This window comes from Corynebacterium sp. HMSC04H06, from assembly GCF_001815935.1.
Classification (GTDB): domain Bacteria; phylum Actinomycetota; class Actinomycetes; order Mycobacteriales; family Mycobacteriaceae; genus Corynebacterium.
In genome coordinates, this window is record NZ_KV823416.1 from 1 (window position 1) to 81,633 (window position 81,633).

Genomic DNA, 81,633 nt, shown 5'->3' on the forward strand with positions numbered 1-81,633 from the left:
CCGCGGCCCGGGAGAGCACCACGCAGGCCCCGCCGCCTAGGCCCTGCAGGAAGCGGGCCGCGACCAGCACGCCGATGTTGGGCGCCAGCGCCGCCAGCACCGACGCGGCCACCGCCCCCACCGCGCCGAGCAGGAGCAGGGTCTTGCGCCCGAGGGCATCGGAAAGCGGGCCGATAAACAGCTGGCCCGCCGCCAGGCCGACGAAGAACGCGGTCAGCGTGAGCTGGACCCACGCATCCGCCACCCCGAACTCCGCCGCGATGGCGGACATGACCGGCAGGTACACGTCCGTGGCGAAGGCGGCAGTGGCCGACAGCAGCGCCAGGGACAGAAGAAGTGAATAGGGCACGGTTTCCTAGACTAAACCGTGCGGGCCTTAGGCGTCGCGCTTTTGCAGCAGGAAAACGCCCAGCAGCCACAGGCCACCGGCCCACAGCAGGAAGATAACCAGGTTCATCCAGTTGGCGTCCCACACCGCCTTTTCCGGCACGGTCTCAAAGATCCAGTTCTGCAAGGCCGTAAACGGCATGAACGGGGCGATGTGCTCACCAATCTTCGGCAGTCGCCCGATGAACTGGTCGATGCCCAGGTTCAGGATCAAGCAGATGGCCACGGTGCCGGCAGTCTGCCGCAGCAACAGGCCCATGCCCTGGGAAAACAGCACCATCGCCGCCATCACCAGCGGGTAGACCCACAGGAAGCGCCGGGCGCTCTCACTGTTCCACGGGTCATAATCCGGGGCGACCTCGCCGGCAATGGCCTGGGTGAGCAGGTAGACGCCCACCAGCGCGATGAATACCAAAAGAGCGGAAATTACCGCGTACATGACCAGCTTGACCACCGCCACCATCGGGCGGTTCGGGTTGGCCATGTAGACGTTGGTCTGGATGTTGTAGCGGTATTCGGTGGTGATGATCATGATGGACTGGATCATCAGCACCGGCAGGCCCAGCATCCAGACGGCGGTGGCCGAGGACTCCGGGGTCAGGAACATGGCGGCCTCCGGCGTCTGCCGGGTAACAGACGCGTTCAGGGCGCTCCAGCCCCAGGTCAGCAGGAAGAACACGGCGCTGGTGAGCCAGAACGACCGCGTGGTAATCAGCTTGGTCCACTCTGCGCGCAAAGTATTAACGAGCATCGTCAGCCCCCTCAATCTGGCCGTGGTATTGGACCGCGTGGCCGGTCATTTCCATGAAAGCGTCCTCCAGCGAGGCGCGGTGCAGCGTGAGCTCGTTCAGCGGCACGCCCACCGAGTACGCCAGCTGCCCGATAAGGTCCGTGGCCTGCTCCGGGATAACCAGCGTGGGCCGACCCTCCTGGTCCTGGCTGTGCTGGTAGGTGATGTTCTCCTCCTCCAGCGCGTTGGTGAACGCGTCCAGGTACTCGGAGCGGACGATAACCTGCGAGGCGGCGTGCTCCTTGATGAAGTCGTAGGTGGACTGGTTGGCCACCAGCTGGCCGCGGCCGATAACCACCAGGTGGTCGGCGGTCATGGACATCTCCGACAAAAGGTGCGAGGACACCAGGATGGTGCGGCCTTCCCGGGCGAGCGCCTGGAGCAAGTCGCGCACCCAGCGGATGCCCTCCGGGTCCAGGCCGTTGACTGGCTCGTCCAGGATCAACACGCCCGGGTTGCCCAACAGGGCGCTGGCCAGCCCCAGGCGCTGCCCCATGCCCAGCGAGAAGCCGCCGGCCTTCTTGCCGGCCACGTCCGACAGGCCCACCAGGCCCAGCACCTCGTCCACGCGGCGGGTGGGGATGCCGTTGGACTGCGCCATCCACTTCAGGTGATTGGCCGCCGAGCGGTTCGGGTGCACGGCCTTCGCATCCAGCAGCGCGCCGACCTCCCGCAGCGGGTTCTTCATCTCTCGGTAGCTCTTGCCGCCGATGCGGGCCGTGCCCGCCGTCGGCTTATCCAAGCCCAAGATCATGCGCATGGTGGTGGATTTGCCCGCACCGTTGGGTCCCAAGAAGCCGGTCACCATTCCGGGGTTGACCGTAAAACTTAAGTTATCGACGGCGCGGACCGACTTATACTGCTTAGTCAGCCCGTTCACTTCAATCATGCCCACTAGCGTGCCACAATTCGGGCGGTTTTACCTGCCCAAGGCACGCGCCGCGCGGCACAAATCCGCGTAAGCGGAGCGGAAGGCGGACAGCAGCGGCAGCTGTTCGACCTCACCGAGCGGCACCCAGCGCAGCTCCTGCGATTCCTCATTAGGCACGGTGTCCAGCAGATTTCCGGTCTTGGTCCGGGCCAGGACCGAGGTATAGGTCCAGCCGCCGGGCAGCTCTGGGCGCGCGGGGTTGGCCGGGTAGGGACCGGCGGTAACAATCTCATCAATAATTTCTATGTCCCCCGGGTCGATGGTGCATTCCTCGACCGCCTCGCGCACCGCTGCCTGGCTGGCGGTTTCGTGCAAGTCCCGAGCGCCGCCGGGAATCCCCCAGGTGCCGCCCTGGTGGGTCCACTGCGCGCGGTGCTGGAGCAGGACCCGCGGGCCCTCGGCCACCAGGAACAGGCCGGCCGCGCCGTAGAGTCCCCAGGCCGGTTTGCCGCCTGGGCCAGCTGCCCAGCCGTCACCGCTTTCGGGTTTGCCTGCCACATTCATCACCCTCCATGCTATAACTTTTGACAAAACCCCGCGGACAGGTGGCGTAGCACACAGCAGAAAAGCTATTCTAGATGAATGACCGGTTCCGGGGCACCCAGCTTGATGCGGCCACGCCGCAGGAAACCTAAGTCGACCCAGCCCACCGAGCACGACTCCCAGTTCGCCGGGGGCGACCACTGGCTCGACGACCTCACGGCCCCAGCAGACCCTGCCTTCAACCCAGCCACCCACCTGGCGATGTCCACCTTCGCCGGGCCCGCGCGCCTGGCCCGCCGCATCTGGTCCTTCCTGGAGACCACTCCCGGCAAGCTCTTCACCGTCACGGTGATTCTGACCCTGGCCATCGCCGCGGCCGGCATCTCCATGTCCAATTCCTCGGCCGCCCGGCAGGACAACCTAGATACCCTGCTGTCCACCACGGAGCCGATGTCGAACTCGGCCCACAACCTCTACACCTCCCTCTCCCTGGCGGATACCGTCGCCACCACCGGCTTCGTCCAGGCCGGCGTCGAGTCCGGCGTGAACCGGCAGAAGTACAACGACGCGATCGACCGGGCATCGGTAGCCGCCACCGAGTCCATCCTGGGCACCTCCGACGACGACCAGCGAATCCGGGACCTGGTCGGCTTCATCCAGCGCGAGCTGCCGGTCTATACCTCCATGGTGGAAACCGCCCGCGCCAACCACCGCGCCGGCAACGCCGTGGCCAGCGCCTATATGTCCAACGCCTCGACGCTGATGCGCGAGGAGATCCTGCCCGCCGCCGACGAGCTTTTCCAGCTGACCAGCCAGAAGGTCTCCGACGAGCGCCGCGAGCTCACCCGCCCCCAGTGGGTGCCGCTATCCGGACTGGTGGCCGCCGTCATCTTCCTGGTGCTGGCACAGTGGTGGCTGTGGCGGCTAACCCGGCGCCGCTTCAACCGCGGCTTTGTCACCGCCACCGGCCTGCTCACCCTGGCGGTGCTGTGGGTGGCCCTGTCCAACCTGGCGACCTGGTCCGCCGGCATGCAGGGCTTCGAGGACGCCTCCCGCCCGTGGGACGCGCTGACGAATTCGCGCATCGCCGCGCAGCAGGCCCGTACCTCGGAGACTCTAGCCCTGGTCAACCGCCAGTCGGAGCAGGAGACCGCCGTGACCTTTGACGAGACCACCGAATCCATCTCCCGCGCGCTGGAGGACTACGCGGCCTCCGAGTCAATCACCACCGAGTCCGAGCTCGACCGCGACGACCTCATCCGCGGCGCCCAGCACTCGCTGGAGCGCTGGACCCAGTCCCATGAGGCGCTGCTCAACGCGCTCAGCGAGGGCCGCTACGACGACGCCATCTTCTTGGCCACCGACCCCAACCCGGGCGACACGCTGCCCGGGGAGACCTCGCCCACCAGCGCGGCCAGCTCCTTCAACGATCTCGACAGCACCCTGGACCAGCTCATCGCCGACGCCCGGCGCGCCATGCGCCTGCACATCCAGGAGGGCCTGACCGCCATGACGTTGGTCTCCAGCGCGGTCATGTTGCTGACCGTGGCCGCGGTGATTTCGGTCTGGCTGGGCATCCGCCCCCGAGTGCAGGAGTACCTCTAATGCTAAAGCACAAGAAAGCCCTGCCCGCGCTCCTCAGCCTCCCGCTGCTGCTGGCCGGCTGCGTGAGCCACTCGGCCGAGCTCGCCCCGACCAACGAGATCGACCGCATCCTCCCCGACCACACACAGCGGGAGAAGGCCGGCCCCCCGCTGCCCGCCGGCGCCTACTACGAGCCCGCCCATGCCGAAGCCGCCGACGCGGACTCCCGCGGCAACCCCGCGGGTTCCTGGCGCCCCGACGACAAGGACGCCAAGGAGCGGGTGCCCGACATTGTCAAGCGCGGCCGGGTGATTGTCGGCGTGGACCAGTCGCACAACCTGCTTAGCTACCGCGACACCACCACCGGGCAGATGAGCGGCTTCGAGGTCGACCTGGCCCACGAGATCGCCCGCGACATCTTCGACGATCCGTTCAAGGTGGATTTCCGCTTCCTCTCCTCCGCCGAGCGCGTGGACGCGCTGGAGTCCGGCGAAGTCGACATGGTGGTCCGCACCATGACCATCAACGAGGACCGCCAAGAGCAGGTGGAGTTTTCCACGCCCTACCTCGACACCTCCACGCGCCTGCTGGCGCTGAAGTCCAGCGGCATCGACTCGCTCGAGTCCACCGCCGACAAGCGGGTCTGCGCCACCGCCGGCTCGACCTCGCTCAACCAGGCCCGCCTCCATCTGCCTGAGGCCCAACTGCTGGTCACGCGTTCCTGGGGCGACTGCCTGATGGCCCTGCAGCTGAGCCAGGCCGACGCCGTCATCACCGACGACACGCTGCTGTCCGGCATGGTGGATCAGGACTCCTACACCGAGATCGTCGGCGAGCCCATGTCGACCGAGTCCTACGGCGTAGGGATCAAGAAATCCCGCCCGGGCGCGGACACCCGTCCGCTGGTCCGGCAGGTCAACTCCACCCTGGAGCGGCTGCGCCGCGACGGCACCTGGGCGCGCCTCTACGACGAGTGGTTCGGCCCCTACCTGGCTCCCGCCAGCCCGCCGGCTCTGGATTACCGCAGCGAAGACACCGATGACGATTCCGAGGAGGCACGCAATGACTGATCGCTCCGATCATATGGCCCGGGGCCCAGAGTCTGACATGGACGCCGCCACCGCGGCCGTGCCCTTCGATCCTTTCGCCGACGGCGACGAAGGTGAGACCGGCACCGCCGCCGTGGCCTTCGACCCCTTCGCGGACGACGACGAGGACGACGAATTCGCCGCGGACTCCGACAACATCGCCGCGTTGATCAAGGACCTGGGCAACCTGCGCGACAAGAAAGCGCGCGACGCACAGCAGGTGGCGGATACCTCGCAGCGCTCCCGCCAGAAGGCGCTCGACACCTTCCGCTCTAGGCGCGCGACCCGCCGCCGCGACCGCGAGGTCGCCGACGGCATGGTCCACCTGCCCTTCGTCTCCCCCAGCCACCCGCGCCAGGCGTTGCTCGACGTGGATGAGGTGGTCAAGCGCAAGAAGATCCCTCGCCCGCAGCTAAACCCCGGCGACATGGTGGCCAGCCAGTACGAGATCTTGGGCGTCATCGCCCACGGCGGCATGGGCTGGATCTACCTGGCCAACGACCACTTCGTCTCCGGCCGCGTGGTCGTACTCAAGGGCATGCAGGCCCACAAGTCCGCGGACGAGACCGCCGCCGCGGCCGCTGAGCGCGAGTTCCTGGCGGACATCACGCACCCGGGCATCGTGAAGATTTTCAACTTCATCGACGACGCCCGCGTGCCCGGCGGCTTCATCGTGATGGAATACGTGGGCGGCCCCTCCCTGCGCAGCCGCCGCAACGCGCAGCCGGGCAAGGTGCTGCCCATCGACATCGCCATCGCCTATATCCTGGAGCTTTTGCCGGCCCTGGACTACCTGCACTCGCGCGGGGTGGTCTACAACGACTTGAAGCCCGACAACATCATCGTCACCGAGGACCAGGTCAAGCTCATCGACCTGGGCGCGGTCTCCGGGATCGGTGCCTACGGCTTCATCTACGGCACGCAGGGCTTCCAGGCCCCCGAGGTGTCCACCCAGGGGCCATCGGTAGCCAGCGATATCTACACCATCGGCCGCACCCTGGCGGCGCTGACCATCGACCTTCCCAGCGAGGACGGCATCTACCTGCCCGGGCTGCCGAGCCCGGTGAAGGAGCCGCAGTTCCGCCGCCACCTGTCCTTCTACCGGCTGCTGCTGCGGGCCACCGAACGCGACCCGGACAAGCGCTTCCGCAACTTAGGCGAGCTGCGCACGCAGCTCTACGGCGTGCTGCGCGAGGTCATCGCCGTCCGCGACGGTGTCCAGCACCCCTCCCAACACTCGCTGTTTTCGCCGCAGCGTACCACTTTCGGCACCAAGCACCTGGTCTTCCGCACGGACCAGCTCATCGACGGAATCGACCGCACCGTGCGGACCACCGCCCCCGAGGTAGTCTCCGCCCTCCCGACCCCGCTGCTGGACCGCAGCGACGTCGGCGCCGCGCTGCTGCAGGGCGCGTCCTATACGGAGCCGCAGGAGGCCCTGGAGACCCTCCGCCAGGCGATGCAGACCGACGAATACGAGCAGTCCGCCGAAATCCCCCTGGGCGTGGTGCGCTCCATGATCGATCTCGGTTACACGGGCCAGGCCCGCAGCTGGCTGTCCTCGCTGGAGCAGCGCCTGGGCGGCGACTGGCGCTTCGAGTGGTACTCCGGCGTGACCGCGCTGCTGCTGGACGACTACGCCGAGGCGCAAAAGCACTTTTCCACCGTGCTCAGCCTCCTGCCCGGCGAGGCCGCGCCGAAGCTGGCGCTGGCCGCCATCAACGAGCTACTCCTCCAGCAGCTGGGCTACGACGACTCCTGCCTGCTCATGCCGAAGGTCGCCCGCGCCTGTGCGGTCCAAGACCTCAGCCTGGGCGACCTGCCCGACGAGGACTTCGCCGGCCAGCCCGAGCTCTGGGAACACGTCACCCAAGACCCCGGCGTGCTGCGGTTTAACTCCATGCGCCTCTACGGCCTGGTCTGGGCCACCAACCCGACCACCGTCTCCTCCGCCTTCGGCCTGGCCCGCCAACTGCGCGCCGAGCACCAGGTGGAAATGGCTGTCAACACCCTCGACCGCGTGCCGAACGCCTCCCGTCACCAGCGCATGGCGCGGCTGACCACGGTGCTGCAGCTCATCTCCCACTCCCTGACCGAGCCTCGCGTGCGCCGCGCGGCCCGCCGCCTGGAGGAGATCCCCACGAACGAGCCGCGCTTTTTGCAGATCAAGGTCGCCGTGCTCTCCGCCGGGCTGACGTTCCTGCGCGATCACCAGCTCACGCACGCCGCCAGCCCGAACGACCTGTTCGAGTACGCCTTCACCCAGCGCGGACTGCGCTACGGGCTCGCCGACACGCTCCGCGCGCTCGCCCGCCAGGCCCCCTTTTCCCGACACCGCTACGCGCTGGTCGACCTGGCGAACCAGGTCCGGCCGGTGACGACGTTTTAGGTTCCTTTGGGGCCGGGGCGGGGACGGGGAAATCATCGACCTTTGCGCAGAGGGTGATATTTTCCACCGGTTCCCCCTTGAACCCGGGCGGAAATATCGACTTCTGCCGCCCAACCACCTCGCGTCCGACGCACGAATAGCCGTGACCAGCGGTTTTAAGCGCCGGAAATATCGGCTTCTGCGCAAAGGTCGATAATTTCCAAGCCCGCCCTACCTCCTCGCCCGCCGCAACGTGGTGGTCAGCATCTCCATAAACTCGGCGTAGCCGCTGAAGAGCTGGCGGGGTGTCACCCGGCGAACCACGAAGCCCTGGTTTTGCAGGTAGACCTCGCGGTCGCGCTCGGAGCGAATGACGTCCTCGACCGCGCGGCCGTAGGTCTGCCCGTCGTATTTGGAAGCGCCGTCCACCTCGAGAGCCAGCCAACCGTCGATGAGCAGGTCCACACGGAAGGCCCCGATCCGGGCCTGCGGCTCGACGCGGTGGCGCTGCGCCAACCCGCTGTGGATGAGTAGGCCGCGGGCAAGCGACTCGTACGGCGACTCCGAGACGCCAATCGCGGCCTCAATGACCTGGCGGGCCTGGCCAATCCCCCGCGTGCCCCTGAGCCGGCGGGCCACGGCCTCCAGCGCGGCGCGCTCATAACCGCGGGCCAGGTAGCTGTCGGCGGCCACCAGCCCGCGCACGAAGCCGTGCAGGCGGGCTAGGTCCACCACGGTGCGGGCCGGGCTCGTGGCTCTGACGCTCGGGGCGCCTTCCTCAGCAGAAGCCGAAACAGAAACCGAAACAGAAACCGAGACGATATCGCCCGGCGGCAGCTTCATCTTGTGGTAGCGCCACCCGGGCGGTACCTGCGCGTTGGGCGGGGCGGTGCCGCCGGCGAGGGCGAGTTCTATGTCCTCCTCCCCGCGGGCGCTGAGCACCCACAGCCGGTGGACGCGGGCGGCCGAGCAGGCCGCCAGCACCGCGCGGTGGGCGCTGAGCGCGGCGGCCAGGCAGCGCAGCCGAGTCTGCTCATGGACGGGTAAGGAGGTATAAGCCTGCGCGTCGACAGTTACTTGCGGCGCCAGGCGGGTGCAGTCGGCATTAGCGGTACGGGTCTTAGTCAGTTTCATACCGCCATCCTGGCCGGAAGCGCAAGCCCCGGTCTAGGCCACCCCGGCCCAGATACAGCAAAACTGTGGATAACTGGGCGCGGGCCCTAGTTATCCACAGTCTCGGGCGCGCTCAAGTGGCGCGCGGCAGCACAAGGTGCTAGTACAGGCCGGCCTCGCGGGCCATGGCGGCGATCTCGGCGGACTTTTGCGCGATGGCCAGCTCCTCATTGGTCGGGACCACGAAGACCTTGACCGGGGAGTCCGCGGTGGAAATCATGCGCGGCTCCTTGGAACGGACCAGGTTGGCTTCCTTATCGAAGTGGATGCCGTACATGTCCAGGTTGTACAGGGAGTCCTGGCGGACCTCGGTGTCGTTCTCACCGACGCCGGCGGTAAAGGTGATGGCGTCGACGCGGCCGAGCGCAATCATGTAGGAACCAATGAAGCGGCGCAGCTGGTGGATGTAGATGTTGTACGCCAGCCAGGCGTCGGAGTCCTCATTCTCAATCCGCTCGCGCAGCACGCGGAAGTCGTTGACGCCGGAAATACCCTTCACACCAGACTGCTTGTTGAGCAGTTTGTCGATCTCATCGATGGACATGCCCGCCTGGCGGGACAGGTGGAAGATGATGCCCGGGTCGATGTCGCCGGAGCGGGTACCCATTGCCAGGCCGGCCAGCGGAGTAAGGCCCATCGAGGTGTCGATGGCGCGGCCGTTGGAAATAGCGGCGGCGGAAGCACCGTTGCCCAGGTGCAGCGTGATCTGGTGGGTATGCCCCGGGTCGCGGCCCAGCAGCTTCGGGACCTGCTGCGAGACGAACTCGTGGGAGGTGCCGTGGAAGCCGTAGCGGCGGATGTCGTACTTCGTCGCGATTTCCTTGTTGATGGCGTACAGCGCGGCGGCCGGGGCCATGCGATTGAAGAAGGCGGTGTCGAAGACGGCGACGTGCGGCAGGTCCGGCAGGATGGCGCGCGCGACGCGGATGCCGTCCAGGTTGGCCGGGTTGTGCAGCGGGGCCAGCGGGATGAGATCCTCGATCATGGACTCGATCTGCTCGTCCAGCAGCTGCGGTTCGCTGAACAGGCGGCCGCCGTGGACGACACGGTGGCCGACGGCGATGAGCTCCAGCTGGGTGGGGCCGACCTGGTTGTCCTCCATGATTTCGAAGGCGCGCTTCAGGCCCGCGGTATGGTCGGGGATTTCCAGCTCTTCGCGGATCTTCTCGCCGTTGACGGTGACGTTGATGGCACCGTTCGGCTCACCGATCTGCTCGACCAGGCCGGTGACCAGCGGAGCGTCGGTGGCTTCGTTCTCCGGGTTCACCACCTGGAACTTGATGGAGGAAGAGCCGGAGTTAAGTACAAGAACGTAGGCCATTTAGGCGTTGCCTCCTGCCTGGATAGCGGTAATAGCGACGGTGTTGACAATATCGGGGACGGTAGCGCCTCGGGACAGATCGTTGACCGGCTTGTTTAGCCCCTGCAGGATCGGGCCCACGGCCAGGGCACCGCCGGTGCGCTGCGCGGTCTTGTAGCCGATGTTGCCGGCTTCCAGGTCCGGGAAGATGAAGACGTTGGCCTGGCCGGCGACCTCGGAGTCGGGCATCTTCTTCTTGGCCACGCCCGGGTCGCAGGCGGCGTCGAATTGCAGCGGGCCGTCGACCTTGAGGTCGCCGTTGATCTGGCGGGCGGCCTCCACGGCGGCCACGGCGCGGTCCACGTCCGGGCCGGAGCCGGAGGTGCCGGTGGAGTAGGACAGGACGGCCACGCGCGGGTCGATACCGAACTGGGCTGCGGTCTTCGCGGAGACGGCGGCGATCTCGCCGAGCTGCTCGGCGGTCGGGTTCGGGTTGACCGCGCAGTCGCCGAAGGCCCACAGGCGGCCGCGCATGACCATCAGGAAGATGGAAGAGACCACGGAGGCCTCCGGGGTGGTCTTGATGATCTGGAAGGAAGGCTTGATGGTGTGGGCGGTGGTGTGCGCCGCGCCGGAGACCATGCCGTCGGCCAGGCCCTTGTGGACCATCATGGTGGCGAAGTAGGAGATGTCCTGCATGGTCTCGCGGGCCTGCTCGAGGGTGACGCCCTTCTTCTTGCGCAGCTCGGCGAAGTCAGCAGCGAATTCCTCGGCCAGCGGGGAGGTCAGGTGATCGATGATGGTGGCATCGGTCAGATCCACGCCCAGCTCACCGGCGCGGGTGGCAATGGAGTCCGGGTTGCCCAAGATGGTGAGCTTGACGATGCCCTTCTCCAGCAGCTGGCCAGCCGCCAGCAGGATGCGGTCGTCGTCGCCCTCCGGTAGCACGACGTGGGCGCCGGCGGCCTTGGCCTGGCCCAGCAGCTGCTGCTCGAAGACGGGGGCGGACATGACCGGCTCAACGTTGAGGTTAATCTGGCGGGCCAGCGCCTCGCCGTCCTGGAGCCGGTCCGGGGTGACAACGCCGGCGACGGTCGCCTGCACGTCCTTGGCGTGGCGGACCGCGAGTTCGGCCGCGCCCTTTTCCTGCTCGGCTACGAACAGCAGCGGCACGCCGACGGCGGCGGCAGCTACGGAGTCGAAGTGGGTGTCACCGGTGCCCTGAATAACTACGGGGCCGTCGGCGGTAAGTTCCGCAGCGACGACGTCGGCGAGCTTCGGGTTGAGCTCATCCAGAGTGCGCAACTGCGCATCTAGCTGGTGGGCAGTTTCCGCAAGGTTGAGGTCGGCAAAATCACGACCAACGACACTGACAAGGACAGAACGAGCATTAGACATGCGACGAACCTTTCATTCGCTGTCACGGGGTAATATCCACAGCAGAAGTGCTGTATATCACTCAGTAATTTGTTTAGTGACCTCTTCTACCCTACTTCAGAATGCCCATTTTTTCCGATTCGCGTAGATGTAAAACAGGTCACTCATGACTATAAGTTTTGGGCAGAATCCTCGATCGCGCACTTAACCGCAGCTACGGACTTTTCTAGGGCCTTGGTTTCCCAGGCATCCAAGTCCACCGGGACGCGCCGAAGGACCCCCGAACGCCCGATCAAACATGGCAGGGAGACCGCGACGTCGCCGTCGTAGCCGTATTCGCCGTGCAGCGTGGTCGAGACCGGGAAGATGGCGCGCTCGTCGAGCAGGACCGCGCGCGCCAGACGCATGGCCGAGGCAGCGACGCCGGCGTTGGTCCAGCCCTTGGAGTGGAAGACCTGGTAGGCGGCTTCGACGACGCGCTCGGCCAGATCCTCCGGGTCGAGCTGGGCGCCGGGGAAGTACTCGCCGAGCCGGGCGGCCGGAATGCCCGCCACGGACAGGTGGGACAGGACCGGGAAGGCGGCCATGCCGTGCTCGCCCATCATGTAGCCGTCGACGGAATCGGGGCTAATGGCCAGATCGTCGGCGACCAGGCGGCGCAGGCGGGACGAGTCCAGCATGGTGCCGGTGGCGAAGATCTTATGCTCCGGGTAGTCGAATTCGTTCTGGGCGATCCAGACGATGGTATCGGCCGGGTTGGTAATGAAGATGAGCACGGGGCCGGCCTCTTTGTCGGCCACGTTAGCGCACACCTCGCGCATGATCTCGCGGGTGATATCGCCGTTGACGGGCGCGAGCGCGGCCCGGTCCGGGTTGGCGTCCGGGTTTTCGGGGTCGACGATCATCGACGGGCCAGCGGCCGAAATCACGACGTCGGCGTCCGCGCACTCGGAGTAGTCGCCGCCGCGCACGCGGGGCACGAAGCAACCGGGCACGCCGGTCAGGTGGTGTTGGTCGAGGGCCTCGCCGTAGGCGATGTCGGGGTCGCTATCGATGACCACGATGTCGGCGAACAAGCCGGAATGTACCGCCTCTGCCAGCACGTAGGAACCTACGTGGCCCGCTCCGGTGATAACGAGCTTGGCTGGTCGGTTCATGGTTTTCCTTTCGACGAGAATTTTAAGAAGTGTGGGGTTCTCGGCAGGCGAAAACCGCCGACCTCGAGTCTAGGCCGGCGGGAAAGCGCTTACAGGGAGTGGAAGATGGAGAAGAAGATGGTTGCCACGGCCACCAGGCCGATGAAGGTGACGAACCAGTTGGACGGCTTGCCGCGGAAGCGCTTGAGCGCGTCCACCTTGTGGATAGCCCACATCGGAATCAGGAAGAGCAGGACCGCGATGGCCGGACCACACAGGGTCTCAATCATGCCCAGGATGGACGGGTCAGCCCAGGCGACCAGGATGCAGGTCACCAGGATGAAGATCAGGGAACCGGTCTCCAGCGCGCGGTTGTGGGTGAACTTGGTGTTGCCGGCCACGTGGTTGCCGGTGACCACCAGTCCCTCGACGGACTCGGCCGCACCTAGATAGTGGCCCAGGAAGGACTTGCAGATGGCCACCAGGGCCACGATGGGCGCTACCCATTGCAGGAACGGGGCATCGAAGTGGTTGGCCAGGTAGGACAGGATGGTGATGTTTTGTTCCTTGGCCTCGGCCAGGTTCTCCGGGGACAGGGACAGCGCGCAGGAGAATACGAAAAACATCACGACGATGACCATGAGGCCTTCGGCTGCGGCCAGGACCTGGCCGGTCTTCTTATCGGCCCACTTGTCGCCGTATTCCTGGCGCTTCTCGGAGGCGAAGGAGGAGATGATCGGCGAGTGGTTAAAGGAAAAGACCATCACTGGCACCAGCAGCATCAAGGTCGTAGCCAGCCCGTTACCGGAAGCTTCCCGCGCGACATCCAGGTCCAAGGTCGAGAAGAAGGCAGTGTTCCAGCGCGGAATGAGGTAGAGCGCTAGGAAAATCAGCACGGCGATGAAGGGGAAGGCCAGCGCGGACATCACCTTGACCACGATTTCCTGGCCCATCTTCACCACGAAGATGAGTCCGCCGATCAGCAGGGTGGCCAGTATCCAGCGCGGCCAAGGCTCGACGTGCAGCTGGTGGATAAGGAAGGACTCCAGGGTGTTGGTCAGCGTTACCGCGTAGACCAGCACCAGCGGGTAGACCGCCACGAAGTAGAGGACGGTCATCACGACGCCGGCGTTGGCTCCGAAGTGCTCCTCCATGACGTCGGTCAGGTGGGACTTCGGATCGGAGCCGGACAAAACCAAGCGGGTCATCGCGCGGTGGGCCCAGAAGGTCATGGGGAAGGCGATGATGGTCATGACGATCAGCGGAATGATGCCGCCGATGCCCGCGTTGATGGGCAGGAACATGACGCCGGCACCGATGGCGGTGCCGAACAGGCTCAGCGTCCAGATGGTATCGGTTTTGCCCCAGCTAGGGGCCTTACCTGCACTGTCGGCGCTGTCTGGCGCGGGATTGGTTGGCGCCCGCCGGGCGTCGGCGGCTTCGGGAGGGATGACGGACATAGTGTGTTCGACCCTTTCGACGTGTTCCCCGCAGCCCAACGCGAAAGAACCGGACCGATGGAGAACTATTTATCACTTCAGACTCCATCCTGCGGAAAATATCCCCGGTTTGCTATGAGTAAACTCACATTCGACGATTAATTATTATCACATCACTGAAATGAGAACTTTTTCGCGGGGATCCGCTATAGTAATTAGCCATCCTCGGTTCTGACATAGTTTTTACCTAGTAGCCAACAGGAACCACTGGAAAGGCCGCCCAGTCTGCACCGAACCCGAACACCTACTGGAAATCCCCTGCGGAAACGGTGTTCGCCCCTTGCGGCACCCCTCCCCCGCTTCCTGCCCCCGATTATTGTGCACGTCACGGAAAATTCGGCCACTATGACCAAAATCAAAGCACTTTTGCGCAGGTCAGAGACCTTATACCATCGGAGGCATGAGCACTACAGTCCAGACCCCGCTCGTCACCGCCGCCGAAATCGAGGCCGCCCACGAGCGCATCCAAGATGAAATCAACCGCACCCCGCTGCGCTACAGCGAGCGACTGTCCCAACTGACCAACTGCAACGTCTACCTCAAGTGCGAGGAACTGCAGGACGTGCGCTCCTACAAGATCCGCGGCGCACTCAACAGCATCAAGAACCTGAGCGACGAGGAGCTGGCCGCCGGCATCGTCACCGCGTCTGCCGGCAACCACGCCCAGGGCGTGGCCTATGCCTGCAAGACCATGGGCGTGCAGGGGAAGATCTTCGTGCCGGTGTCCACCCCGGCCCAGAAGCGCGACCGCATCCTGGCCCACGGCGGCCGCTTCGTGGACCTGGTCGTGAACGGCGAGTCCTTCGACGAGGCCTCCGCCGCCGCCCACGAGGACGCTGCCGAGCGCGGCGCCACCTTCATCGAGCCCTTCGACGCCCACGACACCGTCGTCGGCCAGGGCACCATGGCCAAGGAGATCCTCGAGCAGCTGGCCGAGGAGGGCAAGGAGCTGCACGCGCTCATCGCCCCCGTCGGCGGCGGTGGACTGCTGTCCGGCCTGACCAGCTACGTCGCGGAGAAGGCCCCGGAGGCCCAGATTTACGGCGTGGAGCCGGCCGGCGCGGCATCGTTAGCCGCAGCCTTCCGTAACAACGGCCCGATGACGCTGCCGACCGTGGACCCGTTCGTGGACGGCGCGGCTGTCAAGCGCATCGGCGCGCTGCCCTACGAGATCCTCTTGGCCAACAAGGACCGGCTGGAGCACTTCGCGGTCAGCGAGGACGACGTCTGCATCGAGATGCTCAACCTCTACCAGAACGAGGGCATCGTCTCCGAGCCGGCCGGCGCGCTGTCCGTGACCGGTCTGACCAAGCTGGACCTAGCTCCGGGCTCGACCGTCGTCTGCGTCATCTCCGGCGGCAACAACGACGTCATCCGCTACACGGAGATCATGGAGCGCTCCCTGGTCCACCGCGGCCTGAAGCACTACTTCCTCATCAGCTTCCCGCAGGTCCCTGGCCAGCTGCGCATCTTCCTCGACGAAATCCTCAACCCCGGCGACGACATCACCCGGTTCAAGTACCAGAAGCGCAACAACTGCGTGCTGGGCACCGCGCTGGTGGGCTTGGTGCTGGAAAAGCCCGAGGAGCTCGACCAGCTCATCGAACGTTTGGACAACTCCAAGTTCGAGTACGAGTACCTCAAGCCGGGTACTCCTGAATATAAGATTGTCGGATAGGCCCTTCAGAGGCTGATTTGGGGAGCAGGCTTGTTACCCTATCTAGTACGTTGCTCACATCCGAACGTATGATGAGCTCAGATTAGACAAGTAACAGCCGCTCCCAAGAATCAGTGAGGACACCGACACATTATGACTTCCCCTCTGCGCGTAGCAGTCGTTGGTTCCGGCCCGGCCGGCATTTACGCATCCGATCTTCTGGTTAAATCCGAGGTCGACGTCAAGGTCGATCTGTTTGAGAAGATGCCTGCCCCCTTCGGCCTGATCCGTTACGGCGTGGCCCCGGACCACCCGCGCATCAAGGGGATTGTTCAGTCTCTGCACAACGTCATGGAAAAGGAAGACATTCGCTTCCTGGGCAATATTGAGATCGGCCGCGACGTCACCGTCGAGGAGCTGCAGGACTACTACGACGCCGTCATCTTCGCCACCGGCGCCACCGCCGACCGCCTAGTCAACATCCCGGGTGAGGACCTCGAGGACGTCCACGGCGCCGGCGAGTTCGTGGGCTTCTACGACGGCAACCCGAACTTCAAGCGCGACTGGGATCTCTCCGCCGAGTCCGTGGCCGTCATCGGCGTGGGCAACGTCTCCCTGGATGTTTCCCGCATCCTGGCCAAGACCGCCGATGAGCTGCTGGTTACGGAGATCCCGGACAACGTTTACCAGACCCTGAAGACCAACCGCGCCAAGGAGATTCACGTCTTCGGCCGCCGCGGCCCGGCCCAGGCGAAGTACACCCCGAAGGAGCTCAAGGAACTGGACGAGTCCCCGACTATCGAGGTCATCGTCGATCCGGAGGACATCGACTACGACGCCGCCTCCGAGGAGGCCCGCCGCGCCACCAAGTCCACCGACTTGGTCTGCCAGACCCTGGAGGGCTACGCCATGCGCGAGACCAAGGGCGCGCCGCACAAGCTCTACATCCACTTCTTCGAGGCCCCGGTAGAGATCCTGGGCAAGGACGGCAAGGTCACCGGCCTGAAGACCGAGCGCACTGAGCTCGACGGCACCGGGCAGGTCAACGGCACCGGCAAGTTCACCGAGTGGCCGGTCCAGGCGGTCTACTCCGCCGTGGGCTACCACCCGCAGGACGTCGAGGGCGTGCCCTACGACGAGGAGAAGGCCGTCATCCCGAACGACGGCGGCCACGTGCTGCGTGACAACGGCGGGGAGAAGATCCCGGGCCTGTACACCACGGGCTGGATCAAGCGCGGCCCGGTCGGCCTTATTGGCAACACCAAGTCCGACGCGAAGGACACCACCTCCATGCTGCTGGCCGACCACCTGGCCGGCGAGCTCACCGAGGCCACCAAGCGCGACCCGCAGGACATCTTGGACCTGCTGGCCAGCCGCGATATCGCCGTGACCACCTGGGAAGGCTGGCACCGCCTGGACGCTGCTGAGCGCGCCGCCGGCGAGCCCCAAGAGCGCGAGCGCGTCAAGATCGTCGAATGGGACGACATGGTCCGCTACGCCGGCCCGCAGGATAAATAACTACTACCGCTAAGGTGGTGGGCGTGACTAAAGAATCTTTCCCGCCCACCATCACCGCCGCGCCGCTGGCGGCGCTGGCCCCGCTAGACGTCCACGCGCTCTACAAGCTGCGCGTGGACGTCTTCGTGCATGAGCAGGCCACCCCTTACGCCGAAATCGATGACACGGACGCCCAGCCGTCCACCATCCACCTCCTGGCCTGGGACAGCCCTGCTCAAGAACAAGCGCAAGCACAAATACAAGCGCCAACCCAGGATCACACTCCCCGTCTCCTGGGCACGGCCCGCCTGTTCCCGGCGACCATCCCGACCCCGGAGGCGGCAAGCACCCGCGGCACCGCCGACACCAGCGACTCCCCCACCCTCGACGTCGTCCAGTTCGGCCGCTTCGCCCTGGCTCCCACCGCCCGGGGCACGGGCCTGGGCCCGCAGCTTATCGATGCCGCCTTGCAGTTCGCCGCCACCGCCCGGCCCGACACGCCGGTGTACCTGGAGGCGCAGTCGCCGCTGACCGGCTACTACGGCCGCTTCGGCTTTAGCGTGTGCGGCGAGGCCTTCGACGAGGACGGCATCCTGCACACGCCGATGATTAAGCGCGCCACGACTGACTAGCTATCCTACTTCCGGCCCCACAGCGTGGTGTTTTCGACCGCGGCTTCCTCGTCCTCATCATCGATGCCTCCGGTCAGCTCGGGGTTGACGCGCACGAGTGGCTCGTCTAGCAGCACTACCTTGTGTAGCTGCGGGATGTCCGGGGTCTGGGCTTCTTCGACGACCTCGGCCGCGGTCGGGGTGCCGCGCACCTCAATGCGGGCGGCCGCCACGTTGGCCCTATCGCGGGCTTCTTCGATGTCCTCACCCGTGGAGACCACCAAGCCCATGCGCCGGCCTTTGTAGGCTCCAGGTTTGCCGAACAGCGTCACGTCAGTCTCCGCTACCGCCATCGCCTGACCCACTCCCTGGTAGGCGACGTCCTCGATGTCGTCATCCGCGTGCAGCACATAAGCCGCCCCGGGAGAGACCAGCGTGACGTCAATCGGGTAGCCCAAGATGGCGCGGGCCTGCAGCTCGAACTCGGAGAAGCGCTGGGTGTAGCCGGTCAGCATCGCGGTATCCGACGGCCTAGGAGAGACGGAGGAAAAGTAGACGTCGTCGCCGGCGACGAAGAGTTCCACGCCATAGACGCCGCGCCCGCCCAGCTCGTTGGAGATTCGCGCGGCCACCGAGCGGGCGTTTTCCAGCGCGCGCTGGCTCATTGCCATCGGCTGCCACGACTCCACCAGGTCGCCGTGCTCGTGGCGGTGGCCGATGGGCTCGCTGAACCAGGTGGCCATCTCCTTGGTGGACGGATCGATAGACCGCACTGCCAGAAGCGTGACCTCGTAGTCGAAGTCCACGAAACGCTCCGCCACCACGCAATCTGAGTCTGAGGACACGCGGCGAACCTTCTGCCAGGCGCTGGCGATTTCCTCCGGCTCGCGGACCAGCATATGCCCCTTGCCCGAAGTCGACACGTCCGGCTTGATGATGCAGGGGAAGCCGAGCTCCTCCACTGCGGCGACGAGCTGCTCCTCCGAGTTGGCGAAGCGGTAAGCCGTCGTGGGCAGGCCCAGCGACTCCGCCGCGCTCCGGATCGATTCCCGGTCCCGGGTGAGCTCACAGGCGCGCGCGGTGGGTACCACCACGGCATCGGTCTCCGCCTCTAGGCGGGAGAGGGCGTCGACAGCCACCATCTCTACCTCGGGGACCACGAAATCCGGCTGCACCTGGGAGGCAATCTCCCAGACCGCCTGCGGGTCGGAAATCTGCGCCACGTGCGCCACGTGGGCGATGTGCAGCGCCGGCGCGCCCGGGTAGGAGTCCACCGCGTGCACCTCAAGCCCCAAGCGCTGGAACGCGGCCGTCAGCTCCTTGCCGAGCTCACCACCGCCGAGCAGCAACACCTTCGTGGCGTTCGATGTCAGCGGCGTTCCGATATGTTGTGCAAAGTCCATAGATTGTTCCTCCAGAAGCTGTGAGACACCACAGCAAACTCTGCGCCCATTATCGCATAGCGCCAGCTATCTGCCGCATTGGAACAGGCCATAGCTTTGCACATGTGCCGGTCCCGCAACCCACGAACCCCCGCCTACCTGTCACCGCAGCATTCGACGGGAGCGTGGTTTTAACTGAACCAATGCTTGTCTACGCATCCGCGAGGACGTCATGGCGCACGATGGTCTGGTCGCGGCCGGGGCCGACACCGATGTAGGAGATGCGGGTGCCGGACAGTTCCTCGAGGCGCAGGACGTAGTCCTGGGCCTTCTGCGGTAGCTCCTCGAAGGTCTGGCAGCCGGTGATGTCCTCGTCCCACGCCGGCATGGTCTCAAAGATGGGCTCGGCGTGGTGGAAGTCGGACTGGGTCATGGGCATCTCGTCGAAGCGCTTGCCGTCCACGTCGTAGGCCACACAGATGGGGATCTCCCCAATGCCGGTCAGGACGTCCAGCTTGGTCAGGAAGTAATCAGTGAAGCCGTTGACGCGGGTGGCGTAGCGGGCGATGACGGAGTCGTACCAACCACAACGGCGCTTGCGGCCGGTATTGACGCCGATCTCCCCGCCGGTGGTCTGCAGGTACTCGCCCCACTTGTCGAAGAGCTCCGTGGGGAACGGGCCCGCGCCCACGCGGGTGGTATAGGCCTTGATAATGCCCAGGGAGGTGGTGATCTGCGTCGGGCCCACGCCCGAGCCCACCGAGGCGCCGCCGGCCGACGGGTTGGAAGAGGTCACGAACGGGTAGGTGCCGTGGTCCACATCCAGCATCGTGGCCTGGCCGCCCTCCATGAGGACGTGCTTGCCGTTAGACAGGGCATCGTTGAGCTCAAGCTCGGCCTCGATGACCATCGGGCGCAGGCGCTCCCGGTAGCTCAGGAAATACTCAACGACCTGCTCCGGGTCGATGGCCTTGCGGTTGTACATCTTGACCAGCATCTGGTTCTTGATGTCCAGCGCGGAGGTGACCTTCTGGCGCAGGATGGACTCGTCGAAGATGTCCTGGACGCGGATGCCGATGCGCGCGACCTTGTCCGCATACGCCGGGCCGATGCCGCGGCCGGTGGTGCCGATGGCGCGCTTGCCTAGGAAGCGCTCCTGCACGCGGTCGAGCGTCTGGTGGTACGGCGCCACCAGGTGCGCGTTGGCGGAGATCTTCAGGCGGGAGGCCTTCGCGCCGCGGGCTTCCAGCCCGTCGATCTCGTCAAACAGGGCCTCCAGGTTAATCACGACGCCGTTGCCCAAAATTGGGGTGGCGTTTTCCGACAGGATGCCGGCGGGCAGGAGCTTGAGCTCGTACTTCTCGCCGCCGACCACGACGGTATGGCCGGCGTTGTTGCCGCCGTTCGGCTTGACGACGTAGTCGACCTCGCCGCCGAGGATATCCGTCGCCTTGCCCTTGCCTTCGTCGCCCCACTGGGCGCCAACAATGACGATTGCTGCCATGGTTGTTAATTCACTTCCCCATTTTAATTGGAGTCAAATACGCACTAACTCTACCTGCTTAGCCATCCGCGTGGGCGCTCCTACCCCGGCGAAGTAGCATAGAAAACATGCGTGTAATGATCCTGCGCTGCGGCGCGCCCCAGTTTTTGCTGCCCCACGGTCCGGAGTCCAACTGGGAAATCCTGGATTGCGCGGCCGTACCCACGCGCAAGGAGCTCAAGGCGGTAGACGCTGCCGCCCGGGAGATCCTGCCTGAAGATCCAACGCCGTCGCTCGACGAGATCGCCTCCCAGCCCGACGTGGCGCACCTGGGCGCGCCGGCGCCTGCGCCCCAGCCGGTGTCAGAAGCGCTGCGCGTGGTCGTCATCGGCACGGATGCGGCCCTGTCCGCGGTGATTACCCGACTCATGCGCGCCGACACTCTGTGGGTCGAGGTCGCCTACGTGCCGGTAGAAGATTCCTCCGCCGCCGCCCAGAACTGGGGCCTGCCGCAGCAGGCGGACGACGCCTTTCGTCTGGCGCTCGACGGTGCGGTCGCGCCCGTGCCCACCATCCGCAACGACGCCGGCCAAGCCGTGGCGGGCTCGGCCACCATCAGCCAGTGGAACCCCGGGGCTATGACCGGGGAGATCATCGTCGACGACCACGTGCTCGTCCGCCAAGACGGCGACGCCCTCCGCGGGGGCCAGACGGGCGTCTACGGCGCCAAACTGGTGCCCATGGTGGACGCCCCCGGCATCGTCGCCGCGGCGGCGCCAGTGGCCCGCCAGGGGCTGCTAGAGCGCCTACGACGGAAGCAGGCCGCGCCCCAGCCCGGCCCCGTGGATCCGTCCACCGTGGCCACCGGGCGCGCGGTCCAGGCCGGCGGACCGGAGCTGCGCGTGACCGTGGACGGGGTCTCCCGCCCGCGACCCGTCGACCGCGTGACCTTCTACCGGCACCTGCGCGACCTGCAAGTGGTGCGGGTGGCGCGCCCCTAGAGCCTAGAGGTCGTGTTCGTCTTCGTCGTAGATCTCCGGCGGGTAGGCCGGGGTCTGCGAGGTCGGGATGAGTACCGCCACGGCGGACTCGCGGGACATGCCGCAAATCATCAGTAGGTCCACCACGATAGACCGCGTCTGCGCCAGGATGGCATAGGCCGAAAGCTGGCTGCTCCCTTCTACAATGTCCATGCTCGCCCGCGCGCCCGCCCGCCGCAGACGCTGAACCAGGTGGGGCAGCTCCTGGGCCTCGTTGAGGCCGCGCCGGCTGCCGTAGATTTCGGCCAGCTCCTCCATGACCGAGCACAGCTCCTCGATGAGCTCAATCTGGACCGGGGAGACGCTGTCCCCGTCCTCCGTAATTACCAGAGCGCGGCGGGAGAGCACGCGCACCCCGCGCACGCCGTTGTCCACCGGCACGAGGATGCGCTCCAGCGAGCGGATATTGCGCTTAGAACCCCACATGATGGGCGAGACCTCCGAAGCCTCCCTGCCCTGCTTGGCGGCATCGGCCAGCTTTTCGATGTTGGTCTGCGTGCCGAAGACGGCCTGCCGAGCCTCCTCTATGATCTCTACATCCTGCTTTTCGAGCCCGCGGGAGACGTCGTAGAGCACGCTGGCGGCGATGCTAAGCACCTTAGAAACTTCCCGGCGCGCCTGGGCCAGCGGCGAGTTCGGGATGAGAGCGATGGTGATGACACCGATGGCGGAGCCGATGAGGGCATCGATAGCGCGGTTTAAGCCCCCGGCGCCTTCCGTGGGCGGGAAGATGGTGGCGATCAGGATGGAGCCAAAGACGATCTGATTGGTCAGCAGCGGCGACTTCGTCATGAACGAGCCGAGCAGCAGCGTCGCGCCCACGATCAGGGTGATCTGGAACGGCCCCTGGCCGACAAATTGAAAGAGGATATCCCCCACCGCCACACCGGTGATACCGCCGATGGACATCTCCACCGCGCGCTTTAGCCGGTCGCCGCCGGACAGGCCCAAGATGATCACCGCGGAGATCGGCGCGAAGAAGGGCTGCGCGTGGCCCACAATGTCATTGGCCACCCAGTAGGACAGCCCCGCGCCGACGGTGGCCTGCAGGATAAACACGAAGCGCGAGCGCACGCGGTTCAACCGGGCCATTAAAGACCGGTCAATACTGCGCAGGCGCTCGCGCGTGGTGAGTCGTTTTCGTTCTTCGGCCATGGGCGCCATTCTAGGACACTTTTATGCCGCCGCGGCCCGAAAAGACTGCTTTAGCGGGAAACCGTCTTCCCCACAGAATGCAGATCCTGGCACGCCTCGATGACGCGCTCAGACATGCCCTGCTCCGCCTTCTTGAGGTAAGAACGCGGGTCGTAGACCTTCTTGTTGCCCACCTCGCCGTCGATCTTGAACACGCCGTCGTAGTTGGCAAACATGTGGCGGGCGACCGGGTTGGTGAACGCGTACTGAGTGTCGGTGTCCACGTTCATCTTGATGACGCCGTAGCGCAGGGCCTCCTCGATCTTTTCCTTCTCGGAGCCGGAGCCGCCGTGGAAGACGAAGTCGAAGGGCTTAGCGCCCTCGTCCAGGCCGAGCTTCTTCTGCGCGGTCTGCTGGCCTTCCAGCAGCACCTCCGGGCGCAGCTTGACGTTACCTGGCTTGTAGACGCCGTGGACGTTGCCGAAGGTGGCGGCCAGCAGGTAGCGGCCGTTCTCGCCGGTGCCCAGGGCGTCGATGGTCTTTTCAAAGTCCTCGACGGAGGTGTAGAGGTTGTCGCCAGCCTTGGCCTCCACGCCGTCTTCCTCGCCGCCGACGACGCCGATCTCGGCTTCCAGGATGATGTGGGCCTTGCGGGCCTTTTCCAGCAACTCCTGGGCGATCTCCAGGTTCTCATCGATCGGGATGGCGGAGCCGTCCCACATGTGGGACTGGAACAACGGCAGCTCGCCGCGGTCGACGCGCTCCTGGGAGATGGCGATGAGCGGACGGACGTAGTCGTCCAGCACCTCCTTCTGGCAGTGGTCGGTGTGCAGCGCGACGTTGATGCCGTAGTGCTTGGCGGCCTCATGCGCGAAGGCGGCCAGCGCCTGGGCGCCCGCTACCTTGTTCTTGACTGCCAGGCCGGAACCGAACTCCGCACCGCCCGTGGAGAACTGGATAATGCCGTCGGACTCGGCCTCAGCGAAGCCCTTGAGTGCGGCGTTGATGGTCTCCGAGGAGGTGCAGTTGATGGCCGGGAAGGCGAAGCCAGACTGCTTCGCCTCATCCAGCATGGCGTTGTAGACCTCTGGGGTAGCAATAGGCATAGAAGTGAATCTTCCTTACTTGGTTCGCGTTTGACTTACTGCACTACCAAGTATGCCTGTGATTTGGCTTGCGCGCCGCAGGTCCCGGTTAAGGAAAGGTGTGAGTTTGTACCTAGCCGGTGTCTGGTCCCGGCTAGGGGTGGCTCGTGCTTGCTAGGCCCGGCGGTTTGCGCGGTCGCGGGCGACGCGGGCGGCGGCCTCCATCAGCATCCAACCGGACAGCTGCACCGACAGGTCGCGTTCGGCGATGCGAATGACGCCGACCTTCTCGCCCAGGGTGGTCGGGCCCAGGCCGAAGTTGTGGGGCAGGCGCGCGTCCGCGGTCCAGTCCGTGCCGAAAATCGGCAGGCCGTCGACCTCCAGGCGATGCTCCCAGACCGAGGCGGCCGAGGACATCACCAGGCGGGCGGCGAGCTTCTTCGCCGCGCGGTTGGCGGGCGAGTCCCCTGGCAGACGCACGGCCGCGTCCGCCAGGTAGCGCACGAGGATGCCCTTGAACAGGCCACCGTCGCCGTCACCGGTATCCCAGTCGATGACCCCGGCCGGGGTGGCCATGTAGGAGGCGATGGCCTGGATGAGCCCACGGATGCGGGTCAGGTACTGCACGGTGTCCTCGGCGCGCTCGGCCTCCTGGACCGAGTCGAGGTGCTCCAGGGAGGAAAAACCGGCGCGCTTGCGCAGGGCCAGTGCTATCTCCAGGCAGGCACCCAAAACCACGCCCTGACAGTAGGGGTGCAGGTTGCGCACCCACTCCGGGCCGTCCATGCGCATGCGGACGCCGTCCATGATAAGCCCCTGGTCATCAACCAGGTTCTCGTAGATCCACTCCACTATCTCCTGGGCCTCGGAAAGGTGCCCGGTGCGTGCCAAGAGGATCGCCGCCGGCCCGTTGGAGGGCACGTTGAAAAAGTTCTCGCCCTCGCGCCACGGCAGTACACCCAAGTGCTCGTCGCGGCCGGCGCGGATATCGTCCTGCAGCTCCGCGAGCTTCGAATAGGGCTTGACCTTGCTGAGCTGCCCGGCACGCTGCAGGGCGAGCGCCAGCCAGGCCTTGTCATCGAAATAGCGGTTGTTCTTCAGCGGGCTGAGGTTGCGCACCCGGATGCCGCGTACGGTCTCCGCAATCCGCTTGCGCCGCATCTTGGTGTTGTGGCGCTGGGCGGCATCCACCAGGCAGTCCAGGTAGTGCGCCTGCCACCAGTAGTGCCAGTGGAGGAAAACCTTTTCCTTACCGGTGGGCGGCCAGCGCACGATGGCCAGGTTGGTCTTTGGCAGTCCCCACACGCGTGCCGCGTGACGGTCATTGATGGCGGTTTCTGCTAGATCCGCGCGGTGTGCCCACTTTTCGTCCACTCAGGTGCCCTAAATTTAGTCGAACTATTACTCACGAGAATTCTAGCGCGCTCCCAGCTCACCCGTGCAATTTTGCGCAACCGGTTGGCGCCCCCGGCTACCAGCTCTGGGCCAGATCCGCGTGCTGGCGGATCCAGGCGTGCATGGCGATGCCGGCCGCCACCCCCGCGTTGATGGACCGGGTGGAACCGAACTGGGCGATGGAACAGGTCATCACGGCCCCGTCCTGGGCGGATTGGCTCACGCCGGGGCCTTCCTGCCCGAACAGGAGCAGGCATTTCTCCGGCAGCTCGGCGGTCTCCAGCGGCACGCACCCAGGGGTGTTATCGATGGCCACGACCGTGAGCCCCGCCTGCACCGCCCATTCCAACAGCTGCTCTACCGTGTCGTGGTGGGTCAGGTGCTGGTAGCGGTCCGTGACCATGGCGCCGCGGCGGTTCCAGCGGCGGCGGCCGACGATGTGGACCGTGTCCACCGCGAAGGCGTTGGCCGTGCGCACGACCGTGCCGATATTCGAGTCGTTCTCGAAGTTCTCAATGGCGATGTGCAGGCTGTGGCGCCGGCTATCGATGTCGGCGACGATCGCCTCGCGCCGCCAGTAGCGGTAGGCGTCCACCACGTTACGGCGGTCACCTTCGGCCAGCAGCTCCGGATCGTAGCGCTCTGCCTCCGGGCCGGTGGGCCACTGCCCTTCCCACGGGCCGACCCCGTGCCGGCCCTCGTTCCATTCGGTGGGGCCGGGCTGTTGGTCGACTTCGGTGCCGCGGGCGTCCGGCTTAGGCAAGGTCGAGGTCCTCCAGACCCAGCAGGAAGCGGTACTCCAGGCCCTCTGCCGAAATCGTCTGGTCCGCACCGGTGGCTCGATCCACGACGGTGGCAATACCGACGACCTCGGCGCCGGCCTCGCGCAGCGCGGCCACAGCGGTCAGCGGGGAGTTGCCTGTGGTGGTGGTGTCCTCGACGACTAGGACCTTCTTGCCTTCCACGCCGGCGCCCTCGATGCGCCGCTGCATGCCGTGCTTCTTGGCCTCCTTGCGCACCACGAAGGCGTCGATCGGGCGGCCGTCCGCGTGCATGATGGAGGTGGCCACCGGGTCCGCGCCCAGGGTCAGGCCGCCGACGGCGTCGAAATCCCAGTCCGCGGTCAGCTCGCGCAGCAGCGCGCCGATCAGCCGGGAGGCCTCGTGCTGCAGGGTCGCCCGGCGCAGGTCGACGTAGTAGTCCGCTTCCTTACCCGAGGACAGAGTCACCTTGCCATGCACGACGGCCAGCTCCTTGACCAGCTCGGCTAGTCGGCTCTTCTTCTGCTCGTCCAGGTTCATGAGGTCAAAAACTCCTTTACTTTGCCCGCGCGGGGGCGAAGAATGCGTCCGCTGCTCGCGCTCCTGCGATTTTCGTCGTTTTCTAGCTTAAGACACCCCACGGGTGAAAACCACGCCGAGGGCAGCCTAAGGGTTGCGGTCGTCGCCGCTATCGCTGACGGGGCGCTCCGGGATATCGCCGATGGGGCCCAGCTCGGCCTCGATCTCGTCGAAGATCGAGGAGCCGCGGCCCAGGTCGCGCGGCAGGCGGGCGACGGATTCGTCCGCCTGCGGGCGTTCCTGCCCGTCGGCGATAGCGTCCACCTCGTCCGCGCCCAGCGCGCGGTGTTCCATGGACCCGTGCGCGGCGCCGGCGCGGCGGCTGGGCAGCACCATCGGTTCTTCCGGGCGCTGGACCGGCGGGCGCGCCATGTCCTCGGCCGGGTTGGGCACCGCGGTCGGGCCCGTCGGCGCGACCGGCTGCGGCGGGGGCACCACACGCGTGAGATCCCCCTGTTCCGGGTGGTAGACCAGCCCGGCGGCGGGGCGCGGCGGCAGCACGCGGGCAACATCGGCCAGCACCGCCATCGGGGCGAGCATCTCATCCCACTCGGCGCTGCGGGCAGTCTTATCCGTCTGGCCCAGCACCCATTCGTTTTCCATCCACACCGCGGTCACTGCCTCCGGCAGGTACTCCAGCCCGGTGGCCAGGCGGTCGTCGCTCATGCGCTCGACCACGCCCGGTTCCGTGGCGTAGACGCTAAAGCCGGCGATCTGGGTCGCGGCAACCAAGTCCTCGGAGGTCTCCTCCGCCAGCGGCAGGCCCGTGCGGCGGAAGTCCACCACCACGTCGGAGCTCGCGCCGGTACGCAGCGCCATCACGTTCACCCCGCCCAGGTCGAGCAGGAAAAGCTCGTGGCCGAAGACCGTACCGTGGGCGATGTCCCGGGGGCGCGCGCCCCCGGCTGCCGCGCCCCGCGTCCACTCATCCGCCAGGTAGGAATCCTCCTTGGCGAAGTCGAAGCCGTGCTGGCTCGCCCAGGCCCTGCGCTCCCGGCGCAGCGCGCCCGGCAGGAGAGGACGACCGATCTTCTTTTTCGGCGCCGCCTTCGTAGCAGACTCCGGCTCCTCCGCGGCAGCGGGCGCGGGCTCCACCTGCTCCTCGGCGGCCGGGGTCTCTGGCTCCTCGGCGGCTACTGCGCCTGCCTGTGCCCCCGCCTCCGGGTCTGCCTGGTCGGCCGTGCTGGCGTCGTCGGCATCCTCGTCGCCGTCGGCATCGTCGGCTGCGAGTTCGTCTGAGGGGCCCGCGGGTTCCTCGTAGACGATGTCCGGCGCCGGCGAGGTATCCGGCTCCGGTACCTCGGCCTGGGCCTCGGCTGCCTCCGGGGTGTCGTGCTCGGGGGAGGCCGGGGAGGCATCGGCGGCGTCTTCAAGGCTGTCGTCGCGGTTGTCGTCGCGCTCGGCCAGCGAGCGCTGCTGCGCGGCCTCCTGGGTCTGGGCGGCGCGCCACAAAAAGACCGCGCCTGCGGCGGCCAGCAGGGCCAGGATCAAAAGCAAAATAGGTGTCATTAGCGCCCTAGTTTACTGCGTGACGCTGGGGCGCGGGTCTTAGACACCGAGGGAGACGCGGCCGCCGCGCTCGACCGGGTTGGTGGCATCCGCCGACCACTGCGACCAGCCGCCCACGTAGTGGCGCGCGCCCGTCAGACCCACCCAGTCCATGGTGGCCAGGGCCAGGCCAGAGTGGTTGCCGGAGCCGGAGTAGACGATGGCGCCCTTGACGTTGTCCTCGTTGATGCCGGCGTTGTGGAAGACTTCGAGGATCTCCTCCTGGGTCTTCCAGGTGCGGTCCGCGTGGTGGAGGTAGCGCTCCGGCACGTTGACCGCGCCCGGGATGTGCCCGGCCTTGAGGTCGAGGTTCTCGCGGCGGCCGGCAAAGCGGTTGGGCTCGCGGGTGTCAATCAGGATGCCGTCATGCTCCTTGACCTCGTCGATGGTAGCGACCATGTCCGGGTTAGGGTCCACGGTGGTGTTGGTCTCCACGGAGATATTGCCCGGGCCGGTCAGGGTGGGCAGCTGCTCCCGGCGCCAGTGGGCCAAGCCGCCGTCGAGCACGCGCACGTCCTCGATACCCGCCCAGCGCAGGATCCACCACGCGCGGCCAGAAAAGAGCCCGCGGCCCTCGTCGTAGACGACGACCGGGCGGTCCTTGCGTAGCCCCCAATTCACGAACCATTCCTGCAGCTTGTCCGGGTCCGGCAGCGGGTTGCGGCCGTTGCGGGAGCCCGGCAGGCCCGCCATTGCGGCGGAGACGTCGCAGAGCTGGGCAGTCGGGATGTGGAGTGCGTGGAACTGGTTTCGGGCGCTGTTGGCGCCCGAGCCCCACAGGCAGGCCAGAACGGTGAGGCGATCGCCGGCGTAGATGGCATCGTAAAGCTCGCGGGGAGAGACCAAAATACTCATGTTTCCCACTCTAGAGCCAAAGCGGACTCCCCGCCCGCCGGGGCGCGTCGACTAGGCCGCGCGCAGGCGAAAGACCCCGGCTACTCCGCCTTGTGAAGTGGGGCGACCGGGGCCTTAACGCGTATGTCTTAGTCCGCCGGCTGCTCGGTGGACTGCAGATCCAGGGACTCGCCGTCGGCGGCCACGGTGACCTGCACGGTGTCGCCGTCGCGGACCTCGCCGGCCAACAGCTTGCGGGCCAGCTTGTCGCCGATGGCCTGCTGGATGAGCCGGCGCAGCGGGCGGGCGCCGTAGTCCGGGTCATAGCCGCGCTCGCCCAGCCAGGTCTTGGCCTCGTCCGCCACGTCCAGAGTCAAGCGCTTGGCGGCGAGCCGCTCGGCCAGGTTAGCCAGCTGGATGTCTACGATGCCACGCAGCAACTCAGTCGACAGGCTCTCGAACATCACCACATCATCCAGGCGGTTGATGAACTCCGGCTTGAAGGCCTTCTTCACCGCCGCCATGGTCTCCTCCTTGGTGCCGCCGGCACCCAGGTTGGAGGTCAGGATGATGACCGTGTTGCGGAAGTCCACCGTGCGACCCTGGCCGTCGGTCAGGCGACCTTCGTCCAGCACCTGCAGCAGGACGTCGAAGACGTCCGGGTGGGCCTTTTCCACCTCGTCGAAGAGCACCAGCGTGTACGGGCGGCGGCGGACCGCCTCCGTGAGCTGGCCGCCGGCCTCGTGGCCGACGTATCCCGGAGGGGCACCGACCAGGCGGGAGACGGAGTGCTTCTCCCCGTACTCCGACATGTCAATGCGCACCATCGCCGAGGCGTCATCGAACAGGAAGTCCGCCAGGGCCTTGGCCAGCTCAGTCTTACCGACGCCGGTCGGCCCCAAGAAGAGGAAGGAACCGGTCGGGCGGTTCGGGTCCGCGACCCCGGCGCGCGAGCGGCGCACCGCGTCCGAGACGGCCTTGACGGCCTCGGACTGGCCCACCACGCGGCGGCCCAGGATCTCTTCCATGTTCAGCAGCTTCTCGGTCTCGCCCTCGAGCATCTTGCCGGCCGGGATACCCGTCCACGCGGAGACGACCTCCGCGATGACGTCCGGGCTGACCTCCTCGGTCAGCATGGAATTGGTTTCCGACTGGGTATGCGCCCGGGATTCGGCATCCGCCAGCTGCTTCTCCAGCTCCGGGATGCGCCCGTAGCGCAGCTCCGAGACCAGCTCGTAGTCGCCGTCGCGCTCGGCGATCTCCGCCTTGCGCTTGAGCTCCTCGAGCTCCTCCTTGGCCTCCTGGACCTCGTCGATAGCCTTCTTCTCATTAGCCCAGCGGGCCTTGAGCTCGCCCAGCTTCTCCCGCTCGTCGGCTAGCTCCTGCTGGAGCTTGGCCAAACGGTCCTGGCTGGCGGCGTCGGATTCCTTCTTCAGCGCCAGCTCTTCGATCTCCAGCCGGCGGACGACCCGCTCGAGCTCGTCAATCTCCTGCGGGGAGGAATCAATTTCCATCCGCAGGCGGGATCCGGCCTCATCGACCAGGTCGATGGCCTTGTCCGGCAGGAAGCGGTTGGTGATATAGCGGTTCGACAGCTCCGCCGCTGAGACCAGCGCCGAGTCCTGGATGCGCACGCCGTGGTGTACCTCGTAGCGCTCCTTCAAGCCACGCAGGATGCCGATGGTGTCCTCCACCGAGGGCTCGCCCACGTAGACCTGCTGGAAGCGGCGCTCCAGGGCCGCGTCCTTCTCGATGTACTTGCGGTACTCGTCCAGGGTGGTCGCGCCCACCAGGCGCAGCTCGCCGCGGGCCAGCATGGGCTTAATCATGTTGCCTGCGTCCATCGAGCCCTCGCCCGTCGCACCGGCACCGACCAGGGTGTGCAGCTCATCGATGAAGGTGATGATCTGGCCCTCCGAGGCCTTAATCTCATCGAGCACCGCCTTCAGGCGCTCCTCGAACTCGCCGCGGTACTTCGCGCCCGCGACCATCGAGCCAAGGTCCAAGCTAATGAGGGTCTTGCCCTTCAGCGACTCCGGCACGTCACCGGCCACTATGCGGCGGGCCAGGCCCTCCACAATCGAGGTCTTACCGACGCCGGGCTCACCGATGAGCACCGGGTTGTTCTTGGTGCGCCGCGAGAGCACCTGCACCACGCGGCGGATTTCCTGATCGCGGCCGATAACCGGGTCGATCTTTCCTTCCCGCGCCCGGGCGGTCAGGTCGGTGGAGTATTTCTCCAGGGCCTGGAACTGGTCCTCCGGGTTTTCCGTGTTGACCTTGGCGGCCCCGCGCACCGACGGGAACGCGCCCTTAATGGCGTCGTAGGTAGCGCCGCGGCTGGTCAAAAGCTCCGCCGCGTCCGTCTTCGAGCCCGCGATGGCTGCCAGCAGCACCTCGGTCGAGACGTAGTCATCCCCTAATTCGCCCGCCAACTCCTGCGCCCGGGTCAGCACGTTGAGCGCGTCCCGGTTGAAGTTCGGGTTGGCCATATTCGACCCCTCGGCCTTCGGGTAACCGTCGACTAGGCCGCGGGCCTCCTGCAGCACGGTCTGCGGGTCCACGCCGGTGGCCTTCAGCACCGGGGCGGCGATGCCGTCCTGCTGGCCCAGGATGGCCGCCAGCAGATGGGCCGGGCGGATATCCGGGTTGCCGCCCGCGGAGGCGGTCTGCAGCGCCTGCTGCAGGGCCTCCTGAGTTTTCGTAGTTGGGTTGAATGAGTTCATAATCTGCTTTCTCCTTTAAGTAAATCTCCCTACCTCGGGGCGATGATCCCACTGTAGAGGCTTCACTAGAACTAACGCAGACAAACTTGAGTATATTCCACTCAACTTTCCGAAATCTTATTTTTCTTGGGCTTCGGCCGCCTTCTTGGCTTCGTGACTGCCCTCGTGCTCATCCTCGCGCCAGCCGCTGGGCTGCTCCTCGTCGCTGTCGCGGCGCTCGTTCTCACGGTCGGAAAATGTCGCACGCCGCACCTTGGCCGAGCCGTCGAAGTTGGACCCCAGGGCGCCGCCCATGATGCCGAGCGAGGTGGTAAACCACGCGATGTCGACGTAGTCGCGCCAGCCGACGGCCTCGCCGAGCTGCTCGGTCAGGTAGTCCGGCGGGATGACCACCACGGTCAGCGCCGCCATGCCGCAGAAGGTCACCGCGAACATCATCAGCACGGTCACCAGCACCGTCAGCCCCGCCGAGGCGTTGTCCAGCCGTGCGCGCTGCCGGGAGGTTTGACGGGAGACCCTGTGCCACATGCCGTTGTAGATGACCAGCCAGGTGGACAGCACCATGATGGCCACCACGCTGACCAGCGCCAGGCGCTGGGGGCTGAGCGCGTGCGCCATCTGCCAGACCGAACCGTAGAAGATACCGAACCCGCCGGTGGCGACCGTGACCGCCAGGCAGCTGGCCAGGGCGGTCAGCATTCGGCCGGGACGGTTGGTGCGCACCATGCCGCCGACGAAGCGGGCGCGCTGGACGGTGACGAAGGTGGCATCGGCGTGCTCGTCCGCGCCGTCGACATGCGACGGGCTGGCCTTCCTGCCGGGCCCCGACCACTGGCCGCTTTGCCCGAAGGCCCGGACCCGCTCGGCCAGGTTCTGGCGGCCGAGCCGGAAGCCGAAGGCCGGCAGGCTCACGATGGCGGCATCGCCGGCCTCTCCGACCACCTGCGCGGCCACCGGGTCACCGTCCGCGGTCATCGGCATATCCGTGATGTATACGAACCGGTCCCAGCCGTAGCGGGCACGGATCGCCTCGGCCGAGGCCGATAGCGCGATGTTGCCGGAGCCATCCGTGGGCACCGACTCCACCACCACGTCCGCATCACTTAGTTCTTGATTGACCACTCGGGCGGGCAGACCGTTATCGACCAGCACTCCCCACTTGGACACACGCGTCACGCACCTTTTCTCTTCATATATTCGGGGAGGCTTATTTTACGCGCGGGGCCGGCCGCGGATCGACCCCTGGATCGACAAAGCCGCCGCGACCCCTTTTGCGGACTTGGGGTGCGGCGACTGGCGGCGTAAGAGCTTTAGGACTTCTGCCCCACGTGGCCGATGCCTTCCTTGAAGATGGTACCGCGCGGCGGCAACCAGCCGGCAAACCGGAAGGTGAGGTAGATGCCGACGGCAATCGCCAGCGAGATCCAGCCCAGCCCGGCGGTGAAGCCGTAAATCACGGCGATCGGGGCGACGACGGTCATACCAATCTCGAAGGGGCCGAAGCCCACGTAGGCCATGCCGTATTCCGACAGGGTGCCGGACTCCAGCTTCGGGTCGACGATCTTGAGGATGGCGATACCGGTGGCGACGGTGGCCGTAGCCCAGCCCCAGCCGAAGATGCCGCGCTCAATCCAGCGCTCGCCGAAGAACTCGGCCGGGAACCACAGCAGGAAGAAGGTGCAGTAGATGGTACCCAGCACGAACAGGACCAGCAACGGCACCCAGTAACTAGCGATGGCGGCCGGCACGATCGCAGCGATACCGAAAGCAATCAGGTAGTCCGTGGCAGCACCGGAGACAGTGGAGATGGCCTCGCGGTCCAGGTAGTCGTTAGCACCCACAGCGTTCATGATGGCGCGGATGATGAGGCCGACAACCATGGCCATGGCAAACAGCGGGATGGAGACGTTTTCCCAGACCGAGGAGATAGCCGAGTTGATGAGGTAGGCAATCATGACGGTCAGAACGATGAAGCCCAAGTGCAGGGTCAGCGGCTCAATCGCGGATGGGTTGGTGGTCGCCCGCCCCAGGGACGGGCGGTTCTCCACGTTGCGGATGTAGCCGCGGCGCAGCTCCTCCGGCAGCTCCTTCGGGACGTGGGAGACCTTGCCGCGGCGAATGCCCCAGTTGCCGGCGACGACGCCGCCGATGATAGCGGCCAGCGTACCGACGGTGGCCGAGGTGAAGCCCAGCGACGACGCGGCCTCCGCGCCGACGCCCTCCAGCGCGCCGCCGACTGCCGCGGCGGTGCCGAAGCCGCCGGTGAAGCCGACCGGCAGCATCATGCCGAACCAGTTCGGGGTGTCAAAGACCGGCATGAACAGGAAGACGCCCAGCAAGATGAACAGGCCCCACTGGCCCGTGAACATCATGGTGGCAAAGCCCCACATGTTGCGCGCGCCCTTGCGCATGGAACCGCCGACCTCCATGGAATACGCCATGGAGGCGAACACGACGGCGATCAGCAGGGAGGTGTAATCACCCAGCGCGTCGGAGAAATTGATCCAGCCCAGCACCTCGGGGCCCAACAGCAGGCCCAGCAGGCCGGCCGTGATCGGGGCGGGCAGGAGCAGGTCCTGGAAAATGAACTTGACCTTGTGACGCAGGACGTTGCCGATCACCATGAGCAACGAAATCCAGCCCACGTCCAACATCAGGGAATAAGCAGAAAACTCTTCCACCGGCTATCCTTTCACCTTCATCGTGAATTGCCGCCGCCCACCGTGGGCCGCGGCCGCTCCCCGCGGGGCGCCGGCCTGTGAATTCGCCGTGGGACCACTGTCACCGCGGCCCGCCAAATTCGAAAAAGCTGACTTTTGGGGGAGGTCTGACCGTGAACACATTACTTACTTACGGGTGATCCACAACATACCGGGGTGTTTTATTAGGGCCCCATTACCCCCGAATAAAAAGGGCCAACCCTCGGCAAACCATTAGACTAGCTGGTATGCACTCAGCCGAAGTTGTGGTCATCGGCGCCGGTCAGGCCGGGCTCGCGTCCGCCCAGCAGCTAAAGCGACGCGGCGTGTCCGCCATCATCCTCGACGCCAACCGCGGCCCCGGCGGCGCCTGGCGCCACCGCTAGGATTCGCTCACCCTGGGCAAGGCGCACGGGATTGCCAATCTTCCCGGCCTAGCCGCCCCGGCCGGCGACGACTCCACGCCGGCCTCCCGCGTCGTCGCCAACTACTACGGCACCTACGAAGACCACTTCGGCCTCGACGTGCGCCGCCCAGTCCGGGTGGAAAACGTGCACTACGACGCCACCTCGCGCATCTTCCACCTAGCAACTACCGCGGGCAGCTTCCACGCGCCAGTGCTCATCAACGCCACCGGCACCTGGGACAGCCCCTTTATCCCGCACGTTCCCGGCGCGGCGGAGTTCCGGGGCCGCCAGCTGCACACCAAGGACTACACGCGCGCGGCCGATTTCGCCGGCCAGCGCACCCTCGTCGTCGGCGGCGGCCTGTCCGCCGTGCAGTTCCTACTGGAGCTCGAAGGCGTCACGGAGACCATCTGGGCCACCCGGCGCCCGCCGGACTTCGTCGCCATCGCCTTCGATGCCCGCTGGGGCCGCGCCGTCGAAGACAGCGAGCGCGCCCGCACCCAGGACGGCAAGCGCCCCGCCTCCGTCGTGTCCACCACGGGGATCCCGCCGTGGCAGGACTACCTGGACGCCGTCGAGCGCGGCCTGCTGGTCTCCCGCGGCATGTTCAGCGCCATCGATGCCACCGGCGTGACCTTCTCCGCTCCCCGCGGCTCCGCGACGAGCGGCCCGGAGGTCCACAACGCGGACGCCGCGACCCGCGCCAAGGCCTGGCGCCCCTTCCCCGCCGGCACGCACATCGAGGTCGACACGATCTTCTGGAACACCGGCTTCCGCCCGCACCTGGGCCACCTGGCGGGGCTGCGGTTGCGAAGTGCGCGCGGCGGAATCGAGATGCTCGACGAGGTCACCCCGGCCGCCAACCCGCGCGCCCTGCTGGCCGGGTACGGCTCCACCGCCTCGACCGTGGGCGCCACCCGCGCCGGCCGGCTGGCCGCCAAGCATGCGGCGGAGATTTTGGGCGGGGCTTAAGTTTTCGGGCTGGTTTCGGGGCGGTTTTGGGGCGGTTTTGGGCTGATTCTGAGAGTTCCGATCAACTTTTGGTCCACCGACCCGCTCTGAGAGCGCAAACTTGATCGGAACTCTCGCGACCGCGGGCCGGCCGGCTCGCGCCTACTCGCATCCGCTAGCGATAGCGCGCCCAGGACACCTCCCGGATAATGCCCGAGTGCCAGTTCCACACCCCGTTGGATGACATGGGCGCCGGCCGCGGCTGCGTCACCTGCTTGACCACCCGATTGAGATGGTAGTGCACACAGCTGCCGCTGTAGCGTAAGACGGTGTACCCCGCCAGCGTGGCCTCGTTGGCCTTCCACCGGTCGCGGATAAAGGTATCGGGCGACTCCGCGGTGTGAAACTGGTAGCCGTCCACCTCGATGAGCATCTTCAGCTCCGGCAGGTAGAGGTCGAAGAAGTACTGCCCTACCAGCACGTTGGTCTCCACTCGGTGCCCGGCGTCCCGCAAGGCCCGCACGAGTTTGCGCTCGAGCGGGGAATCGCTGCCGATGGAGGCCCGGCCAATGAGGCCGCGAGCCCGCCGGCTCAGCCTTCGGCCGGAGTTGTGCTGCTCCAGCACGCTCTTCGCCTTTCTACCCTGGTAGGCCTGCTCCAGCAGCTCGATGGCCTCTTCGTCAGCGCAGTGGTCAATCGCCTGCGCGGGTATATGCACCCGCACCTGCTTAACCTGGAGTGCCGCCAGCCGCTGAGTGCGGTAGCCGGCCACGTACGCAGATCGCGGGAGCTTGCGCGGGGCCGCCAGGTGCAGCGGAAAGCTGAGCGGTTCGCCCAGGTAGATCTCGCGGGCGGTCGTCCCGGTGACCACCGCTTGCGGCCAGCGGCGCATGACTATCGCCAGCAGTTCCCCGGGCGTCGGCTCCCGCGTCAGGTACAGTCCCTTGGCAATCTTGATGTAAACTCCGGCCGCCGCGCGCCGCCACAGCGTCTTGGCGTCCACGCCGGACACGACGATGTCGTCCATAAAGTATTCCCCCCCTGCGCTACAGGCTAGCAGCGGAGGACTCGTCGCCGGGGCGCGCAAGAATCCTGCCGGGGCGCGCGAGAGTTCCGATCAATTTTTCGCGACGGGAGCACGCCTGCCGGCCACAACTTGCCCGGAACTCTCGTTGCGTCCCGCTTGCCAGCCCTTACGCCCCCTGCACCCCTGCGTCCAGCCCCTTCCTCGTTGTTGACACGTCCACTACAATGGCGGGCATGAAAGCCTTCGGATTCTTAAGCTTCGGACACTACGCATTCGGCAACCAACACGGCCCCTCGGCCAGCAAGGTCGCCCGCATCCACCTCGACCTCGCCCAGGCCGCGGACGAGCTGGGCGTGAACAATGCCTCCTTCCGCGTGCACCACTTCGTACCCCAAGCCTCCGCCCCGATGCCCCTGCTGGGCGCGGTGGCCGGCAGCACCAAGCGCATTGAGGTGGGCACCGGCGTTATCGACATGCGCTACGAAAACCCGCTCTACCTGGCCGAGGAGGCCGCCGCACTGGACCAGATCGCCGACGGGCGCGTCGCGCTGGGCATCTCCCGCGGCGCGCCGGAGGTCGCCGAGCGCGGCTGGGAGGCCTTCGGCTACCGCGCGCAGGCCCCCAACGGCGCCGACCTGGCGCGGGCGAACTTCGAGCGCTTCCTGGCAGGCATCGATGGCGCGGGCATGGCCACCGCCGCGCCCCTGGACCGCCAGTACCCGAACATGTTCCAGCCGGGCTCGCAACTGCCCGTCTTCCCGCACTCGCCTGGGCTGCGCCGCAATATCTTCTGGGGCTCGGGCACCTACCAGTCGGCGGAGCAGGCCGCCCGCGACGGGGTGAACCTGATGTCGTCCACCCTGGTCTCGGAGACCTCCGAGCACACCCTGGGCGAAATCCAGGCCGAGCAGATCCGCCGCTACCGCGCGGCCTGGGCCGCGGCGGGCCACGATTGGACCCCGCGCGTGAGCATCTCCCGGTCCATCTTCACCATCGTCGACGGCGCCGACCACCAGCTGTTCGGCATGCAGGCCACCAGCCACGACCAGGTCGGCATCCTGCCGGACACGGGCGCGTCCACCTTCGGCCGCACCTACGCGGCGGAGCCGGACAAGCTCATCGCTCAGCTGCGCGAGGACCCAGCCATCGAGGCCGCCGACACCCTGCTGCTGACCATCCCGACCACCATGGGCCTGGAGACCAACGTGAAGATCCTGGAGAACTTCGCGAAGCACGTCGCGCCGGAGCTGGGCTGGCAGCCCAACACGGAAGGCCCGGTCACCGGCTACGAGATCTAGCCTGCCCGCGCCGGCCGGCCGCGCCGACCCAGTAGACTGAGGGGCATGAATTCGCGTGTGGAGACCTACGGGCTAGCGGCTGCGTTTTCCCTGGAGGAAGCCGCGGAGCTTATCGAAGCCGGCCACCCGGACGCCGAGCGCCTCCACCGCGCGGTGCACGAGAACCTGTTTGTCGACGTGATCGAGTCGCGCCAGGTCTTCTCCTGGGACCAGCACCGCGTCCACGCGGACTTCCTGCCCGCGCTGGCCTGGCTGATGCGCTCCGTGCGCGTCGAACCGGGCGAGCTGGTCATCCCCGCCGCGGTCACGAAGCGGCTCGAGGACATGGCCCGCGCGCACCGCCGTCACGGCTTCCCCGCCGAACTCTATTCCACGCTGGCTAGCGCCTTTGGAAAGGCGCTGCGGGATGTGGGGGCGTCGACGACCATTTCGCGGCGGCTTTCCAGCGTCTTCACGCAGGTCTGCGAGGTGATGCGCGCGGCCCACCACGCCGCGGACGTCGCCGGCGTCCCACCGGCCTACGCGGGCCGCGTGGTGGCGGTGGACAAGCCCAACCGGGCGACCGCCATCGTGCACGTGGAAATCGGCACGGCCCTGGGCTGTGCACCCGGCCAGTCCGTGCCCGTGACCTCCTCCCTGTTGCCCGGCACCTGGCGGGAGATGACCCCAGCCGCCCCGGTGGATGCGACCGGACAGCTGGAGTTCCACCTGGCCGCGGCCGGCGATGCCTCCACCTCCCTCATCCGTTCCCACCCAGGGGATTGGTGGACGCTCGGCGCCCCGGCCCAGGATTTTCCCGCCGGGGCCGGCAACGCCGAAGTCCTGGTCAGCCGCAGTACCGGCTGGGCCGCGCACAAGGCCCACCTCCTGGCGCTGTGGACCGACGTCGCCGCGGGCAAGGTGCCCGAGCCCGCGCGCATCGATGTCATTCGCCTGGCAGAAAGCCCCGGCGCCTTCTACGACACCCATTTCCAGGAGAACTTCGCCGCGCTGGCGCCCTGGGTGCGCTTCCACCACCTGGCCGAAAGCCCGCGGGATCCGTGGCTGCTGAGCCCGGCGGATCCGGCGCAGTCACTCGACGTCGCGGTCACAGACGATGCCGCGGCGGCCATCACCGCCATCGCCGGCGGGCGGCCCACCCACGTGGTCGGCCCGGGCATCACGCGGCTAGCCAGCCGCGTCGGGGGCGAAGCCGCGGACTGGCAGCCGGCGGGTTTCCCGGCCTAGCCGCCGGCTGGCCTACGTCCGCGACTCCAGCACCGGCAGGGAGCGGCGCACCTCCGCGACCTCGTCGGCGTCAATGTTGGCGTAGATGGTTTCTTCCTCGTAGCCGGCCTCAGCCAAGCGCTTACCCTGCGGGTCCACGATGACCGAGTGGCCGATGCCCGTGGGCCCGGAGGGGTTGCCCGCCTCCTCGTTGCCGCCCGGGCGGGCCTGGCCGGCCGCGCACAGGTAGCTGGTCGAGTCCAGCGCGCGGGCGGCCGAGAGCAGGCGCCACTGCTCAAGTTTGCCCGGGCCGTCGGCCCAGCTGGTGGGCACGACGATGAGCTGCGCGCCGCACTGGGCCAGGGCACGGAACTGGTCCGGGAAGCGGATGTCGAAACAGACAGCCACGCCGACGGTCCACTCGCCCACCTCGAAGGTCACGAGGTCGACGCCGGGGCGCACGGTGTCGGATTCGCGGTAGTCGAAGGCGTCGTAGGTGTGGATCTTGGCATAGCCGCGGTGGATATCCGGGCCGGTAATCAGCGCGGTGTTGTAGACGCGGTTGATGGTCTTGTCGCCTTTGACGTAGCTGTCGGCGGGGCTGAACATGCCAGCCACCACGGTCACGTTCAGCTCCTTAGCGAGCGCGTGCAGGCGCTGAGCAAATTCACCATCTAGGTCTTGGGCGCCCTCGTCGAGGCGGCCCGTGGCGAAGGCCTGCATGGTCGCCTCGGGCAGGACCACCAACTGCGCTCCCTCTGCCGCCGCTTTGCGTACCTGACCTTCGGCTTTGGCGAGGTTTTCCGCCCAGTCGGACCCGGTGGTTACCTGGACTGCTGCAATCTTCATGGTCTCCACATTAGGGGGATATCCGCCGGGTTGCGAGAAAAATCCTGGCCCTCGATCCGTGACAGCCCTAGCGCCGGCGTGGACGAAGCCTTCAGACTAAAGGCATGAACCAGTTAACTATTAGTAGCTCTGCCCGTGAACTAGTCCGCCGACAACTATCCGCCACCTACCCTTACCCGGCGCAAGAGACCTTCCCGCCGCTGGGGCGCTACGGCGCCCGGACGGCGGCGGCGCTCCACCGCGCACACGCCGTCTGGAACGCCCGCACCGCCGGATGGGAGGCGCGCCGCCAGGAACAATTGACCGACCTCTCCCGCTTCCTCGACCACGCGGCAGGCATCGATGAGATCCTAGCCTCCGCCTTCGAAGGTGGGCAGCACCGATGACGACCTCGCTCGCTCTCCGCCGCGCCGCCGGGGCCCTGGACACGGCCAGCGGGACATTGAGCAAGCGCTCGGAACGCCTTACCCATGATGGGGCTGCGCTATTGTGGTCCGGCCTAAGTGGCGAAGCACCGCTGGTGGCCAGCCGAAACCTGCAGCACTACGCCCGGCAGCTCGATCCCGAAGCGCAGCAGATGCGGCTGGCCGCCGGACTCCTGCACACTTACGCGGAGCTCCACGCCCGCCTAGAAGACCTGGAAGGCCGCGCCGTCCTGGCGCTAGGCGGGGCCGCAGCGACGCCGCTATTAATTGCCCTGCGCGGCATCGGCGACGGGCTGGACTGGGCGTGCGCACGCAGCATCGACGCGCTGTGCACGGGCACGCTGCCGGAACCGCCAAAGTGGCTGGGTGATTTCGAGGACTTGGGCGTCGATGCCATACATGAGCTCAACCTGGTAACCTCCTCCGAATTCGTCCAAGAGCTGGCCCGGGCTAACTCGGATATCCGGCTGCTGGAGGTCTCGGAAGGCCGGATGGTGGCAATCGTCCCACCGCCCGGGGAGCCGGTAGCAACCGAGCCGGCCAGCATCACCACCTTCATCGAAGGGGTGGGCTCGGCCGAGCCGGAGAAGTGGCAGCGCACCATCGACAGGACGCGGCAGATAGCCCAGGCCACGGGCGGGCCGGCCATCGCCTGGGCCGGTTACGCCGCCCCGCCCGGCCTCGCGCACGGGGTTCACGCAGAACCCGCCCAGCGCGCCGGCAGGGACCTGTCCCGCTTCCAGCGCTCGTTGCGGCAGCGCTACCCGGAGGCGCGGCAAACGGTGGTCGGCTACTCCTACGGCAGCGTCGTCGCCGGCTCCGCCGCCACCCAGCCGGAAGGCCTGGCGGCGGACGACCTGGTCCTGCTGGGCAGCCCCGGCGCGGTGGCCGAAAGCGCGCGGGACTATCGCCTGCACGGTGACGACCCGCAGGTACATGCGCTAACAGCGAAAGGGGATCCGATCGACGCGGTCGCCTCACCGTGGGGCGGGATTCACGGCCCCGATCCCACCAGCCGTGGTTTCGGGGCGAGTCCCTGGCCCGACCCGGTTTACGGCGATCACGGTTCGTATTTCTCGGATCCGCGGTTCTTTTCACACCTCGGCGACATAGCCCGTGGGAAGGCAGGAGGTTAGAACAGGCCAGTCGGTTTCTCGGAGTAGGACACGAGCATGTTCTTGGTCTCCTGGTAGTGATCCAGCATCATCAGGTGGTTCTCGCGGCCCAAGCCAGACTCCTTGTAACCGCCGAAGGCGGCGTGCGCCGGGTAGTTATGGTACTGGTTAATCCACACGCGACCAGCCTGGATGGCGCGGCCGGCGCGGTAGCAGATGTTGTGGCTGCGCGACCACACGCCGGAGCCCAGGCCGAAGTTGGTGTCGTTGGCGATCTGGATGGCTTCGTCGAAGTCCTTGAAAGTCGCCACGGACAGCACCGGGCCGAAGATCTCCTCCTGGAAGATGCGCATGTCGTTGGTGCCCTTGAAGACGGTCGGCTCGATGTAGTAGCCGTTTTCCAGGCCGTCGAGCTGGTTGACGTTACCGCCGATAAGGGTCTCGGCGCCTTCGTCCGGGCCGATCTTCAGGTACTCGGTGATCTTGTCCATCTGCTCCTGGGAGGCCTGCGCGCCCATCATGGTCTCAGTGTCGAGCGGGTGGCCGATCTTGATCTTCTTCACGCGCTCGATAGCCAGCTCCAGGAACTTGTCCGCGATGTCTTCGTGGACCAGAGCGCGCGACGGGCAGGTACAGACCTCACCCTGGTTCAGCGCGAACATGACGAAGCCCTCGACGCACTTTTCCAGGTAGGAGTCGTCCTCGTCCATGATGTCTGGAAAGAAGATCGACGGGGACTTGCCGCCCAGCTCTAGGGTGACCGGGATGACCTTGTCCGCGGCGGTCTTGTTGATGATCTTGCCGACCGGGGTGGAGCCGGTAAACGCGATCTTGACGATCCGGTCGGAGCCCGACAGCGCAGCGCCAGCCTCGTCTCCCAGGCCGTTGACCACGTTGAGCACGCCTGCCGGCAGGATGTCTCCGATGAGGTCGAGGAGCAGGAGGATGGAGGCCGGAGTCTGCTCGGCGGGCTTGAGGACAATGCAGTTGCCGGCAGCCAGGGCCGGGGCGATCTTCCACGCGGCCATCAGGAGCGGGAAGTTCCACGGGATAATCTGGCCCACGACGCCGAGCGGCTCGTGAAAGTGGTAGGCCACGGTGTCTTCGTCCAGCTGGGAGATGCCGCCCTCTTGGGCGCGGATGGCGCCGGCGAAGTAGCGGAAGTGGTCCACAGCCAGCGGGATATCCGCGGCCAGGGTCTCCCGCACAGCCTTGCCGTTTTCCCAGGTCTCGGCGACGGCGATCTTCTCCAGGTTTTCCTCAATGCGATCCGCGATGCGCAGCAAGACCAGGGAGCGCTCGGCTGGGGAGGTCTTGCCCCAGGTCTTGAAGGCCTTCTCGGCGGCATCGATAGCCAGGTTGATATCGGCTTCTTTGCCGCGGGCGACCTGACAGAAGACCTCGCCGGTCACGGGGGTGATGTTGTCCAGGTACTCGCCGTCGACCGGCGGGACCCACTGCCCGCCGATGTAGTTCTCGTAGCGCTCGCGGAAGTTAACGATTGCGTCCAGGGTGCCGGGGTTTGCGTACTGCGTCATGGTGTGAAGTCCTTCAACTGTTAGTCGGCATCGAAAGTGGTTTATGTGAAGCCTTTCGCACTGAGCCGGCGTTAGTGAGCCCAGTCACGAAATCTTGCACGCCATCATATCCAGTTGGCCCGCCGACCGCTAGGGATATTCTTTTCCCCTGCCGAACCACCAGTTGAAAGAAACAAAATCCCTGCCCCGCAGTCGGGGAACAGGGATTGACGCGGCCGTGCACACCGCATACCGAAGTCGGGGAACAGGGATTGCCCCGGCCGTACACACCGCATACCGCAGACGGCACGACCTAAACGGGGCTAAAAACGCCTATGCCGGGCGGTGCTTGCCACCGCGGCGCGGGGACCACATGACCACGGAGGTCGAGCGCGGCACGTGGACTAACTCTCCGCGCTGCGGCTGGCTGCTGCGCTTTTGTAATTCGGCGCGCAGCTGCGCGACCTCGTTTTCCAAGTCGTCGCGCTCGGCGGCCAGCTTGTCGCGCTCCTCGGTGAGCTCGATGATCGCCTTGATGCCGGCCAGGTTGACCCCGTCTTCTTGGGAGAGGTTCTGGATCTTGCGCAGCATCGAGATATCCCGGTCCGAGTAGCGACGACCGCCGCCACTCGTGCGGGCCGGGGTGACCAGCCCCAAACGGTCGTAGGTACGCAGCGTCTGGGCGTGCATACCGGACAGTTCCGCGGCTACGGAGATAACGTACATGCTAGAAAACTCGTTCATAGCTATTCACCCCTAGTTCCGCGTGGTATCCCCGGCCCATCCGGCGCGGGGATTGAACCCGGAGTCCTTCTCCGCCTGGGCGTAGGAACGCAGCGCGCTCGAGGCGGCCGCGTCCAGGTTGTTCGGCACCTTCACTTGGACGATGACCAGCAGGTCGCCGGCCTTGCCGCCCCGGGTCGGGATGCCGCGGTTGCGCACGCGCAGCGTCCGGCCGTCCGGCGTGCCCGCCGGGACCTTGACGCGCACCGGACTATCTAGGGTCGGCACCGTTATGGTGTCGCCCAACGCTAGTTCCGCGAAGGAGACCGGCACGGTGATTTCCAGGTCGTCGCCCTTGCGGCTAAAGACCGCATCGGGTTTCACGTGCACGGATACGAACAGGTCGCCGGCCGGGGTGCCGTTGGGGCCGGCCTCGCCCTGGCCCGCCAGGCGCACCTTCTGACCGTCGATGACGCCCGCCGGGATGCGCACGGTGATAGAGCGGGTGCGGTGAACGGTACCGGTGCCATTGCAGGTCTGACACGGATCGGTGACGGTCTGCCCGGTGCTTCCGCAGTTCTGGCAGGGCGCAGAGAACCCGAAGCTCCCGCGGTTTTCCGAGCTAAAACCGGTACCGTTGCACTGCGTGCAGGTGGTGGTGTGCCCCGTCTTCGACCCCGATCCGTGGCAGGTGGTACACGGGGCCTCGCCGCTCAACTGCAGCGGGATGGTACTGCCCTTGGCGGCCTCGCGGAACTCGAGGGTTATTTCCGTTTCGACGTCCGCCCCGCGCGTCGGCCGAGCTGCGTGGCCAGCACCACCGCCGCGGTTGAAAACGCCACTGAAGATATCCCCAAAACCACCGCTTCCAGTTTGTCCAGCGTTCCCGAAGAGGTCGGAGAGGTCGAAGTCTTGCGCTCCGTGCGTTTGGCGAAACCCGCCGGGAAATCCGGCGCCTCCTGCCCGGCCAAAACCGCCGCCCCTGCGCAGCATGGCCTTAAAGTCGTCGTACTCCTTGCGTTCTTTCTCGTCGGAAAGGACGTCGTACGCCTCGGCGGCTTTCTTAAACTTCTCCAGCGCCTCCGGGTTGTCCGGGTTGGCGTCCGGGTGGTTTTCCCGGGCTAGCTTGCGGTAAGCGTGCTTAATCTCGCTAGCGCTCGCGGACGAGGAGACCCCCAGATCCGCGTAATAATCTTTGTCTGCCCATTCTGGTTTAGCGCTCACTGGGCATCTCCTCCTTTCGAGGTGAAATAGTGTTTCTCATCCTCGCTATATGGTTACTAAAAACTTTATCTAAGACTAAATAAAAAGGGGCGCCGAGGATAACCTCCCCCGGCGCCACCATTAGGAACTAGCTCTGCTCGGACCCGTGCGAGTCCGCGCCGCCGTCCACCTCATCCGTGGATGCGGACGAATCACTGGGGTCGGCGATGATAACCATCGCGTTGCGCACCAGCCGGTCGTCGACGCGGTAGCCGCGTCGCAGCACGGTGCCCAGTACCTTCTCATCGCCACTGGAGAGATCCTGCACTGCCTCGTGGATCTCTGGGTCGAAGGCGTCGCCCTCTTCGCCGAAGGCGGCGAGCTTCTGGCCCTGCAGCACGTTGTTGAGCTTGTCGGCCATAGACTTGAGCGGTCCGTCCTCCAAGTCCCCGTGCTGGCGGGCCAGCTCGAGGTCGTCGAGGATGGGCAGCAGCTGTGCGATGACCTGCGCCTTGGCGTTGTCAATAACACCCTGGCGCTCGCGCTCGGTCCGGCGGCGGTAGTTGGTGTACTCCGCGTTCAGACGCTGGAGGTCCTCGGTGCGCTCGGCCAGCTGTGCCTCGAGGTTCGGCTCGCCGGCCGCCTCGGGGTCGACGTCGCCCTCGACGTCGGCCAGGGCCTCGTCGACATCTGCCTCGAGCGTGGGATCTAGCACGGCCTCTTCGGCGGCGTCCGCCTCCGCGTCGGCCTGGGCTTCCGCGCCTGCGGCCGACTGGGCATCGGCAGCCTCGGCGGCAGCTTCCTCAGCACGGTCCGCCGAGGTAGCCTCCGGATCGGTGTTGTCCGGGTCGCCGGGGTTATCCGGCATTCCGTTGAACTGAGTCATTACTTGTCGCCATCCTTGTTGTCGGTGTTGTCGGTGTCCTCGTCCACGACCTCAGCGTCGACGACGTTCGGATCTCCCTGGGCGCCAGCGTCCCCGGCCTGGCCTTCCTGGCCGGCCTCGGAAGCCTGTGCCTCGTAGATCTCCTTGCCCATCTCCTGGGAGACGGTGGACAGCTTCTCCACGGCGGACTTAATAGCCTCGATGTCGTCGCCCTTGAGGGCCTCGTCGACGGCATCGGCGGCCTCGGTCACCTTGGTCTTGGACTCTTCGGAGACCTTGTCGGAGTTCTCGTCCAGGAACTTGCGGGTCTGGTAGGAAGTGGATTCCGCGTTGTTGCGGGTCTCCTGCTCCTCGCGGCGCTTCTTGTCCTCTTCGGCGTGCTGCTCGGCGTCCTTGACCATGCGGTCAATCTCCTCCTGGGACAGGCCGGAACCATCCTGGATCTTGATGGTGTTTTCCTTGCCGGTGCCCTTGTCCTTTGCGGACACGGAGACGATGCCGTTGGCGTCGATGTCGAAGGTGACCTCAATCTGCGGAACGCCGCGCGGTGCCGGAGCGATGCCGCCCAGCTCGAAGGACCCCAGCAGCTTGTTGGCGGAAGCCATCTCACGCTCGCCCTGGAAGACCTGGATCTGGACGGAAGGCTGGTTGTCTTCCGCGGTGGTAAAGGTCTCGGACTTCTTGGTCGGGATGGTGGTGTTGCGCTCGATGAGCTTGGTCATCACGCCACCCTTGGTCTCAATGCCCAGGGACAGCGGGGTGACGTCCAGCAGGAGGACGTCCTTGACTTCGCCGCGCAGGACGCCGGCCTGCAGGGCAGCGCCCACGGCGACGACCTCGTCCGGGTTAACGCCCTTGTTCGGCTCGCGGCCGGTCAGTTCCTTGACCAGTTCGGACACGGCCGGCATACGGGTGGAGCCACCAACCAGGACGACGTGGTCGATATCGCCGACGGACATGTCGGCGTCCTTAATGACCTGATTGAACGGAGCCTTGGTGCGGTCCAGTAGATCCTGGGTAATCTTCTGGAACTCGGTGCGGGTCAGGGTCTCATCCAGGAACAGCGGGTTCTTGTCAGCATCCACCGTGATGTACGGCAGGTTGATGTTGGCCTGCTGGGAGGCGGACAGCTCAATCTTGGCCTTCTCCGCGGCCTCGCGCAGACGCTGCAGAGCCATCTTATCCTTGGTCAGGTCAATGCCTTGGGCGCTCTTGAACTTCTCAACCAGCCAGTCGACGATGCGCTGGTCCCAGTCGTCGCCACCCAGCGAGTTATCGCCGGCGGTGGCCATGACCTCGACGACGCCATCGCCGATTTCTAGCAGAGAGACGTCGAAGGTGCCGCCACCCAGGTCGAAGACCAGGATGGTCTGCTCCTGCTCGCCCTTCTCCAGGCCGTAAGCCAGTGCGGCGGCGGTCGGCTCGTTGACAATACGCAGGACGTTCAGACCTGCAATCTGGCCGGCTTCCTTGGTGGCCTGGCGCTGCGCGTCCTCGAAGTAAGCCGGCACGGTGATGACCGCGTCGGTGACATCCTCACCCAGGTAGGACTCCGCGTCGCGCTTCAGCTTCATCAGCGTGCGGGCAGAGATCTCCTGCGGGGTGTACTTCTTGTCATCAATGTCGACGGTCCAGTCGGTGCCGATGTGGCGCTTGACGGAGCGGATGGTGCGGTCGACGTTGGTCACCGCCTGGTTCTTGGCGGACTGGCCGACCAGGATTTCCCCGTTCTTGGCGAATGCCACGACGGACGGGGTGGTGCGGGAGCCTTCCGAGTTAGCGATAACGGTAGCCTCGCCGCCTTCCAGCACGGAAACCACCGAGTTAGTGGTACCAAGGTCAATACCTACTGCGCGTCCCATAGTCTTTTCTCCTTCTAAGTGTTTGTTTCTCTTAAGTTGATTGCCTGTGGCTCAACTTCTGATGAGCACGTCAGCCACTCTAACAGAAGTTTGCTCCAAGTTGTTCCAAACCTGAGTGCTGGCCACTCAATCTACACAACGCACCAACCCTCAAAGTTGTTCCCGCTCGACTCAACTCTTTAAAATATCCCTGTTTATCCAGCTCAGAGCACATCGTCCACCTTCGGTTCCGCGATGGTGTCCGAAAGTTACCTCCAACAGGTATCCGAAAGAGGATAGGCAAGAGGCTCAAAAGTCGGCAGACTGTAAAGCACAGCAGCCGGGAACGGTCGCAACAGCAACGGGACTGGCTGGTTTTCGACCACCCCGGGCTGCTCCTACGCGAGAGATTCAGATTCTTCTACACCGAAAGGAACTATTATGTTCGACTTCCTGACCGACCTCAGCTCCGCTATCGACTTCGAGCAGCTCATCAAGGGCATCTCCGACCTGATCGACAGCTCCTCCGAGGGCACCGAGGGCGAGGGCCTGTCCTCCGCTTTCGAGGGCCTGTCCTCCTCCGAGGACTCCGCTTCTGAGGCTGCCGAGTCCGCCGAGGCTGCTTCCAAGTAAGCCTTTAACCTCCACTAAATAGAGGCACAAGACTCTTTCACTGAACTTCCCCCGCCGCCCGAGTTCGCGTCGCTCCCAAAAAGAGCACCGCATGGGACAAAACTCGGACGGCGGGGGTTCCTCTATCTCCAGCCCGTGGCATCACACAACACCGGCGCCAGCACCACAGCGCTAACGATGCCACCTGCCGCACCGCACCACGTCCACCTTCCTGATTCCACCACTCCGACTCCGCCTAGCTCGGACGATCGCTTACGGACTAACGTTGAATACAGAACTTTCATCAAGACCGCACCTCGTTCCGCTCGCCAAAGGAGTCCGCATGTCAGCACTACGACCCCTGCCTGCCCTGCGCAAGCTCCGATCCGTCATGACGCTGGAACGGGCCGCCATCGTCGTGGGCGCCTTCTGCCTACTACTCACCCTGCTCGGAGCGGCCATGGAGCCGCCGGAGCTCCAGTTGGTCTCCGTAGTGTTGGGAATCGCGCTGAGCTGCGCGACCGTGGGGGCCTACCGCTACCCACTGGCGATGTCGGTGTTCTACCTCATTATCTGGATGACCGCCTCGCTCAGCACTCACAACACCTACCTCAGCTGTATCTTTATCGTTCCGGCCTTGGCCGCCATCGTGGCCTACCACGGGCGCGTGTGGCTCACCGCGGGCGTCGCCCTGACGTTGTGGGTAGCCGGCCTCATCGATCCGGTCTCAGACCAAACCACCGTCAACCTCCCCACCGCCGCGACCTGGGGCATGTACGTCAGCCTGGGCGTCGTCATCGGCAGCGCCTACGGGCACTCGGCGCGACGCTACAAATCAGCCATGGTGGAATGGGACCGCGACGTGCACAGGCGGCAAAACGATCTCGCCGAGATGCTGCATAATTCGGCCGTGTCCAGCATGACGGTCAACACCATGCAGCTGGAGGCCCTGAGCCTGGAGTACGCCAAGGATCCCAAGCTGGCCGAGCGCCTCGATGAGCTCAGCGACTCCATGCGCTCGACGATGTCCGAGATCCGCGCTTTGACCAGCGTCCTGCGCAGCGCCAACGACGATCCCCAGTCGGTGCTCGGCATCGGCGACAAGACCGGCAAGAAACCCAGCACTTTCGCGAAGCTGCTGACCGAAGAAGCCGCCCGGCTCCAAAAGCTGAACCGCCAGCCCAAGACGACGGTCTTGCTAGATGATTTCGATCCCAGCTTCAGCCAGGACGTTCTCGACGCGGTCGCCGCCATCGTCAACGAGGCCTGCATCAACGCCGTCAAGTACTCCCCGCCCAGCGCGGGAATTAGCCTGACCGTCCGGCCCTATCTGGGATGGATTAGCCTGACCATTTCCAACCCGATTGCGGCTTCCCGGGTGGCCGACAATTCCATGTCCTCGGGCATCGGCCAAGCCTCCATGCACCGGATCGCCACCACCATCGACGCCAAGCTCGCCAGCACGGAAAACGACGGCAACTGGGAGGTCACGTTATCTCTTCCACCACATAGCTATACACGTCGGTAATCTCACATAACCTTGGCGAATATCATTGAGCTAAGTTATGCTAACGCTTGTTATCATCTCAACCACTCTCTAGAACTCTCCCTGGAAAGGACCCCTAATGAACGCTCTCGCAGGTTTCCTCGCCCCGCTGCTCCTTTCTTCCCAGCTGATCGGCGGCGCCCCCGCCCTTAGCTCCCAGGACGCACCGGTTACCGTCGCCCCGTACGAGTCCGCCGCTGAGAAGGCCTTCGGCTGCCCGTCCCCGTTTTGCCCGGGCCGGTAATTAACCTCCTGGTCGTCGACGACGACCCGCTGGTACTCGAAGCGTTAGGACACTACTTCGCTAGCGCGGACGACATGAAGGTGGGCGCTACCGCCGAAAATGGAAAAGCCGCCCTTGCTCTGCTCGGGGAGCAAGATTTTGACGTCATCGTGGCAGATATTCACATGCCGGAAATGGACGGCACGACACTGCTGCGCGAGGTCGGGGAGATGGACAATCCCCCGGTCTTTATCGCGATGACCGCGATGGACAATGACGACACCCTCTTGGATGTCATGTCCCATAAGGCAGCCGCTTATATCCTGAAGAGCTCGAAGCCCGCCTATATTTTGGAAACGGTGCGCGAAGCCGTCAAGGGCGGCACGGTGGTCACGCCACAGTCACTGACCCGCTTGGTCGAGCACCTGCCGGAGCTCCAGAACACCACCACTATGCGCCCGACGGCCGCGTTGGATAGCCACGATATTCCCCCGGCGCAGCTGCGGGTGTTGGAGCTGCTGTGCGAGGGGCAGTCGAACGCGGAGATCGCGGCATCGACGGGCTATGCCGACGGCACGATTAAAAAATACATCTCTTACCTGCTGGCCGAATTCCAGGCCAAGTCGCGCCTAGATCTGGCTATTAAGGCACTCAAGGCCGGCTACGGCCAGTAGTGACTGCCCACCCCGTCCTACCCCCTAGGTCGGGACTTCCTGCGGAAACAAATCAGCCTTCCTACCCCCATTAGGCATTTTTGCCTACACACTAGCGTCAGTTGTGTGGGTTTCTTATAATGACCGCAATAGCAAGCAGTATTACACCCACCCGCTTGTCGTAGCTTAGGTCACAAGGGGGGTAGGGTGGCTGCACAACATAACGGTCGTTCCGCCCGGGGCGTCCGCAACCACGAGTCTTGGTCTTAGCTCTAGTGCCTGAGTGCTAACTCCAGACCTAGTTCTATCTCTTTGTCCTCGAGCCAGGTAAGGAAGGTGAGCGTTGAACGTCTTTCTGGCGCGGATCCGCCGCGCGAGTGACCGGCCTCCCGTATAGACAGCCGGCACACTCCGCCACAAAGATTGGTCCAACCTGCGGCACGCGCACCCGCGTGCACGGCAAGCGTATGGCTGCTTCCCCGCCAGAGACTTCTGCCCCACCCCTGTTGGGGCGGCGTTCGACGCGGCGGAAGCGTTAAATAACACTTTCCATTTCCACCCGGCCCGGGTAACACCCCGGGACGCTCGACTAACCCGCACGCCAGCTGGGGATAGCCGCAGCGGGCCACCATCACCGGCCCGGGTCTCACCGCACACAGAGGTAGAACCACAATGACTTCTCCTGCCAACACCCGTTTGCCCGAATCCGACGACGTCGAAGCCATCGTCGAATCCGCCGTCCGCCAGGCCCGCACCTGGCTCGCCGCTAGTGCTAACGAGAAAGACCAGGCCACCGAGCAGCTCGCGGACCTGCTGCGCGACACCGACGGCGTCAAGTTCACCATGGACTTCGTCGACCGCGTTATGCGCCCGGAAGACGACAAGGTCGCAGCCCACGCGCTGAAGAAGATTAACGAAAACTTCGATCCGGCCTTCCTGGGCAAGATCAACGCCTCCCTGATCGGCCTGGGCGGTTTCTTCGGACCGATCCTGCCGAACCTCGTGATGCCGCTGGCCCGCATGCGCATGCGTCAGATGGTCGGTCACCTGGTCGTCGACGCTGAGTCCGACGCCCTGAACAAGACCCTGGACAAGGCCGCCGAGTCCGGCGAGCAGCTCAACCTGAACCTGCTGGGCGAGGCCGTCCTCGGTGAAGACGAGGCCCGCTCCCGCGCCGAGCGCACCCTGGTTCTAATCCGCAACCCACGCGTGACCTACGTGTCCGTGAAGGCGTCTTCCATCGTGGCCCAGCTTAACCCGTGGGACATCGACGGCTCCGTCGAGCGCCTCAAGGAGCGCCTCCGCCCCCTCTACGAGGAGGCCGCCAAGCGCAGCCCCAACGTCTTCATCAACCTGGACATGGAGGAATACCACGACCTCCACCTGACCATCCGTCTGTTCAAGGAACTGCTCAGCGAGCCGGAATTCAAGGAGCTGGAGGCCGGCATCGTTCTGCAGGCCTACCTGCCAGACACCTTCGCCGCCCTACAGGAGCTGGCCGACTTCGCCAAGCAGCGCGTGGCCGAAGGCGGCGCCAAGATCAAGATCCGCCTGGTCAAGGGCGCCAACCTGTCCATGGAGCACGTCCAGGGCGAGGTCCACGGCTGGCCGGTCGCCCCCTACATCACCAAGCCGGAGGTCGACGCCAACTACTTCCGCCTGCTGGACTATATCCTGCGCGAAGAGTTCGCTGATTCCGTGCGGATTGGCGTGGCCACCCACAACCTCTACACCGCCGCCCTGGCCGCGGAGCTGGGCAAGAAGCGCGGGGTCATGGACATGATGGACTCCGAGATGCTGCAAGGCATGTCCCCGGCGCAGCAGGAGGCCGTCCGCAAGGTCTTCGGCGGCCGCCAGATCCTCTACACCCCGGTCGTGCACATGGAAGACTTCGACGTCGCCGTGTCCTACCTGGTCCGCCGCCTGGAGGAGAACTCCGCCCCGCAGAACTTCCTCTACGCGCTGTTCGCCCCGGACGAGGCCCGCAGCGATCACCTGACCCCGCTGCAGGATCAGGAGGCCCGCTTCCGCCGCGCCGTGGAAGACCGCTGGGATACCTTCGCCGGCCCCCGCCGCCAGCAGGACCGCAACGCGGAGGAAGGCCAGGGCCGCCAGGCCCCGGTCACCGGTCGCTTTGTCAACGAGCCGGACACCGACCCGGCACTGCGGGCCAACCGCGAGTGGGCCCTGAAGTGGCTGGACACCGACCCGGGCGAGCACACCGTTACCCAGGTCACCGATCCGGCCGAGGTGGAAACCGCCGTGGCCAAGGCTAAGACCCTGGCCGATAACTGGGGTTCGAAGACCGGTCACGAGCGCGCTGAGGTCCTGGAGACCATCGGCGATCGCCTGGCCGATTACCGCGGCCGCCTGGTCAGCGTCATGGCTCACGAGGCCAACAAGACCGTAACCCAGTCTGACCCGGAGGTCTCCGAGGCGATCGACTTCGCCACCTACTACGCGCACTCCGCGCGCCTGCTGGACGAGGCCCGCTCTAAGTTCACCCCGAACCGCGTGACCGTGGTGACCCCGCCGTGGAACTTCCCCGTGGCCATCCCGGTCGGCGGCGTGCTGTCCTCCCTGGCCGCGGGCTCGACCGTCATCATCAAGCCGGCCCCGCAGGTGGTCCACTGTGCCCAGGTCGCCGTGGAGGCCATCCACGCCGGTCTGAAGGAGCACGGCCTGGACACCGACCTGGTCCAGCTGGTCTACACCGATGAAAGCGACGCGGGCAAGACGCTCATCTCCCACGAGGACGTCGACGCCGTCATCCTGACGGGCGCTTCCGACACCGGCGCGCTCTTCCGCTCCTGGCGCCCGGAGATGAACCTGATGGCGGAGACCTCCGGCAAGAACGCGCTGATTATCACCCCGGCCGCCGACCCGGACCTGGCCATCCAGGACCTGTACCTGTCCGCCTTCGGCCACTCCGGCCAGAAGTGCTCCGCGGCCTCCCTGGTCATCTTCGTCGGCGCCGCCGGCACCTCGGAGCGCCTGCGCAACCAGCTGCTGGACTCCGTGCGCACACTGATCCCGGGCCCGGGCTACGAGGTCAAGACCACCATGAACGGCCTGGCTGAGCCGCCGAGCGAGAAGCTCTTCCGCGGCCTGACCCAGCTGGAACCGGGCGAGAAGTGGCTCATCAAGCCGGAGAAGCTCAACGAGGAAGGCACCCTGTGGTCCCCGGGCATCCGCGACGGCGTCCAGCCGGGCTCCTGGTACCACCTCAACGAGTGCTTCGGCCCGGTGCTGGGCATCATGCACGCCGAGACCCTGGAGGAGGCCATCGAGTGGCAGAACTCCACCGGCTACGGCCTCACCGGCGGTATCCACTCCCTGGATGACGAGGAGATCGACTACTGGATCGACCACGTCGAGGTCGGCAACGCCTACGTCAACCGAGGCATCACCGGCGCCATCGTCCAGCGCCAGTCCTTCGGCGGCTGGAAGAAGTCCGTCATGGGCCCAGGCGCCAAGGCCGGCGGCCCGAACTACGTGCCGCAGATGGGCACCTGGGAGGACGGCGAGCTGCGCGCCCGCGACGTGGACATCAAGGCCAACATCGCCGGCGAGCTGCGCCAGTGGACCGACCGCCTGGACTCCGTCCTAGACGAGGGCGACGCCGCCTGGCTGTGGCGCGCCGCGGAGCTGGATCAACTGGCCTGGCAGGAAGAGTTCGGTCGCAACCACGACCGCACGGCCCTGATTTCGGAGGCCAATATCTTCCGCTACCGCCCGCTGCTGTCGGCCCTGTCCGTCCGCGTCGGCGAGGGCTACAAGGTCCGCGACGTCGCCCGCCAGCTGCTGGCCACCGCCATCACCGGCACCCCGATCGACATCTCCGCCCCGGCGAATATCGCCGCGGACCTGCGCGACATGGGCTTCCGCGCCCGCACCGCCAGCACCGAGGAGTTCGCCAACGAGGTCGCCGAGATGTCCTCGGCCCGCATCCGCGCCCTCGGCGCAGTGGAGCAGTCGGTTCAGGAGGCCGCGGTCAAGTCCAACTCGGTCGTCCTCGACCAGCCGGTCCTGGCCGATGGCCGCCGCGAGCTGCTGCCGTACCTGCTGGAGCAGGCCGTCTCCGTGACCATGCACCGCTTCGGCATCATCCGCGAAATCGGCGATATCCGCCGCTAGGGACGGTGCCAGCGTTTCCGCGGCCGCCGCTTGTATGGCATAGTTGGTTCCTATGGATAGCCAGCATGACGATATAAGCAGCGGGCAGGCGTCCGCCTCCGGCCAGGCGGACGCCCAACCGGCCAAGGAAACCGCTCAACAAGACGCGAGGAAGGACCAGACCACCACCCTGGTCAGCCAGGACGACCACGGCCTGGGCCGGGAAACCGCGCGGGATACGCCCGGCGACCCAGACAAGAAGGCCCAGGTACTGAGCGCGGATCTGAAGTCCGCCGCGCGCACCTCCCTGCAGCTCATCGCTGTCATCGCGGGCGTGGCCGTCATCGGCTACCTCCTGCGGTTTATCTGGGTCGGGCTCCTGCCGGTCATCCTGGCCATTTTGGTCAGCACCGTGCTCTTTCCCATCACGGCCTGGCTGCGCCATCACAAATTCCCGCGCGCCCTCGCCGCGGTGACCACTCTGCTGGCGTTCTTGCTCATCTTCGTCGGCATCTTCTCCGCCATGGCCCCGGTGGTCTCCAACCAGGGCGCCACGCTGGTCAGCCAGGCCGAAAGCGGTATCAATGAGCTGGGCCGCTTGGTGGAAGAATCCCCCGTCAACGTCGATAGCGGGCAGCTCGAGTCCGTCATGGACGACGCCGTGAACTTCCTCAAGGGGCAGGCCAGCAACATCGCTACCGGCGTGATGACCGGCGTGTCCGCGGCCAGCTCCATCCTGGTGGCCTTCGTCATCATGCTCTTCGTGACGTTCTTCATCATCAAGGACGGCGACAAGTTCCTGCCGTGGCTGCGCAAGTACACCGGCTCGGCAGCCGGCTGGCACATCACGGAGCTAGGTTCGCGCATCTGGTCCACCCTGGCCGGGTTCATCCAGGCCCAGGCCGCCGTCGCCTTCGTGGACGCCGCACTCATCGGTCTGGGTCTGTGGGCCCTGCAGGTGCCGCTGGCCTTCGTCATCGCCGTGGTGACCTTCTTCGCCAGCTTCATCCCGATCATCGGTGCGGTCACCGCCGGCGCCCTGGCCGTCGTCATCGCGCTGGTCTCTAATGGCTTAACCAATGCCCTGCTGGCGCTCGCCCTCATCGTCATTGTCCAGCAGGTGGAGGGCAACCTCCTACAGCCGCTGCTGCAGTCCAAGGCCATGGGCCTGCACGCCGCCGTGGTCCTACTGTCCGTGACCATCGGTTCAACCCTGTCGGGCATCATCGGCGCCTTCCTAGCCGTGCCGGTGGCCGCCACCATCACGGTCATGCTGCGCTACTACGCCGAGATGACCGGCCTACGCTCCGGCGAGATCGACCCGGACGAGCTGGACATCTCCACCGGCGAGAAGCAGAAGGACAAGGACTCCGATAGCCAGGAGCCCACCCCGCGCCAAAAGGTCGCTGAGCTCTTCCACTCCATGAGCCCGCAGCGCTAACCAAGCTGCGCGCACGCTTTAGCCCGGGCCGGTGACAACCGGTCCGGGCATTGTTGTGTTCTAAGCGTCTAGGTTAGCGCGGCAGCAGGCCCAGGTCGGTGACTGCTGACATCAGCTGGCGGGCGCCGCGGTCCAGCACCCCGGCCCAGGTACCCACGGAGGACTCGTCGGCCGGGTCGGAGACCTGCTTGAGCAGGGTGCAGGGAACGTCGAAGCGCTGGCAGACCGCAGCCACGGAGTAGCCTTCCATGTCACACAGGGCGGATTCCTGGGCCAGGCGGTTGCGGGTCTGGGTGTCGGAGACGAAAAGGTCGCCGGTGGCCAGGGTGCGCACCGGCAGGCGCCCGGAGGTGGGCAGCTCGATTCGCTCAGGTAGCAGGTACTTGCCGAGGTCGGACAGGACCTCCAGTTTGAAATCATGCTTGGTCACCGCGTCCACCTCGAAAACGCCGGCCAGGCCGTCGTGCAGGGCGCCGGCGGTGCCGATATTGACCACCCGGGAGGGCATCTCGTCGCGCAGGCGGGCCTCGGTCAGAACCTCGGTCAGGGAGATTGCGGCCGGCAGCGTCCCAATGCCGGTAATCAGCAGTGCGGCGTCGTCAGGAACGTGCGCCGCTTCAGCGTCGACGGCAGCCACAAACAGCGGTTTATCAGCAATGCATCTCATGTTTTAGATCTTACTTGGACGCCAGCGGACTTAGCACGGCGGCCGGGGTTTAACACGCGGCTCGCCGCAACAATGACGCTCCGGCCTCAGTCCTGGCGGGCAGAATCCCTCGGTTTCTTATCACCTGCGGGTTCACTTCGACGGCGAAACACCGTCCCCAACGCAGCGCGCTATCGCAGCCGCCGTCCCACGAAGCCGGCGGCCAGGGTGTTGCCCGTGCTCGTGTCGACCAGCAGGAAGTTGCCCACCGCGCCGCGGGCGGCGTAGTCCTCAACCGGAAGCTCGACCGGGGTCTGGAGCACGACGTGCGCGATCTCGTTGAGGGTGACCGCCTCCGGGTCTTCCTGGTCGGCCACGCCGTCCAGGTCCAGAATGCGCTCGACCTGCGTGATACGGGCCTTGACCACGGCGGTCCCGTAGCGTAGGTGAACCATCGGGCCGGACTTTAAGTCCTTGTCGGTCAGCGCGACGACGGTGGCAGCGAACTCGCGGGTGGCTTCCGGCCGGTCCGCACCGGAGATGAGGTCTCCGCGGGCCAGGTCCACGTCGTCGGCCAGGCGCAGCACAACGGATTCGCCGGCGCGGGTGGCCTCTACTTCCCCATCGGTGGTGTCGATGTGGGTGACCGTGCTGGTGCGGCCCTCCGGCAAGGCCACCGTGTCGCCGACGGCGATGGAGCCCGCCTGCACGCGGCCGGCGTAGCCGCGGTAGTCGCTGGCGTGCTCGCGGATGACGTACTGGATGGGGAAGCGGAAGTCCAAGTCCTCGGCGCGGCCGCCGGTAACCGGCACGTCCTCGAGCGCCTGCAGGACGGTCGGGCCGGAGTACCACTCCATCTGGGTGGAGGGCTCCACCACGTTGTCGCCCTTGAGTGCCGAAATCGGCACGACCTGGGTGTCGGTCAAGCCCAAGCGTTCGGCCAGGGTGCCGAATTCTGCCTCGATGGCGCGGAAGGTCGCCTCGCCGTAGTCCACCAGGTCAATCTTGTTGACGGCCAGGATGACGTGGCGCACGCCCAGCAGGGCCGCGACGTTGGCGTGGCGGCGGGTTTGCTCGACCACGCCGTGGCGGGCATCGATAAGCAGCACCACGACCTGGGAGGTCGACATGCCGGTGACGGTGTTGCGAGTGTACTGCACGTGCCCCGGGGTGTCCGCCAGGATGAAGGTGCGCTTGTCTGTGGCGAAGTAGCGGTAGGCCACGTCGATGGTGATGCCCTGCTCGCGCTCGGCGCGCAGGCCGTCAACCAGCAGGGACAGGTCCATGCCGTCGAAGCCGCGGTCGGCGCTGCTGCGCTCCATGGATTCCATCTGATCGGCCAGCACGGACTTGGTGTCGTGCAGCAGGCGGCCGACGAAGGTGGACTTACCGTCGTCTACGGAACCGGCGGTGCACAGGCGCAGCGTCTCGCGCTCTTTGAGCTGATCCACTCCCTGGACCGGGGATGGGCTTTGGGTGGTAGGCATCAGAAATAGCCCTCCTTCTTGCGATCTTCCATGGCAGACTCGGATAGCTTGTCGTCTGCGCGGGTGGCGCCCCGCTCGGACAGGGTGGAAATGGAAATCTCGGCCAGCACCTCATCCGGGGTGGAGGCGGTGGACTCGACGGCGCCGGTGCAGGACATGTCGCCGACGGTGCGGTAGCGCACGGTCTTGGTCACCAGCTCCTCGCCCTCGGTCGGCCCGCCCCACTCGCCGGGGGCCAGCCACATGCCGTTGCGGTTGAACAGCTCGCGCTGGTGGGAGTAGTAGATATCGGGCAGCTTAAGGCCGCGGGCGCCGATGTATTCCCAGATGTCGGACTCGGTCCAGTTAGAGATCGGGAAAACGCGGATATTCTCCCCGGCCATCTTGGCGCCGTTGTAGAGGTTCCACAGCTCCGGGCGCTGGCGGCGCGGGTCCCAGCCACCGAAGGAGTCGCGCACGGAGAAGATGCGTTCCTTGGCGCGGGCGCGCTCCTCGTCGCGGCGCGCCCCGCCCAGCACGGCGTCGTAGCCGCGCTCGGCGATGGTCTCAACCAGCGGGACGGACTGCAGCGGGTTGCGGGTGCCGTCGGGGCGCTCCTGCAGGTCGCCGCGGTCGATCCAGTCCTGGACCTTGGCCACGTGCAGGCGAGCGCCGGATTCCTCGACTAGGCGATCGCGGAACTCGATGACCTCCGGGAAGTTATGCCCGGTGTCCACGTGGAGCAGCTCGAAGGGCACGGTGGCCGGGGCGAAGGCCCGGCGCGCCAGCTCGAAGACCACCACGGAGTCCTTGCCGCCGGAAAAGAGCAGCCCGACTTTGTCGAACTGGCCGGCTACCTCGCGCAGGATGTGGAGGGATTCGTTTTCTAGATCTTTCAGATGAGGGGAAAGTGCAGTCATTATTCGTGTAACCCGCATTCTGTCTTGCCGTCAGCGAATACTCGTCCCGAGCGGGCGTCGTCGCCCTCTGCCACGGGGAAGGTCAGGGGCGCGCACCCGATGGAGCGGTACCCCTGGAGGGTAAGGGGGTGGATGATGAGGTCGTGGTCGCGGATGTAGGCGTCCGTGTCATCCAGGTCCCAGGTGATAATCGGCGAAATCTTGAGCCGGCCCGTGCGGTCCAGGCTGAGCGCCGGGGCTTCCGCGCGGTGCTCGGAGTCCGCTCGCCGCAGGCCGGTAATCCAGCCCACGTAGTCATCCATGGCCATGTTCAGCGGCTCCACCTTGCGCATGCGGTTGTAGGAGGCCACGTCCCAGGAGTACATGCGCGGGCCGTAGACTTCGTCCTGCTCCTCCGGGGTCAGCAGGGGCCGGATGCGGCGCAGCGGCAGGTCCGGGTAGCGCTTTTCGACGGCGTCGGCGGTCTCCAGGGTCTCTGGGAAGTGGAAGCCGGTGTCGATGAAGAGCAGGTCCCCGTCGAGCCCGGCGCAGTGGGCCAGCTCGGCGAGCACGGTGTTTTCCATAGACATGGTCACCGCCACGCGGCCCGGCGCGTGGGTCACGGTGAAGTCCATGATGTCCTCCGCGCTGGCGTTGTACAGCTTGTCCGCCCAGCGGTCCACCAGTTCCTGGTTGGCGGCGGCTACCGCGGGCGACAGCGGCGCGGTGTCCCGGGTTCCTTCCGGACTCTGGCTGGCGTCGCGATAATTCTTACCACCACCCAGCAGGTTCACGTTTGTTGTCATTATTTTAAGTGCGCTCCTTTGGGGTCAGTGCACCTTACTCTAGGTAATGCGGCCGATTCGCGCAGCCGAAGTTCCAGCTCCGCGCACCCGCGGGGGCGTTGTACTTGGGGAACGGGCAGAATATAATTGCCCCCATACTGTACCGCTCGGACTATATTTACAGACAGTACGGTCTAGACGAATTGCACTAAGGAGGTCATCATGCCTAGCGCCCTCGGCTCGCGCGTCGCTGTCATCGGCGACGGCCCCGCCGCGCTTTCCGCCACGGAACGACTCATCGGGGCCGGCATGTGTGTCGACCTCATCTCCTCCCGCCCCGCCCCCTTCGGCTTCCTGCGTCACTTCGCAGCCCCAGGCACGCCCACCGACGGCACGCCGCACCTGCGGCTGATCGGCAACGTGCGCGTCGGCTCCGGCGGCGACATCACCCACCGCGAGCTGCATGCACTGGGCAACCACGCTGACCCCGATCTGCTGGTCTTGGAGCTGCACGCCCGCGGCCTGGCCATTACTACCTGGGAGGGCTGCTTCCACCCCGCCGCGGCGACCGCGGAGCCCGCAGCCCCCACCGACTGGGACGCCGTCATCAGCCGCGCCGGCCTAGCGCCGCTGTGCTTCTAGGCACCAAGCTTTCCCCGATCCCCACGCAAACCACTGTGCGCAGCTCTAGGCGGGTGTCCCAGCCTTAGGTTACTATTGCCTGCGTGGAACTTATCCGAATTATTATGAGCCGCTCGAAGCCCTACGTTGGCTTCGTTATAGCGGTGCTCGTGCTGCAGTCGGCCTCGACTGCGGCGACGCTCTATCTGCCCTCGCTGAACGCCAGCATCATTGACGAGGGCGTATCCCGCGGCGACGTGCCCTTTATCTGGCGCACCGGCTCCATCATGCTGGCCGTGGCCTTGGTCCAGGTGCTCACCGCCGTCGCCGCGGTCTGGTTCGGCTCCCGCACCGCCATGGGGCTGGGCCGGGACCTGCGCCGGGAGGTCTTTGCCAAGGTCACGCGCTTTTCCTCCGAGGACCTGCACCACTTCGGCACGCCGACGCTGATTACCCGCGCCACCAACGACGTCCAGCAGGTGCAGATGGTCTACCTGATGGCGCTCAACTTCATTATCACCGCGCCCATCATGTCCGTCGGCGGCGTCATCATGGCCATCCGCGAGGACGCCGGGCTGTCCTGGCTGGTCTGGGTCTCGGTGGGCGTGTTGCTGGTGCTCATCGGGCTGTTGATCGCCAAGCTGGTGCCGCTGTTTAGCCGCATGCAGCTGCAGCTGGACGCGCTAAACGGCACGGTCCGCGAACAAATCGCCGGCATCCGCGTGGTGCGCGCCTTCGTGCGCGAGCGCTTCGAGACCGAGCGCTTTACCGAGGACAACTGGCAGCTGACCCAGCTGTCGCTGCGCATCGGCCAGCTCTTCGTGCTGATGTTTCCCATCATCACCGTCATTCTCAACGTCGCCACCGGGGCGGTGTTGTGGTTCGGCGGCCACCGAGTCGAGGCCGGCGACGTCGCCGTCGGCTCACTGACAGCGTTCCTGCAATACCTGCTGCAGATCCTCGCCGCGGTCATGATGGGCTCGTTCATGGCCGTCATATTCCCCCGCGCGATGGTCTGCGCCAAGCGCATCACCCAGGTGCTGGCCCACTCGCCCAGCATCGACGAGCCAGCCAACCCGCAGGACCCGCCGGCCGCGGGGACTGGCTGCACCATCGAGATGCGCGAGGTCAGCTTCAACTACGCCGGCGCGGAGGAACCCGTGCTCAGCGACATCAGCTTCACCGCGCAGCCCGGCCGCACGACCGCGATCATCGGCTCCACCGGCGCGGGCAAGACCACGCTACTCTCGCTCATCCCGCGGCTCTACCTGCCGGCGTCCGGCCAGGTCCTCATCGACGGCGCGGACGCCGCGCTGATGTCTAGGGCCGCCCTGGTCGAGCGCGTCAGCATGGTCCCGCAGAAGCCCTACCTGTTCAGCGGCACCGTGGCCAGCAACCTGCGGATGGGCAACCCGGCAGCTAGCGATGCGGACCTGTGGGACGCCCTGCGCATCGCCCAGGCCGACTTCGTCGATGACCTCGACATGCCAATTGCCCAGGGCGGCACGAACGTCTCCGGCGGCCAGCGCCAGCGCCTGTGCATCGCCCGCATGCTGGTCGCCCGCCCTAAGGTCTACCTCTTCGATGATTCCTTCTCCGCCCTGGACGTGCTCACCGATGCCCGCGTGCGCGAGGCCATGCAGGAACGCACACGGGAGGCGACCACTATCATCGTCGCCCAGCGCGTGGCCTCCATCCAGGACGCGGACCAGATCCTCGTGCTCGAGGCCGGGCGGATCGTGGCCCGCGGTACCCACGAGGAATTGCTCACCACCTCCCCGACGTACCAAGAAATCGTCGAATCCCAAGAGACTGCGAGGGCCTAGACCATGGCTGATACTCCTTCCACTTCCCAGCCCACCGACGAAGAGCTGGCGGCCCTCGAGTCCCAGGTCTCCGGCGACGACTGGTCCGGGGCCGCGCCCCGCCAGGCCAAGCACTTCTGGCCCTCGGCCACCCGGCTGGTGGGCCTGCTCGCGCCGTACAAGTGGCAGCTCGCCTTCGTGGGGCTTTTGACCGTCGGCTGCGTCTTCCTCACCGTCTACGCTCCCCGGGTACTCGGGCGCGCGATGGACGTCATCTTCTCCGGCGTCGTCTCGCGCCAGCTGCCCGCCGGGCTCAGCGCCGAGCAGGCCGTCGAGGGCCTGCGCCAGTCCGGCCACGACCGGATGGCCGACATGGCGGCCGCGATGGATCTGGTGCCCGGCAGCGGGATCGACTTCACCAAGCTCGGCCAGCTCATCCTGATTGTCATCGCCATGTACGTCGTAGCCTCGGGCTTCCAGCTCTGGCAGGGGCTGGTGCTCAACCGCCTGGTGATGGACACGATCTTCAAGCTGCGCCAGGACGTCGAATCTAAGATCCACTCGCTGCCGCTGAGCTACTTCGACACCACCCAGCGCGGCGACCTCCTCTCGCGCACCACCAACGACCTGGACAACGTCCAGCAGGCCCTGCAGCAGGCGCTGTCCCAGCTGTTCTACAACCTACTGCTCGTGACAGGTATTACCGTCATGATGTTCACGGTCTCCTGGCAGCTCGCGCTCGTCGCGCTGCTAGCTATCCCGCTGACCGGGGTCATCATGGCGGTCATTGGCACCCGCTCGCAGCGCCAGTTCGTGTCCCAGTGGCGCTCCACCGGCCAGCTCAACGGGCAGGTCGAGGAGTCCTTTACCGGCCAGGAGCTGTCCCTCATCTTCGGGCGCACCCAGGCCATGCGGGAGGAATTCGATAACCGCAACACCGCGCTCTACGAGGCCAGCGCCTCCGCGCAGTTCCTGTCCGGCATGATGATGCCCGTCATGCAGTTCGTCTCCTACCTGTCGTACGTGGCCATCGCCGTCCTCGGCGGCCTGCGCGTGGCCCACGGACAGATGACGCTGGGCGATGCCACCGCGTTCATCCAGTACTCCCGCGAGTTCAACCAGCCGCTGGGCCAGCTCGGCGGCATGATGCAGCAGATCCAGTCCGGCGTCGCCTCGGCCGAGCGCGTCTTCGAGTTCTTGGACGCCGACGAGCAGTCCCCGGAGCCGACGCCGGCCGCAGGACACACGCCGCAACGCGCCCGCGGGCTGGTCGAGTTCCGCGACGTCAGCTTCTCCTACGACGATCAGAGCCCGCTCATCGAGGGGCTCAACTTGCGCGTCGAGCCCGGCCAGACGGCCGCCATCGTCGGCCCCACCGGGGCGGGCAAGACCACGCTGGTCAACCTCATTATGCGCTTCTACGACATCGACTCCGGGCGGATCCTCCTGGACGATACGGACACCGCCGAACTCTCCCGCGGGCAGCTGCGCAGCCAGGTCGGCATGGTGCTCCAGGACGCGGTCCTGTTCAAGGGGACCATCGCCGACAACATCCGCTACGGGCGACTGGACGCCACCGACGAGGAGGTCGTTGAGGCCGCCCAGGCCACCTTCGTGGATCGCTTCGTGCACTCACTGCCGGATGGCTACGACACCGTCATCGACCAGGACGGCGGCTCGGTCTCGGCCGGCGAGCGCCAGCTCATCACCATTGCCCGCGCCTTTTTGGCCCAGCCCTCCCTGCTCATTCTGGATGAGGCGACCTCTTCGGTCGACACCCGCACCGAGATGCTGGTCCAGGACGCCATGAACGCGCTGCGCGCCAACCGCACCTCGTTCATCATCGCGCACCGGCTTTCTACCATTCGGGACGCGGACGTCATCATCGTGATGGACAACGGGCGCATCGTCGAGCAGGGCAGCCACTCCGAGCTGCTCGCGCAGCGCGGCGCTTACTGGCGGATGAATATGAAATCTTGATTCCACGCCCTACCCTTTAGGCTAGGTAAGGTACTTCCCCCCTGACTTATCCGCAGCCAATGAAGGAGCCCGCCCATGCTAGCCGGCTGGATTGCCGTTCTGATCTCGTTGCCCGTCTGGGCCTACTTCGGCTACCGCGCCTGGGGCATGTTTACCTTCATCCGCTCCGGCGGACCCACCCAGCTCAACCGCTTCGACCAGCCGCTGCGCCGCTTGGGGCGCGTGCTGGTGGAGGTCTTCGGGCACACCCACTTCAAGGGGCGCCCGCTAGTCAACGCCGCGCACTGGCTGGTCATGCTCGGCTTCCTCTTCGGCATCCTGGTCTGGTTTGAGGCCTATATCCAGGCCTTCAACCCGGCCGGCGGCTGGCCGCTGCTGAGCGACTGGCCGGTCTACCACTTCCTCGAAGAGGTTTTGGCGCTCGGTACCGTCCTGGGCATCGGCTTCCTCGTCGCCGTCCGCTTAAAGCTCGGCCATACTGAGCGCGGCAGCCGCTTTTATAATTCGCAGACCACCAGCGCCTACCTGGTCGAGGCCATCGTCTTTTCCGAGGGACTCGGCATGCTGCTGGTCAAGGCCTCCAAGATCGCCACCTACGGCGGCGGGAGCTGCGCCACCGACTTTGTCAGCCTCCCGCTGTCGCAGCTACTGCCGGCCTCCACCGGCCTTATCCAGGCCTTCGCGCTGTTCAAGCTGCTGACCGGCCTGGCGTTTATCGTGTTCATCTCCCGCCAATTCACCTGGGGCGTGATGTGGCACCGCTTCCTGGCGTTTTTCAACATCTTCTTCCAGCGCAACCCGGATGGTGACAAGGCCCTGGGCAAGCTACCGACCCCGGATCTGGAAGAAGACCTCACCCCGGGCAGCTGGAAGCTGCTGCTGGACACCGGCACCTGCACCGAGTGCGGGCGCTGCCAGGATCTGTGCCCGGCCTGGAATACCGACAAGCCGCTGTCACCGAAGAAACTGGTCATGGACCTCGGTTCTGCCGCGGTGGATAACTACAACCCGCACGCGGGCGTGGACGTGCTGTCCATGGCCGGGGTCATCGATGACGATGTTCTGTGGTCGTGCACCAACTGCGGCGCCTGCGTCGACCAGTGCCCGGTCGACATTGAGCACCTCGACCACGTCGCGGATCTGCGCCGCTTCAAGGTGCTGGCCGAGTCCGACTTCCCCTCGGAGCTTACCGGCCTGTTCAAGAACCTGGAGACCAAAGGCAACCCCTGGGGCCGCAACAATTCTGAGCGCCGCACCTGGGTGGACCAGGCCCGCGCCGACGGCATTGAGATTCCCATCATCGGTGAGGACGAGACCGATTTCGCGGACCTGGAATACCTGTTCTGGGTCGGCTGCGCCGGCGCCTACGACGACGCCGCCAAGGTCACCACCCGCGCCGTCGTCGATCTGCTGCACACCGCCGGCGTGAAATTCGGCGTGCTCGCCACCGGGGAGACCTGCACGGGTGATCCCGCCCGCCGCGCCGGCAACGAGTTCCTGTTCCAGATGCTGGCTCAGGAAAACGTCGCCACCCTCAACGAGACCTTCGACGGCGTGCCCGCCGGTCAGCGCAAGATCATCACCACCTGCCCGCACTGCTTCAACACACTGCGCAACGAGTACCCGGACTTCGACGGCCACTTCGACGTCTTCCACCACACGCAGCTACTCAACCGCTTGGTGCGCGACGGGCTGCTCAAACCGGTGCCCCGCACCGCGGAAAACCGCAAGCCCATTACCTACCACGACCCGTGCTTCCTGGGCCGCCACAACAAGGTCTACGACCCGCCCCGGGAGCTGCTGGAGGCCACCGGCGTCAAGGTCAACGAGATGGACGCCAACCGCGACTCCGCCTTCTGCTGCGGCGCCGGCGGCGCCCGCATGTTCATGGAAGAAAAGCTCGGCACCCGCGTCAACGAGTTCCGCACCGAGCAAGCACTGTCCACCGGCGCCGAGGAAATCGCCACCGGCTGCCCCTTCTGCAACGTCATGCTCACCGGCGGTGTGAAGACCCTCAACGAGGGCAAGACCCCCGTCACCGACGTCGCCCAGATGCTACGCAGCTCCATCGCTACCGATGCCGATGGAACCCTGCCACCGGCCCGCCCCAAGGCCTTCCTCGGCGAGCCCATCCGCCTGCCCCGCAAGACCGCCCAGCCGACCGAGAACACCACCGACACAGCAGAAACAGCGAACACCGAAACCGTCACGCCAGCACGGCCGGCAGCCCCAGCGGCACCTGCTTCCAAGGCCCCGACAGCACCTAGCGCGCCCGCAGCACCCAGTGCCCCCACTGCCCCGAGCGCTCCAACCGCGCCGGCCGCTGCTCCCAGTGCTCCGGCTGCACCGGCCGCGCCAAGCAATCCTTCCGCGCCGGCTGCTCCTAGCGCTCCCGCTGCACCAAGTGTGCCGAGCGCACCTGCCGCTCCGGCAAGCCCCACGCCTTCGGCTCCCACAGCTCCCAAGGCATCTTCTGCGCCGGCCGCGCCTTCTGTGCCCAAGCCACCTGCTGCCCCGGCATCGCCTGCGTCTTCTGCTCCAGCAGCACCTAGCGCGCCCGCAGCTTCCAGCGCACCTTCAGCCCCGGCTGCGCCGAAGGCTCCTTCTGCACCCACAGCTCCCCAGGCACCTGCCGCACCTAGTGCCCCGAGCGCACCCTCTGCGCCTTCGGCCCCCAAGGCACCAGCAGCGCCTGAAGCACCGGCCGTGCCTTCTGCCCCGGCTGCACCGAAGGCTCCTACTGCACCCGCTGCACCCCAGGCACCTGCCGCGCCTTCCGCGCCGGCAGCGCCGAGCGCGCCCAAGGCGCCTAGTGCTCCTAGCGCACTCGCAGCGCCCGCTGCTCCTTCGGCCCCGGCTGCTGGTTCGGCATCGGATGCCGAACCGGACGCTGAGTCAGACTCCGACCAGGACGACTAAGGCGGGCGTCGGCTGCGGCATCGTGAGTGAGCTGCGTGACGCTGCTTGAGTTCTGGGAAAAGGCCTGTTCCGGCTAAGGTATAGCAGGTGTTTAATAGCGACTCCGGCGCCGCCCTGATTCTGGCGGCGAGTGACGAAGGAATTACGAATTCGCTGGTCTCCTTCGCATGGATTATGGCCGCTGCGCTGGCCGCGCCCCTGGTTTCCTTCATGACTGGGCGGCGGCTGCCGGCGGTGCCGCTGCTACTGATTTTCGGCATGCTTATTGGCCCGTCGGTGCTGGATCTGGCGCACGAGGACCCGGGCATTGAGATGCTCAGCGAGATTGGCGTCGGTGCGCTGTTCTTACTGGCCGGCTTCGAAATCAACATCGGCTCGCTGAAGTCCAAGGAAGCCCGCACGGCGGCCTCCACGTGGGCGATGTGCCTGGCGGCGAGCCTGCTGGGCGCGTGGGTGATCTTCCGCTTCGATAACCTGCCGCTGGCCATCGTCATCGCCATCGCGGTGACCTCAACGGCGCTGGGCACCATCACGCCTATGCTCAAGCAGAACGGCATGATGGGCACCCAGGTAGGGCGTTCGGTCATGATCCACGGCGCCATCGGCGAGGTCGGCCCCATCCTGGCGATGGCGCTGCTGCTGTCCACGCGTTCTACCTGGCAGACCGGGCTTATCCTGCTGGGCTTTTTCGCCATTGCGGTGGCCCTGGCAATGGTGCCGGGCGTGGTCGCCAAGGCCATGCCGCTGGTGCGCAACGCCTTTCTACAGGGCGCCGGTTCGACGAACCAGACCATCCTGCGGCTCATCATGCTGGTGCTCGCCGTGCTGATGGCGGTGGCCGCGGTCTTCGAGCTCGACATCGTGCTGGGAGCGTTCGCCGCGGGCATGATTTTCCACCAGATCATCCCGAACGAGTTCCACCAGCGCCTCGAACACCGCCTGGACGTGCTGTGTTATTCCATGCTCATCCCCGTCTTCTTCGTGGTCTCCGGCATGTCGATCGACTGGAACGTCATCACCAGCCGGCCGCTGCTCGTAGTGAGCATCCCGCTGCTCATCCTCGTTACCCGCGGCCTGCCGGTCTTCTTGCGCGAGAACCTCCACCACACCGGCTCCGAGATCGAGACTGTCCGCGAGCGCCTCCAGGTCACCTTCTACGCGGCCACGGGCCTGCCCATCATCGTGGCGGTGACCTCCATCGCGGTCAGCTCTGGGATTATGGACAACGAGCAATCCTCGCTCTTTATCGCCGGCGGCGCGCTGACCGTGCTCATCTTCCCCATCCTGGCTAGCCTGTGCCAGGAAAAGGACCCGGTCACCGGCAAGCGCTCCACCTACCGTGCACGCGTCGTGGAACAGACCCCGGCGCATGATTCCTAGCCGACCTCCCTGGCCGAACTGCGCGACCGCGACAACGCCGAGCACGAGAACCTCAAACGCCACGAGGCCAGCCACAACGGGCAGGGGTCCGAGACGGTTGGTTCCGACGCAGCTGGAGAGGGTACCGCGGCGGGTGGTGACACACAGGATGGCGACTGCGGCGGCAAGAACGGATAGACTTTTGGGTATGAGCTACGACGATTCCCTGCGCCTGTCTGATGCCGAACGCAACGACGCCTTGACCGCTTTGGCCAAGGCCGTCGGCGAGGGCCGCCTTAGCGTGGACGAATTCGAGGAACGCTCCGATTCCGTCATGGGCGCACGCACCCGCCGCGACATCGTCCCCCTGTTCACCGACATCCCGGACCAGCCCATCGCCGAGCCGAAGATCTACTCCCGTGCCGACGTCGAGCGGGCCTGGGAGGCCGGCCGCAAACCCAAGCTGGCCACCGGGCTCATCGGCAGCCTGCTGCTGACCATCGGCGGGACCTCCACATTCATCGGTGCCTTCGGCGCGGCCGGGGTCGGCGCCGCGGTGGGGCTGATGTCTGCCTCCGTCGCCGCCTTCCTGCTCATCCCGGTGCTGTGGATCGCGCTGTATGTGCTCAAGGTAGGCCCCAGCTCCTGGCACGCCCCCAGCCCGCGCCAGGTCGAGCGCCAAAAGCGCAAGGAAATCCTGGCCACCCAGGCCGAGCAGCGCGCCCTGATGTGGGCCCATAACAAGCAGACCGCGGGCGAACTGACCGGCCAGGCCCTCGACTTCGCCAAGCGCCGCGTGGACAACTGGAGCCAGCCCAAGGGCACCAAGAAGCAAGGCGATTAGGACACTTTCCGGCCCAAATTTCGTCACCGCGGTTGAAAAAGTGGCACAATTGCGGCATGACTACCACGCCGAACCGCCGAATTTTTGACCAATCCGACAAACTCAAGGGTGTCGCCTACGACATCCGTGGGGAGGTCTCGGCCGAGGCAGAGCGCATGGAGCTCGACGGCCACAACATTTTGAAGCTCAACACGGGCAACCCGGCGGTCTTCGGCTTCGACGCACCGGACGTCATTATGCGCGACATGATCGCCGCGCTGCCCACCTCCCAGGGGTATTCCACTTCCAAGGGCATCATCCCCGCCCGCCGCGCCATCGTCACCCGCTACGAGCTGGAGGACTTTCCGCACTTCGACGTCGGGGATGTCTACCTGGGCAACGGTGTCTCTGAGCTGATTTCCATGACCACCCAGGCGCTGCTCAACGACGGCGACGAGGTCCTCATTCCGGCCCCGGACTACCCGCTGTGGACGGCGGCCACCTCCCTGGCCGGCGGCACCCCTGTGCACTACCTATGCGACGAGGAGGACGACTGGAACCCGTCCATCGAGGACATCAAGTCCAAGGTGACGGAGAAAACCAAGGCCATCGTGGTCATCAACCCGAACAACCCGACGGGCGCGGTCTACTCCCGGCAGACGCTGCAGCAGATCGTGGACATCGCCCGCGAGCACAACCTGCTCATCCTGGCCGACGAAATCTACGACCGCATCCTCTACGACGGCGCGAAGCACACCTCCATCGCCTCCCTGGCACCGGACCTGCTGTGCATTACCTATAACGGCCTGTCGAAGGCCTACCGCGTGGCCGGCTACCGCGCCGGCTGGATGGTGCTCACCGGCCCGAAGAACCACGCCTCCGGCTTCATCGAGGGTTTGGAGTTGCTCGCCGGCACCCGCCTGTGCCCCAACGTCCCGGCCCAGCACGCCATCCAGGTCGCGCTCGGCGGGCGCCAGTCCATCTACGAACTGACCGGCACGGGCGGCCGCCTGCTCAAGCAGCGCAACATCGCCTACGAAAAACTCAATGAAATCCCCGGCGTCAGCTGCGTGAAGCCGATGGGCGCCCTTTATGCTTTCCCGCGGCTGGACCCGAACGTCTACGAGATCCACGACGACTCCAAGCTGATGCTGGACATCCTGCGCGCGGAGAAGATCCTCATGGTGCAGGGTACCGGCTTCAACTGGCCGAACCCGGACCACTTCCGCGTGGTCACCCTGCCGTGGGCCTCTCAGCTGGACAGCGCCATCGAGCGCCTGGGCAACTTCCTGGCCAGCTACCGCCAGTAGCCGCCGGACGCGCGCCCGTCCGCGGTAGCCGCGGTAAGCACGCCAGGCCCAGCCCCGGAGTGATTTTCTTCGCTGCCGGGGCTGCTTTGTGCGCGAACGAAATTGAAAACATTTACTATTAGTGGCTATGGCACGACACTCAGTAAAGCCGGCCGCTCTAAACCCGTGGCAGCGCCTCCTCGTAGGCGTGCTGGGGCTGGTAGTAGCCGCCACCGCCGTGGGGCTCGTCTGGCTCTGGCCGAGCTCCGGCCCGGACACGAGCGAGGACTTCGACCGCGCGTATTCGCTGAACCAGCCGCGGGTGACCGGCACCGTCACCCAGGTTGATTCCAACGCCTGCGCTTCCCCGGCCACCGGCACGGCCTTTGATACCTCGCCGCGCACCACCGCCGCGGAGGCCGCCGGGGCCCACGATGATTCTTGCCGCCGCGCCCTGGTGGACCTGGAAGACGGGCCGGATGCAGGGAAGATGACCCAGCTGGTGCACTACGGCGTGGCCGGCGAGCCGGTACTTGAGGTTGGTGACCACATCACCATGACCCTGTCGGAAAATCCCGCCGACGGGCAGGCCCACTACGCCTTCGCCGACTACGAGCGCAGCTCCGCCCTGTGGGCTTGGGGCCTAGTCGTCGTCGCCGCCATCCTCATCTTCGCCGCGTGGCACGGACTGCGCTCGCTCATCGGCCTGGCTTTTAGCCTGGCCATCGTCTTTTTCTTCCTCCTGCCGGCCATCACCGCCGGCCAGTCTATCGTCCCCGTCACGATCGTCGCCTGCGCGGCCATCCTGGTCGTGGCCATCCCCCTAGTCCACGGCTGGAACTTCAAATCCGCCTCGGCGCTGGCCGGCAGCCTGGTCGCCCTGGCCGTGGCCACGGTGGTGGCCATCATCGCCATCCGGACGTCCCACCTGCAGGGCTTGTCCTCCGAGGACAACCTCAAACTGCTGCTCTATCTACCGCAGCTGTCCGTGGTCGGCGTGCTGCTGGCCGGGTTCATTGTCGGCGCACTCGGCGGGCTCAACGACGTCTCCATCGGGCAGGCCTCCACCGTCCACGAGCTGGCCGCTATCGACCCTGAGATGCCGCGGCGGCGGCTGTTTATCTCCGCCATGAAGGTCGGGCGCGACCACATCGCGTCCATGGTCTACACCATCGTGCTGTCGTATACGGGTGCCGCGCTGCCGCTGTTACTGCTCATCTCCGCGGCCGATGCCTCCGCCGGCCAGGTCTTGAGCAGCGACGTCATCGCCACCGAGCTACTGCGTTCCGGGGTGGGCGCGCTCTCCCTGGTCAGCGCCGTGCCGGTCACGACGCTGATTGCGGCGTTTACACACTCCGACCCAGGGCCACGAGATCCCAACCGGCCGCCTGCCATTCACGCACATTAAGCACGTTGCGCCCGTCGATGATGTGCTGGCGGGCGACCAACCTGCCGGCGACTACCGGGTCGAGCTCGCGGAACTGCTTCCACTCCGTGGCCAGGATGACCAGCTCGGTACCGCTCAGAGCCGTGTCCACGTCGGGGGCGTAGTCCAACGTCGGGAAGACCTTCCGGGCGTTGTCCATGCCCTCCGGGTCGTACACGGTCACCGCCGCGCCCGCCAGGGACAGCGAGCCGGCCACGGATAGGGCCGGCGAGTCGCGTACATCGTCCGAGTTCGGCTTGAAGGAGCAGCCCAGCACCGTCACGCGGTGACCCAGCAGGGAGCCGGCAAAAGACTCCTTGGCCAGATCCACCACGCGGTCACGGCGGCGCATGTTGATGGCGTCGACCTCGCGCAGGAAGGTCAGGGCCTGGTCCGCGCCGAGCTCGCCCGCCCGCGCCATGAACGCGCGGATATCCTTCGGCAGGCAGCCGCCACCGAAGCCCAGCCCGGCGCCCAAGAACTTGCGGCCGATGCGCTCGTCCAGCCCGATGGCATCCGCCAGAGCCACGACGTCAGCGCCGGCGATCTCACAGATCTCCGACACAGCGTTGATGAACGAGATCTTGGTGGCCAAAAACGCGTTCGCCGAGACCTTAACCAGCTCGGCGGTCTGCAGGTCCGTCACGATGAAGGGAGTGTCCTGGCGCAGCGGCTCGGCGTAAATCTGGCGGGCCACCTCCTCCGCACGGGACTCCCCCTCCCGACAGCCGATGACAATGCGGTCCGGGGTGATGGTGTCTTTGACTGCGTAGCCCTCGCGCAGGAACTCCGGGTTCCACGCGATTTCCACCTCGGTGCCTTCCGGGGCCAGCTCGTTAGCCATCTGCTGCAGTTCCGCCGCCGTGCCCACCGGCACGGTGGACTTGCCCAGGATGAGGTGCTGGCCTTTGAGCAACGGGACCAGCTTTTCGATGACCGCGCGGACATAGGTCATATCCGCCGCGTAGGAACCGTGGCGCTGCGGGGTGCCCACACCCAAAAAGTGGACGTCGGCGAATTCGGCGGCCGCGGCGTAATCCGTGCTAAAGCTGAGTGTCCCGCTGCCTAAGTTGCGTTCGAGTACCTCCGACAGGCCCGGCTCGTAGAAAGGAACCTTGCCCGCTGCCAGGGAGTCAATCTTTGCTTGGTCCACGTCCACGCCGAGAACCTCGTGGCCGAGTTCGGCCATGCAAGCGGCGTGCGTCGCACCCAGGTATCCGGTGCCAATCACAGTCATGCGCATAAGCGGTTATCTTAAGCGCCCGAGTTGAACAGAGGATTAAATCTGGGTGCCGGATCCTAAAACCTTAGCGAAAGTTCAGGTAGGACTTCGACGGGGTCGGCCCGCGCTGGCCCTGGTACTTCGAGCCCAGCGCCCCGCTGCCATAGGGATCCTGCGCCGGCGAGGTCATCTTGAAGATCGCCAGCTGGCCGACCTTCATGTTCGGCCACAGGACGATCGGCAGGTTCGCCGTGTTCGACAACTCCAGGGTGATGTGCCCGGAAAAGCCGGGGTCAATAAACCCCGCAGTGGAGTGCGTGAGCAATCCCAACCGCCCCAAGGAAGACTTACCCTCCAGGCGGCCGGCTAGGTGCGGCGGCAACGTGAACTTCTCCAGTGTGGCACCTAGGACGAACTCGCCCGGGTGCAACACGAAGGCGTCGCCGTCGGCCACCTCGACCAGGCTGGTCAGATCCGGCATCTCTTCTTTCGGATCAATATGGGTGTACCGGGAGTTGTTGAACACGCGAAAGTACTTATCCAGGCACACGTCCACGGACGAGGGCTGGATAAGGTTGGCATCGAAGGGCTCGATCTGCAGCGATTCATCCTCGATGGCGGCCCGGATATCTCGATCTGATAAAAGCACGTGTCCGAGTCTACTAGCAGGTAGGCGACCCGGTTTTCACCCGGGGTCAGCGAGGGTGTAGAGTGTTTCCCAGCGCTTGATGTATGCCCAGCAATGGGCGCACATTTCAGCTCTGCCGGCGTAGTTTAATGGTAGAACATCAGCTTCCCAAGCTGAGAGCGCGAGTTCGATTCTCGTCGCCGGCTCCACGCATGAAGGCGGGGCACCACTCGGTGCCCCGCCTTTTTCATACGCGCCCCTTGGGTCTGGGTTAGATCTGGGTTGCCGTTTGTCTAGCTGCAGGTGACGATCGGCTGCGGGTCGTAGACCGTGGTGGTGGTTTCCCGGGAGATCTCCTGGCCGCTCAGGTTACGGATGACGCGCGTGTCCGAGGTGGTAAAGCCCGGCGCGCCTGACGACGGCGAGCAATCATCGGCATCGACCTGCTTGGGCTGCGGCTGGGTCTGGGCCCAGCGGCCGTTGTTGATGGATTCGACCTCGACGGTCTTGGTGCCCTTGAGCTGCACGGTGATTTCGCTGTTGCTGTAGCTAGTCGAAATCATCACTGGGTGCTCGGAGTTGTTGGTGAACTGCAGGTCGATAGCTCCCTCGTACACGGTGGCCTCGCGGCCGGCCGGGTAGCGCGAGATGTAGTAGGAGTGCGGGGTGTGGGCGGTATCTTCCATGCCCGCGAAGTAGGCGGCATTGTACAAGGTGGTGGCAAACTGGGAGATACCGCCGCCGACGGCCTCGCCCGCGCGGCCGTCGATGATGATGCCGGACTCGACATAGCCCTGCGCGGTGCCGCGCGGGCCGGTGTAGCCGTTGAGCGAGAAGGTCTCGCCCGGGGCCAGGAAGGCACCGTTGACCTGGTCGGCCACGCGCTTGATGTTTTGCCCCGACGCGCCGGAGAAGCCGCCGGTGGTGAACTCCCCGACGACGTCGTCGAAGCTGGCGTTTTCCGCCTGCTCGGTGGTGAACGTGGCGGGCTCGTCGCGGTACTCGGCGTCCCACTCGCGGTCCTTGTTGTCTTTGACGCGCTCGTCAAAGCCGTCCATGGTCTTGTCCCAGTCGATGACCACGCCGTCGCGGTGCGGGGTGACCTGTTTGGAACCGCCGGAAAAAGAGATGGAGGCGTTCTGCTTGACCTGGACCGAAGGCTTGAGGGCTTCGCCTATCATCTCCTGGGCGCGCTCGTTGTTGATCTTCAGCTCCAGCTTGCCGTCATGCGGCTCAACCGTGACGAACTGCTCGACCTCGGCCGGGGTGATGCGGGACTCGACGTCGTCGCGGCCGCGGGTGACGAGATCACCGGCCACGGCATCGGCGGCGTCCCCCTCGGCCATCTTTTCCACCTCGTCCTGAGTAACGGCAGGCTCGGTTTCCTCCGCGTCGACCTCGACGCCCTCGGGGTCAACCCAGCCTTCGGAGACCTCCGTGGCCAGCTCCTCGCGATCGACGGACTGGCCGGTCACGGCGTCGGTGACGTTGACCTTGCCGCCAGCGAGATTGATCGCACCGTCCTTGGGCTGGATGGTCAGATCCTCAGTGAGACGATCGACGGTGGGCTGGAACGCGGCCTCGTCGACCTCGGTGTCGACGTCGTATTCGCGCTGAGGCGCGAAGAAGCTGTAGACGCGGGCGAACGGGTTCAGGGAAGCATCCTCGATGCCGTCCACGGCCCTCTTGAAGTCCATCTGCAGGCCGGCCTCGTGGGGGATGAACTCCGTGGTCTTTTCCCCGGCGGTGACCGTCACGGGTTGGTTTTCCACGTCCCCGAGCTCGTCCTCCAGTTTCGCCACGGCGTCGCGGCGTTCCATGTTGGAAATATCTACTCCACCGACGGAGACGGCCCGGGGCGTCTTGCCTTGGTTCGCCACGACATCCATGGCGTAGGCAACGCCCGCGATGACGAAAAGGCCGACCAAGATGCCCAGGGCAATGGCCCAACCCCTCACTCCGCGTTTTCCGTTCGCTTTACTCACACGCACTACAGTAACGGTTTACCGGCCCTAATTCCTAGTCAGGAGGCCTAAAGTATTATCAAGGCAACCGCGCCGGGCGGGCAAGGGGACACCGGGGGTGACACATGTAGCGTCCTCGGAGGCTACTCCGCGCGTGGAGCCGTTCCGGGATCCGCGCCTGGGGCGGGCTCGGGTTCCGTATGAGATTCGGCCACGCGCAGGGCGGATTCGGCCACCCGCTCGGGCGTAAGTTGGCCGGCATCCACGGCCGCTTCCAGGTGGTTTAGGACGCTCTGGAAGTCCACGGCGGTTGACCATAGCGCCTGGTCTGCGCCGGCGGCCAGGGAGGCGGTGACGGCTTCCTCCGGGGACATCTGGTCCGTAATCGCCTTCATACCGGTGAGATCATCGGTATAGGTCAGGCCGCGGAAACCGGCGTGCTCGCGCAGCAGCCCGTAGGCGTGGTTGTTGAGGCTAGCCGGGGTGACCCCGTCGCCCAGCCCCGGCACCACCAGGTGCCCCACCATGACCCCGGTGCCCGGCGATTGGGGCAGCGCGACGTCGAAGGGCACCAGATCGTAGCCCACCAGCTGGTCCAACGGCGGGGTGGTCGCCATTCCCTGGTGCGTGTCCCCGCTAGCGCGGCCGTGCCCCGGGTAGTGCTTGAACACCGGCCGCACCCCGGCGTTGTGCAGGCCCCGGGCAAAAGCGGCGCCGAGCTCACCCGCCGCGGCTGGGTCATGGGAGAAGGAACGGTCGCCCACCACGTTCAGGCCACCGCCGTCGACGTCGATAACCGGTGCGAAGTCCACGGTAATACCGTGGGCGGACAGGGTCTGGCCTACCGCGAAGCCCTGGCGCTCGGCCTCGGCGGTGCCGCCGGCGGCCATGTCCCGCGGGGTGGGGAAATCCCCCAGGATTTCCGAGAAACGCTGGACCCGTCCTCCCTCAAAATCGATGGAGACATCAAAGTCGCGACCGACCGCCGCTCGCAGGGCGTGGATATCCCGCCCCGGGGTCTGCAACAACTCCGGGTCCGCCCAGCTGGTGATGAAGATACCGCCGGCCCCGGCCTTGAGTTTCGCCAGCGCGTCGTCGTAGTTGACCACGCCCGGCATCAGCAACGAGGCGAGCTGCTCGCGCCGGGTAGCGGGCAGCTGCACCGCTGGTGCCGGTTCCGCCGCGGTCGTGGAAGAGCTCGTCTGCGGGGCCGAAGAACTCGTTTTAGTTTCGCTGCTGGCCACACCAGCCGAAGGCGCTGCCTGCTCCGCCTCGTCCGACGAGCAGGCGCTGAGCGCGCCACCACCGGCCACGACGGCTCCCACGGCAACCAGCGCGACCCGCACAAGCGGGGCACTGATGCGGGTGGCAGCGGGCAGGCGACGACGCCACTGCGCGGGCCGGGGAAACGGAATCATGGCCTATAGTCTGCCATTAGTCAGCCACAACACGCCCGAATGCCTACTAAGATGGCGGGCATGAGTAACGGCCAAACCATGTTAATTGCGTTCGACGGCTCGGAACGCGCCGCCCGCGCCATGCAGCAAGCCGCTCAGCTGCTGCGTCCCAGCACGGTGGAGATCCTCACCGCCTGGGAGCCGGCCGCCCGCCAGGCCGCCCGTGCGGTTAGCCGCACCGGCCTGCACCAGTCGACGGTCTCCCCGGAGACCACCGAGGAAGACCCGGCCTACGAGGAAGCGCTGGCTATCTGCCGCCGCGGCGTCGAGGTGGCCGAGGGGCTCGGCCTGGCGGGACGCGCCCACCTCGTCGAATCCGCCACGACTATCGCCTCCGCCATCGTGGATGCCGCGCAGGAGCTGGACGTGGACGTAATCGTCACCGGCACCCGCGCGCTGACCGGCTTCCGCTCCTGGTGGACTAACTCCACCGCCGACCAGATCGTGCGCAACGCCGGCATCCCGGTCTTTATCGTCCCGCCGGAAAACGACGAAGACGAAGAAGATGACCCGGAATACTTCGAGTAGTTGCTAGGATTTGGTCCCATGGCAGTAGAATCCGACTCTTTGACAAAGCGCACGCTGGGCCCGGCCGTCGGCAGCGCCGTGGTCGGCCTGGTGCTCGGCGTGGTCACCATCGTGGGGATCGCCCAGTTCAGCGACGCTGATACGGTGCCTTCCGGCCACGCGGTGCCGGCCGATGACGCCGTGCTGGGCGGGCCTGAGTACGGCTCCCGCCAGTAGGCGTGCCCCGGCTGTCCCCTAAACTTCGCCCCCACCTCGCCGGGTGGGGGCTTTTGGCGATCGTAGTCTTTGTCCTGCAGTTCGGGCACAACACCCAGGTCGCGGCCGACACCAAGCACGACCTACTGGTCAACCCGGCGGGTTTCCTGCGGGGCGCGCTGACCCCCTGGACGGATGCGTTTACCCTGGGCCAGCTACAAAACCAGGCCTACGGTTACCTCTTCCCACACGGGCTCTTCTTCCTAGCCACCGATCCCCTGCCGGAGTGGGTGGCGCTGCGCCTGTGGTGGCTGCTGGTAACCGGCGTGGGCTTTTCCGGGGCCTTCCTGCTGGCCCGGCGCGCCACCGACGCGGGCCCGGGGTGGTCCTTTATCGCGGCGCTGGCCTACGCGCTTTCCCCGCGCACGCTGACCACGCTAACCACGATCTCCTCGGAGACCTGGCCGGTCATGCTGGCCCCCTGGGTCCTGGTGGCCTGCCTCGCCCCGCAGTCGGCGCGTTGGCAATGGGCTGCCGCGGTCATCCCGGTCGCGCTGATGGGCGCGGTCAATGCTACCGCCACCCTGGCCGCCTGCATCCCGGCGGCGGTAGTCTTGCTCTGCCAGCGGCGCTGGCGCTTCTTCGGTGCTTGGCTGGCCGGCTGCGCGCTGGTCAGCGCCTGGTGGATCGTCCCGCTGCTGGTGCTCGGGCGCTTTGCGGCGCCCTTCACGGAATTCATCGAGTCGGCGTTTGTCACCACGCGCTGGCTCAACCTGGCCGAGATCCTGCGTGGGACGACCAGCTGGTCTCCCTTCGTCGACACCGAGCGCACCGCCGGCGTGCTGCTGGTGGACGAGCCCATCTTCGTCCTGGCGACCGTGGCCGTGGCCGCCGCCGGCCTGGTGGGCCTGTGCCGCCTGCCGCGGACGTGGTCGGTGCTGCTGATAGTGGGCGTCGCGGTGCTGGGCACCAGCCTGCCGGCTTACCGGGAGCTGCTCGACGGGCCGCTGGCCGCGCTGCGCAACCTGCACAAATTCGATCCGCTGGTGCGCCTGCCGCTGGTGCTCGGCCTGGCGCAGCTGGGAGCGCGCCTCGGCTGGCCGCGGACCTTGCGTCCCGACCGGCGGCAGACCGCTGGGCTGCTGCTGGCCGTAGTGGTGGCGGCCAGCGCGTTCCCGGCCCTGTCCGGGCGCCTGCTGCCGCGCGGGGCCTACGAGGAGGTGCCACAGTACTGGGAAGAGGCCGCCGAGTTCCTCAACGAACACGCCGCCGGCACCCGCACGCTCATCTACCCACCCGCGTCCTTTGCCCGGCAAGACTGGGGCTGGACCCGCGACGAGCCGGCGCAGCCGCTGCTGGATGTCCCCTGGGCCGTCCGCGACGCCATTCCACTTATCCCGCCGGAGGCCATCCGCGGCTTGGACGGGATTACCGCGGCCCTAGAACACGACGCGGCGACGGGCGCGAAGGCCCTGCAGCGCCTGGGCATCGGCGCGGTGCTGCTGCGCCACGATCTGGATGAGCCGGCGGGCGGGGATAACTCGGTTCGCGCGGAAGACCTGCCGGGCACGGTCCACACCTTCGGCGAGGTGGACGTGGTGCTGCTCGTTCCGCAGCAGGGCCTGCAAATGGCTAACGGCGCCCCCGTGCGCGTGGCCGGCGGCGGCGAAGTCCTCGCCCTGCTGGACATGGTGGATGCGCCCGGCGCGCGCGAGCTCGTCGACGCGGACGCCGGCATCGCGACCGATACGCCACTGCTGGTCGACCGCAACTACGGCACGTTAGACGGCCCGGTCTCCGCGCCGTTAGTCGAAGGCGATAGGTCCCGGGTCCACAACCGGCTGCGCGACTACCCCTCGGCGGGCCGGGCGGTAGCGGTCGAAGAACACGGCGGCCGCGTGGTCGCGGAGTCCTCGGCCGCCGATGCCGACTCCTTCGGCGGCGCCGACCCCGCCCGTTCCGTCACCGCCGCGGTGGACGGGCAGGAGGATACCGCCTGGTGGCCGGCCCCGGGACAGACCGGCTGGCTGGAGCTCCAGGCCCCGCAGGGCGAGGTTTTCGCCTCCCCGGTGCTCAGGCTCACCGCCACCGACGACGCCCGCGCGACCGTCTCGTCCGGCTCCGCCTCCGTCGAGGTAGAGCTTAGCGCCGGTGAGGAGACCACGGTGCGCGTGCCCGGCGGCGACAGCACCGCGGTGCGCATCACGCCGCACGAACGCGTCGGCATCACCGCCGCCGAGGTCGCCGGCCACCCCATCGAACGCGTCGTGACGGTACCGGATACCTCACCCAACGTGGAGGCCTTCTTCTTCCAGCGACTGACCGTGGACACGGGTACTATCATCCGGGACTTCACCGCGCCGCGGGACATGGAGCTTCCCCTGCGCGCAGGTGCTGGATCCGACGCCGACGCAGACGCCGACGAAGACGCCGAGACGCCGGCGGTGCGCATCGACGGCCGCGACTACCGAACGGGTGAGACGGTGCGGCTGCCGGCCGGCACGCACCGGCTGGAAACCGCGGCGGCCTGGGTCCAGCTGGGCGATCTGCCGCGCACTCCCCTTGAACCGACCGGGGAGGCTATCGCGCCGGCAGACCACGAGCGCCTGCTGATTACCGGGCGCGCGTACAACGCCGGGCTCAACGGCTGGCTGGACGATGCCCCGCTGCAGGCCCGGCAGGTAGACGCGGCCACCCAGGCTTTTGTCATTCCGGCGGGCGCGAGCGGCACCTTCCACATGACCTTCGCGTCGACCGGCGCCTACCAGGCCGGCCTTCTCGGCGGCGGGGCGCTGGGGCTGCTGACGGTTATCGCTTGCGCGGTGGCCTGCTGGCGCCGGCGCGGCGAGCACGTGCCGCGCTCCTTCCCAGCCCCGCCCCGGGCACTGTGCCTAGTACTGGCCGCGGGCGGGCTCGCTCTGGTGGGATGGCCGGCCCTGCTGGCAGGGATAGCGGCGTTCGCGGCGGTGCGTTGGACGACGCTGCCGGCCCCGGCCTTGTCCGCCGCCCTGCTGGCGGCCGCCGGGGCGATGCTG

64 protein-coding genes, 1 tRNA gene and 1 pseudogene are annotated in these 81,633 nt (G+C 66.1%); 30 read left to right on the plus strand and 36 right to left on the minus strand.

Features of this window, described 5'->3' with window-relative positions; genetic code table 11:
• The 4 genes from HMPREF3067_RS03620 to HMPREF3067_RS03635 all read right to left on the minus strand — a co-directional run.
• Nucleotides 1-349 (minus strand): MFS transporter (locus HMPREF3067_RS03620; protein ID WP_141759316.1); only part of this gene is annotated, 349 nt, incomplete at its 3' end.
• A gap of 27 nt (nt 350-376) precedes the next feature.
• Complete coding sequence (locus HMPREF3067_RS03625; protein WP_070768374.1) at nt 377-1,138, minus strand: ABC transporter permease; 762 nt, start codon at nt 1,136-1,138, stop codon at nt 377-379.
• Entirely contained in the window at nt 1,128-2,066 is a 939-nt protein-coding gene (locus HMPREF3067_RS03630; RefSeq protein WP_070768375.1) for an ABC transporter ATP-binding protein, read from the minus strand. The genes HMPREF3067_RS03625 and HMPREF3067_RS03630 overlap by 11 nt, the downstream gene beginning before the upstream one ends.
• A 30-nt stretch (nt 2,067-2,096) precedes the next feature.
• The gene (locus HMPREF3067_RS03635; RefSeq protein WP_070768376.1) at nt 2,097-2,612 is read right to left on the minus strand and encodes an NUDIX domain-containing protein; all 516 of its coding nucleotides are present in this window, start codon (nt 2,610-2,612) and stop codon (nt 2,097-2,099) included.
• A 105-nt stretch (nt 2,613-2,717) separates the two neighbouring features.
• On the opposite strand from HMPREF3067_RS03635, the gene HMPREF3067_RS03640 reads away from it, so the two are divergent.
• From HMPREF3067_RS03640 to HMPREF3067_RS03650, 3 genes are read left to right on the plus strand one after another with little or no spacing between them, the layout of a single operon-like run.
• The gene (locus HMPREF3067_RS03640; RefSeq protein WP_070768427.1) at nt 2,718-4,196 is read left to right on the plus strand and encodes a hypothetical protein; all 1,479 of its coding nucleotides are present in this window, start codon (nt 2,718-2,720) and stop codon (nt 4,194-4,196) included.
• Entirely contained in the window at nt 4,196-5,245 is a 1,050-nt protein-coding gene (locus HMPREF3067_RS03645) for a glutamate ABC transporter substrate-binding protein (RefSeq protein ID WP_070768377.1), read from the plus strand. The genes HMPREF3067_RS03640 and HMPREF3067_RS03645 overlap by 1 nt, the downstream gene beginning before the upstream one ends.
• The gene (locus tag HMPREF3067_RS03650; RefSeq protein ID WP_246819226.1) at nt 5,238-7,652 is read left to right on the plus strand and encodes a serine/threonine protein kinase; all 2,415 of its coding nucleotides are present in this window, start codon (nt 5,238-5,240) and stop codon (nt 7,650-7,652) included. Before HMPREF3067_RS03645 ends, HMPREF3067_RS03650 begins: the two co-directional genes overlap by 8 nt.
• A 210-nt stretch (nt 7,653-7,862) precedes the next feature.
• Here HMPREF3067_RS03650 and HMPREF3067_RS03655 read toward each other — a convergent pair whose 3' ends face one another.
• The 5 genes from HMPREF3067_RS03655 to HMPREF3067_RS03675 all read right to left on the minus strand — a co-directional run bounded on the left by HMPREF3067_RS03655 (nt 7,863) and on the right by HMPREF3067_RS03675 (nt 14,077).
• On the minus strand, nt 7,863-8,765 hold the full coding sequence (locus HMPREF3067_RS03655) for a hypothetical protein (RefSeq protein ID WP_070768379.1): 903 nt from the start codon (nt 8,763-8,765) through the stop codon (nt 7,863-7,865).
• Nucleotides 8,766-8,904: 139 nt separating this feature from the next.
• Nucleotides 8,905-10,125, minus strand: coding sequence for an acetate kinase (locus tag HMPREF3067_RS03660; protein WP_070768380.1), 1,221 nt, complete (start codon nt 10,123-10,125; stop codon nt 8,905-8,907).
• Nucleotides 10,126-11,502: a phosphate acetyltransferase gene (gene pta / locus HMPREF3067_RS03665; RefSeq protein ID WP_070768381.1), complete on the minus strand. Its 1,377-nt coding sequence runs from the start codon at nt 11,500-11,502 to the stop codon at nt 10,126-10,128.
• Nucleotides 11,503-11,651: 149 nt separating this feature from the next.
• On the minus strand, nt 11,652-12,638 hold the full coding sequence (locus HMPREF3067_RS03670; RefSeq protein ID WP_070768382.1) for a lactate/malate family dehydrogenase: 987 nt from the start codon (nt 12,636-12,638) through the stop codon (nt 11,652-11,654).
• 89 nt (nt 12,639-12,727) lie between these two features.
• Nucleotides 12,728-14,077, minus strand: a complete 1,350-nt coding sequence (locus tag HMPREF3067_RS03675; RefSeq protein WP_070768383.1) for an SLC5/6 family protein — start codon at nt 14,075-14,077, stop codon at nt 12,728-12,730.
• Between the two features lie 439 nt (nt 14,078-14,516).
• Between HMPREF3067_RS03675 and ilvA the strand changes: the two genes are divergently transcribed.
• The 3 genes from ilvA (at nt 14,517) to HMPREF3067_RS03690 (ending at nt 17,902) form a co-directional block, all read left to right on the plus strand.
• Entirely contained in the window at nt 14,517-15,794 is a 1,278-nt protein-coding gene (gene ilvA, locus HMPREF3067_RS03680) for a threonine ammonia-lyase IlvA (protein WP_070768384.1), read from the plus strand.
• Nucleotides 15,795-15,926: 132 nt separating this feature from the next.
• Nucleotides 15,927-17,291 carry an FAD-dependent oxidoreductase gene (locus tag HMPREF3067_RS03685; RefSeq protein ID WP_070768385.1) on the plus strand — a complete coding sequence of 455 codons (1,365 nt, stop codon included), beginning with the start codon at nt 15,927-15,929 and terminating at the stop codon, nt 17,289-17,291.
• Nucleotides 17,292-17,314: 23 nt separating this feature from the next.
• Nucleotides 17,315-17,902 carry a GNAT family N-acetyltransferase gene (locus HMPREF3067_RS03690; RefSeq protein WP_246819227.1) on the plus strand — a complete coding sequence of 196 codons (588 nt, stop codon included), beginning with the start codon at nt 17,315-17,317 and terminating at the stop codon, nt 17,900-17,902.
• 5 nt (nt 17,903-17,907) lie between these two features.
• On the opposite strand, the gene purT is transcribed toward HMPREF3067_RS03690, so the two are convergent.
• Together purT and HMPREF3067_RS03700 are read right to left on the minus strand one after the other, a co-directional pair.
• Entirely contained in the window at nt 17,908-19,284 is a 1,377-nt protein-coding gene (gene purT, locus HMPREF3067_RS03695; RefSeq protein ID WP_083319119.1) for a formate-dependent phosphoribosylglycinamide formyltransferase, read from the minus strand.
• 190 nt (nt 19,285-19,474) lie between these two features.
• Nucleotides 19,475-20,767 (minus strand): adenylosuccinate synthase, encoded by a 1,293-nt coding sequence (locus tag HMPREF3067_RS03700; protein WP_070768387.1) that lies wholly within the window; start codon nt 20,765-20,767, stop codon nt 19,475-19,477.
• A gap of 107 nt (nt 20,768-20,874) precedes the next feature.
• On the opposite strand from HMPREF3067_RS03700, the gene HMPREF3067_RS03705 reads away from it, so the two are divergent.
• Nucleotides 20,875-21,747 carry a hypothetical protein gene (locus HMPREF3067_RS03705; RefSeq protein ID WP_070768388.1) on the plus strand — a complete coding sequence of 291 codons (873 nt, stop codon included), beginning with the start codon at nt 20,875-20,877 and terminating at the stop codon, nt 21,745-21,747.
• Between the two features lie 3 nt (nt 21,748-21,750).
• Here HMPREF3067_RS03705 and HMPREF3067_RS03710 read toward each other — a convergent pair whose 3' ends face one another.
• The 10 genes from HMPREF3067_RS03710 to HMPREF3067_RS03755 all read right to left on the minus strand — a co-directional run bounded on the left by HMPREF3067_RS03710 (nt 21,751) and on the right by HMPREF3067_RS03755 (nt 34,529).
• Nucleotides 21,751-22,941 (minus strand): FUSC family protein, encoded by a 1,191-nt coding sequence (locus HMPREF3067_RS03710; RefSeq protein WP_070768389.1) that lies wholly within the window; start codon nt 22,939-22,941, stop codon nt 21,751-21,753.
• Between the two features lie 50 nt (nt 22,942-22,991).
• Nucleotides 22,992-24,026, minus strand: a complete 1,035-nt coding sequence (fbaA, locus tag HMPREF3067_RS03715; RefSeq protein WP_070768390.1) for a class II fructose-bisphosphate aldolase — start codon at nt 24,024-24,026, stop codon at nt 22,992-22,994.
• A gap of 153 nt (nt 24,027-24,179) precedes the next feature.
• Nucleotides 24,180-25,379 carry a glycoside hydrolase family 76 protein gene (locus tag HMPREF3067_RS03720; RefSeq protein ID WP_070768391.1) on the minus strand — a complete coding sequence of 400 codons (1,200 nt, stop codon included), beginning with the start codon at nt 25,377-25,379 and terminating at the stop codon, nt 24,180-24,182.
• A 97-nt stretch (nt 25,380-25,476) separates the two neighbouring features.
• The gene (locus HMPREF3067_RS03725) at nt 25,477-26,163 is read right to left on the minus strand and encodes a TrmH family RNA methyltransferase (protein ID WP_070768392.1); all 687 of its coding nucleotides are present in this window, start codon (nt 26,161-26,163) and stop codon (nt 25,477-25,479) included.
• Nucleotides 26,156-26,701 carry an orotate phosphoribosyltransferase gene (pyrE, locus tag HMPREF3067_RS03730; protein WP_070768393.1) on the minus strand — a complete coding sequence of 182 codons (546 nt, stop codon included), beginning with the start codon at nt 26,699-26,701 and terminating at the stop codon, nt 26,156-26,158. Before pyrE ends, HMPREF3067_RS03725 begins: the two co-directional genes overlap by 8 nt.
• Nucleotides 26,702-26,827: 126 nt before the next feature.
• On the minus strand, nt 26,828-28,249 hold the full coding sequence (locus HMPREF3067_RS03735) for a type III secretion system chaperone family protein (protein ID WP_210400080.1): 1,422 nt from the start codon (nt 28,247-28,249) through the stop codon (nt 26,828-26,830).
• Nucleotides 28,250-28,288: 39 nt separating this feature from the next.
• Nucleotides 28,289-29,143 carry a sulfurtransferase gene (locus HMPREF3067_RS03740; protein ID WP_070768395.1) on the minus strand — a complete coding sequence of 285 codons (855 nt, stop codon included), beginning with the start codon at nt 29,141-29,143 and terminating at the stop codon, nt 28,289-28,291.
• 128 nt (nt 29,144-29,271) lie between these two features.
• Nucleotides 29,272-31,848, minus strand: coding sequence for an ATP-dependent chaperone ClpB (gene clpB / locus HMPREF3067_RS03745; RefSeq protein ID WP_070768396.1), 2,577 nt, complete (start codon nt 31,846-31,848; stop codon nt 29,272-29,274).
• Between the two features lie 117 nt (nt 31,849-31,965).
• Nucleotides 31,966-33,015 (minus strand): hypothetical protein, encoded by a 1,050-nt coding sequence (locus tag HMPREF3067_RS03750; protein WP_141759318.1) that lies wholly within the window; start codon nt 33,013-33,015, stop codon nt 31,966-31,968.
• 143 nt (nt 33,016-33,158) lie between these two features.
• The gene (locus HMPREF3067_RS03755; RefSeq protein ID WP_070768398.1) at nt 33,159-34,529 is read right to left on the minus strand and encodes a sodium/glutamate symporter; all 1,371 of its coding nucleotides are present in this window, start codon (nt 34,527-34,529) and stop codon (nt 33,159-33,161) included.
• Between the two features lie 266 nt (nt 34,530-34,795).
• Between HMPREF3067_RS03755 and HMPREF3067_RS03760 the strand changes: the two are divergent.
• A pseudogene (locus HMPREF3067_RS03760) lies at nt 34,796-35,926 on the plus strand (NAD(P)-binding domain-containing protein).
• Between the two features lie 154 nt (nt 35,927-36,080).
• Here HMPREF3067_RS03760 and HMPREF3067_RS03765 read toward each other — a convergent pair.
• Nucleotides 36,081-36,932, minus strand: a complete 852-nt coding sequence (locus HMPREF3067_RS03765) for an endonuclease domain-containing protein (RefSeq protein ID WP_070768399.1) — start codon at nt 36,930-36,932, stop codon at nt 36,081-36,083.
• A gap of 233 nt (nt 36,933-37,165) precedes the next feature.
• Here HMPREF3067_RS03765 and HMPREF3067_RS03770 point away from each other — a divergent pair, with 233 nt between their 5' ends.
• Entirely contained in the window at nt 37,166-38,230 is a 1,065-nt protein-coding gene (locus HMPREF3067_RS03770; protein WP_070768400.1) for an LLM class flavin-dependent oxidoreductase, read from the plus strand.
• A gap of 45 nt (nt 38,231-38,275) precedes the next feature.
• Nucleotides 38,276-39,457 carry a hypothetical protein gene (locus tag HMPREF3067_RS03775; protein WP_070768401.1) on the plus strand — a complete coding sequence of 394 codons (1,182 nt, stop codon included), beginning with the start codon at nt 38,276-38,278 and terminating at the stop codon, nt 39,455-39,457.
• A 12-nt stretch (nt 39,458-39,469) separates the two neighbouring features.
• Here HMPREF3067_RS03775 and HMPREF3067_RS03780 read toward each other — a convergent pair whose 3' ends face one another.
• On the minus strand, nt 39,470-40,285 hold the full coding sequence (locus HMPREF3067_RS03780; protein WP_070768429.1) for a carbon-nitrogen hydrolase family protein: 816 nt from the start codon (nt 40,283-40,285) through the stop codon (nt 39,470-39,472).
• 104 nt (nt 40,286-40,389) lie between these two features.
• Between HMPREF3067_RS03780 and HMPREF3067_RS03785 the strand changes: the two genes are divergently transcribed.
• A complete protein-coding gene (locus tag HMPREF3067_RS03785) occupies nt 40,390-40,671 on the plus strand; it encodes a hypothetical protein (RefSeq protein WP_070768402.1) in 282 nt (93 codons plus the stop codon).
• The gene (locus tag HMPREF3067_RS03790) at nt 40,668-41,846 is read left to right on the plus strand and encodes an alpha/beta hydrolase (RefSeq protein WP_070768403.1); all 1,179 of its coding nucleotides are present in this window, start codon (nt 40,668-40,670) and stop codon (nt 41,844-41,846) included. Before HMPREF3067_RS03785 ends, HMPREF3067_RS03790 begins: the two co-directional genes overlap by 4 nt.
• Here HMPREF3067_RS03790 and HMPREF3067_RS03795 read toward each other — a convergent pair.
• The 5 genes from HMPREF3067_RS03795 to dnaK all read right to left on the minus strand — a co-directional run bounded on the left by HMPREF3067_RS03795 (nt 41,843) and on the right by dnaK (nt 48,016).
• Entirely contained in the window at nt 41,843-43,363 is a 1,521-nt protein-coding gene (locus HMPREF3067_RS03795) for an acetaldehyde dehydrogenase ExaC (protein WP_070768404.1), read from the minus strand. The genes HMPREF3067_RS03790 and HMPREF3067_RS03795 overlap by 4 nt on opposite strands.
• Before the next feature lie 312 nt (nt 43,364-43,675).
• The gene (locus HMPREF3067_RS03800) at nt 43,676-44,086 is read right to left on the minus strand and encodes a heat shock protein transcriptional repressor HspR (protein WP_070768405.1); all 411 of its coding nucleotides are present in this window, start codon (nt 44,084-44,086) and stop codon (nt 43,676-43,678) included.
• A 12-nt stretch (nt 44,087-44,098) separates the two neighbouring features.
• Nucleotides 44,099-45,289, minus strand: coding sequence for a molecular chaperone DnaJ (dnaJ, locus tag HMPREF3067_RS03805; RefSeq protein WP_070768406.1), 1,191 nt, complete (start codon nt 45,287-45,289; stop codon nt 44,099-44,101).
• Between the two features lie 127 nt (nt 45,290-45,416).
• The gene (grpE, locus tag HMPREF3067_RS03810; RefSeq protein WP_070768407.1) at nt 45,417-46,154 is read right to left on the minus strand and encodes a nucleotide exchange factor GrpE; all 738 of its coding nucleotides are present in this window, start codon (nt 46,152-46,154) and stop codon (nt 45,417-45,419) included.
• Entirely contained in the window at nt 46,154-48,016 is a 1,863-nt protein-coding gene (dnaK, locus tag HMPREF3067_RS03815; RefSeq protein WP_070768408.1) for a molecular chaperone DnaK, read from the minus strand. Before dnaK ends, grpE begins: the two co-directional genes overlap by 1 nt.
• Nucleotides 48,017-48,436: 420 nt before the next feature.
• Between dnaK and HMPREF3067_RS03820 the strand changes: the two genes are divergently transcribed.
• The 6 genes from HMPREF3067_RS03820 (at nt 48,437) to HMPREF3067_RS03840 (ending at nt 56,586) form a co-directional block, all read left to right on the plus strand.
• The gene (locus HMPREF3067_RS03820) at nt 48,437-48,628 is read left to right on the plus strand and encodes a hypothetical protein (RefSeq protein WP_070768409.1); all 192 of its coding nucleotides are present in this window, start codon (nt 48,437-48,439) and stop codon (nt 48,626-48,628) included.
• A 322-nt stretch (nt 48,629-48,950) separates the two neighbouring features.
• Nucleotides 48,951-50,135, plus strand: a complete 1,185-nt coding sequence (locus tag HMPREF3067_RS03825; protein WP_246819228.1) for a sensor histidine kinase — start codon at nt 48,951-48,953, stop codon at nt 50,133-50,135.
• 97 nt (nt 50,136-50,232) lie between these two features.
• A complete protein-coding gene (locus HMPREF3067_RS11330) occupies nt 50,233-50,397 on the plus strand; it encodes a hypothetical protein (protein ID WP_168166941.1) in 165 nt (54 codons plus the stop codon).
• Nucleotides 50,382-51,050 carry a response regulator transcription factor gene (locus tag HMPREF3067_RS03830; RefSeq protein ID WP_246819229.1) on the plus strand — a complete coding sequence of 223 codons (669 nt, stop codon included), beginning with the start codon at nt 50,382-50,384 and terminating at the stop codon, nt 51,048-51,050. Before HMPREF3067_RS11330 ends, HMPREF3067_RS03830 begins: the two co-directional genes overlap by 16 nt.
• A gap of 651 nt (nt 51,051-51,701) precedes the next feature.
• Complete coding sequence (locus HMPREF3067_RS03835) at nt 51,702-55,166, plus strand: proline dehydrogenase family protein (RefSeq protein WP_070768412.1); 3,465 nt, start codon at nt 51,702-51,704, stop codon at nt 55,164-55,166.
• 52 nt (nt 55,167-55,218) lie between these two features.
• On the plus strand, nt 55,219-56,586 hold the full coding sequence (locus HMPREF3067_RS03840; protein ID WP_083319120.1) for an AI-2E family transporter: 1,368 nt from the start codon (nt 55,219-55,221) through the stop codon (nt 56,584-56,586).
• Nucleotides 56,587-56,659: 73 nt separating this feature from the next.
• Here the strand turns inward: HMPREF3067_RS03840 and HMPREF3067_RS03845 are convergent, their stop codons facing one another.
• The 4 genes from HMPREF3067_RS03845 to HMPREF3067_RS03860 form a co-directional block, all read right to left on the minus strand.
• Entirely contained in the window at nt 56,660-57,253 is a 594-nt protein-coding gene (locus HMPREF3067_RS03845; protein WP_070768413.1) for a nucleosidase, read from the minus strand.
• A 170-nt stretch (nt 57,254-57,423) separates the two neighbouring features.
• Nucleotides 57,424-58,719 (minus strand): sulfate adenylyltransferase subunit 1, encoded by a 1,296-nt coding sequence (locus tag HMPREF3067_RS03850; RefSeq protein ID WP_070768414.1) that lies wholly within the window; start codon nt 58,717-58,719, stop codon nt 57,424-57,426.
• Nucleotides 58,719-59,618 (minus strand): sulfate adenylyltransferase subunit CysD, encoded by a 900-nt coding sequence (gene cysD / locus HMPREF3067_RS03855; RefSeq protein ID WP_070768415.1) that lies wholly within the window; start codon nt 59,616-59,618, stop codon nt 58,719-58,721. The genes HMPREF3067_RS03850 and cysD overlap by 1 nt, the downstream gene beginning before the upstream one ends.
• A complete protein-coding gene (locus HMPREF3067_RS03860; RefSeq protein WP_070768416.1) occupies nt 59,618-60,403 on the minus strand; it encodes a phosphoadenylyl-sulfate reductase in 786 nt (261 codons plus the stop codon). The genes cysD and HMPREF3067_RS03860 overlap by 1 nt, the downstream gene beginning before the upstream one ends.
• Nucleotides 60,404-60,604: 201 nt before the next feature.
• Here HMPREF3067_RS03860 and HMPREF3067_RS03865 point away from each other — a divergent pair, with 201 nt between their 5' ends.
• The 8 genes from HMPREF3067_RS03865 (at nt 60,605) to HMPREF3067_RS03900 (ending at nt 72,586) form a co-directional block, all read left to right on the plus strand.
• Nucleotides 60,605-61,024, plus strand: a complete 420-nt coding sequence (locus HMPREF3067_RS03865) for a hypothetical protein (RefSeq protein WP_070768417.1) — start codon at nt 60,605-60,607, stop codon at nt 61,022-61,024.
• An 83-nt stretch (nt 61,025-61,107) separates the two neighbouring features.
• Complete coding sequence (locus HMPREF3067_RS03870; RefSeq protein WP_070768418.1) at nt 61,108-62,829, plus strand: ABC transporter ATP-binding protein; 1,722 nt, start codon at nt 61,108-61,110, stop codon at nt 62,827-62,829.
• Between the two features lie 3 nt (nt 62,830-62,832).
• Nucleotides 62,833-64,788, plus strand: coding sequence for an ABC transporter ATP-binding protein (locus HMPREF3067_RS03875; protein WP_070768419.1), 1,956 nt, complete (start codon nt 62,833-62,835; stop codon nt 64,786-64,788).
• 75 nt (nt 64,789-64,863) lie between these two features.
• Nucleotides 64,864-67,707, plus strand: coding sequence for a (Fe-S)-binding protein (locus HMPREF3067_RS03880; protein ID WP_070768420.1), 2,844 nt, complete (start codon nt 64,864-64,866; stop codon nt 67,705-67,707).
• A gap of 87 nt (nt 67,708-67,794) precedes the next feature.
• Nucleotides 67,795-69,087, plus strand: coding sequence for a cation:proton antiporter (locus HMPREF3067_RS03885; protein WP_246819230.1), 1,293 nt, complete (start codon nt 67,795-67,797; stop codon nt 69,085-69,087).
• Between the two features lie 187 nt (nt 69,088-69,274).
• The gene (locus HMPREF3067_RS03890) at nt 69,275-69,910 is read left to right on the plus strand and encodes a DUF1707 SHOCT-like domain-containing protein (protein ID WP_246819231.1); all 636 of its coding nucleotides are present in this window, start codon (nt 69,275-69,277) and stop codon (nt 69,908-69,910) included.
• Nucleotides 69,911-69,966: 56 nt separating this feature from the next.
• Complete coding sequence (locus tag HMPREF3067_RS03895) at nt 69,967-71,199, plus strand: pyridoxal phosphate-dependent aminotransferase (protein ID WP_141759319.1); 1,233 nt, start codon at nt 69,967-69,969, stop codon at nt 71,197-71,199.
• A gap of 127 nt (nt 71,200-71,326) precedes the next feature.
• A complete protein-coding gene (locus HMPREF3067_RS03900; protein WP_070768422.1) occupies nt 71,327-72,586 on the plus strand; it encodes a YibE/F family protein in 1,260 nt (419 codons plus the stop codon).
• On the opposite strand, the gene HMPREF3067_RS03905 is transcribed toward HMPREF3067_RS03900, so the two are convergent.
• Both HMPREF3067_RS03905 and dcd read right to left on the minus strand, forming a co-directional pair.
• The gene (locus HMPREF3067_RS03905; protein WP_210400083.1) at nt 72,525-73,841 is read right to left on the minus strand and encodes a UDP-glucose dehydrogenase family protein; all 1,317 of its coding nucleotides are present in this window, start codon (nt 73,839-73,841) and stop codon (nt 72,525-72,527) included. The two genes, HMPREF3067_RS03900 and HMPREF3067_RS03905, sit on opposite strands and share 62 nt — an antisense overlap.
• A gap of 70 nt (nt 73,842-73,911) precedes the next feature.
• Nucleotides 73,912-74,475, minus strand: coding sequence for a dCTP deaminase (gene dcd / locus HMPREF3067_RS03910; RefSeq protein ID WP_070768424.1), 564 nt, complete (start codon nt 74,473-74,475; stop codon nt 73,912-73,914).
• Between the two features lie 114 nt (nt 74,476-74,589).
• Between dcd and HMPREF3067_RS03915 the strand changes: the two genes are divergently transcribed.
• Nucleotides 74,590-74,663 (plus strand) — tRNA-Gly (locus tag HMPREF3067_RS03915).
• A gap of 84 nt (nt 74,664-74,747) precedes the next feature.
• On the opposite strand, the gene HMPREF3067_RS03920 is transcribed toward HMPREF3067_RS03915, so the two are convergent.
• Both HMPREF3067_RS03920 and HMPREF3067_RS03925 read right to left on the minus strand, forming a co-directional pair.
• Nucleotides 74,748-76,439 carry a VanW family protein gene (locus HMPREF3067_RS03920; RefSeq protein ID WP_210400081.1) on the minus strand — a complete coding sequence of 564 codons (1,692 nt, stop codon included), beginning with the start codon at nt 76,437-76,439 and terminating at the stop codon, nt 74,748-74,750.
• 122 nt (nt 76,440-76,561) lie between these two features.
• Nucleotides 76,562-77,836 carry a glycoside hydrolase family 3 N-terminal domain-containing protein gene (locus HMPREF3067_RS03925; protein ID WP_083319121.1) on the minus strand — a complete coding sequence of 425 codons (1,275 nt, stop codon included), beginning with the start codon at nt 77,834-77,836 and terminating at the stop codon, nt 76,562-76,564.
• 60 nt (nt 77,837-77,896) lie between these two features.
• On the opposite strand from HMPREF3067_RS03925, the gene HMPREF3067_RS03930 reads away from it, so the two are divergent.
• From HMPREF3067_RS03930 to HMPREF3067_RS03940, 3 genes are all read left to right on the plus strand, one after another.
• Nucleotides 77,897-78,403: a universal stress protein gene (locus HMPREF3067_RS03930; RefSeq protein WP_070768434.1), complete on the plus strand. Its 507-nt coding sequence runs from the start codon at nt 77,897-77,899 to the stop codon at nt 78,401-78,403.
• Between the two features lie 18 nt (nt 78,404-78,421).
• The gene (locus HMPREF3067_RS03935) at nt 78,422-78,619 is read left to right on the plus strand and encodes a DUF2613 domain-containing protein (protein WP_070768425.1); all 198 of its coding nucleotides are present in this window, start codon (nt 78,422-78,424) and stop codon (nt 78,617-78,619) included.
• A gap of 53 nt (nt 78,620-78,672) precedes the next feature.
• Nucleotides 78,673-81,633, plus strand: a 2,961-nt coding sequence (locus HMPREF3067_RS03940) for an alpha-(1->3)-arabinofuranosyltransferase domain-containing protein (RefSeq protein WP_070768426.1), incomplete at its 3' end; no start/stop codon positions are given.

What these genes read in the sequence shown, in the direction of transcription:
- HMPREF3067_RS03625 (WP_070768374.1), bottom strand. Translation starts at nt 1,138, where the DNA reads ATGCTCGTTAATACTTTGCGCGCAGAGTGGACCAAGCTGATTACCACG.
- HMPREF3067_RS03630 (WP_070768375.1), bottom strand. Translation starts at nt 2,066, where the DNA reads ATGATTGAAGTGAACGGGCTGACTAAGCAGTATAAGTCGGTCCGCGCC.
- HMPREF3067_RS03635 (WP_070768376.1), bottom strand. Translation starts at nt 2,612, where the DNA reads ATGAATGTGGCAGGCAAACCCGAAAGCGGTGACGGCTGGGCAGCTGGC.
- HMPREF3067_RS03640 (WP_070768427.1), top strand. Translation starts at nt 2,718, where the DNA reads ATGCGGCCACGCCGCAGGAAACCTAAGTCGACCCAGCCCACCGAGCAC.
- HMPREF3067_RS03645 (WP_070768377.1), top strand. Translation starts at nt 4,196, where the DNA reads ATGCTAAAGCACAAGAAAGCCCTGCCCGCGCTCCTCAGCCTCCCGCTG.
- HMPREF3067_RS03650 (WP_246819226.1), top strand. Translation starts at nt 5,238, where the DNA reads ATGACTGATCGCTCCGATCATATGGCCCGGGGCCCAGAGTCTGACATG.
- HMPREF3067_RS03655 (WP_070768379.1), bottom strand. Translation starts at nt 8,765, where the DNA reads ATGAAACTGACTAAGACCCGTACCGCTAATGCCGACTGCACCCGCCTG.
- HMPREF3067_RS03660 (WP_070768380.1), bottom strand. Translation starts at nt 10,125, where the DNA reads ATGGCCTACGTTCTTGTACTTAACTCCGGCTCTTCCTCCATCAAGTTC.
- pta (WP_070768381.1), bottom strand. Translation starts at nt 11,502, where the DNA reads ATGTCTAATGCTCGTTCTGTCCTTGTCAGTGTCGTTGGTCGTGATTTT.
- HMPREF3067_RS03670 (WP_070768382.1), bottom strand. Translation starts at nt 12,638, where the DNA reads ATGAACCGACCAGCCAAGCTCGTTATCACCGGAGCGGGCCACGTAGGT.
- HMPREF3067_RS03675 (WP_070768383.1), bottom strand. Translation starts at nt 14,077, where the DNA reads ATGTCCGTCATCCCTCCCGAAGCCGCCGACGCCCGGCGGGCGCCAACC.
- ilvA (WP_070768384.1), top strand. Translation starts at nt 14,517, where the DNA reads ATGAGCACTACAGTCCAGACCCCGCTCGTCACCGCCGCCGAAATCGAG.
- HMPREF3067_RS03685 (WP_070768385.1), top strand. Translation starts at nt 15,927, where the DNA reads ATGACTTCCCCTCTGCGCGTAGCAGTCGTTGGTTCCGGCCCGGCCGGC.
- purT (WP_083319119.1), bottom strand. Translation starts at nt 19,284, where the DNA reads ATGGACTTTGCACAACATATCGGAACGCCGCTGACATCGAACGCCACG.
- HMPREF3067_RS03700 (WP_070768387.1), bottom strand. Translation starts at nt 20,767, where the DNA reads ATGGCAGCAATCGTCATTGTTGGCGCCCAGTGGGGCGACGAAGGCAAG.
- HMPREF3067_RS03705 (WP_070768388.1), top strand. Translation starts at nt 20,875, where the DNA reads ATGCGTGTAATGATCCTGCGCTGCGGCGCGCCCCAGTTTTTGCTGCCC.
- HMPREF3067_RS03710 (WP_070768389.1), bottom strand. Translation starts at nt 22,941, where the DNA reads ATGGCCGAAGAACGAAAACGACTCACCACGCGCGAGCGCCTGCGCAGT.
- fbaA (WP_070768390.1), bottom strand. Translation starts at nt 24,026, where the DNA reads ATGCCTATTGCTACCCCAGAGGTCTACAACGCCATGCTGGATGAGGCG.
- pyrE (WP_070768393.1), bottom strand. Translation starts at nt 26,701, where the DNA reads ATGAACCTGGACGAGCAGAAGAAGAGCCGACTAGCCGAGCTGGTCAAG.
- HMPREF3067_RS03735 (WP_210400080.1), bottom strand. Translation starts at nt 28,249, where the DNA reads ATGACACCTATTTTGCTTTTGATCCTGGCCCTGCTGGCCGCCGCAGGC.
- HMPREF3067_RS03740 (WP_070768395.1), bottom strand. Translation starts at nt 29,143, where the DNA reads ATGAGTATTTTGGTCTCTCCCCGCGAGCTTTACGATGCCATCTACGCC.
- clpB (WP_070768396.1), bottom strand. Translation starts at nt 31,848, where the DNA reads ATGAACTCATTCAACCCAACTACGAAAACTCAGGAGGCCCTGCAGCAG.
- HMPREF3067_RS03765 (WP_070768399.1), bottom strand. Translation starts at nt 36,932, where the DNA reads ATGGACGACATCGTCGTGTCCGGCGTGGACGCCAAGACGCTGTGGCGG.
- HMPREF3067_RS03770 (WP_070768400.1), top strand. Translation starts at nt 37,166, where the DNA reads ATGAAAGCCTTCGGATTCTTAAGCTTCGGACACTACGCATTCGGCAAC.
- HMPREF3067_RS03775 (WP_070768401.1), top strand. Translation starts at nt 38,276, where the DNA reads ATGAATTCGCGTGTGGAGACCTACGGGCTAGCGGCTGCGTTTTCCCTG.
- HMPREF3067_RS03780 (WP_070768429.1), bottom strand. Translation starts at nt 40,285, where the DNA reads ATGAAGATTGCAGCAGTCCAGGTAACCACCGGGTCCGACTGGGCGGAA.
- HMPREF3067_RS03785 (WP_070768402.1), top strand. Translation starts at nt 40,390, where the DNA reads ATGAACCAGTTAACTATTAGTAGCTCTGCCCGTGAACTAGTCCGCCGA.
- HMPREF3067_RS03790 (WP_070768403.1), top strand. Translation starts at nt 40,668, where the DNA reads ATGACGACCTCGCTCGCTCTCCGCCGCGCCGCCGGGGCCCTGGACACG.
- HMPREF3067_RS03795 (WP_070768404.1), bottom strand. Translation starts at nt 43,363, where the DNA reads ATGACGCAGTACGCAAACCCCGGCACCCTGGACGCAATCGTTAACTTC.
- HMPREF3067_RS03800 (WP_070768405.1), bottom strand. Translation starts at nt 44,086, where the DNA reads ATGAACGAGTTTTCTAGCATGTACGTTATCTCCGTAGCCGCGGAACTG.
- grpE (WP_070768407.1), bottom strand. Translation starts at nt 46,154, where the DNA reads ATGACTCAGTTCAACGGAATGCCGGATAACCCCGGCGACCCGGACAAC.
- dnaK (WP_070768408.1), bottom strand. Translation starts at nt 48,016, where the DNA reads ATGGGACGCGCAGTAGGTATTGACCTTGGTACCACTAACTCGGTGGTT.
- HMPREF3067_RS03820 (WP_070768409.1), top strand. Translation starts at nt 48,437, where the DNA reads ATGTTCGACTTCCTGACCGACCTCAGCTCCGCTATCGACTTCGAGCAG.
- HMPREF3067_RS03825 (WP_246819228.1), top strand. Translation starts at nt 48,951, where the DNA reads ATGTCAGCACTACGACCCCTGCCTGCCCTGCGCAAGCTCCGATCCGTC.
- HMPREF3067_RS11330 (WP_168166941.1), top strand. Translation starts at nt 50,233, where the DNA reads ATGAACGCTCTCGCAGGTTTCCTCGCCCCGCTGCTCCTTTCTTCCCAG.
- HMPREF3067_RS03835 (WP_070768412.1), top strand. Translation starts at nt 51,702, where the DNA reads ATGACTTCTCCTGCCAACACCCGTTTGCCCGAATCCGACGACGTCGAA.
- HMPREF3067_RS03840 (WP_083319120.1), top strand. Translation starts at nt 55,219, where the DNA reads ATGGATAGCCAGCATGACGATATAAGCAGCGGGCAGGCGTCCGCCTCC.
- HMPREF3067_RS03845 (WP_070768413.1), bottom strand. Translation starts at nt 57,253, where the DNA reads ATGAGATGCATTGCTGATAAACCGCTGTTTGTGGCTGCCGTCGACGCT.
- HMPREF3067_RS03850 (WP_070768414.1), bottom strand. Translation starts at nt 58,719, where the DNA reads ATGCCTACCACCCAAAGCCCATCCCCGGTCCAGGGAGTGGATCAGCTC.
- cysD (WP_070768415.1), bottom strand. Translation starts at nt 59,618, where the DNA reads ATGACTGCACTTTCCCCTCATCTGAAAGATCTAGAAAACGAATCCCTC.
- HMPREF3067_RS03860 (WP_070768416.1), bottom strand. Translation starts at nt 60,403, where the DNA reads ATGACAACAAACGTGAACCTGCTGGGTGGTGGTAAGAATTATCGCGAC.
- HMPREF3067_RS03865 (WP_070768417.1), top strand. Translation starts at nt 60,605, where the DNA reads ATGCCTAGCGCCCTCGGCTCGCGCGTCGCTGTCATCGGCGACGGCCCC.
- HMPREF3067_RS03875 (WP_070768419.1), top strand. Translation starts at nt 62,833, where the DNA reads ATGGCTGATACTCCTTCCACTTCCCAGCCCACCGACGAAGAGCTGGCG.
- HMPREF3067_RS03880 (WP_070768420.1), top strand. Translation starts at nt 64,864, where the DNA reads ATGCTAGCCGGCTGGATTGCCGTTCTGATCTCGTTGCCCGTCTGGGCC.
- HMPREF3067_RS03890 (WP_246819231.1), top strand. Translation starts at nt 69,275, where the DNA reads ATGAGCTACGACGATTCCCTGCGCCTGTCTGATGCCGAACGCAACGAC.
- HMPREF3067_RS03895 (WP_141759319.1), top strand. Translation starts at nt 69,967, where the DNA reads ATGACTACCACGCCGAACCGCCGAATTTTTGACCAATCCGACAAACTC.
- HMPREF3067_RS03900 (WP_070768422.1), top strand. Translation starts at nt 71,327, where the DNA reads ATGGCACGACACTCAGTAAAGCCGGCCGCTCTAAACCCGTGGCAGCGC.
- HMPREF3067_RS03905 (WP_210400083.1), bottom strand. Translation starts at nt 73,841, where the DNA reads ATGACTGTGATTGGCACCGGATACCTGGGTGCGACGCACGCCGCTTGC.
- HMPREF3067_RS03925 (WP_083319121.1), bottom strand. Translation starts at nt 77,836, where the DNA reads ATGATTCCGTTTCCCCGGCCCGCGCAGTGGCGTCGTCGCCTGCCCGCT.
- HMPREF3067_RS03930 (WP_070768434.1), top strand. Translation starts at nt 77,897, where the DNA reads ATGAGTAACGGCCAAACCATGTTAATTGCGTTCGACGGCTCGGAACGC.
- HMPREF3067_RS03935 (WP_070768425.1), top strand. Translation starts at nt 78,422, where the DNA reads ATGGCAGTAGAATCCGACTCTTTGACAAAGCGCACGCTGGGCCCGGCC.